Annotated in this window: 97 protein-coding genes and 1 pseudogene (2 of these 98 running past the window's edge); 58 read left to right on the top strand and 40 right to left on the bottom strand. The window is 69.6% G+C overall.

Features of this window, described 5'->3' with window-relative positions; translation table 11 throughout:
- The 5 genes from groL to ACQ859_RS07120 all read left to right on the top strand — a co-directional run.
- A protein-coding gene (gene groL / locus ACQ859_RS07140) for a chaperonin GroEL (RefSeq protein ID WP_431259158.1) crosses the window boundary here: on the top strand, nt 1-1573 show its 3' portion. The gene continues 65 nt to the left of window position 1, outside the view; only the last 1573 of its 1638 coding nucleotides appear in the window; its start codon lies beyond the left edge, outside the window; its stop codon occupies nt 1571-1573.
- 185 nt (nt 1574-1758) lie between these two features.
- On the top strand, nt 1759-2433 hold the full coding sequence (locus ACQ859_RS07135; RefSeq protein WP_431265187.1) for a DUF1631 family protein: 675 nt from the start codon (nt 1759-1761) through the stop codon (nt 2431-2433).
- A complete protein-coding gene (locus ACQ859_RS07130; protein ID WP_431265186.1) occupies nt 2430-2915 on the top strand; it encodes a DUF1631 family protein in 486 nt (161 codons plus the stop codon). The genes ACQ859_RS07135 and ACQ859_RS07130 overlap by 4 nt, the downstream gene beginning before the upstream one ends.
- A 363-nt stretch (nt 2916-3278) precedes the next feature.
- On the top strand, nt 3279-5216 hold the full coding sequence (locus tag ACQ859_RS07125) for a DUF1631 family protein (protein ID WP_431266482.1): 1938 nt from the start codon (nt 3279-3281) through the stop codon (nt 5214-5216).
- Between the two features lie 94 nt (nt 5217-5310).
- Complete coding sequence (locus tag ACQ859_RS07120) at nt 5311-7680, top strand: patatin-like phospholipase family protein (RefSeq protein WP_431265185.1); 2370 nt, start codon at nt 5311-5313, stop codon at nt 7678-7680.
- Nucleotides 7681-7716: 36 nt separating this feature from the next.
- Here the strand turns inward: ACQ859_RS07120 and yihA are convergent, their stop codons facing one another.
- Entirely contained in the window at nt 7717-8451 is a 735-nt protein-coding gene (gene yihA, locus ACQ859_RS07115) for a ribosome biogenesis GTP-binding protein YihA/YsxC (RefSeq protein WP_431266481.1), read from the bottom strand.
- Nucleotides 8452-9001: 550 nt separating this feature from the next.
- On the opposite strand from yihA, the gene ACQ859_RS07110 reads away from it, so the two are divergent.
- The 9 genes from ACQ859_RS07110 (at nt 9002) to ACQ859_RS07070 (ending at nt 21767) form a co-directional block, all read left to right on the top strand.
- Nucleotides 9002-9583 carry a c-type cytochrome gene (locus ACQ859_RS07110; protein ID WP_431265184.1) on the top strand — a complete coding sequence of 194 codons (582 nt, stop codon included), beginning with the start codon at nt 9002-9004 and terminating at the stop codon, nt 9581-9583.
- Nucleotides 9584-9709: 126 nt separating this feature from the next.
- Entirely contained in the window at nt 9710-11848 is a 2139-nt protein-coding gene (locus ACQ859_RS07105; protein WP_431265183.1) for a cytochrome c biogenesis protein ResB, read from the top strand.
- A 1-nt stretch (nt 11849) separates the two neighbouring features.
- Nucleotides 11850-13271 carry a c-type cytochrome biogenesis protein CcsB gene (gene ccsB, locus ACQ859_RS07100; RefSeq protein ID WP_431265182.1) on the top strand — a complete coding sequence of 474 codons (1422 nt, stop codon included), beginning with the start codon at nt 11850-11852 and terminating at the stop codon, nt 13269-13271.
- Nucleotides 13272-13547: 276 nt separating this feature from the next.
- Complete coding sequence (locus tag ACQ859_RS07095; protein WP_431265181.1) at nt 13548-15875, top strand: hypothetical protein; 2328 nt, start codon at nt 13548-13550, stop codon at nt 15873-15875.
- Nucleotides 15872-18718 (top strand): hypothetical protein, encoded by a 2847-nt coding sequence (locus ACQ859_RS07090; RefSeq protein ID WP_431265180.1) that lies wholly within the window; start codon nt 15872-15874, stop codon nt 18716-18718. Before ACQ859_RS07095 ends, ACQ859_RS07090 begins: the two co-directional genes overlap by 4 nt.
- A gap of 129 nt (nt 18719-18847) precedes the next feature.
- Nucleotides 18848-19840: a protein-methionine-sulfoxide reductase catalytic subunit MsrP gene (gene msrP / locus ACQ859_RS07085; RefSeq protein WP_431265179.1), complete on the top strand. Its 993-nt coding sequence runs from the start codon at nt 18848-18850 to the stop codon at nt 19838-19840.
- 19 nt (nt 19841-19859) lie between these two features.
- Nucleotides 19860-20531, top strand: a complete 672-nt coding sequence (locus ACQ859_RS07080) for a sulfite oxidase heme-binding subunit YedZ (protein WP_431265178.1) — start codon at nt 19860-19862, stop codon at nt 20529-20531.
- A 24-nt stretch (nt 20532-20555) separates the two neighbouring features.
- Nucleotides 20556-21230, top strand: coding sequence for a hypothetical protein (locus ACQ859_RS07075; protein WP_431265177.1), 675 nt, complete (start codon nt 20556-20558; stop codon nt 21228-21230).
- A gap of 15 nt (nt 21231-21245) precedes the next feature.
- The gene (locus tag ACQ859_RS07070; protein WP_431265176.1) at nt 21246-21767 is read left to right on the top strand and encodes a GNAT family N-acetyltransferase; all 522 of its coding nucleotides are present in this window, start codon (nt 21246-21248) and stop codon (nt 21765-21767) included.
- Between the two features lie 42 nt (nt 21768-21809).
- Here the strand turns inward: ACQ859_RS07070 and ACQ859_RS07065 are convergent, their stop codons facing one another.
- The 5 genes from ACQ859_RS07065 to ACQ859_RS07045 form a co-directional block, all read right to left on the bottom strand.
- Nucleotides 21810-22601 (bottom strand): SDR family NAD(P)-dependent oxidoreductase, encoded by a 792-nt coding sequence (locus ACQ859_RS07065; protein WP_431265175.1) that lies wholly within the window; start codon nt 22599-22601, stop codon nt 21810-21812.
- A 14-nt stretch (nt 22602-22615) separates the two neighbouring features.
- Nucleotides 22616-23422 carry a hypothetical protein gene (locus tag ACQ859_RS07060; RefSeq protein ID WP_431265174.1) on the bottom strand — a complete coding sequence of 269 codons (807 nt, stop codon included), beginning with the start codon at nt 23420-23422 and terminating at the stop codon, nt 22616-22618.
- Entirely contained in the window at nt 23419-24702 is a 1284-nt protein-coding gene (locus ACQ859_RS07055; RefSeq protein ID WP_431265173.1) for a hypothetical protein, read from the bottom strand. Before ACQ859_RS07055 ends, ACQ859_RS07060 begins: the two co-directional genes overlap by 4 nt.
- Before the next feature lie 116 nt (nt 24703-24818).
- Entirely contained in the window at nt 24819-25388 is a 570-nt protein-coding gene (locus tag ACQ859_RS07050) for a DUF6881 domain-containing protein (protein ID WP_431265172.1), read from the bottom strand.
- A 39-nt stretch (nt 25389-25427) separates the two neighbouring features.
- Entirely contained in the window at nt 25428-25898 is a 471-nt protein-coding gene (locus tag ACQ859_RS07045) for an NUDIX hydrolase (protein ID WP_431265171.1), read from the bottom strand.
- Between the two features lie 57 nt (nt 25899-25955).
- Between ACQ859_RS07045 and ACQ859_RS07040 the strand changes: the two genes are divergently transcribed.
- A complete protein-coding gene (locus tag ACQ859_RS07040) occupies nt 25956-26786 on the top strand; it encodes an APH(3') family aminoglycoside O-phosphotransferase (RefSeq protein WP_431265170.1) in 831 nt (276 codons plus the stop codon).
- 27 nt (nt 26787-26813) lie between these two features.
- Here the strand turns inward: ACQ859_RS07040 and ACQ859_RS07035 are convergent, their stop codons facing one another.
- On the bottom strand, nt 26814-27617 hold the full coding sequence (locus ACQ859_RS07035; RefSeq protein WP_431265169.1) for an SDR family NAD(P)-dependent oxidoreductase: 804 nt from the start codon (nt 27615-27617) through the stop codon (nt 26814-26816).
- Nucleotides 27618-27751: 134 nt separating this feature from the next.
- On the opposite strand from ACQ859_RS07035, the gene ACQ859_RS07030 reads away from it, so the two are divergent.
- From ACQ859_RS07030 to ACQ859_RS06990, 9 genes and pseudogenes are all read left to right on the top strand, one after another.
- Nucleotides 27752-28675 carry a LysR substrate-binding domain-containing protein gene (locus tag ACQ859_RS07030; RefSeq protein WP_431265168.1) on the top strand — a complete coding sequence of 308 codons (924 nt, stop codon included), beginning with the start codon at nt 27752-27754 and terminating at the stop codon, nt 28673-28675.
- An 83-nt stretch (nt 28676-28758) separates the two neighbouring features.
- Entirely contained in the window at nt 28759-29418 is a 660-nt protein-coding gene (locus ACQ859_RS07025) for a CDP-alcohol phosphatidyltransferase family protein (RefSeq protein WP_431265167.1), read from the top strand.
- A 58-nt stretch (nt 29419-29476) separates the two neighbouring features.
- Nucleotides 29477-30439, top strand: a complete 963-nt coding sequence (locus ACQ859_RS07020) for a phosphatidate cytidylyltransferase (RefSeq protein ID WP_431265166.1) — start codon at nt 29477-29479, stop codon at nt 30437-30439.
- A 108-nt stretch (nt 30440-30547) separates the two neighbouring features.
- Nucleotides 30548-31519: pseudogene (locus tag ACQ859_RS07015) on the top strand (FAD-dependent oxidoreductase); the annotation flags it as partial.
- Between the two features lie 84 nt (nt 31520-31603).
- Entirely contained in the window at nt 31604-31972 is a 369-nt protein-coding gene (locus ACQ859_RS07010) for a dihydroneopterin aldolase (RefSeq protein ID WP_377161568.1), read from the top strand.
- A 105-nt stretch (nt 31973-32077) separates the two neighbouring features.
- Entirely contained in the window at nt 32078-33082 is a 1005-nt protein-coding gene (gene ttcA, locus ACQ859_RS07005) for a tRNA 2-thiocytidine(32) synthetase TtcA (protein ID WP_431265165.1), read from the top strand.
- A 272-nt stretch (nt 33083-33354) separates the two neighbouring features.
- The gene (locus tag ACQ859_RS07000) at nt 33355-33996 is read left to right on the top strand and encodes a DUF4136 domain-containing protein (protein WP_431265164.1); all 642 of its coding nucleotides are present in this window, start codon (nt 33355-33357) and stop codon (nt 33994-33996) included.
- A 130-nt stretch (nt 33997-34126) separates the two neighbouring features.
- A complete protein-coding gene (gene glmU, locus ACQ859_RS06995; RefSeq protein WP_431265163.1) occupies nt 34127-35500 on the top strand; it encodes a bifunctional UDP-N-acetylglucosamine diphosphorylase/glucosamine-1-phosphate N-acetyltransferase GlmU in 1374 nt (457 codons plus the stop codon).
- 280 nt (nt 35501-35780) lie between these two features.
- Nucleotides 35781-36170, top strand: a complete 390-nt coding sequence (locus ACQ859_RS06990) for a hypothetical protein (RefSeq protein WP_431265162.1) — start codon at nt 35781-35783, stop codon at nt 36168-36170.
- 93 nt (nt 36171-36263) lie between these two features.
- Here ACQ859_RS06990 and ACQ859_RS06985 read toward each other — a convergent pair whose 3' ends face one another.
- The gene (locus ACQ859_RS06985) at nt 36264-37094 is read right to left on the bottom strand and encodes a transposase (protein ID WP_431265161.1); all 831 of its coding nucleotides are present in this window, start codon (nt 37092-37094) and stop codon (nt 36264-36266) included.
- Between the two features lie 226 nt (nt 37095-37320).
- On the bottom strand, nt 37321-37803 hold the full coding sequence (locus ACQ859_RS06980; protein WP_431265160.1) for a thioredoxin family protein: 483 nt from the start codon (nt 37801-37803) through the stop codon (nt 37321-37323).
- 156 nt (nt 37804-37959) lie between these two features.
- On the opposite strand from ACQ859_RS06980, the gene ACQ859_RS06975 reads away from it, so the two are divergent.
- The 4 genes from ACQ859_RS06975 to ACQ859_RS06960 all read left to right on the top strand — a co-directional run bounded on the left by ACQ859_RS06975 (nt 37960) and on the right by ACQ859_RS06960 (nt 41359).
- Nucleotides 37960-38874 (top strand): DUF808 domain-containing protein, encoded by a 915-nt coding sequence (locus ACQ859_RS06975; protein ID WP_431265159.1) that lies wholly within the window; start codon nt 37960-37962, stop codon nt 38872-38874.
- 5 nt (nt 38875-38879) lie between these two features.
- Nucleotides 38880-39122: a hypothetical protein gene (locus ACQ859_RS06970; protein WP_088405006.1), complete on the top strand. Its 243-nt coding sequence runs from the start codon at nt 38880-38882 to the stop codon at nt 39120-39122.
- A gap of 45 nt (nt 39123-39167) precedes the next feature.
- Entirely contained in the window at nt 39168-39779 is a 612-nt protein-coding gene (locus ACQ859_RS06965) for a UPF0149 family protein (protein WP_431265158.1), read from the top strand.
- A gap of 80 nt (nt 39780-39859) precedes the next feature.
- Nucleotides 39860-41359, top strand: coding sequence for a M48 family metalloprotease (locus ACQ859_RS06960; protein WP_431265157.1), 1500 nt, complete (start codon nt 39860-39862; stop codon nt 41357-41359).
- On the opposite strand, the gene ACQ859_RS06955 is transcribed toward ACQ859_RS06960, so the two are convergent.
- On the bottom strand, nt 41296-41922 hold the full coding sequence (locus tag ACQ859_RS06955; RefSeq protein ID WP_431266480.1) for a S41 family peptidase: 627 nt from the start codon (nt 41920-41922) through the stop codon (nt 41296-41298). The genes ACQ859_RS06960 and ACQ859_RS06955 overlap by 64 nt on opposite strands.
- Before the next feature lie 118 nt (nt 41923-42040).
- Here ACQ859_RS06955 and ACQ859_RS06950 point away from each other — a divergent pair, with 118 nt between their 5' ends.
- Nucleotides 42041-42682 carry a hypothetical protein gene (locus ACQ859_RS06950; RefSeq protein WP_431265156.1) on the top strand — a complete coding sequence of 214 codons (642 nt, stop codon included), beginning with the start codon at nt 42041-42043 and terminating at the stop codon, nt 42680-42682.
- A 151-nt stretch (nt 42683-42833) separates the two neighbouring features.
- On the opposite strand, the gene ACQ859_RS06945 is transcribed toward ACQ859_RS06950, so the two are convergent.
- Entirely contained in the window at nt 42834-45509 is a 2676-nt protein-coding gene (locus ACQ859_RS06945; protein WP_431265155.1) for a prolyl oligopeptidase family serine peptidase, read from the bottom strand.
- Between the two features lie 213 nt (nt 45510-45722).
- Here ACQ859_RS06945 and ACQ859_RS06940 point away from each other — a divergent pair, with 213 nt between their 5' ends.
- Both ACQ859_RS06940 and ACQ859_RS06935 read left to right on the top strand, forming a co-directional pair.
- Entirely contained in the window at nt 45723-46331 is a 609-nt protein-coding gene (locus ACQ859_RS06940; RefSeq protein ID WP_431265154.1) for a hypothetical protein, read from the top strand.
- Nucleotides 46332-46404: 73 nt separating this feature from the next.
- A complete protein-coding gene (locus ACQ859_RS06935) occupies nt 46405-46698 on the top strand; it encodes a hypothetical protein (protein WP_431265153.1) in 294 nt (97 codons plus the stop codon).
- Nucleotides 46699-46782: 84 nt separating this feature from the next.
- Here ACQ859_RS06935 and uvrA read toward each other — a convergent pair whose 3' ends face one another.
- Nucleotides 46783-52419, bottom strand: a complete 5637-nt coding sequence (gene uvrA / locus ACQ859_RS06930; protein ID WP_431265152.1) for an excinuclease ABC subunit UvrA — start codon at nt 52417-52419, stop codon at nt 46783-46785.
- A 358-nt stretch (nt 52420-52777) separates the two neighbouring features.
- Here uvrA and ACQ859_RS06925 point away from each other — a divergent pair, with 358 nt between their 5' ends.
- The 3 genes from ACQ859_RS06925 (at nt 52778) to ACQ859_RS06915 (ending at nt 53979) form a co-directional block, all read left to right on the top strand.
- Entirely contained in the window at nt 52778-53308 is a 531-nt protein-coding gene (locus ACQ859_RS06925) for a response regulator (protein WP_431265151.1), read from the top strand.
- Between the two features lie 194 nt (nt 53309-53502).
- Nucleotides 53503-53715, top strand: coding sequence for a hypothetical protein (locus ACQ859_RS06920; RefSeq protein ID WP_431265150.1), 213 nt, complete (start codon nt 53503-53505; stop codon nt 53713-53715).
- A gap of 51 nt (nt 53716-53766) precedes the next feature.
- On the top strand, nt 53767-53979 hold the full coding sequence (locus ACQ859_RS06915) for a hypothetical protein (protein ID WP_431265149.1): 213 nt from the start codon (nt 53767-53769) through the stop codon (nt 53977-53979).
- Between the two features lie 19 nt (nt 53980-53998).
- Here ACQ859_RS06915 and ACQ859_RS06910 read toward each other — a convergent pair whose 3' ends face one another.
- From ACQ859_RS06910 to ACQ859_RS06870, 9 genes are all read right to left on the bottom strand, one after another.
- A complete protein-coding gene (locus ACQ859_RS06910; RefSeq protein ID WP_431265148.1) occupies nt 53999-54844 on the bottom strand; it encodes an alpha/beta fold hydrolase in 846 nt (281 codons plus the stop codon).
- On the bottom strand, nt 54841-55908 hold the full coding sequence (locus tag ACQ859_RS06905) for a branched-chain amino acid ABC transporter permease (RefSeq protein WP_431266479.1): 1068 nt from the start codon (nt 55906-55908) through the stop codon (nt 54841-54843). The genes ACQ859_RS06910 and ACQ859_RS06905 overlap by 4 nt, the downstream gene beginning before the upstream one ends.
- Before the next feature lie 22 nt (nt 55909-55930).
- Nucleotides 55931-56941, bottom strand: coding sequence for a branched-chain amino acid ABC transporter permease (locus ACQ859_RS06900; RefSeq protein WP_431265147.1), 1011 nt, complete (start codon nt 56939-56941; stop codon nt 55931-55933).
- Nucleotides 56938-57687, bottom strand: coding sequence for an ABC transporter ATP-binding protein (locus ACQ859_RS06895; protein ID WP_431266478.1), 750 nt, complete (start codon nt 57685-57687; stop codon nt 56938-56940). The genes ACQ859_RS06900 and ACQ859_RS06895 overlap by 4 nt, the downstream gene beginning before the upstream one ends.
- An 8-nt stretch (nt 57688-57695) precedes the next feature.
- Nucleotides 57696-58451: an ABC transporter ATP-binding protein gene (locus ACQ859_RS06890; RefSeq protein ID WP_431265146.1), complete on the bottom strand. Its 756-nt coding sequence runs from the start codon at nt 58449-58451 to the stop codon at nt 57696-57698.
- Nucleotides 58451-59674: an extracellular catalytic domain type 2 short-chain-length polyhydroxyalkanoate depolymerase gene (locus tag ACQ859_RS06885; protein WP_431265145.1), complete on the bottom strand. Its 1224-nt coding sequence runs from the start codon at nt 59672-59674 to the stop codon at nt 58451-58453. The genes ACQ859_RS06890 and ACQ859_RS06885 overlap by 1 nt, the downstream gene beginning before the upstream one ends.
- A gap of 120 nt (nt 59675-59794) precedes the next feature.
- A complete protein-coding gene (locus ACQ859_RS06880; protein WP_431265144.1) occupies nt 59795-60997 on the bottom strand; it encodes a substrate-binding domain-containing protein in 1203 nt (400 codons plus the stop codon).
- A 314-nt stretch (nt 60998-61311) separates the two neighbouring features.
- Nucleotides 61312-62823: a methyl-accepting chemotaxis protein gene (locus ACQ859_RS06875; RefSeq protein WP_431265143.1), complete on the bottom strand. Its 1512-nt coding sequence runs from the start codon at nt 62821-62823 to the stop codon at nt 61312-61314.
- Nucleotides 62824-63119: 296 nt separating this feature from the next.
- A complete protein-coding gene (locus tag ACQ859_RS06870) occupies nt 63120-64661 on the bottom strand; it encodes a sigma-54 interaction domain-containing protein (protein WP_431265142.1) in 1542 nt (513 codons plus the stop codon).
- 280 nt (nt 64662-64941) lie between these two features.
- Here ACQ859_RS06870 and ACQ859_RS06865 point away from each other — a divergent pair, with 280 nt between their 5' ends.
- From ACQ859_RS06865 to ACQ859_RS06850, 4 genes are read left to right on the top strand one after another with little or no spacing between them, the layout of a single operon-like run.
- Nucleotides 64942-65946: a Bug family tripartite tricarboxylate transporter substrate binding protein gene (locus ACQ859_RS06865; protein ID WP_431265141.1), complete on the top strand. Its 1005-nt coding sequence runs from the start codon at nt 64942-64944 to the stop codon at nt 65944-65946.
- Nucleotides 65947-65987: 41 nt separating this feature from the next.
- Entirely contained in the window at nt 65988-67556 is a 1569-nt protein-coding gene (locus ACQ859_RS06860) for a malonate--CoA ligase (protein ID WP_431265140.1), read from the top strand.
- 21 nt (nt 67557-67577) lie between these two features.
- On the top strand, nt 67578-67862 hold the full coding sequence (locus ACQ859_RS06855) for a cysteine-rich CWC family protein (RefSeq protein ID WP_431265139.1): 285 nt from the start codon (nt 67578-67580) through the stop codon (nt 67860-67862).
- A 31-nt stretch (nt 67863-67893) separates the two neighbouring features.
- The gene (locus tag ACQ859_RS06850; protein WP_431265138.1) at nt 67894-70284 is read left to right on the top strand and encodes a diguanylate cyclase domain-containing protein; all 2391 of its coding nucleotides are present in this window, start codon (nt 67894-67896) and stop codon (nt 70282-70284) included.
- Nucleotides 70285-70308: 24 nt separating this feature from the next.
- Here the strand turns inward: ACQ859_RS06850 and ACQ859_RS06845 are convergent, their stop codons facing one another.
- From ACQ859_RS06845 to ACQ859_RS06830, 4 genes are all read right to left on the bottom strand, one after another.
- Nucleotides 70309-70887, bottom strand: coding sequence for a 3'-5' exonuclease (locus ACQ859_RS06845; RefSeq protein WP_431265137.1), 579 nt, complete (start codon nt 70885-70887; stop codon nt 70309-70311).
- A 52-nt stretch (nt 70888-70939) separates the two neighbouring features.
- Complete coding sequence (locus ACQ859_RS06840; RefSeq protein ID WP_431265136.1) at nt 70940-71983, bottom strand: VTT domain-containing protein; 1044 nt, start codon at nt 71981-71983, stop codon at nt 70940-70942.
- Between the two features lie 57 nt (nt 71984-72040).
- Nucleotides 72041-72727: a class I SAM-dependent methyltransferase gene (locus ACQ859_RS06835; RefSeq protein ID WP_431265135.1), complete on the bottom strand. Its 687-nt coding sequence runs from the start codon at nt 72725-72727 to the stop codon at nt 72041-72043.
- A 136-nt stretch (nt 72728-72863) separates the two neighbouring features.
- Entirely contained in the window at nt 72864-74768 is a 1905-nt protein-coding gene (locus ACQ859_RS06830; protein ID WP_431266477.1) for a methyl-accepting chemotaxis protein, read from the bottom strand.
- A 390-nt stretch (nt 74769-75158) separates the two neighbouring features.
- Here ACQ859_RS06830 and ACQ859_RS06825 point away from each other — a divergent pair, with 390 nt between their 5' ends.
- Nucleotides 75159-77399: a PEP-CTERM sorting domain-containing protein gene (locus ACQ859_RS06825; RefSeq protein ID WP_431265134.1), complete on the top strand. Its 2241-nt coding sequence runs from the start codon at nt 75159-75161 to the stop codon at nt 77397-77399.
- On the opposite strand, the gene ACQ859_RS06820 is transcribed toward ACQ859_RS06825, so the two are convergent.
- Entirely contained in the window at nt 77366-77956 is a 591-nt protein-coding gene (locus ACQ859_RS06820; RefSeq protein ID WP_431265133.1) for a DUF3455 domain-containing protein, read from the bottom strand. The genes ACQ859_RS06825 and ACQ859_RS06820 overlap by 34 nt on opposite strands.
- 270 nt (nt 77957-78226) lie before the next feature.
- Between ACQ859_RS06820 and ACQ859_RS06815 the strand changes: the two genes are divergently transcribed.
- A complete protein-coding gene (locus ACQ859_RS06815; protein WP_431265132.1) occupies nt 78227-78673 on the top strand; it encodes a hypothetical protein in 447 nt (148 codons plus the stop codon).
- Nucleotides 78674-78712: 39 nt separating this feature from the next.
- Here ACQ859_RS06815 and ACQ859_RS06810 read toward each other — a convergent pair whose 3' ends face one another.
- Nucleotides 78713-82537 carry a ribonucleotide reductase N-terminal alpha domain-containing protein gene (locus ACQ859_RS06810; RefSeq protein WP_431265131.1) on the bottom strand — a complete coding sequence of 1275 codons (3825 nt, stop codon included), beginning with the start codon at nt 82535-82537 and terminating at the stop codon, nt 78713-78715.
- Nucleotides 82538-82831: 294 nt separating this feature from the next.
- On the opposite strand from ACQ859_RS06810, the gene ACQ859_RS06805 reads away from it, so the two are divergent.
- Nucleotides 82832-83500: a GGDEF domain-containing protein gene (locus ACQ859_RS06805; RefSeq protein ID WP_431265130.1), complete on the top strand. Its 669-nt coding sequence runs from the start codon at nt 82832-82834 to the stop codon at nt 83498-83500.
- Between the two features lie 72 nt (nt 83501-83572).
- Here ACQ859_RS06805 and ACQ859_RS06800 read toward each other — a convergent pair whose 3' ends face one another.
- Nucleotides 83573-84223 carry a DUF1134 domain-containing protein gene (locus ACQ859_RS06800; protein WP_431259214.1) on the bottom strand — a complete coding sequence of 217 codons (651 nt, stop codon included), beginning with the start codon at nt 84221-84223 and terminating at the stop codon, nt 83573-83575.
- Nucleotides 84224-84477: 254 nt separating this feature from the next.
- Between ACQ859_RS06800 and ACQ859_RS06795 the strand changes: the two genes are divergently transcribed.
- Complete coding sequence (locus ACQ859_RS06795; protein ID WP_431259215.1) at nt 84478-84903, top strand: hypothetical protein; 426 nt, start codon at nt 84478-84480, stop codon at nt 84901-84903.
- A 25-nt stretch (nt 84904-84928) separates the two neighbouring features.
- On the top strand, nt 84929-85291 hold the full coding sequence (locus ACQ859_RS06790; RefSeq protein WP_431259216.1) for a PilZ domain-containing protein: 363 nt from the start codon (nt 84929-84931) through the stop codon (nt 85289-85291).
- A 61-nt stretch (nt 85292-85352) separates the two neighbouring features.
- On the opposite strand, the gene ACQ859_RS06785 is transcribed toward ACQ859_RS06790, so the two are convergent.
- Nucleotides 85353-86201 carry an alpha/beta fold hydrolase gene (locus ACQ859_RS06785; protein WP_431265129.1) on the bottom strand — a complete coding sequence of 283 codons (849 nt, stop codon included), beginning with the start codon at nt 86199-86201 and terminating at the stop codon, nt 85353-85355.
- A 132-nt stretch (nt 86202-86333) separates the two neighbouring features.
- Here ACQ859_RS06785 and ACQ859_RS06780 point away from each other — a divergent pair, with 132 nt between their 5' ends.
- The 4 genes from ACQ859_RS06780 to ACQ859_RS06765 all read left to right on the top strand — a co-directional run bounded on the left by ACQ859_RS06780 (nt 86334) and on the right by ACQ859_RS06765 (nt 91853).
- Nucleotides 86334-87536 carry a sensor histidine kinase gene (locus tag ACQ859_RS06780; protein WP_431265128.1) on the top strand — a complete coding sequence of 401 codons (1203 nt, stop codon included), beginning with the start codon at nt 86334-86336 and terminating at the stop codon, nt 87534-87536.
- The gene (locus ACQ859_RS06775; RefSeq protein WP_431265127.1) at nt 87533-88642 is read left to right on the top strand and encodes a histidine kinase; all 1110 of its coding nucleotides are present in this window, start codon (nt 87533-87535) and stop codon (nt 88640-88642) included. The genes ACQ859_RS06780 and ACQ859_RS06775 overlap by 4 nt, the downstream gene beginning before the upstream one ends.
- Nucleotides 88639-89400, top strand: coding sequence for a LytR/AlgR family response regulator transcription factor (locus ACQ859_RS06770; protein ID WP_431259220.1), 762 nt, complete (start codon nt 88639-88641; stop codon nt 89398-89400). The genes ACQ859_RS06775 and ACQ859_RS06770 overlap by 4 nt, the downstream gene beginning before the upstream one ends.
- Nucleotides 89401-89534: 134 nt before the next feature.
- Nucleotides 89535-91853: a molybdopterin-dependent oxidoreductase gene (locus ACQ859_RS06765; RefSeq protein WP_431265126.1), complete on the top strand. Its 2319-nt coding sequence runs from the start codon at nt 89535-89537 to the stop codon at nt 91851-91853.
- On the opposite strand, the gene ACQ859_RS06760 is transcribed toward ACQ859_RS06765, so the two are convergent.
- The 4 genes from ACQ859_RS06760 to ACQ859_RS06745 all read right to left on the bottom strand — a co-directional run bounded on the left by ACQ859_RS06760 (nt 91813) and on the right by ACQ859_RS06745 (nt 94966).
- Entirely contained in the window at nt 91813-92880 is a 1068-nt protein-coding gene (locus tag ACQ859_RS06760; protein WP_431265125.1) for a sce7725 family protein, read from the bottom strand. The two genes, ACQ859_RS06765 and ACQ859_RS06760, sit on opposite strands and share 41 nt — an antisense overlap.
- 278 nt (nt 92881-93158) lie before the next feature.
- A complete protein-coding gene (locus tag ACQ859_RS06755; RefSeq protein WP_431265124.1) occupies nt 93159-93806 on the bottom strand; it encodes a BON domain-containing protein in 648 nt (215 codons plus the stop codon).
- 95 nt (nt 93807-93901) lie between these two features.
- Nucleotides 93902-94471 (bottom strand): SIS domain-containing protein, encoded by a 570-nt coding sequence (locus ACQ859_RS06750; protein WP_431259224.1) that lies wholly within the window; start codon nt 94469-94471, stop codon nt 93902-93904.
- A 33-nt stretch (nt 94472-94504) separates the two neighbouring features.
- Nucleotides 94505-94966 carry a YraN family protein gene (locus ACQ859_RS06745; RefSeq protein WP_431265123.1) on the bottom strand — a complete coding sequence of 154 codons (462 nt, stop codon included), beginning with the start codon at nt 94964-94966 and terminating at the stop codon, nt 94505-94507.
- On the opposite strand from ACQ859_RS06745, the gene rsmI reads away from it, so the two are divergent.
- Entirely contained in the window at nt 94965-95912 is a 948-nt protein-coding gene (rsmI, locus tag ACQ859_RS06740) for a 16S rRNA (cytidine(1402)-2'-O)-methyltransferase (RefSeq protein WP_431266476.1), read from the top strand. The two genes, ACQ859_RS06745 and rsmI, sit on opposite strands and share 2 nt — an antisense overlap.
- Before the next feature lie 263 nt (nt 95913-96175).
- Here rsmI and ACQ859_RS06735 read toward each other — a convergent pair whose 3' ends face one another.
- Nucleotides 96176-96517, bottom strand: a complete 342-nt coding sequence (locus ACQ859_RS06735; protein WP_431265122.1) for a hypothetical protein — start codon at nt 96515-96517, stop codon at nt 96176-96178.
- A 226-nt stretch (nt 96518-96743) separates the two neighbouring features.
- On the opposite strand from ACQ859_RS06735, the gene tldD reads away from it, so the two are divergent.
- Both tldD and ACQ859_RS06725 read left to right on the top strand, forming a co-directional pair.
- A complete protein-coding gene (gene tldD, locus ACQ859_RS06730) occupies nt 96744-98207 on the top strand; it encodes a metalloprotease TldD (protein ID WP_431265121.1) in 1464 nt (487 codons plus the stop codon).
- A gap of 304 nt (nt 98208-98511) precedes the next feature.
- Entirely contained in the window at nt 98512-99663 is a 1152-nt protein-coding gene (locus tag ACQ859_RS06725) for a 3-deoxy-7-phosphoheptulonate synthase (protein ID WP_431265120.1), read from the top strand.
- 14 nt (nt 99664-99677) lie between these two features.
- Here ACQ859_RS06725 and ACQ859_RS06720 read toward each other — a convergent pair whose 3' ends face one another.
- Together ACQ859_RS06720 and ACQ859_RS06715 are read right to left on the bottom strand one after the other, a co-directional pair.
- Nucleotides 99678-100484, bottom strand: a complete 807-nt coding sequence (locus ACQ859_RS06720) for a lectin (RefSeq protein ID WP_431265119.1) — start codon at nt 100482-100484, stop codon at nt 99678-99680.
- A 125-nt stretch (nt 100485-100609) separates the two neighbouring features.
- The gene (locus tag ACQ859_RS06715; protein WP_431265118.1) at nt 100610-100996 is read right to left on the bottom strand and encodes a hypothetical protein; all 387 of its coding nucleotides are present in this window, start codon (nt 100994-100996) and stop codon (nt 100610-100612) included.
- A gap of 336 nt (nt 100997-101332) precedes the next feature.
- Here ACQ859_RS06715 and ACQ859_RS06710 point away from each other — a divergent pair, with 336 nt between their 5' ends.
- On the top strand, nt 101333-102151 hold the full coding sequence (locus tag ACQ859_RS06710; protein WP_431265117.1) for a zinc-dependent peptidase: 819 nt from the start codon (nt 101333-101335) through the stop codon (nt 102149-102151).
- Nucleotides 102152-102209: 58 nt separating this feature from the next.
- Here ACQ859_RS06710 and ACQ859_RS06705 read toward each other — a convergent pair whose 3' ends face one another.
- Nucleotides 102210-102761, bottom strand: coding sequence for a protein phosphatase CheZ (locus ACQ859_RS06705; RefSeq protein WP_431265116.1), 552 nt, complete (start codon nt 102759-102761; stop codon nt 102210-102212).
- A 284-nt stretch (nt 102762-103045) separates the two neighbouring features.
- Here ACQ859_RS06705 and ACQ859_RS06700 point away from each other — a divergent pair, with 284 nt between their 5' ends.
- Entirely contained in the window at nt 103046-103498 is a 453-nt protein-coding gene (locus ACQ859_RS06700; protein WP_431265115.1) for a hypothetical protein, read from the top strand.
- Nucleotides 103499-103525: 27 nt separating this feature from the next.
- On the opposite strand, the gene ACQ859_RS06695 is transcribed toward ACQ859_RS06700, so the two are convergent.
- The 3 genes from ACQ859_RS06695 to ACQ859_RS06685 all read right to left on the bottom strand — a co-directional run bounded on the left by ACQ859_RS06695 (nt 103526) and on the right by ACQ859_RS06685 (nt 104879).
- Nucleotides 103526-103753, bottom strand: coding sequence for a CBS domain-containing protein (locus ACQ859_RS06695; protein WP_431265114.1), 228 nt, complete (start codon nt 103751-103753; stop codon nt 103526-103528).
- A complete protein-coding gene (locus ACQ859_RS06690; protein WP_431265113.1) occupies nt 103711-104223 on the bottom strand; it encodes a CBS domain-containing protein in 513 nt (170 codons plus the stop codon). Before ACQ859_RS06690 ends, ACQ859_RS06695 begins: the two co-directional genes overlap by 43 nt.
- Before the next feature lie 185 nt (nt 104224-104408).
- Nucleotides 104409-104879, bottom strand: a complete 471-nt coding sequence (locus tag ACQ859_RS06685) for an Lrp/AsnC family transcriptional regulator (protein WP_431265112.1) — start codon at nt 104877-104879, stop codon at nt 104409-104411.
- 162 nt (nt 104880-105041) lie between these two features.
- On the opposite strand from ACQ859_RS06685, the gene ACQ859_RS06680 reads away from it, so the two are divergent.
- From ACQ859_RS06680 to ACQ859_RS06655, 6 genes are all read left to right on the top strand, one after another.
- Nucleotides 105042-108638, top strand: coding sequence for an indolepyruvate ferredoxin oxidoreductase family protein (locus ACQ859_RS06680; protein ID WP_431265111.1), 3597 nt, complete (start codon nt 105042-105044; stop codon nt 108636-108638).
- Nucleotides 108639-108715: 77 nt separating this feature from the next.
- Entirely contained in the window at nt 108716-110293 is a 1578-nt protein-coding gene (locus ACQ859_RS06675) for a DUF1800 domain-containing protein (RefSeq protein ID WP_431265110.1), read from the top strand.
- 230 nt (nt 110294-110523) lie between these two features.
- Complete coding sequence (locus ACQ859_RS06670) at nt 110524-111636, top strand: DUF1501 domain-containing protein (protein WP_431266475.1); 1113 nt, start codon at nt 110524-110526, stop codon at nt 111634-111636.
- A gap of 421 nt (nt 111637-112057) precedes the next feature.
- The gene (locus ACQ859_RS06665) at nt 112058-112432 is read left to right on the top strand and encodes a hypothetical protein (protein ID WP_067283089.1); all 375 of its coding nucleotides are present in this window, start codon (nt 112058-112060) and stop codon (nt 112430-112432) included.
- Nucleotides 112433-112451: 19 nt separating this feature from the next.
- Nucleotides 112452-113861: a class II fumarate hydratase gene (locus ACQ859_RS06660; RefSeq protein ID WP_431265109.1), complete on the top strand. Its 1410-nt coding sequence runs from the start codon at nt 112452-112454 to the stop codon at nt 113859-113861.
- On the top strand, nt 113848-114129 hold the start of the coding sequence (locus tag ACQ859_RS06655) for a ZIP family metal transporter (RefSeq protein ID WP_431265108.1). Its footprint extends 645 nt past the window's final position; 282 of the gene's 927 nt are visible here — the first part of the coding sequence; it begins with the start codon at nt 113848-113850; the stop codon falls past the right edge of the window. Before ACQ859_RS06660 ends, ACQ859_RS06655 begins: the two co-directional genes overlap by 14 nt.

The raw sequence follows: 114129 nt of genomic DNA, 5'->3' as shown, positions 1-114129 counted from the left end.
CCTGGCCAACGCGGTCAAGGTCACGCTGGGCCCCAAGGGCCGTAACGTGGTGCTGGAGCGCTCGTTCGGCGCCCCCACCGTCACCAAGGACGGTGTCTCGGTCGCCAAGGAGATCGAGCTCAAGGACAAGCTGCAGAACATGGGCGCCCAGATGGTCAAGGAAGTCGCTTCCAAGACCTCGGACAACGCCGGTGACGGCACCACCACCGCCACGGTCCTGGCCCAGGCCATCGTCCGCGAAGGCATGAAGTACGTGGCCGCCGGCATGAACCCGATGGACCTGAAGCGCGGCATCGACAAGGCGGTCACCGCCCTGGTCACGCAGCTGAAGGCGGCCTCCAAGGCCACCACGACCTCCAAGGAAATCGCCCAGGTCGGCACCATCTCCGCCAACTCCGACGCGGACGTCGGCGAGATCATCGCCAAGGCGATGGACAAGGTCGGCAAGGAAGGCGTGATCACCGTCGAAGACGGCAAGAGCCTGGACAACGAGCTCGACATCGTCGAAGGCATGCAGTTCGACCGCGGCTACCTGTCGCCGTACTTCATCAACAACCCGGAAAAGCAGTCGGCGATCCTGGACAACCCGTTCGTCCTGCTCTACGACAAGAAGATCTCGAACATCCGCGATCTGCTGCCGACCCTGGAAGCCGTCGCGAAGTCGGGCCGTCCGCTGCTGATCATTGCCGAAGAAGTCGACGGCGAAGCGCTGGCGACCCTGGTCGTCAACACGATCCGCGGCATCCTGAAGGTCGTCGCCGTGAAGGCCCCGGGCTTCGGCGACCGCCGCAAGGCGATGCTGGAAGACCTGGCCATCCTGACCGGCGGCAAGGTCATCGCCGAGGAAGTCGGCATGTCGCTGGAGAAGGTCACGCTGGCTGACCTGGGTCAGGCCAAGCGCGTCGAAGTGGGCAAGGAAAACACCACCGTCATCGACGGCAACGGCTCCAACGACGACATCCAGGCGCGCGTCAAGCAGATCCGCGTCCAGATCGAGGAAGCCACCAGCGACTACGACCGCGAGAAGCTGCAAGAGCGCGTGGCCAAGCTGGCCGGCGGCGTCGCCGTCATCAAGGTCGGTGCCGCCACCGAAGTCGAGATGAAGGAAAAGAAGGCCCGTGTCGAAGACGCGCTGCACGCCACCCGTGCCGCCGTTGAAGAAGGCATCGTGGCCGGCGGCGGCGTCGCGCTGCTGCGCGCCCGTCAGGCCGCTGGCGCCATCAAGGGCGACAACGCCGACCAGGACGCCGGCATCAAGCTGATCCTGAAGGCCATCGAAGCCCCGCTGCGCGAGATCGTCTACAACGCCGGCGAAGAATCGTCGGTCGTCGTCAACACCGTGCTGGCCGGCTCCGGCAACCACGGCTACAACGCGGCCAACGGCACCTACGGCGACATGATCGAGATGGGCATCCTGGACCCGACCAAGGTGACCCGCACCGCGCTGCAGAACGCCGCGTCCGTGGCCTCGCTGATGCTGACGACCGAGTGCATGGTCGCCGAAGCGCCGAAGGACGAGTCCGCCGGCCCGGCCATGCCCGGCGGCATGGGCGGCATGGGCATGGACATGTGATGTCCGCCTGAGCCCGGCGCAAGGCCCTCGGGCCGCGCGCCATCGCTCTGCAAAGGGGTCGCTTCGGCGACCCCTTTTTCATTTCCGTGCAGCAGACCCTTCCTGTCTTGACTTGAGGCGAACCGGGACACGCTCCCCGTGTACCCAGACCGCCAAGCGCCCTCGCGGCGGGCAACCTGTCACACATGATGGTCCAAGCGTCATCGCCTTCCCTCGCGTTCCTGATCGACCAGACCCTGGCCGAGGTCCCCACCTTGGCGCATGCGGTGTACAACGGCCTGCAGGACGAACTCAAGGATCGCCTCGAGCATCAGTACCTGCTGGACGGCTGGAACAAGCACCGGGGCCGCTTCGTCGCCGATCTCGAGGGCTCGCTCTCGCAATCGCTCCTGATCGCCCGCACGGGTGGCACGCCACGGCCTCACCAACGTCCGCCACAGCGGGACGGTGAACTGTCCTTGAGCCTCGTCGACGACGCGCAAGTCCTGAAGGATGTCGCGATTGCCCATGTGACCCAGGCGATCGAGGATCACTCCCGGGCCGAGTTGCACCAGTTGGGCAACTTCTTCGCCGCCTTGCGCGGCATTGCCCGTCCGCTGAAGAACGACAACCCGTTGCGGGCCTCGTTGTTCGCACAGGCGCTGGCGCGCACGATCGACGGCGTGCCTCTCGACGCCGACAGCCGCTACGCCCTGATGCGCATGGCTGCGCAACCGCTGACGACCAGCTTGCACCGCCTCTACGCCTCGCTCTGCCAGCGCCTGAGAGCCGCCCGGTTGAGCAGCCTGCTGATCAGCCACGGCTCACCGAGCAAGGGGCAGCGCGGCGCGAGCGTCAGTGGAGCAAGGTGCCAGACATGACGGTGCAGCACGCGACATCGGGTCCGGGCGCCCTGTCCGCGTCATCGCTTCCGCGGTCCGCTCCGCAGTCCGCCGAGGCCATGCGCGATCGCGAACAGCACCGCCAGGCTTGGCTGCTGATGCTGCGACACCGACTGCAGCGCCAACTCGACAACGCCGATGCCGGCAAGCTGATACGGCGCTTCCTGCTCGGTCCCTGGGCCGAGGTCATCGCTCGCGTCATGGTCCAGCACGGAGAAGAGGCGCCGGAGACGCGGGCCTGCCTGGAACTCGTGACCACCTTGCTCCACAGCGTGTCGCCGCAGCCGGACGACGCGGCCCGTGAGCGCCTGAGGGCCCAGTTGCCCCGCCTGATCGATGCGCTGAACCGGGGCATGGATGTCATCGCGATGCCGCCGACCGAGCGAAGGACCTTCCTCGACGCGCTGATGCGCCGGCATGCTCGCGCGCTGCATCTGCCTGGATGCTTGATGGCCCGCTGAGCGGGACACGCCCGTTCGCATGGCGTCGGCTTGTTGCGTTCCGATACGAAGTAAGCTTCACGCTGCCGATCTCCGGGGACGCCAATCGCCCAGAATCGTTCTGGCCGCCGGTCCGGTCCCGCCGTCACCATCGGGCTTTCCCCAGGTCGCACGTCCCCGTGCCCCAGGGGATGTCACCTGAATGAGGGGCGACCATAATGCGGCTGACAACTTGTCACAAATGATGGTCCAAGCGTCTTCGCCCTCCCTGCAGTCCCTGCTCGACGACATGCTCGCGCATGTGCCTTCGTTGGCGCACGCGGTGTACAACGGCCTGCAGGACGAGCTCAAGAGCCGGCTCGAACATCACCAGCTGCTGGCCGGCTGGTCCAAGCGGCGTGCGAGCTTCGCGGCCGACTTCGAAGGCTCCCTCACCATGCTGCTCAAGATCGCCCGCGACGGCGGCGATCCGCTGCAACGGGAGAAGCCGGCCCCCAGCGCGGCAACGATTTCTCCCTGAGTCTCGTGGACGAGGGCCAGGCGCTGAAGGACGTCGCGATCTCGCATGTGATCACCGCGATCGAGGATCAGTCGCGGGCCGAACTGCACCAGCTGAGCAACTTCTTCGCCGCGCTGCGCGGCATCGCACGCCCGCTGAAGAACGACAACCCGCTGCGGGCCGCCTTGTTCGCGCAGGCCCTGGCGCGCGCCATCGAAGGCGTGGACCTCGACGCCGACGGCCGGTATGCGCTGATGCGCCTGGCCGCGCATCCGCTGGCGATCCGGCTTCAACCGATCTACACCCTGCTCTGCCAGAGCCTGAGACAGGCCCAGTTGAGCGGCATGCTGACCAGCCACGGCTCGGCGATCAAGGAATCGGAACTGCGACTGCGCCAGTTCAAGACGCTCACCGACACGCCGACGCAGAACGCCACGCTGGATCAGGTCGCCATGAAGCTGGACCTGATGAACACGCGCGCCGCCGAGCTCGGGCCGGCCCGCGCCGCGACGTCGCCCTCACCCGCCGGGGCACTGGGCGCGCCGCCACCGAAACTGGGGCCGGGCACCGGGGCGCCCGGCACGGACCTGCTGTCGCGCCTGTACGACCAGATCCTGGCCGACGACAGCCTGCAGCCGCCGCTCAAGGTGCTGATGGGCCGGCTGCAGGTCGCAATCGTGCGCCTGTCCAAGGCCGATCCGACGCTGCTGCGCCGCCAGGACCATCCGACCTGGCAGCTGCTGAACCGGCTGGCCGCGCATGGCGCGGGCTTCCAGCGCAGCGACGATGCCGAACTGAAGGCCTTCCTGCAGTTCCTGGAACGCGTGATCCAGCCGCTGCTGGACAGCGCGCATCCGTCCGCCCTGCAGTTCCAGCAGACGCTGACCGAAGTCGACTCCCACATCCGCGCGCAGGCCGAGGCCCGCGGCCAGCGCAGCGCGGTGGCGCTCGAGCGCCTGGACCGCGAGCAGCGCCGCCAGGAATGGCAGCGGATGCTGCGCGACCAGCTGCAGCATCAGCTCGACGACGCCCAGGCCGGCAAGCTGATGCGCCGCTTCCTGCTCGGCCCCTGGGTCGAGGTGATCGCGCAGGCGATGGTCCAGCACGGCCGGGACGCGTCGGAGCCGCAGACCTACATCGAGCTCGTGGACGCGCTGCTGCACAGCGTCTCGCCGCAGCCGGACGAGGCCGCCCGCCAGCGCCTGCGCAGCCAGTTGCCGGAGCTGGTCCGCGCGCTGGACCGCGGCATGGACGCCATCGCGCTGCCGGCCATGCAGCGGCAGGCCTTCCTCGACGAGCTGATGCGTCAGCACGGTCGCGTGCTGCGCGGACAACCGGCGGTCGAGGAAGCCTTGCCGGCCGCGCCCTCGCTGCGCCGTCCGGCGCAGACGCCCGAGGAACTGCTGCAGCAGCTGCTCGACGAACGCGAATCGCAGCTGCCCTCGCGCTGGGCCCACGAGCGCGTCGACCGCGGGCAGTTGCCGACGGTGCCGGTGGCGCTGTACAGCGAGGAGCACTCGCCCCACGCGCATGCCGCGCTGCAGGACTGGATCGCCGGCGTGCACATCGGCGGCTGGTACCACCTCTTCCACCGCAGCGAATGGATCACCGCGCAGATCGCGTGGATCAGCGACAGCCGCCAGATGTTCCTGTTCATCGGGCAGGTGGCGGACGAGCGCCATTCGGTCACCCGCGGCGCGCTGGAACAGCTGGTGGCCAACGGCCTGATCACGCAGCTGGAAGACCAGCCGCTGCTGCAGCGCGCGATCGGCACGCTGATGCTGGACCTGGACCGCGCGCCGCACAACGGCAACGATCACTGACGGACGCCGCCGGTTCGATATCGAACCGGTTCGGGTCACAATGCGCCCGCCTCGCGCGCTTGCCGCGGGGCTGTCCCGCAGCCCGATGTCCGCCGTGTCCCGAGATCCCCGCGCCCTTCCCCGCGTCCTTACCCACGCAGTTGCCCGCGCACTTGCCCGCGTCAGCCGCCACTGCCGGCTGACGCTGTTCGTCGCATGGGTCGCGCTGACCACGCCCGCCGTGCTGCCCGCGCAGACGGTGCCGCCCAATCCCCCGCCCGGTCCGGTGGCGACGCCCTCGGCCGACCAGGCCCAGAGGCCCAAGCTCGGCCTGGTGCTGTCGGGCGGCGGCGCGCGCGGCCTGGCGCACGTCGGGATCCTGAAGGTGCTCGAGCGCGAACGCATCCCCGTCGACATCGTCACGGGCACCTCGATGGGCGCGATCATCGGCGGCCTCTACGCCAGCGGCATGACGGCCGACGACCTCGACCGCGAACTGTCGAGGATCGCCTGGGACCGGCTGTTCGCGAGCCGCGTCGACCGCCAGGACCTCTCGCAGCGCCGCAAGGAGGAAGACTTCGAGTTCTCCGCGACGATCGAGTTCGGCCTGCGCGACGGCGAGGTCCGCGTCCCCACCGGCACGCTCTCCAGCCGCGGGCTGGAAGCCCTGCTGCGCCGGCTGACGCTGCCCGTGCGCGACGTCCACCGCTTCGACCGCCTCCCGACGCCGTTCCGCGCCGTCGCCACCGACATGGAGAACGGCCGCGAACGCATCCTCGCCGAAGGCGACCTCGCCCTGGCGCTGCGTTCCAGCATGAGCGTGCCCGGCGTGTTCGCGCCGGTCGAATGGGAGGACCGCATCCTCGGCGACGGCGGCCTGGTCAACAACCTGCCGGTCGACGTCGCCCGCGAGATGGGCGCGACCCGCCTGATCGCGGTGAACGTCGGCACGCCGGTGGGCGGGCGCGAGACGCTGAACTCGCTGCTCGGTCTGACCGCGCAGATGATCAACATCCTGACCGAGCAGAACGTGCAGCGCTCCATCGCCGGCATGTCCGCCGGCGAGGACCTGCTGATCACGCCCAAGCTGGGTGCGCTGACCTCCGGCGACTTCGACAAGGTCCGCGACCTGATCCGCGCCGGCGAGGAAGCCGCCGAGGCGATGCTGCCGCAGCTGCGCGCCTACGCCGTCGACGAGCGGACCTACACGGCGTGGCAGATCGCGCGCATCGGCACCAAGGCGCCGGGCGTGTTCATCGCGGCGGTGAAGATGGAAGGCTCCGACAACACCAACCCGGAGCGCTTCCGCAGCCAGCTCGAGTCCAAGCCGGGCCAGCCCTTCAACAACGAGACGGCGGAGCGCGACATGCGCTTCCTGTCCTCCAGCGGCGACTACAACCGGGTCGACTATCACGTCGAGCAGCGTCCCGAGGGCGAGACGCTGGTCTTCAACATGGAAGACAAGCCCTGGGGGCCGAACTACTTCCGCGTCGGGATGGATCTGTCGACCGACTCGGGCGGCGACAGCTTCTTCAACCTGCGCCTGAGCCACAACCGCCACTGGCTGACCGACAAGGGCACCGAGTGGCGCAACCAGATCACGATCGGCGAGACCCCGCGGCTCTATACCGAGCTGTACCACCCGCTGGGCCTGAAGCTGGGCGTGGCCGACGACTGGTTCGCCAGCGCCTGGGCCGAGGCCAACCAGCGCAAGCAGATCGTCTATGACGACAACGACCCGGACAACGCCAGCGTGGGCCAGGCGCGGCTGGTGCGGCGCGACGCGTCGGTCGGCCTGGACCTGGGCCAGCCGTGGGGGCGCTGGGGCGAGGTGCGGCTGGGCGTCATCACCCAGATCCGCCATGCGAAGCCCGACCTGATCACACTGCTCACGCCGGAGATGGGCAAGCTGCGCTGGACCAGCTATGAGCGCGGCTTCCGGCTCCGGACCGTCGTCGACCAGCTGGACTACGCGAATTTCCCGCAGCACGGCTACCGCTTCACCGTCGAGGCGCAAGGCGGCCGCCAGGACAACCGCAACCTCAACAGCGGCCGCTTCCTGCGGCTGAACACCGACGGGAACGTGGTGCGCAGCTTCGGCGGACACACGGTCAGCCTGTACGCGCGCGCCGTGGCGTCGCAGCAGCCCGACGACACCGGGCTGGGCGGCTACACGCTGGGCGGGTTCCACCAGCTGTCGGGCTACAACCCGAACCAGCTCAGCGGCAACTCGCTGCTGTTCACGCGGGCGACCTACTACCGGCGCCTGAACGACCAGCCCTTCCTGTCGCGCGGCTTCTTCATCGGCGGCACGCTCGAGGCGGGCAACACCTGGCTCTCGCACCGCGACATCAGCGTCAAGGACATGCGCTACGCGAGCAGCGTCTTCCTGGGTTCGGACACGGGACTGGGACCGCTGTACGTCGGCATCGGCTACGCGCCGCGAGGCGGCACCGCGTTCTACGTGTTCATCGGCCGGCCTTGAACGACGTCGCCGGCCCGGGGCCGGCGACAGGCGGGGTCAGGGCTTGTCGGCGGCGTCGTCCGAGGCCGCGTCGTCCTCTGAGCCGTCCTCCGAAGCGTCGTCCGATGCTTCGTCGTCTTCGTCACCCTCGTGATCCTCGCTGTCCGGCACGCGCGGCTCGGCGTGCGCCCAGTCGTAGATCACCTCGGCCACGTCTTCCAGGCCCTGCTTGCTCAGCGCCGAGAACAGCGTGACGCCGATGTCGGAATCCTCCGTCGCCAGCACGCCGAGGTCCTTCTGGACCTGCGCCAGGATGGCGGCGCCTTCCTTGCGGTTGAGCTTGTCCGCCTTGGTCAGCACGACCAGCAGGCTGACCTCGCCGGCGGTGACGCGATCGGAGACGTATTCGAGCAGCTGCTTGTCGAGGTCGGTCAATCCCAGGCGGGAGTCCACCATCAGCACCACGCCCGACAGCTCCTCGCGCTGGCCGAGGTAGTCGGCCATGACACGCTGCCAGCGCAGCTTGGCGTCGCGCGCCACGGCGGCATAGCCGTAGCCGGGCAGGTCGGCGAACAGCGCGGTGGGCGCGTCGCGCGGGCCCACCGCGAACAGGTTGATGTGCTGCGTGCGGCCCGGCGTCTTCGACGCGAAGGCCAGGCGCTTCTGCTGCGCCAGGGTGTTGACCGCCGTCGACTTGCCGGCGTTGGAACGGCCGACGAAGGCGATCTCCGGCAGGCCGCGCGGGGCCAGGACTTGCGCGCGTGCTTCGCCCGCGCCGACGTCCTCGCCGATCGCCTCTGATTCCTGGGCGTCTTCCGGGTCGGCTTCCGGGGCGCCAACGTCGGCGTCCTCGTCGAGCAACGCCTCGTCGAACCCGGCGGCCTCGGCTTCGGCCAGTGCCGCCTCCTCGCGCGCCCGCGCCTCACCCGGCAGCACACCGTCGACCGGCAGGTGCTTGAGCTGGCTGGCGGTGGTCAGGAAGCGCGCGGTATGCGTCCAGGCCAGCGCACGCTTACCGGGAGTCATCGGCTCGGCGCCGGCGGTCTTCTTCACCGGCGGGGGCAGGCCTTGCGCCTTCGCCTTTTCGGCGTTCTTCGCGCGGGCCTTCGCGGCCGCGCGCATACCCGTTTTCCCGGGGCCCTGCTTCTTCTTTGACGCTCCAGCGCGTCCCGCGCCACGGCCTGCGGGTTTCCCTGGGGCCGCCGGGGCGGGTTTCTTGTTGGAATCGGTCATCGGGCTGCGCGGGCTCTAAAGAGGTGCATTGTAAGATCCTGCGGTTGCGCTCACCCAACCCTCAACATTCATGAAGACTGCCGCTTTCTTGTTGTCGAGCATGGTTTTGATGTCCGGCGCCGCCAACGCCAATGAACCCACCGCAGCGGCCAAGCCCGATCTGACCAAGGGCCAGGCCATCAGTTCGCAAGTCTGCGCCGCCTGCCATACGGCGGACGGCAGCCGCGGCAGCCCCGCCAACCCCATCATCGCCGGCCAGCACGCCGACTACCTCGCCAAGCAATTGCACGAGTTCAAGTCGGGCAAGCGCAAGAACGCGGTGATGTCGGGCATGGCGGCGCCGCTGACGGACGACGACATCCGCAACGTCGCCGCGTTCTACGCCAGCAAGGGCTCCAAGCCCGGCTTCGCGAAGAACAAGGAGCTGATCACCCTGGGCGAGAAGATCTACCGGGGCGGCATCGCCGACAAGCAGGTGCCCGCCTGCGCCGGCTGTCACAGCCCCAACGGCGCCGGCATCCCGGCGCAGTACCCGCGCCTGGGCGGCCAGCACAGCGACTACACCGAGGCCCAGCTGACGGCGTTCCGCGCCGGCGGCCGCCCCAACAGTCCGCAGATGCTGGCGATCGCCGCCAAGATGAGCGACCGCGAGATCAAGGCGGTCTCCGACTACATCGCCGGCCTGCGCTGAGCGGTCGCGCCCGGGGCGCGCCTTTCGGGGAGGGTTCCGACGAACGAGGCCGGTGATCCGATCACCGGCCTTCGCTTTTGCCGGCCCTCGCCCGTTTCGTCACCCGGGGCAACGAGAATGCCGGCCATGACCCAGATGTCCCCCGAGAGTCCCCCCAGGCCGAAAGCCCAGGCGGCCGCGCGCGCCGCGCTCGACGACGCGATGGAGCTGGTGGCGTCGATGCGCTTCGCCATCGCGCTGCTGACGGTCCTGTGCATCGCCTCCGTGATCGGCACCGTCGTGCAGCAGCGGCAGCCGATGCCGAACTACGTCAACCAGTTCGGCCCGTTCTGGTCGGAGCTGTTCGGCAAGTTCGACCTGTACACCGTCTACAGCGCCTGGTGGTTCCTGCTGATGCTGGGCTTCCTGGTCGTGTCGACCAGCCTGTGCATCGCGCGCCACACGCCCAAGATCCTGCGCGACCTGAAGACCTACAAGGAGACGATGCGCGAGCAGGCTATCCAGGCCTTCAAGCACAAGGCGCTGGGCTACCTGCACATGAATCCGGAGGCCGCGCTCGGCCAGATCAACGCGTGGCTCAGCGCCGAAGGCTGGAAGGCCCGCGCGCAGGTGCGCAACGGCGGCGTCATGATCGGCGCGCGCAAGGGCTCGGCACACAAGATCGGCTACCTGGCGGCGCACTCGGCCATCGTGCTGATCTGCCTGGGCGGGCTGTTCGACGGCGACCTGGTCGTGCGCGTGATGATGTGGGCGCAGGGCAAGCAGATCTACCAGGGCGACGACCTCACCAAGGTCACCGACGTCAACCGCCTGACCCCGGCCAATCCCAGCTTCCGCGGCAACCTGTACGTGCCCGAGGGCAGCCGCTCGTCGACCGCGCTGATCTCGATGCCCAGCGGCGTCGTGGTGCAGGACCTGCCCTTCGACGTCGAACTGAAGAAATTCGTCGTCGAGTACTACTCGACCGGCATGCCCAAGCTGTTCGTGAGCGACGTCGTCCTGCACGACCGCCGCGACGGCACGTCGACCAAGGCCACGGTCAAGGTCAACGAGCCGGTGACCTTCCGCGGCGTCACGCTCTACCAGAGCAGCTTCGAGGACGGCGGCTCGTCGCTGAAGCTGAAGCTGCGCGCGCTGCAGGCGGCGCACGACACGCCGCTGGACGGCAAGGTCAACGGCACGACGACGCTGACGGCGGACGGCGAGAAGTACGGGCTCGAGTTCACCGGCCTGCGCGTCATCAACGTCGAGAACTTCGCCGACGACGGCAAGGACAAGAACGGCACCGACGTGCGCAAGGTCGACCTGGTCGGCCGGCTGGAGCAGCACCTGGGCTCGGGCGCCAACCTCGAAGGCAAGAAGACGCTGCGCAACGTCGGCCCGTCGTTCAGCTACAAGCTGCGCGACGCCAGCGGCCAGGCGCGCGAGTACAGCAACTACATGCTGCCGCTGGAGCTGGACGGCCACCGCGTGATCCTGCTCGGCGTGCGCGACACGCTGTCGGACAGCTTCCGCTACCTGCGCATCCCCGTGGACGGCAAGGACAGCATCGAAGGCTGGCTGGCGCTGCGGCGCGTGCTGGCCGATCCGGCGCAGCGGCTGCAGGCGGCCCGGCAGTACGCGCTGGGCGCCAGCCCGGCGGACAAGCCGGCGATGCAGGCGCAGCTGGAAGCGACCGCGCTGCGGACACTGACGCTGTTCGCCGGCGCCGAGGGCCTGAAGGCGGACGCGCCCGCGCAGGGCGCGGCCGTGGGCGGCCTGCCGGCGCTGTCGCAGTTCATCGAGCGCGAAGTGCCCGAGGCCGAGCGCGCCCGCGTCTCCGAGGTGCTGCTGCGCATCCTCAACGGCAGCCTGTTCGAGCTCCACAAGCAGGCCGAGGAACAGCTCGGCCATCCGGCGCCCCAGCCGGGCGAGGCCACGCAGGCCTTCATGACGCAGTCGGTGATGTCGCTGTCGGACGCGATGTTCTACCCGTCGCCGGTCATCATCCAGATGGACGACTTCCAGCAGGTGCAGGCCAGCGTGTTCCAGGTGACGCGCGCGCCGGGGCAGACCCTGGTCTACCTCGGAGCGGTATTGCTGATCATCGGCGTGTTTGCGATGCTCTACGTCAAGGACCGCCGGCTGTGGATCTGGCTGGAAGCCGCGCCGGGCCGGATCGAACAGACCCGCGTCCGCATGGCGCTGTCCAGCAACCGCGATACCGCCGACCTGCCGGTCGAATTCGAATCGCTCAAGCAGCGCCTGCTGCATGAGGAGGCCTGACATGAACACCACCACAGCGGACTCGTCCCACCTGCCCTCCCACCTGCCCTCGCAGTTGCCGGGGTCCACCGAGGCCACGCCCGCCCGCTCGCTGGTGATCGGCAAGCGCGGCTACTTCCAGGGCCGCAACCGCTTCGACTGGATCTTCGCGGCGCTGGTGCTGATCGGCGCCGGCTTCGCCTTCAGCCGCTACAGCGCGTCGATGGACGTCTACGAGAAGGGCATCCTGGCCGGCGCCACGCCGGCGCTGATCGCGCTGGGCTGGTTCTGGCGGCCGCTGCGGCTGCTGTGCCTGATCGTGGGCGCGACCAGCCTCTTCGCGATCCAGCTCTACCTGCGCCAGACCGACAGCTTCGGCGCCGACCTGGCGGCCGGCGAGAAGGTCTTCTTCCTGAAGTACATGCTGTCCAGCCAGAGCGCGATCCTGTGGATGAGCGTGCTGGTGTGGATGAGCACGCTGTTCTACTGGCTGGGCTTCCTGAAGAAGGAGGGCGTCAGCGCGGCCGAGGCGATCGGCACGCGGCTGGCCTGGGGCGCCGTGGGCATGGCGCTGATCGGCACGATGGTGCGCTGGTTCGAGAGCCACCAGATCGCGCCCGACATCGGCCACATCCCGGTCAGCAACCTGTACGAGGTCTTCGTCCTCTTCACCTGGCTGACGACGCTGATGTACCTGTACTACGAGCAGCGTTTCGCGACGCGGGCGCTCGGCGCGTACGTGATGCTGGTGGTCAGCGCGGCGGTCGGTTTCCTGCTCTGGTACACGATGGCCCGCGAGGCCCATGAGATCCAGCCGCTGGTGCCGGCGTTGCAGAGCTGGTGGATGAAGATCCACGTGCCGGCCAACTTCATCGGTTACGGCAGTTTCGCGATGGCCGCGATGGTGGCCCTGGCGACGCTGCTGAAGACGGCCACGCCCCGCGCGCTGGTGATCGGCCTGATCGGCGTGCCGGTCGGCCTGGTGCTGGTGCTGGTGGGCTTCCGCTTCGGCGCGAACGTCTCGCCGGAGATCGCGACCGGGCTGAACGGCTGGGCCGGCAAGATGGCCGGCGTAGCGGTGTTCCTGGCGGCCAGCGTCGCGTTGCGCGGCCCGCTGACGGCGCGTCTGCCGACGCTGACGGTGCTGGACGACCTGACCTACAAGTCGATCGCGCTGGGCTTCGCCTTCTTCACGATCGCCACCATCCTGGGCGCGTTCTGGGCCGCGGAAGCCTGGGGCGGCTACTGGAGCTGGGACCCCAAGGAAACCTGGGCGCTGATCGTCTGGCTGAACTACGCCGCCTGGCTGCACATGCGGCTGATCAAGGGCCTGCGCGGCGTGGTCGGCGCCTGGTGGGCGCTGATCGGCCTGCTGGTCACGACCTTCGCGTTCCTCGGGGTCAACATGTTCCTGTCGGGGCTGCACTCGTACGGGACGCTGTAAGGCGGTCGCCCCTCGACAGGGCGGCGTCGGGCGGGAGCCTGACGCCGCCCTGATCCATTTCTGGCGAGACTTCTGACGGTACTTCTGGCGGGACATTGCCGGCACGCCGCGGGCGCGGGCAGCGCGCCACCCTCCTGTGTCACGGCCATGGCACGGGGAGGTAGGACGAAGGGAGCGACTTCGCATCGGCGCCCAGCCCTTCGCGATATGCGGATGACAGATAAGCAAGGACGCTGAAAGTCGGAAAAAAGCCAGCACAGCTGGGGAGGCGTCCCGATGAGCAATTTCTTCCGAACGCACTTCGGCGGGCGATCCGCACCGTCCACGTCGACGACCACCGGGACCACCGCCAACCCCGCCAACCCCGCCACGGGGACGGGCAACACCGGCGCGCCACAGACCCCTCAACAGGCACCGCAGTCCTTCGCCCTGCGCAACCTGGTCACCCGCAACAACAACGCGACGCAGGCGCGGCCACGCGGCGCGGCCCCGACGCGCGCGGGCGGCGGGCAGGCCGCGCCCCTGCAGCCGCAGACGCCCGCCCAGCGCCATCCGGAGATCGGCCAATCCCTGAACCAGGCCCGGGACGCCCACGCGGAGGTCCCGGTGCGCGCCGATCGGCAGTCGGACGCGAATGCGGTCGAGCGGTCACGCGGCGAGTCGATCCAGGATCTGCAGCGGCAACACACCGGCGCCGACGCGGAGGCGACAACGCAATTGACGGCCCGGCGCCAGACGGCGACCCAAGCGGCGACGGCCGAAACCGCCGCACAGACCCTGCTCACCCAGCGGCAGGCAACGCTCGACGGCCACCACCGGCAGTTCCAGCTCGCCGACGGCGCGACGGCCGGACTGGTGGCCACCCGCGACGCCGCGCGCGACGACCCCGCCTTCGCCGCAGCGGTTCAGGCCCGGAACCAGGCCCAGACCGCCCTGGCGGCCGCGCAGCACGCCGCCGCGCATCCCCCGGCGCCGGCCGCGCCAGCCGCGCCCGGAGCGCCGCCGAATCCGCCGGCATTGACCGCCGCGCAGCTGCAGGCCAATGTCCAGCAGGCGCAGACCGCCCTCACCCAGGCCGCCGCCACCTTGCAGCCGCTTCAACAGGCCTTCGACACTGCGCAGCAGGCGGTGGACACCAATGCCACGGCCGTCGCCACGCATCGCACCGCGCGCGAGGCCGCACGAGCGCCGCTGGCCGCGGCGACCACGGCACACACAGCCGCGCAGCAGGCCAGGACCGCTGCCGACCAGGCGGTCACCGCGCTGGACACGGCGCAGCAGCGGGCCACCGCTGCGCTGAATCAGCACCTGGGCCCGATGACGGCGCACCACACCGCCGCGACCGCCGCCGCCACGGCCGCGACGACGGCCGCCGACGCGCATCGCGAGCTGGCCACGCTGACGGCGCGCGTGGCCACGACGACCGAACAGGCGCATCAGGCCAACGACACCCTGGCCGCGCGCCGCAACGACCGGACGACGGCGCAGAACACCGTCGACGGACTCCAGCAACAGCTGACCCCCGACGGTCCGTTGCGACGAGCCGTGCGCGACGCCCAGCAGACGGTCCGGAGCCTTCAAGCCGGCCTAGCCCAGGCGAACCAGGCAGGACCGTCGACCGGTCCCCAGGTCAACGTCGCCGTCCTCCAGAGCCGGCTCACCGTGGCCCAGCGGGACCTGCGCAGCGCCCAGGCGCCGGTGACGCGCCTCGAGGGCGAATTGGCCACCGCCCAGACGGCCCTGACCACGGCCGACACCGCGCTGCAGGCCGCGGCCACGGCCGCACAGACGGCGAACATCGCGCGCGCCGCCGCGACCGCCGCGCACGGCACGCACCAGCGCCAGGTGGCCAGGCCGGCGGATGCCGCCGCGGCATTGGCGGTCACGACCCGCGACGGACTCCAGGGCGCCGCCGACACGTCGAGGGACGCGCTCCACCAGGCCGTGACCCAGCTGTGCGAGGCGATGCGGCCCGCGCCGGCCACGCCGCCGGCGGACGAGCGCGGCGTCGTGAAGAAGGGCACCGACGGGATGGGCCGGGCCTTCGAGGCCCTGAAGAACCGCACCGGCCCCGCCAAGCTCGACTTCGCCACCGGCAACTTCAGCGGGTCCACCAACGGCGGCGCGCCCACGCGCTTCCGCGACAGCCCGTCGCCCGCGAACGCGGTCACCACGGCCACCAGCGCGAGTCAGCTGAACGCCGTCGACAAGAAGGTGAAGACCGCGACCGCCGCCGCGGCCAACCTGCTCAGCGGCGGCGACGTGTCGACCAAGCAGCCGGCGCGCCTGCCGGACGCCTTCAGCAATGCGGTGGCGTTCACGACCGAGGTGAGCCGCAAGTTCACCGCGCACGCGGACGGCACGCCCGGCGCCGCCACCGCCGCGCAGGCCACCGAGGCCACGCCCGCCGCGACCCGGCTGGCGCAGGGACTGCTGGGTCATCCGCGCTCCAACGCCGCCAGCCGGCCCGACGGCCATCCGCTGCGCCATGACGAGGCGCTATTGATCGCGTCGGTGCTGCGTTCGGTGACGCAGGATCCGGCCAAGGCCACGGCGGTCTACAACCACATCTGGAACTCCGCCCCCCGCCGCTCTCGCACGTGACGCCGCGCGCCGCCAACACGCCGTCGCCGCTGGCCGAGGGCGGCGCCACCGCGCCGAGCGGCGATCCCGAGATCCAGCGCATCGCCAACACGGCGCGCCGCGCGCTGGCGGCGACCTCGGGCGGCATGGAGGCGCTGCTCGCGATGCAAGGGCTCAGCCTGCCCGCCGCGACCGATCCGAACCGGCTCCACGCGGAGCACGCGGTCGAGCACTACAAGCTCAGCCTGCGCGCCGAGGACGCGCTGGTGACGCTGCTGGGCGTCGGCGGCACGCAGTCGACGGCGGACATCCGGGCCGCGACCGACACGCCGGCGGCACAGCGGGCGCAGATGCGCAATCCCGACTGGCTCGGCACCGGCAACGCGCGGCGCGCCGGCGGCATCGGCCATCGCGAGGAACACCGCGCCACCCTGCCGGCGCAGGCGCTGGAATTCGCGCTCGCCAACATGAACCGCGCGCCCGGCGCCGCCGAGACGAACGCGGCCATGAAACCCGCCTACGTCGCGCTGCGCAACGGCTTCACCGAGAGTGGCCAGGGCAGCGACTTCCACCTGATGGCCAAGCGGCTGCACAAGTTCAACACCTACATCGACCTGGCCTGCAAGACCTCGGTGGCGGGGCCGACCGCGCTGGACAAGATCAAGGACCCGGTCGGCACGATCCGGCGCAAGGTCGGCAAGGACAAGACGCCGCTGAAGACGCTGATGCAGGCGGGGCCGCTGGGATCCAACCTCGGCACCGTGCCCGGCGAGCATGCGAAGCGCCTGACCCAGGCGCTCGCCGACAGCCAGACGCAGTTGCGCGGCGACCTGACGGCGAAGTACGGCGGGCTGTCGCAGCAGGACCACTCACGCGGCGTGATGCGCCTCGCCGCGATGCAGTTGTGGGCCGAGCAGGTCCCGGCGGCGTTCAATCCCAAGATCGATCTGACGCAGGGCACCCGGATCTCGCCGGAGGCGGTGATGGCGCGCGCGCAGACGCTCAACCAGACCCTCGCCGGGGCGGCGGGGCAGCCGCCGCGCGCGCTGCACGACGCGACGATGGCCAACGAAGCTAGGGCCCACCTGGGCAAGCCGCTGATGGCCAGCACGCTGGACGGGTGGTTCGGCGGCGGCAAGCTGGCCGACTCGTCGGTGACGATCACCACGCCGGAGATGACGGCGCTCAACGACGACGTGAAGATCCTGCGCGGCAAGGCGCAGCTGGACAGCAAGCTCGACGACCTGCAGACCCGCTTCGACGCCGCCAGCAAGGACGACCGCAAGGACATCCTGCGCCAGGTCATGATCTCGGTCGTCGCCGGCGGCGACATGGCGGATTACAGCGACGGCCGCAAGAACGGCATCGGCGGCATGTTCGGCTACCTCGCGGCGCAGGTCGACGGCATCGGCGGCGTGAGCACCGGCATCACGCCGGTCGGCGAGTTCAACGTCGACCACACGCGCACGGCGGTCCTGCGCGCCGGCGTGGCCTCCAACACCGGCGTGATCTACCTGGGCAACGAGACCAAGGTGACCGAGATGCTGGGCGTCGGCGTGCGCGCCGGCGCGGCGCTGGGTCCGGTGGGCGTGACGGGACAGGTGATGGGGCGTCTCGGCGGCTCGCACCTGTTCAGCGAAGGCCTGATGATCCGCACCAACAAGCAGGGCAAGGAACACGAGTCGCTGCCGCTCCCGCCGGCGCCCGGGCAGCCGCAGGCGCAAGCCCAGCCGGGCACGCCGCCGGCGATGACGTCGAACAACTGGAAGCGGATGAGCGAGACGGTCGTCAACTCGGTCTTCGAGCTCGCCTCGCAGCCCCCGGCCCAGCGGCCGAAGAACGGCGGCGAGATGTGGAAGGAGATGGTGGCGCGCGTCGGCGACTACCGCGACATCTCCTTCGGCTGGAACGCCGGCCAGAACCACCAGATCAACGGCTCGATCAGCGCCGACGGCATGCTGGGCGGCTCGGTCGGCCTGGGCAGCGCCTCGGTGACGGGCAACATCGGGCTCAAGCACACCTTCCTGAACCGCGGCAAGGCGCGGGACACCAGCGGCGCGACCAAGGCGGTGCAGGCCAGCAGCGGCTCGCGGACCTCGCTCGGCATGGGCGCGACGGCGGGCATCTCGCATCCCACGATCAAGAACCACGACCATCCGGACGTCGGCCTGTTCACGCGGCACAAGGTCGGCATCGAGACCGACATGGTGCTGCAGGCCAAGAACGGCTTCGTGCGCATCACCACCGAGGACGGCAAGGTCAAGCCGAACATCTCCTACAAGCACCGCGAGTTCGCGACGCAGGACGCCTTCTTCAAGCTGGTCAACAGCCAGCCCGAATGGGCGGCGCGCCTGGGCGAACGCGGACCGGACGGCGCGCTGCGCGGCGGCGAGGAAATGCTGCAGGGCTTCCTCCAGCAGACGGCCAACCTGCCGGCCGGCAACAACCGCCTGTTCATCGAGCGCAAGTGCCTGACGCAGGACGCGGCGGACGCGATCAACGCGTGCATGGAGCAGCTGGCGGTGATCGAGCGTCCGCTGGCGCCCGGCACGGCGCCGGATCCGGACGCGGCGGCGCAGATCCGGTCGCTGCAGAAGCAGATCGCCGCGCACGTGAGCGACGAGGGCAGCTGGCAGCCGTTCCGCCTGTTCGTGAACGAGACCAACCAGCGGGTGAAGGAGCAGTCCTCGACCGGCGGCGAGATCCGCGCCACGCCGAACAAGGTCGACGACAAGGAAGCCGGGCCGACGGGGATGGCCGAGCGCTTCCTGGGCGGCGGCAAGGTCACGATCGGCGGGAAGATCAACAGCGCCCACGGCGGACGCGACCTGATCACGATCGACGCGCTGCCGGTGAGGGCCTGAGGCGCGCGCGGACCGCACGGCGACGCGTGGGCGCCCCACCGCCCCGGATGCGGGGGCCTTAAGCGCGACCTCATGTCAACAGGCCGCGTCTGTCGTAAGGTTCGGACCTTCCTCCCCCGAAGGTCCGCCATGCATTTCCACCAGCCCCGCCACGGTCGGCGCATCCCGTCCTCCGAGATCACCTCCCGCGAGGTGTACGACAGCCGCCGCGACTGGTTGAAGTCGGCGGGCGCGCTCGGGCTGACCGGCCTGGGCCTGGGTGGCCTGTCCGACGTGGCAGGCGCGCAGACGGCCGGTCCCGGCAAGCTGGCGAAGCTGCCCGGCGCCAGGAGCGCCGTGCCGGGCGCGACGGTGATGGAAAAGCTGACGGCCTACAAGGACGTCACCTCGTACAACAACTTCTACGAGTTCGGCACCGACAAGTCCGATCCCGCGGAGAACGCGCACACGCTCAAGCCGCGGCCCTGGTCCGTCGTCATCGAAGGCGAGTGCGCCAAGCCGGGCCGTTTCGGCCTCGACGACCTGTTGAAGGTCGCGCCGATGGAAGAACGCGTCTACCGCCTGCGCTGCGTCGAGGGCTGGTCGATGGTGATCCCCTGGGTGGGCTACTCGCTGGCCGAGCTGCTGAAGAAGGCGGAGCCGACGTCCAAGGCCAAGTACGTCGAGTTCACGACGCTGGCCGACAAGGCGCAGATGCCGGGCGTGCGCTCGGGCGTGCTGGACTGGCCCTATGTCGAAGGCCTGCGCCTGGACGAGGCCATGAACCCGCTGACGCTGATGGCCTTCGGCCTGTACGGCGAGGTGCTGCCGAACCAGAACGGCGCGCCGCTGCGGCTGGTGGTGCCGTGGAAGTACGGCTTCAAGTCGGCCAAGTCCATCGTGAAGATCCGCTTCGTGGAGAAGCAGCCGGTGAGCAGCTGGACCAAGGCGGCGCAGCAGGAGTACGGCTTCTTCTCCAACGTGAACCCGCAGGTCGACCACCCGCGCTGGAGCCAGGCCTCCGAGCGCCGCATCGGCGAGGACGGCCTTTTCGCCAAGCGCCGCCCGACCTTGATGTTCAACGGCTACGAGGCGCAGGTCGGGCAGCTCTACGCCGGCATGGACCTGAAGAAGAACTTCTGACGCCGATGGGGATCCCGCCATGAGTGCCTCGCCCGCCGCGCCGTCCCGGTCGCAGCCAGCCCCGCCCACGCCTCGACGCGCGCCCGCGAAGCGCCATCCGCTGCTGCATCCGGCGGCCAAGGTCGTGCTCTTCCTGCTGTGCCTGCTGCCGCTGGGCTGGTACCTCTTCGGCGCGATCGCGCAGCCGGACCTGCTCGGCGCGAATCCGGCGGAGACGCTGATCCGCGGCCTGGGCGACTGGACGCTGCGTTTCCTGTGGATCACGCTGGCGGTGACGCCGGTGCGCACCTGGACGAACCAGCCGGCACTGGCGCGCTTCCGGCGGATGCTGGGGCTGTTCACCTTCTTCTATGCGAGCCTGCACCTGCCGGCCTACGGCTGGTTGGACAAGAGCCTGGACCTGAGCGACATCCTGCGCGACATCGCCAAGCGGCCGTTCATCCTGATGGGCTTCGTGGCCTGGCTGCTGCTGGTGCCGCTGGCCGCGACCTCGTTCAACCGCGCGATCAAGGCCCTGGGCGCGGCACGCTGGCAACTGCTGCACCAGCTCGTCTACCTGATCTCCATCGTCGGGCTGATGCACTTCATCTGGATGCGCGCCGGGAAGAACAACTTCGCTGAGCCGATCGTGTACGGGACCATCCTGGCGGTGCTGCTGGGGTGGCGCGTGTGGAAGCGTTTGAAGCGATGATGCGGCTTTCAGGGAGAGCAGCACATGGGCTACACACAAGCCGGATTGATCCTGAAGCGATCGACGACCACTGACGATCCGCTCGCGCTGGTCGAGCGTCTCACCGGCGAACTGGCCGAGGAACTGAATCGACAGAATCCCTGGCCCTTCGATCCGCGCAGCCACAACGACGTGCTGGTCCAGTTCGCCAACGGCGCCTGCGTCATCACCAACCATGACCTGGTGTGGTCGATCCTCGAGGACCCGGACTTCGATGTGGAAGCACTGCATCAGAAGCTTGGGGCGCCGGACTCCTTCATGGTGTTCTGCCGCTACGACGGCGGCGGCACCTTCGGATATGCCGTCGTCGAACAGGGCCGCCTCGTGCGCCGACGTCTGCAGACAACGGGCGTGCCGTCGCTGCCGCCGCTGACCGACGTCGGCGAGCCGCTGGCACTCGAAGCGCCGTGGTTGTCGGCGAAGTTCTTCTACGAGGACGATGAGGACGAAGAAGACATCCCCGAGGACGAACGCGAGAAAATCCTGTACCTCGACGACAAGGACGATGGCATTCCCGAGTACTGGCTCACTTGTCGCCTGCTGGAAAAGCTGCTCGAGGAACGGTACGGCGTGATTCCCTGGGACTTGGGCAACGATCCGCAGGATCGGTTCCTGAGGATGCGCGATCGTTGGGACGCACCGCCGCCCGGTCGCGGCTGAGGAGGCCCAGCGCCCATGCTGAGTCTCCACCCCGTCTCCGAGCGCGACCTCGCTGATCTGCGTCGCTTCGAACTCGACAATCGCGCCTTCTTCGAGGCCCGCATCAATGCGAGGCCCGCGTCTTATTACAACGAAGGCGGCGTCGAAGCCGCGATCGCCACCGCGCGACGCGAGGCCGACGCCGACGCTGGCCATCAGTTCCTGATCCGCGACGCCGCGGGCGCGCTGGTCGGCCGCATCAACCTGAGCCAGGTCAAGCGCAGGCACTACCACTCGTGCGAGCTGGGCTACCGCATCGCGGAGCGCGAGAACGGCAAGGGGCATGCGAGGGAAGCGGTGCGCCTCGTCCTCGACAAGGCCTTCGGCGAACTGGGCCTGATCCGCGTCGAGGCCAAGGCGCGGGCCGGCAACGCCGGCTCGATCAAGGTCCTGCAGCACAACGGCTTCACCGAGTTCGGCCGCTCGACGCGCAGCTTCCAGCTCGACGGCGAGTGGGAGGACATGCTGTATTTCGAGCGCCGCGCGCCGGGGCGGTAGCGAAGCCACGCGGCGCCACGCCCGACGACGCGCCGCGCCGCGTCAGAACGCGCTCTTGACGACGCCGCCGTCCACGCGGAGCGCCGCTCCCGTCGTTGCGGAGGCGAGCGGACTCGCGACGTAGGCGACGAGGTTCGCGGTCTCCTGCGGCGTCGCGAAGCGCTTGATGAGCGACGTGGGGCGCACATGCTCGAAGAACTCGGCTTCGACCTGGTCGAAGCTCTTCGCGTTCGCCGCGGCCAGGCTCTCGACGAAGTCGCCGACGCCGCGCGACTTCGTCGGCCCCGGCAGCACGCTGTTCACCGTGATGCCGGTGCCCGCGACCGACTCCGCCAGCCCCCGCGCCACGGCGATCTGGGCGGTCTTGGTCACGCCGTAATGAACCATCTCCGGCGGAATCTGGATCGCGCTCTCGCTGGAGATGAAGATGATGCGGCCCCAGTTGGCGCGCTTCATCTGCGGCAGCACGAGCCGGGCCAGGCGCACGCCGCTCAGGACGTTGACGTCGAAGAAGCGGCGCCAGTCCTCGTCGGGGATCTCCTCGAAGGGCTTGGGCTCGAAGATACCGAGGTTGTTGACGAGGATCTCGATGCCCGCGAACCGGCGCACCAGCGCCTCCGCCGGCTCAGCCAGGCTCAGGTCGCCGGCGAACCCCTCGGCCGTCGCGCCCGTCTCCGAGCGGATGCGCTCGATGGCCTCGTCGACGGCCGCCTGCGTCCGCCCATTGACGATGACGCGTGCGCCTTCCCGCGCCAGGGTGCTGGCAATGGCATAGCCGATGCCGGCGGTGCTGCCGCTCACGAGTGCGAGCTTTCCATTCAACTGCAAGTCCATGTCGTGGCTCCCTTTCAATCCTGATGGCCGGGGGTGACGGTGTCGAAATCCCGGCGGGTTGCTTCACAGCGCGTCGAACTTTGCGCCTGTTCCTCGAAGGCTGCACAAGGCCTGTTCCCGGCCGGGTCTTCGAATTCGGGATAGACGACGAGGCGATGGCGTCCGGCCTTCCATCGCCGCGATGGCGTGAACCGCCACACCGAGTCGCCGCGCGTCAGCGACGTGGTACCGGCGAGTCGCTGCCCGGCCGCATCGGTCACGGCGATGAGTTCCTCGCCCGAAGCACTGACGGCATCGCGGAAGTCGACGACCAAGGCCTCGCGACTGCGTGCGCGGGGTGTCGTCAGCCGCCAGTCCGCAGGCGCCAGGCGACTCGACACCGCGTCCGTCACTCGCCAGGTCTTGACGGCGGCGGCGCCCGAGGCGTCGCCGGCATCGGCGGCCACTCGCAGCGAGACCCGTCGACCGGCGTGCAACGCGCGTCCCGCATCGCGGTTGGGGCCGGCCCCGCTCTTCACCCGACCCGGATCCATCAGCACCGTGATGCGTCGTCCGTCGGCATTGGGAAGGGCTAGGTCGAGCAGCGCGTTCTCCAGCGCCTCGCCCTGCTCGTCCAGCAGCGTCAGACGCCTCATGTCGAACGGCAGGCGCTGCGGCTGCTGGAATCGGAGCTCGATCCGCAGCAGGTTCTCCGGCACCGTGTCGCCCGCCGGGTGAACCTCCACGGACGCGGCCCGGACACTGCCCGCGCAGGCCATGCAGGTCGCGCCAGCCACGCCAAGCAGGGCGAGCATGACCCGGCACCGCGGCGACGCCGTCATTGCTTCGCGGGCGCCAGGTCCGCATAGCCCTCGTCCGTGCGGAGCGTGCCGTGGACGTCGCGCCAACCGTCCTTTTCGGCATACCGGAAGTCGGCGAAGTCGTATTCGTTGACGAAGTCGCTCAGGCGCAGGAACAGGCCCTTGCGCATCGAGACCAGTTCCATCGCGCCCGACGCCTCGTTGCGCCGCAACGCGGCCAGGAAGGTCGCATCCTGGTTGTCGATCTGCGCCACGCGGATCGGCACATAGATGGACTTCACCCCCAGCACCGGTTCGGTCGGCCACTTGATGGGCGTGGCCAGTCCCGGCTTGGTGGTGGCCTCGGCGATGTCGGTCACGGACAGCAGGTCGGCGGACTTGTGCGAATGGGTCAGCAGGACCATCGGCCCCTGCCCGGCGTCGAACATGACCATGCCCACGGGGGCGCTGCCCCAGCCGAACTCGGCGATGGTCTTGGCGGGGATATGGGCGCCGTCCTTCAGGTCCTTCAACGGGATGGTGACGAGCGGCGAGCAGGTGAACGCGGCCACCAGCGTGGGCTCGCCGTTCAGCGTCGCGATGACCATCTTGCGGATGGGCGCCCGTGTCTCGCGCATGTTGTGGACCGGGTGGTACATCTCGACGCTGCTGACCGCGGCCTCGCCCTTGAACGGGAAGTCGAACACGCGCAGCGTCGAGGCGAAGCTGGCGTTCGACAGCCCCGCGACGTAGAGCTTGCCGGCGTGGTAGGTCATGTCGGTGACGGTGTAGGTCGCCGCGGGCGTGTCGCGCCACAGGTGCTTGTCGGCGGCGGGCACGTTCCCGATGGCCACGGACTCCCGCTTCGCACCATCCAGCGGGATGACATCGACCTGGCCGGCGGTCGTCACCGACACGAGCGCCGGCGTGGGTCGGGCTCCGGCCGACTTCCCTTCCACCGACAGCGAGAGATAGGCGAGCTCGCTGCCGGGCCGGATCGCCATGTCCTCGAAGCGGAGCTTCTCGCTGGTCGTGTGCAGCGCACGCGCGACGGCGCCCGAGACGTTCTTCAGGTTGAACGCCGCCGACGTTCCGGGAGAGGCCGCCGGCAAGGTGATGGCGTGCAACTGCCCGCCGCGCCAATCCGCCACCACCACGGTGTTCGCGTCGACGAAGGTCAGCTTGCCGGCGGACTGGATCGTCGCGCCCATGGCCTGGGCCGCGTGAAATCCGACGGCGAGGACGGTCAGGGTCAGGAGCTGCCGGAATGACACGCTCAACGAGGCGTGGCTGACGGCGAAAGGACGGAAGGGCGTTGGCATCGAAGGCTCCAATTGGCGTGGAGGCACTGTCGGTTCAACCGCCTCGCCCGCCTACCTTCTACCGGGTGAGCCGGGCATTGCTCTTTCGGGCAATGCGGCTGGGAACGGGAAAGCCATCACGCCGGCCAACGCTGTCCCGCCACCGCAGCCGACCATGCACGCTCGAACTCGAGCGCATCGAATCCGAGCACCTCGAACTCAGGATCCGCATCGATCTCGGCGGCGGACGGCGTCTCGACTGTGCCCAGTTCGCAGTCGTCGAATTCCTCGCCCTCCTGCGCATAGGCCATCCGACCATCGGCGTACACGTGGACCTTGCGGACCTCGTGGCGTTCAACGTCCAGCTCGCAGTACAGCAGCACGGGATCGCTACTGTCCAAGTGATGCCAACGCACTTTCAGGTGGGTGACCGGCACGGGCGATTGGCCCTGCCGCAGCGCCCACTCGTCGGGATAGGGCCGGTAGTCCTCGGCGTGATGCGTCGTGTAGGCGCCCCACTCCTGCAGCGCGTAGTACCGCGTCATGGCCTCGAAATGGCTTCCGGCGCGCAGCGTGGTCACGAGCCGTGCCCCCGGGCCATGGAGGGTCCGGGCCGCATCGCCGTCAGGGCCGGAAAACTGCAAGCTCGGCAACCACCGCCCCTGCTCATCCGGCACCTCCCACACCTCATGCAGCAATTGAGCCATCGATCCGTTCTCCGCTGACTGCGTTCCCCGTCCACCAGCCTACCAATAGCCAGCCGTACGCAGCATGCCGGGCAGGTCCTCCGGCCACACCGTGGCCGTCGTCGTCGCCAGCTCGTCGGCCGACCACCAGCGATGGTCGGCCATGACCTGCCGCTCCAGCGCCGTCCAGTCATCGCGCGTCAGCGCGCGGTCGGCGGTGCGCACGACGAAGAACCGTTCCTGCGCCCACACGCGTTCGCCGTCGGGCAGCAGCAGCTCGAAGTCGCGCGTCGCGATCGACTCGCCGACGTCCGAGGCGACGATCCCCGTCTCCTCCCGCAGTTCGCGGATCGCGGCTTCGGCGAAGGATTCACCCGGCTCGACGCCGCCGCCGGGCGTCGCCCAGAAGTCCGCGCCCGCCATCGGTCCGTCCTTGTGGACGAAGCGGAACAGCAGCAGGTTCAAGTCGGGATCGAGGACCAGCAGTCGAGCCGACGGACGGCGGCGCAGGGAAGCGGCTTCAGGCGTCATGGGCGGCGATTGTCCGCCGTCGATACTCGCCCGGTCTTCATCGCCTCATCGCGCCTCATGACCGACCACGACGCGTCCGACGCTCCCAGGGAAGTGCCCACGGAGGCGCCCGATCTGCCACCGGCCCTCCATGCGAGAGTGGCCGGCCGCACCTGGCACCGCAACCTCGTCGGCGAGGCCGGCGCGCACGTTCATCGACTGCATCGGCCCGATGCGCCAGCGCTCTATCTCAAGCACGGCGACGGCGATGCGGCGAGCGCCATCGCCGACGAGTTCACCCGCCTGCAGTGGTTCGCCGATCGCTGGCCGGTGCCTCGCATCGAGCACTTCGAATGGTCGGACGGCGCCGCGTGGTTGCTGACCCGCGCCCTGCCCGGCCGTACCGCCTACGAATGGCTGGCCGACGATCCGGCGCGCGCCGCGGCGGTCGTGGCGTCCCTCGGGCGCCTGCTTCGCGACCTGCACGCGCTGCCCGTCGACACCTGCCCGTTCAACGCGAACCACCGCCTTCACCTCGATCTGGCCCGGCAGCGCCTCGAGGCCGGTCTGATCGATGCCGGGGACTTCGACGACGCGCGCCAAGGCTGGACACCGCAGCAGGTGTGGGAGGCGCTCGGCGCGATGCTTCCGCTCGCTGAAGATCGGGTCGTGAGCCACGGCGACTTCTCGCTCGACAACATCCTCATGAACGGCGACGGCGAGGTCGTCGGCGTGATCGACCTCGGCCGCGCGGGCATCGCGGATCGCTACCGCGACCTCGCGATCCTGGCGAACTGCCTCGACGAGTTCGGGCCGACGCTGCGCGACATGCTGTTCAGCGCGTACGGCATCGCCGAGCCGGACCTGAGCAAGCTCGACTTCCACCTGCTGCTCGACGAGTGTTTCTGAGGCCGCCCTCGGGCGGCCGCCTCCGCTTCAGAGGTGCACGCCGCCCGACACCTCGATCCGCTGCCCGGTGACGAAGCGGTTGCCCTCACCCACCAGCGCGGCGATCGCGCCGGCGACGTCCTCGGCGACGCCGAAGCGGCCCAGCGGCGTCAGCGACGCGATGTGCTTCTGCAGCTGCTCGTTCGAGCGCAGCAGGCCGCCGCTGAAGTCGGTCGCCACGGCCCCGGGCGCGATGACGTTCACCGTGATGCCGCGAGGTCCCAGTTCGGTCGCCAGGTAGCGCGACAGCACCTCCACCGCGCCCTTCACCGCGCTGTAGATGGCACGCTCCGGCACGTAGAAGCGCGCGGTGCCGCTGGAGATGTTCACGATCGCGCCCGGGTTCGCGATCAGCGGGACCAGCTGCTGCGTCAGGAAGAAGACGCCCTTGAAGTGCACGTCGACCAGCTGGTCGAAGGCCTCGGGCGTCGCCTGCAGCGTCGGCTGCGCCACCTGCACGCCGCCGTTGTTGATCAGGACGTCGAAGCGGTCCCGCTGCCAGGTCTCGCGCAGCACGTCGCGCATGCGGTCGACGAAGGCGGCGAAGCCGTCCACCCGCGACACGTCCAGCGGCAGCGCCACCGCGACGCGGCCGAGCGCGGCGATCTCGCGGACGACCTCGTCCGCCTCCTCGCGGTGCGAGCGGTAGGTGACGATCACGTCGAGGCCGTCGCGGGCGAGTCGCACGGCGGTGGCGCGGCCGATGCCCCGGTTGGCGCCGGTGATGAGGGCGATGCGACCGGAGGCGACAGGGGTCGCGGCGCCGGTGCCGGCGTGGTTGCTGGTGCTCATGGTCGGACTCCTTGAATGCGTTGGGGGAAGAAGCCCGCATGCTGAGCGTTTCGATCAGGCAGATAAATCGCTCAATCTCGACATCACTGTCCAATCTGATTGCACAATTCAAAGCCTTCCTGCCCGGAGCCTTCATGGACCGCATCGACGCCATGCACCTGTTCACGCGCATCGTGGACCTCGGCAGCTTCACCGCGGCCGCGGAGGAGCTGGACCTGCCGCGATCCAACGTGACCTACGCGGTCCAGGCCCTGGAGAAGCGCCTTGGCGCACGCCTGCTGACCCGCTCGACGCGCCATGTGAGTCCGACGCCGGAAGGCCACCTCTACTACGAGCGATGCCGCCGCGTGCTGGAGGAAGTCGAGCAGGCGGAAGCCGTGCTCGGCGAAGCGGCCCGGCAGCCGCGCGGCCGCCTGCGCGTCGACCTGCAGGTGGGACTGGCGACGGCCTTCGTGTTCCCGCACCTGGGGGACTTCTGCCGGCGATATCCCGGCATCGAGCTCATCGTCGGCACCGGCGACCGCCTGGTGGACCTGGTCCGCGAGGGTGTCGACTGCGTGCTGCGCGGCGGCACGCCGCAGGAATCGGGTCTCGTCGCGCGCCGCATCGCGGATCTCCCGTGCGTCACCTGCGCCAGCCGCGAGTACGTCGCCGCGCACGGCCTGCCGGTCAGCATCGACGCGTTGCGCCAGCATCAGGCGGTGAACTTCCAGTCCAGCGCCACCGGCCGCGTTGCGCCCTTCGAGTTCCTCGTCGACGGCAAGCTGCAGACGCTCACGATGCGCGGCCCCGTCTGCGTCACGTCGGCCCCCGCCTACCGCGCCTGCTGCCTGCAGGGCCTGGGGCTCATCCAATGCCCGCGTTTCGGCGTGGCCCCGCTGCTGGCATCGGGCGACCTGGTCGAGCTGCTGCCGGACACCCCGCCGCCGCCGATGCCGGTCTCGGTGATGTTCCCGAAGCAGCGGCAGATGATGCCGCGCGTGCGGGTGTTCATCGACTGGGTGGTCGAACGCGTCCAGGCGGGGCTGGCCGACGAGGCCATCCCTTCCGGCCACTGAACCCACCCCCTCCCCCGAGGGATCGGGCGCGATGCGCACCGCTGCCAGAATGCGCCCGTCCCCATTCACGCCTGCCCAACCCCATGGAACGCCGCGAGGTCTCCTCCCGCTCGAACACCCTGATCCGCGGACTCGCGTCCGCCCTCGCGCGTTCCCGCATCACGCCCAACCAGATCTCGGCCTTCAGCGCCGTCATCGCGCTGCTCGTGCCGGTGGGACTGCTCTGCCTCGGCGGCTGGCCGGGCATCGTCGTCGCGCTGCTCGGCATCCAGCTGCGCCTGCTGGCCAACGTCATCGACGGCCTGGTCGCCATCGAGGGCGGCAAGGCCAGCGACGTCGGCGCGCTCTACAACGAGTTCCCCGACCGGATCTCCGACTCGATCGTGCTGGTCGCCCTCGGCTACGCCGCGGACGCCGCCTCGCTCGGCTGGCTGGCCGCGCTGCTGGCGGCACTGACCGCCTACGTCCGCGCCTTCGGCGGCGCGCTCGGCCTGCCGCAATCCTTCGCCGGCCCGATGGCCAAGCAGCACCGCATGGCCGTGGCCACCGTCGCCCTGCTCGCCTTCGGCATCGCGATGTCGCTGTCGGCGCCGGGCGCCGCGCTGCCGCGTCAATGCCTGCTCGCCGGCCTGGCCGTGATCTGCGCCGGCTCCGCCTGGACCTGCGTCCGGCGCACCCGCATCGTCACCGCCCAGCTCCGGGCGCGTGCCGCCGACGCGGGCCGCGGCGTCCCGTCGCCCTGAACGGCCGCTGACCCTCGCCGCGCGACGCCCCGCCTCCCCTTCCCGACCCCCGCCGCCCATGCCGACGCTTCCTGACTTAGCCGCCCTGTCGACCTCCTCGTTCTGGGTGCTCGCCGGCGGGCTGCTGTCCTTCCTGCTGATCGCGACGGTGATCGGCCGGCTCGTCGCCTGGCGGGTCGGCAGCGGCAACGCGACGGTCCGCAACCTGATCGAGCGGATCAACGCCTGGTGGATCCTCGTCGCCGTCGCGCTGCCGGTCCTGGCCGCCGGGCCGATGTGGACCATCGCGCTGTTCGCGCTGCTCTCGGTGCTGACGCTGCGCGAGTTCCTCGCACTGACGCCGACCCGCAGCGGCGACCGCCTCGTCATCGCCGCCGCCTTCGGCCTCGCGATCCCGCTGCAGTACGGGCTGATCGCGATCGACTGGTACGGGCTGTTCGCCATCCTGCTGCCGGTCTACGGCCTGTTCCTGCTGTCCGCGCTGGCCACGCTGGCGCAGGACACGGAGCACTTCCTCGAACGGATCTCCAAGGTGCAGTGGGCGGTGATGGTCTGCGTCTACGGCATCAGCCACGCGCCCGCGCTGCTGGTGCTCGACATCCCCGGCTACGACGCCGGCAACGGCGTGCTGCTGCTGTTCTTCCTGCTCATCGCGCAGATCTCCGACGTGATGCAGTACGTCTGCGGCAAGCTGTTCGGCCGCCACAAGCTCGCCCCCATCCTCAGCCCCAACAAGACCGTCGAGGGCCTGGTCGGCGGCGGCCTGCTGGCCAGCGGACTCGGCGCGGCGCTGCACGGCTTCACGCCCTTCGACGTCCGGCAGGCGGCGCTGCTGTCGCTGGCGATCGTCATCGGCGGATTCGTCGGCGGGCTGGTGCTCTCGGCCGTCAAGCGCTCGCTGCACGCCAAGGATTGGGGGAGCAGCATTCCCGGCCATGGCGGCGTGCTGGACCGGCTGGACTCGATCGCGTTCTCGGCGCCGATCTTCTTCCACCTCACCCGGTATTGGTTCACCCCCTGAGCGCCGCGGAGAGCCCCCGAGGCGGGGTTTGCGGCGCCCATCCGGGATAATCCCCGGTTTGCTCCGGCGCCCATCGGCCGCCGCAGTGCCCGCCTTTCCCGCCCCGCCATGTCCCAGCCCACGCCAGACCGACTGCCCGCCAGCCTGCCCGCGCTCGTCGACGCCGCCATCATCGGCGGCGGTCCGGCCGGCTGCAGCGCCGCGAGCTGGCTCACGCAGCTGGGCCTGAGCGTCGCGCTGATCGAGCGCGCCCCGCGCCTGTGCGACAGCCTGCGGCCGCTCGACTACAAGCAGGACTGGCTGCTCGGCGCCCCCGGCGAATCGTTGGCCGAGCTGGGCGAGCGCTACGCCCACCACGCCGCCGCCCAACCCGGCGTGCACACCGTGCTGGGCCAGACGATCAAGACCCTCGACTGGCAGGCCGAACAGGGCTGGACGCTCTACCTCGACGGCGGCCCCGCCTTCGCGGCGCAGGCCGGCGACACGCCCGAACCTGCCGCCACCGGCAACCTGCGCCCGCTGCGCGCCCGCTCGCTGCTGCTCGCCACCGGACTGACGCCGCGCCATCCCGCGCCGCTCTATCCCGAGCGGGACCGCCACGACCGCGTGCTCGACGCCATCGAGCTGACCGCCGCGCGCGACCGCCTGCCGCCCGGCAAGGTGCTGCTGCTCGGCGGCGGTGACAACGCCATCGAGAACGCGCTGTACCTGGCCAGCCGCGGCCACACGGTCACGCTGTGGTCGCGCTCCGAATGGCGCGCGCAGAGCCACCTGATCCAGCAGCTCGACGGCGTGAGCGGTTTGCGCCGCCGTCCCGCCCAGGCGCTGCCGACCGCGGTGACCGCCTCGCCCGACGGCGTGACCGTGACGTCCAAGGCCTACGGCGAGGAGCGCTTCGACCACGTCGCCGTGCTGCTGGGCTACGAGCCCGCGCCGTCCGCCTGGCTGCTCGTCGCCGACGCGCTGCAGCGCGCCGGTGTCACCGCGCCGTCGCAGCCCTTCCGCGATGAACCGCGCTTCGGCGTGCTGGGCCTGTTCGTTGCCGGCGACGCCAGCGGCCGGCAGCATCCCTGCGTGCAGACCGCGCTCGGCGACGGCGTCGTCGCGGCCAAGCAGATCGAATCCTTCCTGCGTCCGCTGCGCGAGTCGCAGCCGCCGCCGGCGCTGCGCCGCAACAACCGGCAGGTCATCCACATCAACGGGCTGCGCTTCGGCGCCAACCTCGGCGTGCTCGACTTCGAGCGCGAGGGCCCGCAGCCCATCCTGGTCGACGCCGAGATCAACCTCGGCGCGCAGACCATCGTCTCGCGCGACGCCGACATCGGCCACGTGCTCGACTACCGCCGCGTGCGCACCATCATCATCGACGAGTGCACCGCGGAACACACCGACCTGCTCGAGGCCCTGCTGGGCAAGCTCTGCGTCCGGCTGATGAAGCTGCCCGGCGTGGTGGGCGTGCGCATCAAGGTGACCAAGCTCGAAATCTTCCCCGACTGCCAAGTCGCCATCTCCGCCGAATGCGGCACCTGGTAGTCCCACCCCCTACGCGCTGACGCGCGCCCCTCGAGGGGGCGGGCCTGGCGGCCCGGCAGAGCCGGTTCCGCGGGCCCTGCTTGACGAATACATTGAGGACAGCACATGACCGACTCGACCACCACCATTGACGGCCTTGACCTGGCCGCGGCGGATGCCGCCGCGAAGAAGCACGCGCACGAGATGAACAAGCTCTCGAAGCGCCTGCACCGGCAGGTCGGCCAGGCGATCGGCGACTTCAACATGATCGAGGACGGCGACAAGGTCATGGTCTGCGTGTCCGGCGGCAAGGACAGCTACTCGCTGCTGGACATCCTGATCAACCTGCGCGATCGCGCGCCGATCAAGTTCAGCATCGTGGCGGTCAACCTCGACCAGAAGCAGCCCGGCTTCCCCGAGGACATCCTGCCCGCCTACCTGAAGTCGCGCGGCGTGGACTTCCACATCGAGGAGCAGGACACGTACTCCATCGTCAAGCGCCTGGTGCCCGAGGGCAAGACGACCTGCTCGCTGTGCTCGCGCCTGCGTCGCGGCATCCTGTACCGCGTGGCGGGCGAGCTCGGCGCGACCAAGATCGCGCTGGGCCACCACCGCGACGACATCGTCACCACGCTGATGCTGAACATGTTCTTCGGCAGCCGCATGAAGGGCATGCCGGCCAAGCTGGTCAGCGACGACGGCAAGAACGTCGTCATCCGGCCGCTGGCCTATGTGAAGGAATCGGACCTGGAGCGCTGGGCCGAGCACCGCGAGTTCCCGATCATCCCGTGCAACCTCTGCGGCAGCCAGCCCAACCTGCAGCGCGCGACCGTGAAGGCCATGCTGCAGGACTGGGACAAGCGCTTCCCGGGCCGCGTGGACAACATGTTCACCGCGATGGGCAACATCGTGACCTCGCACATGATGGACCGCGAGCTGTTCCCGTTCCAGACCATCAAGGCGACCGGCGCGCCAGTCGCGGATGGCGACATCGCCTTCGACGAGGATGAGCAGTGCGGCACCCCGGCGCCAGCCACCGGCGTCGTCAACTTCGTCCGTCCGGGTGCCAAGGGGCAAGTCCCGGCCCCCGTCGACGACGCGGGCGAGGCCTACTCGGCCGCCGAGGACTGAGCCCCCTTCTTGCTCCCTCTCCCGCTTGCGGGAGAGGGTGGGGGTGAGGGCCAGCGGCCGCGGCAGTACAGCGCCCGCGCGCCGGGCTTCGCGCTTTCCAACGAAGAGAAACCCGCCGCTTACCGCGCCCTCACGCGCTCCGCACGCGCGGGTCAACCGGCTCGGGCCACAATCGTTGCACTGTCACGCCGCACTTCGGCGTCGACGGGCGTCACCGGGCGCGGCAACTGCCCTGGTCGACGGTCCGTCGCGGTATCCGACTGGAGGTCTCCATGTTCACCTTGAATCGTCGAGTCGCCCTGCTGAGCCTGGGCGCGGTAGCCGCGCTGTCGCTCACCGGCTGCGCGGCCCTCAACACCGTCACTGCCGACGCCCAGACCTTCGGCAGCTGGCCGGCGGGTCGTCAGCCCGGCACCTTCGCCTTCGAGCGGCTGCCATCCCAGCAGCGCAACGAGGCCAACCAGGCCGCGCTCGAGGACGCCGCCCGCGGCGCGCTCCTCAAGGCCGGCTTCACCGAGTCCGCCGACCCGAAGTCGGCCGACGTCGTCGTGTCGCTGGGCGCGCGCGTCTCCCGCTCCGGCCCGGCGCCGTGGGACGACCCGCTGTGGTGGCGCTGGAACGGCAGCTACTGGGGCTGGCGCTATGGCCCGGCGTGGCGGCCGTACTACAGCCGCTGGGGCTACTCGTACCCGATGGATCCGATGATGGAGCGCCGCTACGACCGCGAGGTCGCCATGCTGCTGCGCGACCGCAAGACCAACGAGCCGCTGTACGAGGCGCGCGCCTCCAACGACGGCCTCACCGAGGGCGGCAAGGAGCTCTTCGGCGCGCTCTTCGAGGCCTCGCTGACCGACTTCCCGCAGACCCGCCCCGAGCCGCACCGCGTCAGCGTGCAGCTGACGCCGGCCAAGTAGGACGGCCTCCGCCCGCGGGCGCCGACCGGCACCCACAAGTGGCGACAACCGGTCACCGTGATGCCATGAAACGCGTCGCGGGCGACCCCGATAATCGCGGTCTCTCCACCAGGGAACCGCGATTTTTCTTATGTCGCTGAACATCGTCGTCATGGCCGCGGGCAAGGGCACCCGCATGAAGTCCAGCCTGCCCAAGGTGCTGCACAAGCTGGCCGGCCGCGCGCTGCTCCAGCACGTGCTCGGCAACACCGCCGCGCTGGACGCCCAGGCCCGCATCGTGATCACCGGCCACGGCGCCGACCAGGTCGAGGCGGCCGTCGGCGGCGAAGGCCTGCGCTTCGTGCGCCAGGAACCGCAGCTCGGCACCGGCCACGCGATCCAGCAGACGGTCCCGGCGCTGGTCGCCGGCGGCACCACGCTGATCCTGAGCGGCGACACGCCGCTGATCAGCACCGCGACCACGCGCGCGCTGGTCGAGGCCTGCGGCGGCGACAAGCTGGTGCTGCTGACCATCGAGTACGCCGACCCGACCGGCTACGGCCGCATCGTCCGCGAGGGCGAGCTGGTCAAGGCCATCGTCGAACACAAGGATGCCAGCGACGCGCAGCGCGGCATCCGCGAGTGCTACACCGGCATCATGGCCGCGCCGACCGAGGCGCTGAAGCGCTGGGTCGGCCAGCTCGACAACAACAACGCCCAGGGCGAGTACTACCTGACCGACATCGTCGCGATGGCCGTGGCCGAGGGCGTGGCCGTCGCCGGCGTGAAGACCCGCGACGAGACCGAGGTGCTGGGCGTGAACAGCCCGTCGCAGCTGGCGCAGCTGGAGCGCCGCTTCCAGCTCGTCCAGGCCGAGGCGCTGATGACGGCCGGTGTCCGTCTCGCCGACCCGTCGCGCTTCGACCTGCGCGGCACGCTGAGCTGCGGCAAGGACGTCGAGATCGACGTCAACTGTGTCTTCGAAGGCCAGGTGACGCTGGGCGACGGCGTGCGCGTCGGCGCCAACTGCGTGATCCGCAACGCGACGATCGCCGCCAACGCCCGCATCCATGAATTCACCCACATCGACGGCGAGGTCGCCGGCGCCAGCATCGGCGAGGGCGCGCTGATCGGCCCGTTCGCGCGGCTGCGTCCCGGTGCGCAACTGGGCGCCGAGGTCCACATCGGCAACTTCGTCGAGGTGAAGAACTCGACGCTGGCCAAGGGCGCCAAGGCCAACCACTTGGCCTACCTGGGCGACGCGACCGTCGGCGAGCGCGTCAACTACGGCGCCGGCAGTATCACGGCCAACTACGACGGCGCCAACAAGCACCGCACGACGATCGGCGCCGACGTGCACGTCGGCTCCAACTGCGTGCTGGTCGCACCGGTCACGCTGGGCGACGGCGCCACCATCGGCGGCGGATCGACCATCACCAAGGACGTCGAGCCTGGCGGCCTGGCTGTGGCGCGGGGCCGACAAACCGTGATTTCGGGCTGGAGCCGTCCCAAGAAGGCGAAGTGATTCACCCAAATCAGCGATGAAACGCCGTAAGCTCGGCTTGTTCGTGTCACGAAGTGTGACAAGTTCCCGGGTATCGGCGCTGCGGCGCCGAACTGGAGAGCGTTCCCCCCGAGCCGTGGGAGGCGCGTTTGCCGGTAGCTACCTAGGATCTGTGTCGTTGATTGGCTGAACCGCTGTTCCCCAGCTGAATCCTTATGGCGAACTCCAAGACTGCTTCTCCGCTGCTGCCCCAGGACGACGACATGCGCGCCGTCCCCCGGCGTCCGCCGCGCTGGACGCGTTGGCGGACCGCTCGGACGATCCGGCCGCCCAGGCGGCCCGGGCCGAGTCGCTGGAACAGCTGGCGATGTCGCATGCGATGTCGGATCAGGCGGCGGAAGCCTGCTTCTACCTGTGCCGCAGCCTGGGGCTGGCTCGCCAGCAGCGGGCGCCGGACGCCGAACCGGATCTGGAACTGCTGTTCCAGCTGCTGGGTGCGCTGGCGGATCTGCCGGCCGAGGTGTCGGCCCTGCCGATGCCGGAAGGCCAGGCCGACGGCCTGGGTGTCGCCGAACTCTGTCATCAGCTGAGCGCCGCTCGCGACATGACAACAGCCGCCTGGAACGAGGCGGCCGAGTCGGACGATTCGGTGGCGGCGTGCCCCGCAGCGCCGGCCAGAGCCTTGCACTGACGCCACGGCAGCGTTGAAAGGCTGCCAATCTAGGCGCAAAGCGGAGCCGTAGCAGCGCTACGGCGAGCATTTGCAACGACGAGTGGCTGCCTTTCAGCGCTGCCGTTCGTGGCCGGCGATGAGGCGGCTTACGCGGGAGACAGACAGTCCCAATTCGCGCGCGAGTTCGGTCATCGACTGACCGCCTTCGGTGTGCGCGCGATACAGCGCCTCTTCCCGGCTGCCGCTGGACTTGAGCCAATCCCCCCAACGGCGCGGACGCGGCGTGCGTGGCGGGTGTTCGCTCAGCCGGACGGTTCGCTGCACAAACGCCGCATCGCCCAGGAAGATCTGGTGCCTCAGCTGGCTCCAGATGTCCAGATCCGGCTCGGCCTCCACGATCGCCTGATACCGCTGCGCCGCCTTGCGGCGATCCGCCGCGTTCTGCGGCACTCGGCCCAGCACGTTGGTCCACAGCCCGTCGACCTCCAGCCATTCGGGCGCGGTCACCAGCCCGGCGTGCGCCTGGAGGCTGCTCCAACGCCAGGCTGTCGGCGACGACGCCAGCCCGGCACGCCGCCCGATCAGTTCCACATAGCGGCAGGCGTCGAGCAGCAGATGCTCGCGATCCACCAGCACCGCCTTGAACCGCCCCTGGAAGACGTGCCCGATCTGCCCATGCCGCCGGTTGTGCGCCTGGGTGTACACGCCGTTCAGATGGCGCATCAATCGGGAGAGGTTCGCCTGCCGCGTGAACAGCAGCAGTTCGTAGTGTTCGCGGCCCAGCCCGTAGGCGAGCACCTGGGCGTCGAATCGCTCCGCCGCCTGCTGGATCAGGCCGAGCATCGCCTGGCGATCCTCGTCGTCGGTGAAGACATGCGCGTCGCCGCGCGTCGCCACGTGGTAGACGGCGCCGGGGAATTCGATGCGAAGGGGCCTGGCCATGCCCAACAAATAGGCGATGGCCGCACAAAAGACAAGCGCCCGGCGCCGTATTCGGGCCGGGACGCAAGACTTGACCCCTGATCGCGGGGCCTGCGGGCATGCTGCAGTGCGGCAGGAGCTGCTGGTTCAGCCGTGGCGATAGCCGGAGCGCTATCGGGGGTCAGGACTCAACAGCAAAACCTGGAACCCGGAATCCCTGCCTATGCATGGATCCGGTGGTTCCGGTTCAGCTCTTGCCGAGCGACTCCAGCACCTTCAACACGGCGTCTTCGCCCATGTTGCGGGCGTCGGCGAGTTCGCCGCCCTTGGTCGTGCCCAGGACCTGGCCGTCGGTGCCGATCACCGCGACGGTCGGGATGCCCTTCTTCAGCGTGACGCCCATCTGGTTGGCGACGTCCACGTTCTTGTCGAAGCGGCCGACGTTGACCTTGACCGTCACGAAGCGCTTGTCGACGGCGGAACCGAGGTGGCCGTCGCCGAAGCCCTTGTTCAGCGCCAGGCAGTCCTTGCACCAGTTGGCGCCGTAGACCACCAGCACCTGCTTGCCGTCCTTGGCGGCACGGGCGACGGCATTGTTGATGTCGGCGCGGGCGTCGGCCTGCTCGTCGTAGGGACCGGGTCCCGAGGCGGCATCGGCGGCGTGGACCGAGGTCACGGACACCGCGGCGAGCGCGGCGGCGAACAGCAAGGAGGCGGTGCGGCGTTTCATGACGCCGGAGTGTGCCACCGGCGGCGATTCCGTGACGGCGACGGGGGGCGGCGGGAGTCGGGAAACCGCCCTGCGCGGCGCGAAAGGCGGACGGCTTGCGGTACAAAGGCGGGTTTCGCACAAATCATCACTTTCAGGGAACGGGATCCTTCCGCCATGGCCTCCAGCCTGCTCGCACTGCTCGACGACATCACCACGGTCCTGGACGACGTGGCCCTGCTCTCCAAGATGGCCGCCAAGAAGACGACGGGGGTCCTGGGCGACGACCTGGCGCTCAACGCGCAGCAGGTCACCGGCGTCAGCGCCGACCGCGAACTGCCGGTGGTCTGGGGCGTCTTCAAGGGCTCGATGGTCAACAAGGCCATCCTGGTCCCGGCCGCGCTGGCGATCAGCGCCTGGGCGCCCTGGCTGGTCACGCCGCTGCTGATGATCGGCGGCGCCTACCTCTGCTTCGAGGGGATGGAGAAGCTGGCCCACAAGTGGCTGCACACCGAAGCGGATGACGCCCATCAGGCGGCGCTGTCCGAGGCGGTCAAAAACCCGGCCATCGATCTCGCCGCGCTGGAGCGCGACAAGGTCAAGGGGGCGATCCGCACCGACTTCATCCTCTCCGCCGAGATCATCGCGATCACGCTGGGCACCGTGGCGGACGCGCCGTTCACCACCCGGCTGCTGGTGCTGTCCGGCATCGCCATCCTGATGACCATCGGCGTGTACGGCCTGGTCGCCGGCATCGTCAAGCTGGACGACGTCGGCCTCTGGCTGAGCCGCAAGGCCGCCGCCTGGAAGCAGGCTCTGGGTCGCGGCCTGCTGTGGCTGGCGCCCTGGCTCATGAAGGTCCTCGCGGTGGCGGGCACCGCGGCGATGTTCCTGGTCGGCGGCGGCATCCTGACGCACGGCGCGCCCTTCCTGCACCACGCCGTCCAGCATGTCGTCGAGGCGATGGGCGTGAGCGGCTTCGCACGCACGGCCGTCGAAGTGCTGGGCGACGCCGTCACCGGCCTGCTGGCGGGCGTCGTCCTGGTGGCGGTGGTGACCGGTATCCAGCGCCTGCGTCATCGCCGAGAATGAGGCCCATGAAGACGCATCACATCGAAGTCCAGAAGCTCAAGGGCGCCTCGAATTCCTCCACCAGCGGCCTGGTGACCTTCAAGCTGGACGCCCTGGTCAAGGAACGCGAGCCGGTCGACGGGATCGAGCCCAGCACGCTGCTGGTCATGACCGAGGCCAACGCCCGCGTGCTGATGGCGCTGCTCAAGACGCAGCTGACCGACATGGACGGACGCAAGCCCAAGAGCCGCCACGGCCGCCACGGCTGAACCCGCTGCACCCAACGACCCTCGCCCGACTCTCCAGGATCCGACATGGACTTTCCGCAGTACCAGCCCGACAAGGCCCTCTACACCCCGCTGACCGACGACGAGCTGTCGGACCTGGACGACTTCCTGTCCGAGCTGGACAACGACGCCGCGATGAACATCGAGGCGCTGGACGGCTACCTCAGCGCGCAGCTGCTGAGCCCGCTGCCGCTGAGCGGCAAGCCCGGCGCCGAATGGATGAGCCCGGTGTGGGGCGGCGGCGACCCGTTCACCAGCGGCAAGCAGCGCAAGAAGATCGCCCTGCTGCTGCTGCGCCACGTGCACAGCCTGTCGGTGCAGTGGACGTCCAAGCAGGACGAGTGGGAGCCCATCTTCAGCGTCGCCGAGGAAGGCGAACAGCAGTTGGTGGACGCCGAGGACTGGTGCACCGGCTTCATGATCGGCGTCGACCAGGACGGCGAGGCGTGGACGCCGCTGTTCGACCACGTCAAGACGGCCGCCGCGCTGGCCCCGATCGCGCTGCTGGGCGGCGACGAGAGCCAGCTCAGCGCCGAGGACCAGGAGAAGCTCACCGACCTGCACTGGCGCGACGCGCTCAGCCGCGAAGTGCCGGAAGGCGTGCTGACGCTATGGACGCTGCGTTCGCAGGCCGAGTGAACGCCTGAACGGCACGCTCGACTGACCACCGGCCCGGTCGAACGACCGGGCGTCCTTCCCCTCATCCATCGCTGGTTCCGATGAAGCGCAACTTCCCGATCGCGGTGCTGGCCACCGCCGCCTTGCTGACGATCGCCGGCTGCGGCACCAACGTCGTCAATCCCGTCACCGGCCGCACCGAACGCAGCGCGATGAGTCCGCAGCAGGAAGTCGCGACGGGCCGCCAGGCGCATCAGGACGTACTCAAGGAGTACTCGGTCGTCGACGACGCCAAGCTCCAGGCCTATGTCACCGCGCTGGGCAACAAGCTGGCGGCGCAGTCGCACCGGGCGGAACTCGAGTGGCACTTCACCGTGCTCGACAGCCCGGAGGTCAACGCCTTCGCGCTGCCCGGCGGGTATGTGTACGTGACGCGGGGCATCCTCGCGTACATGGAGAACGAGGCCGACCTCGCGGGCGTGATGGGGCACGAGATCGGCCACGTCACCGCGCGCCACGGTGCACAACGCGCGACGCGGCAGCAGAACGCCGGCATCGGCGTGCTGGCGGCGACGGTGCTCGGCGCGGTGCTGGAATCGCGCGGCGTCAGCGGCGCGACCGACATCGCGGGGCAGGTGTCGCAGAACGCCGCGGCGGGCTACGTCGCGTCGTACAGCCGCGAGCAGGAACTGCAGGCGGACCAGCTCGGCGCCGAGTACCTCTCGCGCAACCGCTACGACCCCAAGCACATGGTCGACGTGATCCAGGTGCTGAAGGACCAGGAGCAGTTCGCCGCCGACCAGGCCAGGGCGCAGGGCAGGCAGCCGCAGACCGGCAACAGCTGGCTGGCGTCGCACCCGAGCAATGAACAACGTCTGCAGCGCATCCGCGACGAGGCGGCGCAACTCACCGGCGGCCAGCCGGTCGACGAGAACCGTGCGGCCTTCCTGCAAGCCATCGACGGCATGGTCTTCGGCGACAGCCCGTCGCAGGGGCTGGTGCGCGGCCAGCAGTTCCTGCATCCGTCGCTGGACATCGCGCTGACGGCGCCCACCGGCTGGGCGCTGCAGAACGGCAGCGAGACGCTGACGGCGATGAGCCCGCAGCGCGACGCGGCGCTGATCCTGCAGCCGGTGCCGGAGAAGGCGGGGACCGTGCACGACGACATCCTGCGCCGCTGGGGCGCGGAGCAGGGCCGCACCGACGCGAAGACGATCAACGGCCTCAAGGCCACGCACTTCAGCGGCGTGCGCAAGAACGCGCAGGGCCAGCGCAGCAACGCCGAGCTCACGCTGATCACGAGCGCCAAGGGCGCGGTGTACGCGCTGGTCTATGCGTCCAAGGATGCGCAGACGCTGCAGGCGCGCCGCGGCGCGCTCACGCAGGCGGAGGAGAGCTTCCGCGCACTGACGGCCGACGACAGGAAGCTGGCCAGGCCGTGGAAGGTCGCACTGCGGCCCTACCCGGCCGGTGGCTTCGCCGAGATGGCGAAGACCTCGGTGATCACCGAGGCGCAGCTGAAGCTGCTCAACGGCCGTTACGGCGGCGAAGCGCTGCCCAAGGCGGGTGAGCGCGTGAAGACGGTCGTCGCGGCGCCCTGAGACGGCACGCAGCGAAGACGTCCCTCCGCCACCCGCATCGCGGTGCTCAGCACCGGATCGCGACCCGCGGCGACGTCTTCCGGGGTCCTGTCGACGGCGACGTCGGGCGTCAATCCGTCGGCGGGAGCGAGCCGCCCATCGGTCGTCATCACGTCATTGGCCGTGAACGAGGCGAACAGCCCACCCGGCAACGAGACGGCGGCGATGTTGCCGTAGGTGCCGAAGGTCTTGGCGCCGACGGTGCAGACCTGGGTGACCGACTGGAGCAGCAGCACGGAGTAGTTGCCCTGGCTCTGCGTCTCTTCGCCGATGAGCGCGATCACGCGGGCGGGCCAGTGCACGTCCGCGCGCCGCAAGATCGTCGGATGGATCTCGGCGCCTTCGCCAATGCCTGCGCGAGGCACCCAATGCATCGGGCCGATGGCAATCAGCCGCTGCTGCAGCCGTGCGGCGAGGTCCCACGCACCGCCTCGCGGATAACGACGCAGGTCGACGATCAGCACCTTCGCCTGGTGCAGCAACGGGTCGGCCGTCGCGAGATCCGCGATCGCCGAGAGGTCCAGATAGCCGACCGTCTTCGACAGCCGTCGCGCGGCGGGCCGTCGATCCTCCTCGGCAGGCGCCGCGGCCGGACGCTCGCCTTCCCCTGCGTGCGCGCATCCATCGCCCCATCAACCGGGCATGTCCATCGTCGAGCGCGGACAGCATGTGGCGCAGCACATCGACATAGCGATCTTTCGAGGTCGCCGCCGGCATCGCGTCGAGCGCCTCGTCGAACGCCATCTCCCACCGCGTCGCGGGGAACGACAACGGGCGCGACACCGCCTTCAGCGACGACCACAACTTGATCGCCGCCATCCAACGCCAGGCGAGCGGCGGCACCTCATCGAAGCGAGGGGAAGGCGGTTCGTCCGCAAAGGGATTGAGCCGCCCCTCGGCCCGCCACTCGACGACACCCCACGGCATGCGTCGCAACCACACGTCGACCGTCCTGGCCTGCATGGCAGCCTCCGGGAACGGAGCGAGCAGGACGCGCAAGGCGTCCTCGGCAAGCACCGGATCAGCAACGCAGAGGTCGTCGAGCGAGTCCACCATCCGGCGTTCCCAATCGATCTCCGGCGGCATCGCGGTCAGCCCGCGCCAGCGCGCCTGATGCCAGACCTCGGCGAGTTCACGGAGTCGTTGCGGTGCGCAGACCATCATCCCGGTCTCGGCTCCGGTACGGACTTCTGGTTGGGGCTCGGCATGGCCGGACGCCGGGCAGATGGCGAGCCAGGGCATCAGGCCGAGGGCGGCGACCGTCGTCACGTGGCGGAGATATGAGAAGCGCATCGGAGCCGCAATCAGTCCTCGAAGGCGCCGGACTATAGGAGATCCGAGCCCATGGAAAAGGCCCGCTGCCGAATGGCAAGCGGGCCTTTCCAGATGCAGCGCGCAGGCGACCGGTTCGCCGCGCGCTCGGTTCAGGCGGCGATCACTTCTGCTGCGCCGGCCCCAGATTGCGCAGCCAGAACTGCTCGTACTTGCGGTGCCAGCCGACGGCCTTCACCGCGCCGCCGAGGGCGTGCTCGCCGTCCGGATCCAGGAAGAGCTCGACCAGCCCTTCCTTGCCCGACTCCAGCAGCGCGCGGTACACGTTGACGGTGTCCTGGTAGAGGACGTTCGGGTCCTGCATCCCGTGCACCAGCAGCAGCGGCTTCCTGAGGTTCTTGGCCAGCGGCAGCAGCGAGTACTTGCGCAGCACGGGCTTGGTCCGGTCGACCTTGCCGATGGTGCGGCCGCTGTACCAGCTGTTGTAGTTCTCCCATTCCGTCGGACCCGCGCCCGCGATGCCGGCGGCGAACAGGTCGGGCCTGGTGTACATCGTGTACTGGGTCTGGAAGCCGCCGAAGCTCCAGCCGTTCAGGCCGATGCGCGCGCCGTCGACGCCGAGGTTGGCCTTCATGTAGGCGGCCAGGTCCTCGAGGTCCTCGGTCTGCGGCGCGCCCGGCTTCTCCCAGTTGGCGTCGGCGAACTTCTCGCCGTAGTTGGAGTGGCCGCGCGGGTCCACCGTCACCGTGACGTAGCCGTGCTTGGCCGCCATGTACATCGCGAAGACGTAGCCGGTCGGCTGGAAGCTGTCGGTCTCCACCGAGTGGCGGTCGTTGAGCGGACCGCCGTAGGTGTAGACGATCGCGGCGCGCTTGTCGCTCGGCGCCCAGCCCAGCGGCTTGAAGACGTAGGCCGGGATGGTGTCGCCGTGGCGGTTCTTGAAGCTGAAGCGCTCCGGACGCAGCACGTCGACCTGCGCCCAGGCGGGATCGTGGCTCTGCGTCAGCAGCTTGCCCGCTTCCGCGCCGGCCGCGGGCGCCTGGCCCTTCAGGAGCTTGAGCTCGGGACGCTCGGCCCAGTTGCCGGCCACCGCCGCGGCCCACTGCCCGTTGCGGGCCACGACCGCGTTGCGGTGGTAGTCCGGCGAGCGACCCAGCGCGGTCATGCGACCGTCCTTCAGGTCCACGCGCCAGACGTTCATCGCCGCGTAATCGTCCTTGTTGGCGACGACGAACATCGTCTTCGCATCCGGCGTGAGGCCCAGCACCTGGAAGGCTTCGAACTCACCGGTCAGCAGCGGCTTCACCGATCGGTCCGCGCCGGCCGCCAGGCTCATGGCGTAGGGCTGGCGCCAGCCGTTGTCGGCCAGGATCAGCACCAGCTGCTTCGAATCCGGCGTGAACGACGGCGTCATCACGTTGACCAGCTCGTGGTGGAGGGGCGCGCGGCGCTCCAGCACCATCTCCGGCTTCGCCTCGCCCGGCTTGCCCAGGTAGACGCGGAACTGGTCCTTCTCACGCTCGAAGGTCGTGAAGGCGTAGACGCTGCCGTCGCGTGCCCACACCACCGGCGAGATCTCGAACCAGCTGTCGCCGCCCGGATGCGTGAACACCGGCTGCGGCTGGCGCTCCGGCGCGGCGCCGGGCGCCGGCACCTTGCGGATGTAGATCGCCATCGACGGCACGCCGCGCTTGTCGTCGGAGACCTCGCGGTCGACCTTCTTCGCGGTCGCCCAGCGGTCGTTGAAATTCATGATCTCGACCTGCCGGCCCGGCTTGGGCAGCGGCTTGCCGTCCGCACCGACCAGCGGCGCGTTGGCCACCAGCGCCATCCAGCGGCCGTCCTCGCTCATCGCCGTCTGGGCGATCTTGAACTTGCGTTCCTCGTCGTCCGGATTGAACAGCTCGCGGTTGATCACCTCGATGCCGGCCGTGGCCAGGCGCACGCGCAGCACGCGCGTCTCGTCCTGGACGATCAGGAACTGGTCGTCCGGCGCGTAGGCCACCGGCTTGAGCGTGCGGCCGGTGGCGAGCAGCGGCTCGGCGCGCTCGCTGCCGGCCTTCCAGCGCAACAGCTGGCCGCGATAGGCCAGCACGAGTTCCTCGCCCTTGGAGGCCCACACGAACTGCGACACGCCGGGGTACAGGTCCTCGGGCTTGAGCTTCTCGCGCTCGCGCTTCTTCTTCAGCTCGTCGCGCAGTTCCCACAGCGCCATGTCCTTGGGATCCTTGGCGGGCTTCTTCGCCTCGGGCGCGGAGGCGCCGGAGGCCGGCGCGGCGGCCGCAACCGCGGCGTCGCCCCACGCGGCCTTCTCGGCGGCCTTGCGGGCGTCGTCACGGGCCTTGCGTTCGGCCAGTTCGACCTTCAGCGCCTCGATCGCCTTGCGCTCCCATTGCTCGAGGTCGACCGCCTCGCCGCGCAGGTAGGCGGCCTGCGCCTCCTCGCGCGTCTGGCGCTCGGCCGTCTCGTCGCGCTTCTGCTGGAGCTTCTTCGCATAGCGCTCCAGGTTCTCCGGCGTCTCCACCGCGGCCATCAGCGTCGGCGACGTCAGGCGCAGCGTCTTGCCCGTCTGCGTGTCATGCACGTAGAGGTCGCTGCCCGGCTCGCCGAACGGGTTCCACAGGTAGGCCACGTAACGTCCGCTCGCGCTGAACTTCGCGTCCTTGGCCGCCTCGCCGCGATAGGGCTCGGCGCGGAACAGCTGTTCCAGCGTCAACGGCCGGTTGGTCACGGCCACGGGTGTGGCGGCGGTGCTTGTCTGCGCCAGCGAACCTTCGCTCACGCCCAGTCCCGTCGCCAGGGTCGCCAGCGCCAGGGAAGTCAGGATCCATTGCTTCAATCGTTGCTCCACGCCCCGCAGGGTCGGCGGGGACGCGGGATTCTAGGGACGCGCCCAACAACTGCTTACCGCTCGGATGTCCACCGCATCCGTCAAGCGCGCGTTAACTGTCCATACTTTCCCTAGGCAGGCCCTTTCCGGACGCCTCGCCCATGACCTCCGGCAGGGGTAAAGGTCGCGAAGCGAACCGGAAGCACCAGAAAGAGGTATTCGATGAAGCAGCTGATTCAACGCATCCTCGGCGCCGTGGCGCTGACGGCCGGCGCCCTGGGCGCGCCGGCGGCCTTCGCGGGCGACGTGGGCGTGTCCATCAGCGTCGGGCAGCCGGGCTTCTATGGCCGCATCGACGTGGGCAACGTCCGCCCGGACGTGATCTACGCGCAGCCGGTGGTGATCGAACGCGCCTATGCGCCGGCGCCGCCGCTGTACCTGCGGGTCCCCCCGGGGCATTACCGGTCCTGGGCCCGCCATTGCGGCTACTACGGGGCCTGCGGCAGACAGGTGTATTTCGTCCGCGAGGACTGGTACTCCCGGGCCTACGCGCCGGCGTACTACGGCCGTCCGCACGTGCATCCGATGCCGGTGTACGCGCCGCCTCCGCCGCGCTGGGATCCGCCGCGCCGCGATTGGGAAGGCCGCCGTGACTGGGACGGCCGCCGCGACTGGCACGACCATCGCGATGACCGTCGCGGCTGGGAAGGCCGCCGCTGGGACGAGCGCCGCGACGATCACCGGGGTGGTGATCGCGGGGGCTGGGATCGAGGCGACCGCGGTGGCGATCGCGGCGACCACGGTCACGGCCACGGACGGCATCGCGACTGACAGACGGGCCGCGGGGCCTCGCGTATAGTGGTTGGCTTACACACCAGCAAGGTGTGATTCACAGCGCCGACGTATGTTCGCCAAAGTCCTCGCCGCTCTCGGTCTGCTGACCTGCGTGTTCCTCGCGATCGACATGGCCTTGCCGCGCCGGCATCAACTGGCCTGGCGTGGCTGGTTCAAGCGAACAGGACTCCTCATCAGCGGGTTCAGCCTGCGTGGCCGCTTCAATTCCCGCGACCGCCGCCGCGCGGCCCACGATGCGGCGCGGGACGCGATCGCCCGCGCCAAGCACCGCTCGGGCACCTGGGACGGCAACGTCTATCACGGCGACGACTTCGAGCAGCGGCAGCGGCGCAAGCCGCATTGACGGCGTCACCGCGGCGCAGCTCACGACACCTACGAAAACGGCCTCTTGCGAGGCCGTTTTCCATGGCGTGGTGCGAACCTCCGGTCAGCGCCGCGCCAGCACGGGCGCCAGCGCCTTCCCGGTATGCGTGCCCAGCTCGACCAGCGTCTCCGGGCGTCCTTGCGCGACCACCAGCCCGCCCGCGGAGCCGCCTTCCGGTCCGAGGTCCAGCACCCAGTCCGCTTCCGCGATCACGTCGAGGTCGTGCTCGATGACGACCACGCTGTGCCCGCCGTCCACCAGACGGTGCAGCACGCGGATGAGCTTCTCGACGTCCGCCATGTGCAGCCCCACCGTCGGCTCGTCCAGCACGTACAGCGTGTGCGGTGCCTTCTGGCCGCGGCGTGTGACGTCGTCGCGCACCTTCACCAGCTCGGATACCAGCTTGATCCGCTGCGCCTCGCCGCCCGACAGCGTCGGGCTCGGCTGCCCCAGCGTCAGGTAGCCCAGCCCCACGTCCTGCAGCAGCTTCAGCGGGTGCGAGATTGAAGTCATCGCGGCGAAAAACTCCACCGCCTCGTCGATCTCCATCTGCAGCACCTCGCCGATGCTCTTGCCGCGCCAGCTCACCGCCAGCGTCTCGGGATTGAAGCGCTGGCCGTGGCACTGGTCGCAGAGCACCTTCACGTCGGGCAGGAAGCTCATCGCGATCGTGCGCATGCCCTGACCCTCGCAGCCGGGGCACCGGCCTTCGCCGGTGTTGAAGCTGAAGCGGCCGGGCCCATAGCCCCGCGCCTTCGCTTCCAGCGTCTCGGCGAACAGCTTGCGGATCGCGTCCCAGAAGCCGATGTAGGTCGCCGGGCAGCTGCGCGGCGTCTTGCCGATCGGCGTCTGGTCGACCTCCAGCACGCGGTCCACCTGCGCATGACCCTCGATCGCGTCGCAGCCCACCCACTTCGACGGCGCGCGGCGCAGCGGCACCGCGGCAGCCATGTTGGCCAGCAGCACGTCGCGGGCCAGCGTGGACTTGCCGGACCCGGACACCCCCGTGATCGCCACCAGCCGGTGCAGCGGCACGTCCACCGTCACGCCGCGCAGGTTGTGCAGCGAGGCATTGAGCACCGTCAGCTTCGGCGCGTCCTCCTCCATCACGCGGCGCTCCTTCAGCGGGTGCACCAGCGGTCTCGACAGGAAACGGCCCGTGAGCGAGTCGGGGTTCTTCGCGATCTCCGCGGCGGTGCCCTCGGCGATCACGCGGCCGCCGCGCTTGCCCGCGCTCGGACCGATGTCGATGATGTGGTCGGCGCGACGGATCGTGTCCTCGTCGTGCTCGACCACCACCAGCGTGTTGCCCTTGTCGCCCAGCGTCGCCAGCGCCTTCAGCAGGATCTGGTTGTCGCGCGGATGCAGGCCGATGGTCGGCTCGTCCAGCACGTAGCAGACACCCTGCAGGTTGCTGCCGAGCTGCGCCGCCAGCCGGATGCGTTGCGCCTCGCCGCCCGACAGGGTCGGCGCCGCGCGGTCCAGCGTCAGGTAGCCCAGGCCGACTTCCTCCAGGAATTCAAGACGGCCCTTGATCTCGACGACCACGTCGCGCGCGATCTCCGCGTCGCGGCCGGTCAGCGCCAGGCCGGCGATCCACTCGCGCGCGTCCTTCACGCTCCAGGACGCGACCGTGCCGATCGTCTCGTGCTCGAAGCTCACCGCGCGCGCCACCGGATTCAGCCGCGCGCCGTGGCAATCGGGACAGGGCGCATCGCTCAGGTCCTCGATCTCGGCTTCCTCGGCGGGGAAGCTCTGCTCGCGGCCGCGGTTGTCCTTGTCCTGCTGTGTGTCGTCCAGCGCCTTGCGCTGCTCGCGCGTCAGCGCCAGGCCCGTGCCGACGCAGGTCGTGCACCAACCGTGCTTGGAGTTGTAGCTGAACAGCCGCGGATCCAGTTCCGGATAGCTGGTGCCGCACTGCGGGCAGGCCCGCTTCGTCGAGAACACGCGCAGTTCGCCGATGCCGCGCGTCGCCTTGCCGCTGCGCAGCGCCTCGTGCAGGCCGTCCAGCGGCGACAGCACATGCACCACGCCCTTGCCATGATCCAGCGCCTTGGCGAGCAGTTCACGCAGCTCGGCCTCGGTCTCCGGCGTGATCGTCATGTCGCCGACCGGCAGTTCGATGCTGTGCTCCTTGAAGCGGTCCAGTCGCGGCCACGGGCTGGTCGGCAGGAACTCGCCGTCCACGCGCAGGTGCGTGTGGCCGCGCTGCTTGGCCCATTTCGCGAGGTCGGTATAGACGCCCTTGCGGTTGACCACCAGCGGCGCCAGCAGCCCGATGTGCCTGCCCTTGTAGTCGCGCAGCAGCTGCGCGGCGATGGCCTCGACGCTCTGCGGCTTCACCGGCGTGCCGTCGTGCGCGCAATGCTGGACGCCCAGCTTCACGTAGAGCAGGCGCAGGAAGTGCCAGACCTCGGTCGTCGTCGCGACCGTGCTCTTGCGGCCGCCGCGGGACAGGCGCTGCTCGATGGCGACCGTCGGCGGGATGCCCCACACCGCGTCGACCTCGGGCCGGCCCGCCGGCTGCACGATCGAGCGCGCGTAGGCGTTCAGCGATTCGAGGTAGCGGCGCTGCCCCTCGTTGAACAGGATGTCGAAGGCGAGCGTGCTCTTGCCCGAGCCGGACACCCCGGTCACGACGTTGAACTTGCCGCGCGGGATGCTGACGTCGACCGACTTCAGGTTGTGCTCGCGCGCGTTGACGATGCGGATCACCTCGTCTTCCTGGCGGCGCCGGCGCAGCAGCGACTGCAGCGGCTGGCCTTCCGACACCTTGACCGGCGCGCGGTCCATCTCCAGCGCGTACTCGCGCAGCGCCTTGGCGGTGTGCGAGGTCGGATGGTCCTTGAGATGCTCCGGCGTGCCGGTGGCGATCACCAGGCCGCCGTCCTCGCCGCCCTCGGGGCCGAGGTCGATGACCCAGTCCGACGCGCGGATCACGTCGAGGTTGTGCTCGATCAGGATCAGCGAATGCCCCGCCGACAGCAGCTTGCGCATCGCGCGCATCAGCTTGGCGATGTCGTCGAAGTGCAGGCCCGTCGTCGGCTCGTCGAACAGGAACAGCGTGCCCTTGGTCGCCGTCGCCTGACGCGGCTTGGACGCCGCCTCGGCCAAGTAACCGGCCAGCTTGAGGCGCTGCGCCTCGCCGCCCGACAGCGTCGGCACCGGCTGCCCCAGCGTCAGGTAGTCGAGCCCGACGTCCGACAACGGCTGCAGCTTGTTGAGCACCTCGCGGTCGTCCTTGAAGACGCCCAGTGCCTCGGCCACCGTCAGTTCCAGCACGTCCGACACGCTCAGCTGACGCCCGGCCCGCTCGAGCTTGACCTCGAGCAGCTCGGCGCGGAAGCGCTTGCCGTCGCAGTCGGGGCAGCGCAGGTAGACGTCGGAGAGGAACTGCATCTCGACGTGCTCGAAGCCCGAGCCGCCGCAGGTCGGGCAGCGGCCGTCACCAGCGTTGAAGCTGAACATGCCGGCGCCGTAGCTGCGCTCCTTGGCCATCGGCGTATCGGCGAAGCGCTTGCGGATCTCGTCGAAGACGCCGACGTAGCTCGCCGGGTTCGAGCGCGCCGTCTTGCCGATCGGCGACTGGTCGACGAAGACCGCGTCGGCCAGCCAGTCCGCGCCCAGCAGCCGGTCATGCTGGCCCGGCGTCTCGGTGGCCTGGCCGAACCAGCGCGCCAGCGCCGGATAGAGCACGTCCTGCATCAGCGTGCTCTTGCCCGAGCCGGACACGCCGGTCACCGCGACCATGCGCTGCAGCGGGAACTCGACGCTGACGTTCTTGAGGTTGTGCTCGCGCGCACCTTCGAGGATGAGCCGCGGCGTGTTCTCCTCGACGACGCGCTTGAGGCCCATGCCCACGTGCTTGCGGGCGCCCAGGTAGGCGCCGGTCAAGGTGTCGGCCGAACGGATCTGCGCGGGCGTGCCGTCGAAGACGATCTGTCCGCCCTGCTGGCCCGGTCCCGGGCCCATGTCGATCAGCCGGTCGGCCGCCAGCATCACGGCCGGGTCGTGCTCGACGACCACCAGCGTGTTGCCCGCGTCGCGCAGCCGCTGCATCGCCTCGACGATGCGGTTCATGTCGCGCGGATGCAGGCCGATGCTGGGCTCGTCCAGCACGAACAGCGTGTTGACCAGCGAGGTCCCCAGCGCCGTCGTCAGGTTGATGCGCTGCACCTCGCCGCCCGACAGCGTGCGGCTCTGCCGGTCCAGCGTCAGGTAGCCGATGCCGACGTCGACGAGGTACTTGAGGCGGTTGCGGATCTCGTCGAGCAGCAGCTTGAGCGCTTCATCCAGCAGCGTGCCCGGCAGCTGCAGCTCGTCCATGAAGCGTCTCAGCCGGTGGATCGGCAGCTGCATCAGGTCGTGCACTGACAGGCCGGGCAACGCTTCCAGCTGCTCGCGCGACCACTTGACTCCCTCGGGCATGAAACGCTGGTCCGCCGGCAGGGCCGCGTCTGCCAGGGCCTTGGAGCCGACGCGCCACAGGAGCGCCTCGGTCTTGAGCCGCGCGCCGCGGCAGGTCGGGCACTCGGTGTAGCTGCGGTACTTCGACAGCAGCACCCGGATGTGCATCTTGTAGGCCTTGCTCTCCAGGTACTCGAAGAACCGGTTGACGCCGTACCACTGCTTGTTCCAGTTGCCGTTCCAGTTCGGGCTGCCACCGATGACCCACTCGCGCTGGGCCGGCGTCATCTGGTTCCACGCCGTGTCGCGCGGGATGCCGGCGTCGCCGGCGTACTTCAGCATGTCGTCCTGGCTCTCCTTCCAGGCCGGCGTCTGCATGGGCTTGATCGCGCCGCCGCGCAGCGTCTTGCGCTCGTCCGGGATCACGAGGCCCAGGTCCACGCCGATCACCCGGCCGAAGCCGCGGCAGGTCTCGCAGGCGCCCATCGCCGAGTTGAAAGAGAACAGCGCCGGCTGCGGATCGGCGTAGCGGATGTCGCTCTCCGGGCAGTGCAGGCCGGTGGAGTAGCGCCACAGCGTCGGCTCGACGCCCTCCTCCGCGCTGAGCACATGGACCATCAGCCGGCCGCTGCCGCGCTTGAGCGCCAGTTCGATCGCCTCCATGACCCGCGCCTGCTCCGCACCCTGGATGCGGAAACGGTCGGCGACGACGTCCAGGATCTTGCGGCCGCCCACGACACGCTCCGACTGCACCCGGGTGAAGCCCGAGGCGGAGAGCCACTGCTCGACCTCGCCCGCGCTGACCGACTCGGGCAGCTCGACCGGGAAGGTGAGCACCAGGCGCGGGTCGTCGGTCTTCGTGCGCTCGAGCAGTTCCGCGTAGATCGTCTGTGGCGTGTCGTGCCGGACGGGCAGCGCGGTCTCGCGATCGAACAGGGCCGCCCCGCGCGCGAACAGCAGCTTCAAGTGGTCGTTGAGCTCCGTCATCGTGCCGACGGTGGAGCGGCTGGTGCGGACGGGGTTGGTCTGGTCGATCGCGATGGCGGGCGGCACGCCCTCCACCTTGTCGACCGCGGGACGGTCCATGCGGTCCAGGAACTGGCGCGCATAGGCGGAGAAGGTCTCCACGTAGCGGCGCTGGCCCTCGGCATACAGCGTGTCGAAAACCAGGCTGGACTTGCCCGACCCGCTGGGCCCGGTCACCACCGTCAATTCCCCTGTCCGGATGTCCAGGTCGAGGTTCTTGAGGTTGTGCTGGCGGGCGCCCCGGATGCGGATATCGGAATCGGACATGTGGTGTGGGCTCTGGAGCCTCGGAAAAGGCAGTGGGCGATGATTCTAGGGAGCGGCGGTGTCACGGCGTGGCAGGAGGGGCGGCAGGTGATCCGGGGCGACCCGGATGGCCTGCGGACGACATCCAGGGGCGACACAGTGGTAAGCAAATGAAAACGCACGACCGCTCAGGAAGCCCTCGCCTACCTCTTGTCAAGGCCTCCGATCGATGACTTCCGCACACTTGCTAGTCTTCCGAGGCTGCGGCAACAATGGACCCCGTCGTCGCGGAGCAACAGCGGCTCCCGGTCCAACCGGACGACGGACGACTCACCTAGGGAATACCCGCATCCCGATCGGATCGGGGACGACAAGCGACATGGACAGAAACGACGGCCATTCCACTTCGGAGATTTCCGAGACCTCGCTGGTCTTGATGACGTCGGACGCGTCCGCGAAGTCCACGCCCCCGTCGTCGATGGCCGACGCGTCCGTGTCCGGACAACGCCCGGCGCCCGGCGAGCCCTTCGTGCTGCTGGTCGAGGACAACCCGATCAACCAGGTCGTCGCGCTGGAATTCCTGGCGCTGATGGGCCTGAAGACCCAGCTCGCGCGCAACGGCCAGGAAGCGTTGGACCTGTGCGAACGCGCGGCACCGAGCCTGGTGCTGATGGACATCCAGATGCCGGGCATGGACGGACTGGAATGCGCGCGCCGGCTGCGGGAGCAGCAGGCGCAGGGCCGGCTCCCGCGTTTCCCGATCCTGGCGCTGACGGCGCATGCGCTGGACAGCGACGTCGCCGACAGCCTGAAGGCCGGCATGGACGAGCACCTGACCAAGCCGCTCGACTTCCTGACGCTGCGCCGCCGGCTGGCGCGCTGGCTGGATCTGCCGCAGCTCAACGACTGACCCCCTGTGAGGGATCCCTCCGACGAGGGACGAACCATCACCACGACGGACGGACACTCGTTATTTCGAGGGTCCTTGATGCCGCGCAAAGCTTGCAGGAATCCCCCGTCGCGGCACTGGCGTTGAGCGCGAGGGGCGTGCTCCACTTTCGATTCGCACCCGATGTCCGGGTGGCGATATGAAAGGAATCCTGCATGCCAGTCCCTTTGACCGCCACGTTGACCGACGCCGCCTACGACGACATCCGCTGGGCTGCGCGCGAGGATCGTCGCACCGAGATGGAAGTGATCGACCGCGCGCTCTACACCTACTTCAAGTTGCGCCGCGAGGTTCGGTATGGCCGGATCCTCGGATTCGTCGACGAGGGCCACGAGCATCATCTGAAGACGCAGGTCAACTGGATCTGACATGAGCAGCGAGGACACCACGTCGAAGCTGCCCAACTGCTCGACGCCAAGGTGGGAATCCCCGAATCTCGGGCAGATGCACGGACTCGCCGAATCAAGGATCTGGGGCTCTTCTTTGTGAGCATCGTCATCTTGATGGCGCTCGTCGGCTTCAGCCTGTTCACGCTGCGCGATCAATGCCTGATCGACGAAAACCGCCAATGGGCCCTGTCCACGCTCACCGCTGTCTTCGGCGGCGTGCTGGGCTGGCTCATCAAGCGATGAGTCTTCGTCTGCGGAGCACTCATCCGCCGTCGAGAAACCGCCGCACGATGGCGAAGTGCTCCGCCACGTTCAGTGCTGGCGCATGGCCGCAGCCCGGGATCGTGACCACCTCCGCCCTCGGCCCACGGACGCGCATCGCGTCGGCCGTCTCCGGCAGCAGAAGATCCGACGTCTCCCCACGCAGGCACAGCACCGGCAGGCTCAACGAATCCCACTCGGTCCAGCGCTTGTAATCGTCCGGATGGACGAAGAACTGGCGCACCATCGCCGGGTCGTAATGCGGCGTCACCCGCCCGTCGGGCAGCCGGCGCACGGAGCTCTCCGTCAAGCGCCGCCATTGCGTGTCGCTCATCCAGCCGTAGGGTTGGTAGATCTGACGGAAGTACTGTTCCAGCGCCGACACCGTGTCGAACGCCGACGGTGACCCCGCATAGCCGCGGATGCGCTGGATCGCCGGCTCCGCGAGTTCCGGGCCGATGTCATTGAGCACCAGCCGCCGGATGCGGCCGCGCAGCGAGGTCGCCGCGGCCAGCAGTCCGATCGCACCGCCCATCGACGTGCCCACCCAGTGGAATTCCCGCAACCCCAGTTGATCGACCAGCGCCACCGCCAGCTTCACGTAGAACGCGAGGCAGTACTCGTTGTCCGGCTCCGGACTCCACTGCGACAGCCCTCTACCGAGGGTGTCCGGACACACCACGAAGTAGCGCCCCGTCCCCGCGAGGTGGGTGGCCAACTCGTCCATGTCGCGTCCCGTGCGCGCCAGGCCGTGCCAGGCGATCACCGGCTCGGCGTCCGGATCACCCCAGGCCTGGAAGTGGATCTCGCGGCCTTCGCAGCGCAGGTAGTTCGACGTCGACTTCACGATCCCCTCCTCGCCTGCCTCAGGCGCCCGACCAACCCGTTCGGGAAGTGGTACACGGCCAGCACGAACAGCACCCCCAACCAGAGCAGCCAACGCTCCGGCGCGATCAGTTGCGAGAGTACCGGCACGCCCGCCACTGCCGACGCGCCGACGCGCATGAGGTCCTGCAGATAGCTCTGTGCCAGCACGAACAGCACGCTGCCGATCACCGCGCCGTAGATCGTGCCCATGCCGCCGATCACGACGATCAGCAGGATGTCCAGCATGATCTCGAAGGACAGCGAGGTGTCCGGCCCGTTGTAGCGCAGCCAGATCGCGAGCAGCGCGCCAGCCAGGGTCGAGAAGACCGCGGCCAGCAATGTCGACAGCGTGCGGTAGGTCACCAGCCGGTAGCCGATGGCTTCGGCGCGGAAGTCGTTGTCGCGGATCGCCTGCAACACGCGGCCGAACGGTGAGTTGACGATGCGCAGCAGGAGCAGCACCAGCGCCACGGTCACGATGAACAGCAGGTAGTAGCTCAGCAGCCGGCCGTCAATGGAGACGCCGAGCACCGGCTCCTCGAGGAACTCCGTCGACGGCGACAGCAGCGGCGGCAGCCGGAAGTTCAGACCGTCCTCGCCGCCGGTGACGTCGGACAGCTGCGACGCCAGGCCCTGGAACGCCGCCGCGACGGCCAGCGTGATCATCGCGAAGAAGATCGCCTTCACGCGCAGCGAGAACAGCCCGATGACAAGCGCGAGCAGCAGCGACAGCGTGAGCGCGCCGCCGATGCCGACGGCCAGCGCCGCAAAGCCCGGCTCCATGCGCGAACTCGCGATGGCGACACCATAGGCCCCGATACCGAAGAACATCGTGTGCGCGAAGCTGACAATGCCGGTGTAGCCGAGCAGCAGGTCGTAGCTGCCCACAAGCACGATGAACACGAGGATCTTGGCCGCGACATTCATCGCCTTGGTGCCCGGGAACACGAACGGCGCGAACGCGAGTCCGAGCACCGTGAGCAGCAGCAGTGCCGCCAGCAGGCGACTGCGCGGCAAGTCGTGTGAAAGCAGGGAACGGATCAGGCGCATGGGAAGCTCGCTCCGCTCAACGGTGGCCGACCGGATAGAGGCCCTGCGGCCGCCAGAGCAGCACGGCGACCATCAGCCCGATATTGGAGAACAGCGCCACCTTGGGCGCGAGGAAGCCGCAGTAGTTGGCCATCAGGCCGACCAGCAGCGCGCCGACGAAGCAACCCAGCGTCGAGCCGAGGCCGCCGATGATGATCACGATGAAGATCAGCGTGTTTACCTGCGCGCCGATCTGCGGGATCACGCTCTGCTGGTAGAGCCCCCACAGCACGCCGCCCAGGCCCGCCAAGCCGGAGCCGGCGACGAAGACCGCCACGAACAGCCGCCGGATGCGGTAGCCGAGGCTCTCGACCATCTCGCGATCCTGGACGCCGGCGCGGATCAGCAGGCCGAGCTTGGTCCGGTTGAGCAGCCACAACAGCCCGATGAATACGGCGAGGCCGAAGACGACCGCCAGCAGCCGGAACTTCTCGACCGCCACGTCGCCGAGCACCAGCGCGCCGCGCAGCGACTCCGGCGGCTGCAGCGGGATCATCTGCGCGCCCCAGACCAGCTTGATCAATTCCTCGCCGATGATCATCCCGCCCATCGTGATCAGGATCTGCTTCAGGTGCATGCCGTAGACGGGACGCACCAGCACGCGCTCGAAGACGAGCCCCAGTGCCGCCGCGCTGACGATGCCCGCCAGCGCCGCGACGCCGACCGCGACGAGGTTCTGCGCCAGCGACGGACTGACGGCCAGGCCGCCGGACACGCTCATCGCGCCCATCACCGTCGTGGCGACGAAGGCGCCCAGCGCGATGAACACGCCGTGCCCGAAGTTCAGCACGTCCATCAGGCCGAAGATCAGTGTCAGCCCCGACGCGATGACGAAGACGATGAGCCCCATCGCGAGGCCGGCGATCGTCAGCGTCGCCCAGCTCGATGGCGATCCGATCAGCGGCAGCGCCGTCAGCGCCAGCGCGACGACCAGCAGCAGCGGGATCGCGTCGAAACGCGCCTTGGGAATGGCATCGGTCGGGTTCATTGATGTGCCGCCAGCGAGAGTCCGAGCAGCCGCTGCTGCAACGCATCGTCGGCGGCCAGATCGGCCATGCGGCCTGCATGCGCGACGCGACCGTCGTCCATGACGGCGACGCCGTCGCCCAGGGCCCGGGCGACCATGAAGTTCTGCTCGACCAGCAGCACCGTCGTGCGCGCGCCGTCGCGGCCGCGCTTGATTTCCCCGAGTGCCTCGATGAGGTTGCGGATGATCGCCGGCGCCAGCCCCTTGGTCGGCTCGTCGATCAGCAGCAGCCGACGCGGCTCGACCATCGCGCGCGCGATCGCCAGCATCTGCTTCTGCCCGCCGCTCAGCTTGCCGGCCGGATACAGCCAGAACTTGCGCAGCGCGGGGAACAGTCCGAACAGCCAGTCCAGCCGCGCGGTGTCGAGGTCGTCCAGCGAGCGCGCACGGCGCGCCGCCAGCAGCAGGTTCTCGCGCACCGTCAGGTCGCCGAAGATGCCCATGTTCTCGGGCACGTAGGCGATGTCCAGGCGCGCGATCTCCGGCGTCGGCACCGCCTGGATCTCGCGGCCGTCGAGCAGCACACGGCCCGCACTCGCACGCCACAGGCCCATCACCGTCCGCAGTGTCGTGGTCTTGCCGGCGCCATTGCGGCCCAGCAGCATCGTGACCTCGCCCTCGACGACGGCCAGATCGACGCCGTGCAGGATGTGATACGCCCCGATGTGCGTGTGCACCCCGTCGAGGCGCAACAAGGTCTTGGGCATCGATGCGCTCATGCGACCTCCGGCATGGCGAGCCCCAGATAGGCGCTCTGCACGACCGGAGAAGCGATCACCGCTTCGGGCTCACCGTCGGCGACGAGCCGCCCGTTGTGCAGCACGACGATGCGATCGGCCAGCTCCCGCACCACGTCCATCTTGTGCTCCACAAGCAGGATCGTGTGCTTGCCTTCCGCCTTCAACGCACGGATCAGGTCGAGGATCACCGGCACTTCGTCGACGCTCATGCCCGCGGTGGGCTCGTCGAACAGGTAGACCTTGGGCTTCAGCGCCATCAGCATCGCGACCTCCAGCTTGCGCTGGTCGCCGTGCGGCAGGCTGGCCGCAGGCACATCGACGCGATGTCCGAGCCGGACGCGCTCGACGATCGTGCGCGCCTCGTCGAGCAGCTCGCGGTGGTTCAACCACACGGAGAACATCCTCAGGCCCTCCCCGCGCCGCGACTGCACGGCCAAGCGCACGTTCTCGAGCACGCTCAATGTCGGGAACAGCTGCGTCAGCTGGAAAGCGCGCCCGAGCCCGCGCCGCGTGCGCAGCGGCGCGGCCAGTCGCGTCAAATCCTCGCCGTCGAGCAGCACTCGACCCTCGCTCGCGCCGAGCTGGCCCGAGATCAGATTGAAGTAGGTCGTCTTGCCGGCACCGTTGGGACCGACGATGGCCGTCAGCGTGCCCGGATGGAAGGCGCAGCTGACGCGGTCCACCGCCGTGTGCCCGCCGAAGCGGATGGTGAGGTCGCGGGTCTCCAGCATCAGGGACAGGTGCCGATCACGTAGTAGTTGGGCGCGGTCTGCTTCAGCGTCGTGGTGACGAAGATGTTCCACAGACCCATCGCCTGGTTGGAGCCGTTGGCGTAGGTGATGCCGTAGAGCGCGTAGGCGCGCCCGGAGACCGAGTGGGTGTAGTTGGACGCGGTGAAGCAGGTCGCGGGCGTGCCCGGATCGCCGGGATCACCAGGGTCGCCCGGATTGCCGGTGGTTCCGCCGGCCACCTTGTCCACCATCGCCTTGAGCGCCGCGATCTGCGTGCCGGCCTTCTGCGCGAAGTTCGAGCCGTACCAACCGACCCAGTCCCAGCAGCCGTTCGGGTTGGGCAGCAGCCCGCTGGCCGCGGTCGAGCGCGAGATGTTGTCGACCTTCGTCTGCGGGAACAGCACGACGATGTTGTTGGTGTCGGCCCAGCGCGAGAAGCCGGTGTTCCTCACGAACTTGTCGCCGATGGTCGCGTAGTTCTGCTGGCAGCCGTGCAGCGCCACGTGCAGCTTGCAGACCTGGCCGGCGGCGCAGTTGGCCGGCACGTAGGCCCAGCCGGTCGCCGCCAGGCCGGGGTTGGTGCTGAACGCGGTCTGGTCGAACTCGATGTAGTTCGCCGCGGCGGGGTTGTTGTTGCGCGCGCTCAGCGTCCCGTACAGCTTGGTGAGAACGGCCTTCGCGCCGTCATAGCCGCAGTTGGCGATGTAGGGCGACGCGCTGCTGCCGCAGCTGTTGTTGCCGGTGGCGTCGAAGTCGGTGGGCAGCACGTGGGCCGTGCCGCTGCGCTGGACGTATTCGAGGTTGGCCGCCGTGACGCCGTTGTTGAGGTACTGCGTCTGCACCGCGTTCATCGGGTTGGGGCCGACGGTCGTGTCGCTCAGCCCGACGAACAGGAAGACCTTCTGCGACGCCACGTGGCTCTTGGCGTCGATCGCCGTGCCGCTCCAGTTGTTGAGGTCGGCCTGCATCGTGTTCAGCGCGGACGACGAGATCATCGCGTTGTACATGCAGGCGGTGTAGTTGCTGTGGCCGGCGCAGTTGTACGGCCCGGCGGCGAAGACACCGACGCCCTTGAATGTCGATGAATGCGCGTAACCGAGCTGGTTGGCCATGAAGCCGCCCGAAGACAGGCCCGACACGGTGATCTGGGTCTTGTCGATGTTGAGCGAGGGCAGCGGGACGGCGGCGTGGCCGAGGCCCGCCAGCAGCAACGATGCGGCCACTGAGGCAGCAGGAACGAAAAGTCGGATCGCGGAACTTCTGACAGCGGATGACTTCACTTGAAACCTCCTTGATGTCGATGGACCTTCAACGTGGGGCGCTCGGCGTTCAGCCTTCGACGCTCAACGCTTGTTGCGGATCGGAATCGTCATTTCCTCCGGCTTGATCTCGCGCACCAGCTCGGGCACGCCCCAGGCGAAGGCCGGATCCACCTTGATCTTGAAGTGGTACATCGACTGCATCGCCTGGTGGTCCTCGGGCCGGAAGGTCATGCGGCCCTTGGGCGTCTCGAAGCTCATGCCTTCCATGGCCTTGATGAGCTTGTTCGTCGCGGTGTCGCCGCCGGTCTTCTTGAGCGCCTCGACGACCGCGATGGCGGCGCTCATGCCGCCGGCGGTGAAGAAGTCGGGCGGCGTCTTGAACTGCTTGTAGTGGTTGGCCACCAGCCATTCATTGACCGGGTTCTTCGGGATGCCGAAGTAGTAGTAGGTGGCGCCCTCCATGCCGGGCAGCGCCTTGTACGCGGCCATCGCCGGGAGGATGTTGCCGCCGGTGGCGATCTCGATGCCGTAGCGCTTGAGATCGAGGTCGGCGATCTTGAACGGGTTCCCCGCGCCGGCCCAGATGATGAAGATCACCTTGCGGCCGGGCTGGTCCTTCAGGCGGTCGATGAGCCGCTGCGCGCCGGCGGTGAAGTCGGTCGTCGTCGTGGGCAGGTATTCCTCGTGGACGACCTTGGCCTTCTTGATCGCGTCCTTGAAGGCCTTCACGCCGTCACGTCCGAAGGCGTAGTCCTGCGCCAGCGTCGCAATCACCGTCCCCGGCTTGTCGAGCGCGACCGCGTTGGAGATCGCATCCTGCGAGCTGTTCCGGCCGGTCCGGAAGATGTACCTGTTCCACTTGTCGCCGGTGATCGAATCGGCGACCGCCGGCTCGACGAGCAGGATCTTCTTGTACTCCTCGGCCACCGGCAGCAACGCGAGCGCGACCCCCGACGAAGACGGGCCGACGGCAATGTCCGCCTTGTCGTCGCCGTAGGCCGCGGCCAGCAGACTCTTGCCGACGTCGGGCTTGCCCTGGTCGTCCTTCTCGAGGACGACGAGCTTGCGGCCCGCCACCGTCATCGTGCCGCCGGTCGCGAAGTCCAGGCCCATCAGGAATCCGGTCTGCGTCTGCTTGCCGTAGGCCTCGAGCGGGCCGGTGCGGCTGTAGACATGGGCGATGCGGATGTCCTTGCCTTGCGCGAACGCCGCGGTGCTGCCACCGACAACGGCGGACAGCGCCAGGACCGCGCCCGTCGCAGCGCGGATGAAGCCGTGGGTCATGGAACTTGTCTCCTGTGGGCGGACCGGTCGTGCGCCGGTCTCGGGGGTCTCACGTCGCAAGGTCCGTGCCGACTGCGCCTGGCCCAGCGCGGGCTCTCCACGACTCAGGGGGCATCCCTCCGGGAACCCCCAGAGTCATTCCGGCCCCACCGAGGCTCGCTGACTCCGCACTCCTTTCTGAGACCGTTCGGAACGATGTCCATCAGGCGCCGGAAACGACAACGCCGCTGTCCGGAATCCAGACAGCGGCGTGTGGGGAGAAGCGGAAGGGTGTCTGGAATCCAGTCAATGTCCAGACATCGGACAGGGCGTCCTCAGGTGCGGAAGGTCGCGACGTGCTCGTTGAGCAGGCGGGCCTGCTGTTGCAGCGACTCGGCGGCGGCCGCTGTCTCCTCGACCAGTGCCGCGTTCTGCTGCGTCATGTCGTCCAGGTGCTTCACGGCCTGGTTGATCTGGGCGAGGCCGTCGGACTGGCCCGCGCTTGATTGACTGATCTCGGCCACCGTGCCGCTGACCTGCTGCACGGACTGCAGGATCTGCCCCATCGCCTCGCCGGCACGGCCGACCTGCGCGCCGCCCGCGTCGACGCGCGTGACCGAGTCGTTGATCAGGGCCTTGATCTCCTTGGCGGCGTTGGCGCTGCGCTGGGCCAGCGCGCGCACCTCGGAGGCGACGACGGCGAATCCTCGTCCCTGCTCGCCCGCGCGGGCCGCCTCGACGGCCGCGTTCAGCGCCAGGATGTTGGTCTGGAAGGCCACGCCGTCGATGACGGAGATGATGTCGGCAATCTTGCGGCTGGCGCCGGCGATGCCGTCCATCGTCTGCACGACCTCGCCCATGACGTCGGCACCGAGCTTGGCGCGATCGGCCGCGCCGATGGCCAGCTGATTGGTCTGGTGCGCGGCCTGCGCGGAATGGGTGACCTGCTGCGTCAGCTCATGCATCGACGCCGCCGTCTGCTGGAGGCTGGACGCCGCCTGTTCGCTGCGCTGCGAGAGATCCTGGCTGCCCATCGCGACCTCGCGCGAGGCATGCTGGATGGAGTCGGTGGCATCACGGATCGCGCGCACCAGATCGCTGAGTCGCCCCTGCATCGCGCCGACCTGGGTCAGCACCTGGCCGATCTCGTCGTTGCCGGTGCCGTCCCTGCCGACCACCTGCGCACGCAGGTCGCCGTTGGCGACGGCCTCGACGACCTCGCGCATCTGGTTCAGCCGGCGCTTCAGGCCGCGTGCGAACCACTCGACCGCGACCAGCGCGGCGATGCCCACGGCGATCACCAGCACCAGTGCGATGGTCGCGTCGCGGCGGGCGATCCCGGCGACGTCGTCGATGTAGACGCCCGAGCCGATCACCCAGCCCCACGGCTTGAAGCCGGTGACGTAGGAGCGCTTGGGCTCCGGATCCTTGGCGCCCGGCTTGGGCCACAGGTAGTCGACGAAGCCGCTGCCCTGCGCCTTGACCGTGTCGACGAAGGCGACGAACAGCTTCAGGCCGTTCGGGTCCTTGTTGCCGGACAGGTCCTTGTCGTTGAGTTCCGGCTTGATCGGGTGCATGACCATCTTGGGGGTCATGTCGTTGATCCAGATGTACTCGTTGCCGGAGTAGCGGATCTTGCCGATCTCGGCCGCGGCCGCCTTCTTCGCGTCGGCCTCGGTGAGGCCGCCGGCGCCGATGCGGTCGAAGTGGCGCTTGGCGATCTGCTCGGCGTTCTTGACCTGCTCGACCGTCGTGATCATCTTGACGTCCAGCAGGCTCATCGCGGAGCGGTGGCTCAGCCACATCACCAGCACGACGAAGCCGACCACCGCGGCCAGCACCGCCACGCGAAGCTTGGTGGCCAGGGTCCAGGCCCGGGGGCCGTCGCCTTCGAGGTCGTCCGGGCGCCGGCAGGCGCTTCGGCATGGAATCCGGTCGCGGTCGTGGTGAGCGTGTTCATGGGGTCTCCTGGGCGGGCCGGTCCATCCGGTCCTCGTCTTCTGCCCTGACCTCGAATATGCGCATGTCGCACACGGTGCGGCAAGCCCCCAGAACCCTCGAAGAAGCCCTTGAACACGGGCCAAACGTGACGATGTGGCGGCGGGCCGTCGCCCGTTCGGCGGGCCGCGCGCTGCCGTACGCGTCAGGCAGAGGCGAGCTCGGGGTATTTCGCCAGCTTCTCGTAGAGCGTCGCCCGCGAGATCGCCAGCAGCCGCGCGGCGGCGACGCGGTTGCCGTTGGTGCTCCTCAGCGCCTGGGCGATGGCGGCGCGTTCCAGCTCGGCCTTGCGGGCGGGCAAGGTTGCCGCCGTTGCACCGAGCCCACGTTGCGGAGGCCGGTGCCCCTCCTCGCTCCCACTCCTGCGCATGCTCGGAAGGTCGCTCGGAGGGGCACCGGCCTCCGCACCGTCCGCATCGCTCGTGGTGATCGCCGTCGTCGCCATCGTCGCCATCTCGTGCAGACCGAAATGCCTCGGCAGCAATTGGTCGTCGTCGCTCATCAGGAAGGCCTGTTCCAGCGCGTTGCGCAGCTCCCGCACGTTGCCGGGCCAGGACTTGCCTTCGAGGGCCTGGAGCGCCGCGACGCTCAAGGTCTTCCGGGGCAGGCCGCTGCGCCGCGCGATGTCTTCCAGCAGGACATCGACCAGCGTCCCGATGTCCTCGCACCGTTCGCGCAGCGCCGGCAGGCGGATCGGGAGGACGTTGAGGCGGTAGAACAGGTCGGCGCGGAACTCGCCGCGCCGCACCATCGCCGCCAGGTCGCGGCTGGTCGCCGCGATCACGCGGACGTCGACCTTGAGGACCTCGTTGCTGCCGAGCGGCTCCAGTTCCTGCTCCTGCAGGACCCGCAGCAGCTTGGCCTGCAGCGCCGGCGGCATGTCGCCGATCTCGTCGAGGAAGAGGGTGCCGCCGTCGGCCAGCTTGAACTTCCCGTCGCGGCCCTTGCGGTCGGCGCCCGTGTAGGCGCCGGGCGCGACACCGAAGAACTCCGCCTCCAGCAGCGTTTCCGGCACGGCGGCGATGTTGACCGACACCAGCGGCCGGGCCGCGCGCCGGGACGCCGCGTGGATCGCATGCGCGAGCAGTTCCTTGCCGGTGCCGGTCTCGCCGAGCAGCAGCACCGTCGCCTCGGTTTGCGCGACACGGCGCGCATGGCGCTTGACCTCGACCGCCGCGGGGCTCGATCCGACGAAGTCGACGATCCGGTGCTTGGCGCGACGGTTGCGGGACTGCTCGGCGGCGAGCTGGCGCCGCGTGTCGTCGAGTTCCGCCTGCAGGCACGCGAACTTGTTCATCAGCGGCTGCATCGTCGTCTCGGGATGGTCCAGCAGCACCATGCCCATCGCGCCGATGACGTCGCCGCCCGGGCCGCGCAGCGGCAGCCGGCTGACGAGGAAGGTGCCCGCCTTGTTGGTCAGCAGGTCCACGAGGATGGGCTGGCCGGTGTCGATGACCTGGGCCATCAGGGTGTTGGGGACGACCTCCTCGACGCGACGGCCGACGAACTCGGATTCGTCGCGGAAGCCGAGCGCGGGCAGGAAGCGCTTGTAACCCTCGCTGATCCAGACGACGCGGTGCGCGCGGTTCACCACCATCGCGCCCTGCGCGGTGCTGGCCAGCACGTCGAACATCGACTGCGCCGCCAGCCGCAGCACCGCCTCGGCATCCTGGGGAATGTCGTTCATGACCTGTCTCCTGGACGTTCGTCCTGGGCCTCCCGCAATGCGGGAGGATGTCCGGGGTCGCCTTGCCGCCACGCGGCGGCGCCCCGGATCTGATGCGGGCCAATGTAGCAGCCGGCTTCCGGTGCGAAGACCGTCCCGAGAGGCGAACGCCCTGGGGAATCCCCGGGGCAGGCATCGAGCCGCACGGGAGGCGATGCGGCTATAAACCGCCGCACCACTCCGGTTTTCCTCATCCTTGCCCACCGACACCGCGGCCCGCAGAGGCCCACAGGAGACACGCATGACCCAGAGTTCCACGACCCGCCGCCGCCTGCTGGGCGCCGCCGCCCTGGCTTCCCTGACCGCCGCGGGCGCCGGGGTCGCGCCGTCGGCGTTCGCGCAGGCCGCCTGGCCGAACCGGCCGGTGGTCATCGTCGTGCCCTTCCCGGCCGGCGGCGGCACCGACGCCTTCGCCCGGCCGCTGACGGCCGTGCTGACCAAGCAGACCGGCAAGCAGTTCATCATCGACAACAAGGGCGGCGCCGGCGGCACCGTGGGTGCGACGATCGCGTCCAAGGCCGCCCCGGACGGCTACACCTTCTTCATGGGCGCGGTGCACCACGCGATCGCGCCGGCGATGTACCCGAAGCTCGAGTACAAGCTCGAGGAGGACTTCATCCCCGTGGCCCTGGTTTCCAACGTGCCGCAGGTGATCGTGATCAACCCGTCCAAGGTGCAGGCCACCGACGTGAAGGGCCTGCTGGACTTCCTGAAGAAGAACCCCGGCAAGCTGAACTACGGCTCGGCCGGCAACGGCACCTCGCACCACATGGCGGGCGAACTCTTCAAGCTGCAGACGCAGACCTTCATCACCCACATCCCCTACCGCGGCGCGGGTCCCGCGCTGCAGGACCTGATGGCGGGCCAGGTGGACCTGATGTTCGACGGCCTGGGCTCGTCGGCGGCGCACATCCGCAGCGGCCGCATCAAGGCGCTGGCCGTCGCCTCGTCCAAGCGCGCGCCGGGCTTCCCGGACATCCCGAGCGCCGTGGAAGCCGGCATCCCGCAGTACCAGGTATCGACCTGGTACGGCCTGTGGGCCCCGAAGGGCACGCCCAAGGAGGTGATCACCGCGATGCAGGCCGAGCTCCGCAAGGCCTACGCGACCGAGGACCTGAAGACCATCTGGACCGGCCTGGGCACCGACATGCCCACGCTGTACGGCGACGCCTTCGGCAAGTTCGTGCACGGCGAGGTCGTGCGCTGGGCCGACGTGGTCAAGCGCAGCGGTGCGAAACTGGATTGATCCGACAGCGACCGCCTGAACTCCGGCCAGCGACCCCCGACATGAACGCTCCCCAGAAAGCCACCGCGAACGCCAACCTGTTCGCCGCGCTGCGCGCGAATTTCTCCGACGACCTGGACGCCTGCGCGATCGAGCTGGCCGACGGCCCCGACGCCGGCCAGCGCTACAGCTGGCGCGACATCGACCGCGCCACGGCGATGATCGCCAACCTGCTGGACTCGCTGGACCTGCCCGCGGGCAGCCGCGTCGCGGTGCAGACGGAGAAGAGCGTCGAGGCGCTGCTGCTGTACCTCGCGGTGCTGCGCGCCGGCTACGTCTACCTGCCGCTGAACACGGCCTACCAGGCCGCCGAGCTCGAGTACTTCATCGGCAACGCGGAGCCGGCCGTGGTCGTCTGCGCGGGGAAGCATTTCGGCTGGATCAGCAAGCTGGCGTTCCAGGCGAAGGTGCCCTGGGTGTTCACGCTGAACGAGGACCGCAGCGGCACGCTGCTGGACCGCGCGGTGCAGATGCCCGACATGCACCAGGTCGCCGAGAAGCAGGCCGGCGACCTGGCCGCGATCCTCTACACGAGCGGCACGACCGGTCGCAGCAAGGGCGCGATGCTGAGCCACGGCAACCTGCTGTCCAACGCGGAGGTGCTCAAGCACCACTGGGGTTGGAAGGCGGACGACGTGCTGATCCATGCGCTGCCGATCTTCCACGTGCACGGGCTGTTCGTCGCATCGCACGGCGCGCTGCTGGCCGGGGCGAAGATGCTGTGGTTCAACCGCTTCGAGCCGCGCGGCGTGATCGCGCGGCTGCCCGACGCGACGTTGTTCATGGGCGTGCCGACGCTGTACGTGCGGCTGCTCGAACAGGCCACGCTGACGAAGGACGCCTGCGCGCGGATGCGGCTGTTCATCAGCGGTTCCGCGCCGCTGCTGATCGAGACCTTCCACGAGTGGCAGCGCCGCACCGGGTTCACGATCCTGGAGCGCTACGGCATGAGCGAGACCGTCATGCTGACTTCGAATCCGTACCGGACCGAGGACGGCGAGCGCCGCGGGGGCACGGTCGGTCGTCCGCTGCCGGGCGTGGGCCTGCGCATCGTCGACGATGCAGGCGCGCCCTGCCCCAGCACCGGCGACGGCGAGATCGGCCACCTCCAGGTGACCGGGCCCAACGTCTTCGCGGGCTACTGGCGGATACCGGAGAAGACGAAGGAGGAGTTCACCGCCGACGGCTGGTTCAAGACCGGCGACGTGGGCCGCCGGGACGACCGCGGCTACGTGACGATCGTGGGCCGGAGCAAGGACCTGATCATCACCGGCGGCTACAACGTGTACCCGGCGGAGATCGAAGGCTGGCTCAACGAGCTGCCGGGCGTGGCGGAGTCGGCCGTGGTCGGCGTGCCGCATCCGGACTTCGGCGAGGGCGTGATCGCCGTGGTGGTGCCGCGATCCGGCGCCGCGCTGGATGGCACGACGCTGGTCGCGGCGCTGAAGGACCGCATCGCCGGCTTCAAGGTGCCCAAGCGGGTCTTCGTCGAGACCGAGCTGCCGCGCAACGCGATGGGCAAGGTGCAGAAGAACCTGCTGCGGGAACAGCATCGCGGACTGTTCGGCTGAGCATCACCGACAATCGTCGTCATGAGCACGCCGACGCCGCTCCCCGCCAGCACGGTCCAGACGGTCAACGATCTCGACACCGCCTGCCCGCGTTGCGGCGGCGGTTTCCATTGCGGCGTGAACGACGGCTGGTGCGCCTGCTTCGGCACGCGGCTGGGCGAGGACCTCAAGCGGGAACTCGCCGCGCGCTGGCCGGATCGCTGCCTGTGCCTGCGCTGCCTGAGCGAGCTGGCCCGCGACGACCCGGACAGCCACGTGCCGGACGCCTCGAAAAACCCGCCAGGGCCCCCGCTGTTGGGCGTTTGAAGCCGTACGCGGCACGGCCACAATCCGACCGATGCCCGCCCCCTCGTTCAGCCAGTCCGTCGCGGAACGCCTCCAGGTGAGACGCCTGGTGGTCTTCGGCCCCTTCCTGGCGCTGGGGCTGGTACTGGTCGTGCTGTGGGCGCTGGTGCTGTGGTTCGCGCTGCTGTATCCGAAGTCGCTGGTCGAGGACCTGCAGGACGACCTGCACGGCATCGCGCTCAACGCGACCCAGGACACCGAACAGCTGCTGCGCGAGACCGAGGGCAGCCTGCGCACCCTCGACCTGCTGCTGCTCACGCGCAGGAACGAGCGCCAGGACCTGGACGCCACGGTGTCGTTGCTGGCCGATTCGCTGCGCGACAACTCGCGCGGGATCACCGACGTCATGCTGGCCAGCGCCGACGGCCGCCTGTGGCGCATCCCGTCGGTCACCGGCGAACCCTATGTCGACCTCGGCGCGAAGAGTTTCCTGTCGGAACTCGGCCGCCCCAGCGCGCCGAGCATCGTCCTCGGCGCGCCGATCCGGCTGCGGCCGGGGGCCCACCTCGTGCTGCCGATGGCCACGCGCCTGAGCGCACCGACCGGCCCGTTCACCGCGACCGTCGGCTTCATCGACCTCGATGCGCTGCTGCGCCTGTACCGCACGCGGTCGATGCGTTCGGGCATGGCCGTGCTGCTGGAGCGCGACGACGGCGTGGCGATGGCCCGCTGGCCCGAAGTGCCGGGCCTGATCGGCACCAACATGCGGCAGGTCCCCGGCGGCGAGGTGCTGCCGCCGAGCCCGCCCGCGAGCGGCCAGTTCATGGTGACGCAGAGCCCCGCCGACGGACGCGACCGCATCGTCTCCTACCGCGTGCTGCAGGACTACCCGCTGCGCCTGTTCGTCTCCTTCGAGCGGGACCGCATCCTCGCCGGCTACCTGCAGCAGCGGCGCGCGGTGCTGGGGTTCTCGCTCCTGGTCACCGTGATCGCGGTCGGCCTGATGGCCTGGTTCACGCGGCTGCAGCAGCGCGCCCGGTTGCGCGAGGCCGAACGCGAGGCCACCGCCGACGCCTCGCCGATGGGCCTCTTCCGCTGCGACCTCCAGGGCCGCACCGTGTATGCCAACGAGACCTATCTGCGCCTGCTGGAGGTCGACCGCCGGGACCTGGCCTGGGGCTGGCTGGACCGCCTGCCGGCATCGGAGCGCGAGTTGACCCGCGAGCAATGGGCCGCGCTGGTCGCGGTCGGCGAGCCGTTGGACCGCGTGCGGCAGCTGACGCGCCGCGACGGCACGGAGATGCTGGTGCGGCTGCGCATGCGGCCGATGCGGCTGGGCGGACGCATCGTCGCGCACGCGGGCACGATCGCCGACATCAGCGCCGAGCTCGCCGCCCGCCGCGAACGCGAACGCAGCCAGGCCGTCATGGGCGCGATGGCGCAGAGCGTCAACGTCATGATGCTGGCCGTCGACACCGACGAACGCGTGCTGTTCTGCAACAAGGCCTTCGAGCGCCGCTTCGACATCCCGGAGAAGTCCGGGCTGGGCCGTCTCGCCTCGGAGGTCTTCGGCGACCTGTACCCGGCCGTGCATCCGCTGATCGAGCGCGCGTTCGCGGGCGAGACCAGCGTCGTCGAGATGCGCGACGACGACGGCATCAGCCGCCCGATGCCGCTGGACGGTGAGGACCGCGGCGAGACGCGCTACGTCGAGCTGACCTACGCGCCGCTGGTCACCGACGACGGCACCATCATCGGCGCCTACGGCGTCGCGCGCGACGTCACCGACGTCAAGCAGGAACAGATGCGGCTGCTGAAGGCCTCCAACACGGACCCGCTCACCGAGCTGCTCAACCGCGCGGGGTTCGCGTCGCAGGTCAACGCGGCGCTCGGCCGCGCCACCGACCGCGACGAACTGGTGGCGCTGCTGTACCTCGACCTCGACCGCTTCAAGCCCGTCAACGACGAGTACGGACATCCCGTCGGCGATGCGCTGCTCCAGGCCGTCGCCGGGCGGCTGCGGCACGCGCTGCGTCCGCAGGACCTGGTCGCGCGCATCGGCGGGGATGAGTTCGCGGTGTTCCTCACCCACGTCGCGAAGCCGGTCGACGCGCAGGTCGTCGCCGACAAGCTGGTGCACGCGCTGACCATGCCGTTCCGCATCGGTGCGCTCGAACTCCACATCGGCACCAGCGTCGGGTTCTGCGTCCAATGGGCCAGGCAGGCCGACATCGATGAACTCGTCACTCAGGCGGATGAGCAGCTCTATCGCGCCAAACGGGCCGGGCGGGGGCGGTCGAGCGGGAACCTCTGTGCGGAACGGAAGCCTGCGCAGGCGCAGGCGCCGTCGGACTCCGCATGGCCAGGCGCGGGCTCTCCACGGGGCATGGGGGATCCCTCCAGGACCCCCAAGCCCCATTCCGGCCCCACGGAGATCAGTTGACGCCGTGAGAGTCGGGGGCTGTGGTCAGCCGCAGTTGCCGAAGTCACCCGGACTGCGGCCGTCCAGCGACGCGGTCGGCGTCAGGGGGCCGTGCTTCAAGCGCATCAAGGTCATCTGCAGGACCTTGGCATCGGCACTGGCACGATGGCGCCGCAGCTTCGCTTCGGCACGGACTTCCTGCTGCACCGCGTTCCAGCGCTGGGCCTCGTCTTCGCTGAGGAGGCGGCGCAGGTCCTCGATCCGGAAACGCGGCAGGCGGCCGACGCTCTCGAAGAGCTTGCTCATCCACGGGTAGTCGTGACCCCAGCTGTCGGAGTAGACGGTCTGGCCGGCCAGGCGCCGGTTGAGCTCGTCGGCGACCCACTCACGGGGGCGGCCGTGACGCAGCAGCAGCTCGCGCGTGATGCCGTGCAAGGCCTCGGCCTGTTCGTCCCAGTGCTCCCATTCGGGCGCCGGCTGGATCAGCGAGCAGAACGCCAGGCCGCCCGCCTCGACGAAGCCGATCTCGATCGGATAGCTGCCGCGTCCGAAACCGGACGCCTCCAGATCAAGGATGGTCGGCGCGACGACCGGGGAGGCGGCAGGCAGGACGGCGACGGTCATGGGCGCGAGTATGCAAGCGCCGGGCCAGCCGCGGGAGCCACCCCTCCTCAGATCAGGGGACGGCGGGCGTCGCCGAATGCAGGGCGGTGGGGGCCGTGGTCGGAGGGGCCGCCACCGGCTTGGGCGGCTGCCCCACCACATCGCCGTCGCCGCTGTCACCCCGGTCCCGGCCCTGGCGGCGCTGCAGTTCATGCCAGCCGTCCAGACCGCCGTCCAGCGCCAGCACGCGCGGGTGTCCGCGCTGGAGGAGCTCGTGCGCCCCCTGGATGGCGGACACCTCGTTCGGGCAGTTGCAGTAGAGGACCAGCAGGCGGTCGTCGGGCAGTTGCGCGGCGTATTCCGGCAGGCGCGTCAGCGGGATGTTGAGCGCCCCCGGCAGCGTGCGCGGGTCGGCGGCACGACCCGGATCGCTGCGGACATCGATGAAGAGCGGCGCCATGTCCTGCTCGACGAGCGCGGCGGCGTCCTCGACGCTGATGCGTTCGACCTCGCCTTGCAGCTTCGCCATCTGGCGGCGCCGCCGCCAGCGGTTGCCGATCAGGAGCAGCAGCACCGCGAGGATGGCGATCACCGCGTACAGGCCGGCGTTGGAGAGGAAGTCCAGCACATCCTGGATCTGGTCGCTGAAGATCAGGCCCAGGCCCAGGAAACACGCGGTCCAGACGAGGCCGGCGACGGCGTCGTAGGCGACGAAACGGCGCCAGCCCATGCCGAGCGCGCCGGCCATCGGCGCCGCGACGACGGAGATGCCGGGCAGGAACTTGGCGGCCAGCAGCGAACTGCCGCCCCAGCGCGCGATGAGGCTTTCGCTCTGGCGGACGCAGACGTCGGGCGAGAGGGAGACGCGGCACAGCAGCCGCAGCACGCGGTGGCCGTAGCTGCGACCGGCGATGAACCAGAGGGCGTCGCCCAGGACATTGGCCAGCACGGCCGCGACGACCAGCGACAGCGCCGACAGGCGGCCCGCCGCGGCCAGTCCGCCCGCCACGACCAGCAGCGGCGCCGCCGGCACCGGCGCGCCGATGCGCGCGGCCAGCGTCACGAGGAAGACGAGCAGGAAGTCGTGTTGGATCAGCAGGTCGATCAGGGCGCGCATGCGACGCATTGTCGCGGCTGCCGATGACACCCGTCGGCGGTGGGGCGATTCAGGCCGTCAGGAGACCAGCCGCGGCGCCTTGGGGCGGGCGACGAAGGCGAACTGCACCCACTTCGTCTCCTCGAGCTGCCGGCCGAAGAGCCGGAACGCCAGCCGGCGCTTGATCGAGGAGGTGTACCACTGCTCGTTGATGCCCTGGACGCTGAGGACCTCGTAGCCGCATTCGTCGAACATGCGCAGCGCGCTGGTGCGGGTGAAGAAGCGCAGGTGCGTCCGGTCGCGGACGCCGCAGGGCTCGTAGCGGAAATCGCGGTCGTGGACCAGCGGCCAGATCGTGTCCAGGTGCAGCAGGTTGGGCAGCGACGCCAGCACGACGCCGCCGGGCGCGAGCAGCGGCGCAGCGTGGTTGAGCGCCTCCCACGGATCGGGCATGTGCTCGAGGACGTCGTTGAAGGAGATGACGTCGAAATGGGCCTCGGGCAGCGTCAGGGCGGGGCCGAAGAAGCCCTGCATGACGCGGTCCAGGTGGGCCGCGGCACGCTCCGCAGCCCCGGCGTCGGGTTCGACGCCCCAGACCTCGGTGCCGGGATGGGTCAGCTTGACGGCCTCGCCGAAGGCACCGGTGTTGCAGCCGACGTCCAGCAGTCGGTGGCAGTCCTTCGGGAGGAAGGCCAGCATCTCGCGCCGCGCGGAGTGCGGATAGTCGAATCGGGCCAGGGGACTGGCGGTACGGAGAGCCGGCATGGGAACCTCCTCGGCGTCCGCCACGAGCACCGCGGCGGTGCGCGAAGCATAGTCAGGAGCGGCGCCCCTCGACATCCTCCTCTTTCGGGACAGGGAAGTCCCGACCGCGCCGGCCGGGCCTAACCCGGGACAAGGATCAGAAGGAGGTCCAGTCGTCGTCGCCGGCCAGCACCGGCTCGGCCACCAGTCGTGCCGGCGCGGCGGCGGGCCGGACGACCTGCAGATCCGGCGTCGGCGCCGAGCGGCGCTTCGGCGCGGACGTGGCCGCGACGACGCGGACGCTGGGGCGGGCGCCGCCGACGCTGGTGGTCGAGGCGGTGCTCATCTTGGCCGGCAGCGGCACGGCGCGCGGGGAGGTCACCCTCGGCGGCGTCGCGACCCGCGCGGCAGCCTGGATGTCGGGCCGCGGCGTGGCGCGAGCAGCCGGCGCGGCGGGTGCGGCTGAAGCGATCGGTACCGCAGCACGCTCGTCGCCACCGATGTGGAAGACGGCCACGGCGCCGACCATGTCGGCGGCCTGCCGCTTCATGCTGTCCGCCGCGGCGGCGCTCTCCTGGACCAGCGAGGCGTTCTGCTGCGTGGCGCGGTCCATCTGGGTGATGGCCTCGCCGACCTGGGTGACGCCGGAACTCTGTTCGACGCTGGCGGCGCTGATCTCGCCGACGATGTCGGACACGCGGCGGATCGCCCCCACGACCTCGGTCATCGTCGCGCCGGCCTGGTCGACCAGGCCGGTGCCCTGCTCGACGCGGGCGACGCTGTCGCCGATGAGCTGCTTGATCTCCTTGGCCGCGCCGGCCGACCGGCTGGCCAGGCTGCGCACCTCGGAAGCGACGACCGCGAAGCCGCGCCCCTGCTCGCCGGCGCGGGCGGCTTCGACCGCCGCGTTCAAGGCAAGGATGTTGGTCTGGAAGGCGATGCCGTCGATGACGCCGATGATGTCGGCGATGCGGCGGCTGCTGTCGTTGATGCCGCGCATGGTCTCCACGACCTGCCCGACCACCTCGCCGCCGCGGACGGCGACCTCGCTGGCGTTGCGCGCGAGCTGGTTGGCCTGCTGGGCGTTGTCGGCGTTCTGGCGCACGGTGGCGCTGAGCTGCTCCATCGAGGCGGCGGTCTCCTCGATCGCGGCGGCCTGCTCCTCGGTGCGCGCCGACAGGTCGTTGTTGCCCTGGGCGATCTGGGCGCTGGCCATGGCGATCTGGTCGGCCGAACCGCGCACCTGGCCGATCAGCGTGACCAGCTGCGACTGCATCACGCCCATCGAGGCGAGCACGCTGTCGGCGGGCGCCGACGCGGCGCCTTCGACCGGACGCAGGTCGCCGTCGGCGATGCGGTGGGCGGCGTCGGCGAGTTCCGCCGGCTCGGTCCCCAGCGCCGTCATCAGGCGACGGGTGATCAGCCAGCCGAGTCCGGCGGCGATGCCGACGGCCGCCAGGCTGATCAGGGACATCCACCAGCGCTGCGCCTGGTACTGGGCAGTGGAAGCAGCGGCGACCTCCTCGCCGCCCTTGGAGGCGTATTCCATGTACTCCCGGGCGGACTGGAGCAGGGCCGCCAGCAGCGGCCGGCAATCCTTCGTCATGGAGGCCATCGCCTCGTCGCGCTTGCCAGCGGCGGCGAGCTCGACGATGTGCGCGGCCACCGGCCCATACTTGGCTTCGACCTCGACGATGCGGGCCAGCAGCTCGCGCTCGCGGGCCGTCGCGTCGGGGGCGACAGCCACGGCCTCGCTCAGCTTCTTCAGGTGCTGGCCGATCGCGGCGTGCGCGTCGAGCGCCATCTTCTTCGACGCCTCGATGTCGGTGGCGTCCTGGACGATGACCATGTCGCGCACGCCGATCGCGCGGCGGTTGGCGTCGATGCGGACGTCGACGGCCATCGACTCGCGTTCATTGATGCCGTGGACGAAACCGCTGAAGCGGGCATCCGCGGCAGCCAGATCGCGCAGGGCGACGACGCTGACCAGCACCACTGCGGCGACCAGCGCGGCGAAGGCGAACATCAGCTGCTTCTTGACCGAAAGAGCATTCATGACCAGTCCCTGGAAAGCGTCGAAACGGCCGAAATGCTACTTTTGAAACTCATGCCTCGAATGTGTCACTCTCCCCGTGCCGTGACACAGTGCGGGATCGGTTTTCCCCTCCCCGCATTCGCGGGGAGGACCACCGTGATGGGGGTCACGGGTCGCGTGCATCCCCTATGGCAGCGGGGGATTTCCCGCCTTCGCCGAACAACGGTCCGACCGCCGTATGACCGTTCCCATGGAACAACCGGGCCGCTGAGCGGTCGGGTGGACGGTGAATGCGCGCATCGATCGATGACAGGCGTGTGTCAAAGAGGCCGTCAGGGGCACCCTGCTCGGGCGGTGCCGCCCGGGACCGGTGCCTCCTAGCATCGCGTGAATTTTTCACACGAGACCCCCGTTGCCATGGCCCACCTCCTGTCCCGCCGCTCCGCTTCCGACCTGCGCCGCGCGCCGGTGTTCCGCCTGAGCGGACTGGCGCTTGCCGCGCTGCTGCTGCAGGCCGGTCCGGCCGGCGCCGCATCCTTCGACCTCTGCGGCGCGTTCACGGCAGCGCAGACGCTGGGCAGCGGGAACGGCCAGACCGGCGCGCTGTGCGCGACCGGCACGCTCACGGTGGGCGGCTCGACGGTCGCGGTGACGGTCAGCGGCAACAACGCGACGCTCAACAACCTCGGCACCATCGTGCAGACGGGCACGGGCCGCGTGATCCGCGACAACACCGGCGTGCAGAACCTGGTCATCGTCAACGGCAGCGCGAGCAACAGCACCGCGCTGATGCGCGCTCAGGACGCCGACCTGATCCAGATGAACAAGTCGCCCGCGAGCGTCACGCTGACCAACTGGGGCAGCATGATCTCGACGAACGCCTCGGGAAGCGGCAACCAGGTGGTCGACTTCAACGCGATCGCCTCGGGCAGCAACGTCGTCAACAACCAGGCCGGCGCGCTGATGCTGGCCTACGAGGCGGACGCGGTCCGTCCGGGCGTCAACGGCATCGTCAACAACGCCGGCACTATCCGCTCGGTCACGACGTCCGGCTCCAGCAGCGACGGCGTCGACTTCCAGGGCAACAGCGGCATCACCTTCAACAACCTGTCGGGCGGCCTGCTCGAAGGCGGCCGCCACGGCGTGACCGGCGGCCCGGACACGGCGATCGCCTGGACCGGCGCCATCAACAACGCGGCCGGTGCAACGATCCGCGGCATGAACGGCTCGGGTCTGAACTTCGACGGCTTCAATGCGCTGCAGGTGATCACGGTCCGCAACGCCGGACTGATCACCGGCAACGGCGTGACCGGCGACGGGGACGGCGTCGACGTGGACGGCCCGCTGGACCTCATCAGCAGCGGCACGATCCGTTCGATCAACGCGTTCTCGCCGCTGGGCAGCGGACTGGCCTTCAGCGAAGGCATCTCGGCCGGTGGCGGCACGATCCGCAACACCGGTCTGATCGAAGGTCTCGTCGCGGCCGGCAACACGAACGCGGTGGGCCGCGGGATCTCGCTGGTCGGCAACGACATCACCAGCGGCCCGAACACCGGCCTGCGCGAGGCGCTCTACGCGAACACGACCGTGATCAACGGTGCCGGCGGTGTGATCCGCGGGTCCAGCGACTCGGCGATCTACATCGGCGGGCTGGGCGGCAGCGGCAAGCTGGTCCGCATCGACAACCAGGTCGGCGGCACCATCGTCGGCGGGGGCACCGCGGCGGCAATCCGCTCGGCCTCGGACTACGACACGACGGTGGTCAACGCCGGCCGCATCGACGGCAGTGCGAGCGGCGTGGCGATCGACCTGGGCGCGGGCCGCAGCACGCTGGTGGTCAGCGGCGGCCAGGCGGTGATCCTCGGCGACGTGCGCGGCGCCAGCGGCGCGGGCTCGGCGACGGTGCGCTTCGAGGTCGGCAACGGCAACCAGTTCAGCTACGCGGGCGCCTTCAGCAACGTGAACCAGATGCAGGTCGAGAGCGGCCGGGTCGTGCTGACCGGCCAGAGCCAGCACGTCGGCACGGTGACGCTGGACGGTGGCGTGCTCGAGCTGCAAGGCGACCAGCGCCTGGGCGCGGCCGGCGCGCTCGAGGTGAACGGCGGCACGCTGAAGGTGACCGGCGGGAACCAGAGCTTCGCAAGCCTGTCCCTGCTGGGCAGCGGCGCATTCGAGCTCGACGGCGCGGGGCTGAACTTCGCGTCGGTGGGCAGCGTGGTGGCGGGCAGCGTGCTGACGGTGACGCAGCTCGGCGCCGGCTACGCGCTGCGCTTCGCCGGCGACCTGTCGCACGACGCGAGCTTCCTGAACCTCGTCGCCGCGACCAAGGTCAACGGCCTGACAGCAACCTACAGCTTCAGCAACGGATTCACGACGCTGAGCGCGGTCCCGGAACCGTCGACCTACGCCCTGCTGCTCGCCGGCATCGCCGTGCTGGGATGGCGCCTGCGCAAGCGCGGCGCCCCCTCTAAAGCCGCCCTTCCTACCCCTCTCACGCGGAACCATCCCGATCGGCGCCTTTCTTGCTCCCTCTCCCGCTTGCGGGAGAGGGTGGGGGTGAGGGCCAGCGGCGTAGGCAGGCAGCGGCTTCTTGCGCGCCGAGCCACGCCGGCAGTCGCGACCCGTCAGCGCATCGCCACCGGCGCCCAGAAGATGTAATCCGCCTGGTAGTCGACGACCTGCTTCTGCCCCACGCCCGTGGCGTCGCACGCCGTCTGCGGCGCGACGCCGCCCTTGGTGGCCACGCGCTGGATGTGGCTGACGCCCTGCATGGCCCCCATGCCGATGGCCGGATTGGCCTTCACCAGCTGCAGCGGGATGCTGCCGGCCGCCGCGGGCGCCACCGCCACCTGTGTGCCGGTGACCTTGGAGCCGTCGCGGGCTTCCCAGGTCGCCGGCGGGCCGTAGTACTTGCCGACCGTGGTGCCGCGCCTGTCGTTCAAGGCCGCATCCGGACCGACGAACACCCACTCGAACTGGCCGGCCATGTCCTTCTTCGCCCGACATTCGTAGGTGATCTTGCCGACGCCGACGGTTTCCATCGACACCTTGTGCCCGTCCGGCACCTGCACGGCGGCGGGCAACCCGGCCTGGGAGAACGCCGGGCCGGCCGATCCCGACGGGCCGGACATGGCACAGGCGCCGAGCAGCGCGACCGGCGCCAGCAGGACAAGAACGGACGTGGCGCGGGAATTCAGGGCGTTCAGCGGGGTCATCGCAGCTCCTCGGGGGTTGGCGGCGAGGCCCAAGCGCCCCACCGAGAACGCTGTACGCAAACGCCGTCTTAACGGATTCGTTTTCCGCGAAAAAGGTTCGCGGGAGGTTGGCGGGCGGGTCTGCGCTACGATCAGCCGATAGACCGTGAGCCTGTCATCCCGAAGTCTTCGCTTCGCTCTCCTGTCGGAAGCCGTGCAAGTCCTCGCCTTGATTGCTTGGCGAATCTGTTCGCCCCGCATGTCGCGGGGCGGGATCGGAGGAGGAGCACCATGCCTGTCCCACAAACCCTCGACGAGCTCCGTGCTTCGTTGCGGCAGAGTGTCGATGCGCTCCAGCGGCGTCAGGCCAACGAGATTCCGGAAAAGCTGATCGACCGCCTGGTCGACCTGGACTGGCTGGAATGGCATGGCGGCGGCCTTCGATTGACCACCACCGGGACCAACGTCCACCGCCAGGAACTGGCCCGGATTCGCGCAATGGCGGAAACGTCAGGCTCATCGATCACCCCCAACCTATCGGAGGCCGATATCGCTACCCCCAACTACTCATACGAAAAACGCCAACGCGAGCTGGCCAAGAAAAAGAAGAAGGAAGAGAAGGCCTATCGCAAGGCCAGCGGCGCGGGCTCCGACGCCCCGGCGGATGAGCCGACCGCCCAGGGCGCACCGGCTGGCGGCGACGCCCCCGCGGAAGACAAGGCGCCGGGCCAGGCCTGACCCTGGACATCGCGCCGGGCATGGCGCCCGGCGGGGCGGTCACCCGCACTGCCCCACGAACCCGCACGCGGTGCAGAACTCGCACCCGTCGCGGTGGATGAGCGTGGCGTTGCCGCACTCGGGGCACTTCTTGCCGGCCATCGCCACGATGCCGCCGGCCTCCGAGGCGGCGCGCGCCGACCCCGCGGCCGCTCCCGCGGCCTTCAGGGGCGCCTGCTGCATCAGCCCCATGTCGACGAGCGGATAACCGCTCTCGTCCAGCACCCCCAGCATCGCGTAGCGGTGGATGACCAGACGCGCGACATACGCGACCGTCGACGGCCACACCTGCTGCCGTCTCTCCCCGGACAGCGTCGGCACCGGCGCCATGAAATGGCCCAGCGGCTCGCCGACATTGAGCAGCTTGCGCAGCTTCATGCCGATCCAGCCCGGGTCGAGCACCCGCATGTCCAGCGACAGCAGCCGCGCCAGCCCGTCCAGCGCCTTCGGATAGTTGCCTGAGAAGCCCATCGCGCAGGGCCGCGTGACGCTGCCGCCGTCGGGCGTGGGCAGGCTGACCTCCTTCAGCGTCAGCGTGAACAGCTCGCCGGTGGCCGGGTTGTCGACGTCGACGGCCCACGCGAGCGTGCCGGCCGTGCCGGTGCGCGGCTCCTCCCGCGAGAACATCGCGTCGAGCACCGGCGTCGGACCGCCTTCCTGCAGCGCGCCGAGCTGCTCGCAGCGCCAGCGGATCACCGCGGCGGTCGCCGCGACCACGCCCGGGAACAGCCGCGGCTCGCCGAGCGGCGGCATCGGCATTTCAAACGCGCGTTCCTCGGCGACGGTCGCCAGCGCGTCGAGCTTCAAGCGCAGCCAGGCCGCGTCGTTGGCGCGCAGGTCCATGGACAGCGTCTTGGCCATCGCGCCCAGACCGCGCGGCTGCTCCGCGCCGTTGACCCAGACCTCGAACGGCAGCGTCCGGCCGAACAGGCCTGCGTCCGGTCCCTCCGCCGGCAGCTCGCCAACGAAGAGCGCGAAGTCGCCATGCGGGTGGCGGATCATGGTCGACCACGCGGGATTGCCCCCAGGCATCTCGGGCCGGCTCGGCCAGCGCAGCGAGGCGAGCACTGGCTTGGGCAGGCGCTCGACACGCAGCCGCTGGTTGGGACCGATGTCGGCCTTCAGCGGCTCGGGCTTGGCGATCGGCTCCACGCTGAGCACCGCGCCCAGCACGCTGTTCGGGCGGTAAGTGGCGAGGCCCTTCAGCCCGCTCTTCCAGGCCAGCCGGTAGAGGTCCTGGAAGTCGCCGTAGGGATAGTCGGCCGGGACGTTGACGGTCTTGGAGATCGAGGTGTCGACGAAGGGCGCGACGGCCGCGACCATGGCCTCGTGGTCCGACGCCTGCAGTTCGAGCGCGGTGACGAAGGCGTCGGTCAGCGGTGCGTCGGCGCCGAACAGGTGGCGGTAGAGCCGCCAGGCGTGGTCCTCGACGGCGTACTCCTTGAAGGAGTTGTCGGGCATGCGCTTCCTGCGGGTGTAGCTCCACGAGAACGCGGGCTCGATGCCGTTGCTGGCGTTGTCGGCGAAAGCCAGCGAGATCGTGCCGGTCGGCGCGATCGACAGCAGGTGCGAGTTGCGCAGACCCTGCGCGCGGATCTTGTCCTTCAGCCACGGCGGCAGCCGCGAGGCGAAGTTGCCGCCCGACAGGTAGAGATCGGCGTTGAAGAGCGGGAACGCGCCGCGCTCGATCGCGAGGTCGGCCGACGCCTCATAGGCGGCGTCGCGCATGATCTCGCTGATGCGCCGCGCCATCGCACGGGCGGGCTCGCTGTCATAGCGCAGGCCGAGCATCACCAGCGTGTCGCCCAGGCCCGTGAAGCCCAGCCCCACACGCCGCTTGTTGGCCGCCTCGCGCGCCTGCTGAGGCAGCGGCCAAGGCGTCACGTCGAGCACGTTGTCGAGCATGCGGGTGGCGGTCTTGCAGATGTCGGTGAACTCGGCCTCGTCGAACGAGGCCTTCGCCACGAACGCGTCCTTGACGAAGACCGTCAGGTCGATCGAGCCGAGACAGCAGCAGCCGTAGGAGGGAAGCGGCTGCTCGGCGCAGTTGTGGACCATCAGGCCGTTGGCGTCGAAGGCATGCACGTGCTCGACCGTCACGTCGTAGACGGGCTCGACGCCGTCGGGATCGACGGAAGCGACCGTGGCCACGAAGCGCTCGCGATCGGGCGCGCTCGCTTGGTCCTCCACGCACCTTGAGAGCAGTCGTGTCTTCGCGGCATCCGAGAAACCGATCCGGGCAGCAAAGACATCGAGGTTGTCCCGAGCAATGCCGAGTTCGATTCCGCTTTCGTGGCGATCCAGAACGCTCGCAACACCGAAGCGCAGCAGCATTCGTTGAATGCCGCGTCCGATACGCTCGTCCTGTAGCCGCAGCATCGCCCTCGGTTGCCCGTTCGCTGACGCTGTCATCGTGCCGCTGACATCAAACAGATCGCGCAGGTACGAGCTCTGAACGGTCGACGAGGCGACCTCGACTGCCCGAGTCAAGTCGCCTGCCTCCGTCAGCCATGCGCCGTTGCCCACAGCGCGGACTTCTTCGGCGAGCTCCGTCCGTCCGATCCATCCGACACAAGCCCGATGGTCGTGCAACACGACCTCGTCACCAGGCTGCAGGGCTCCCGCAGGCGTCCAGGTCAATTCGGACTGAGCACCTTGCCGCTTGAGCACCCGCCTTATCAGGTGATTCGCGGTCAGCCGCAGCGAATGCCCTTCCTTCGTCTTCAGAGCCAACACGGGCTTCGTTCCCGTCAGGAAGAAACCGGCCGACTCCGTCCGGTAGGCCTTGCCGTCGACCATCGCCAGGAACGGCATCCCGATCAGGTCGCTGACCTGTCGCGGGCCGTCACCGGTCAACACCCAGGTATCGGCCGTCACGCATGGATTCGTCGCGTTGATCGACTCGCAGTAATGCAGGTTGTTGTCCGCGTTGATCCGGTCCAGGAACAGCACCCCCGGCTCCGCGTGGTCGTAGGTGGAGCGCATGATCTGGTCCCACAGCTTGCGCGCCCGCATCCGGCGGTAGACCCACAGTCCGTCCGCGCGCTGCGTCGCGCCGGCCGCGCGCTGCTTGTCGCCCGGCGCCGCCTTGTGCACGAGCTCGATGTCCGAGTCCGCCTCCACCGCCTCCATGAACGCGTCCGTCACGCCGACCGAGATGTTGAAGTTCTTCAGGTCGCCCTGGTCCTTGGCGTGGATGAACGCCTCGATGTCCGGATGGTCGCAGCGCAGCACGCCCATCTGCGCGCCACGACGCGAGCCGGCCGATTCCACCGTCTCGCAGCTGCGGTCGAAGACCCGCATGTAGCTCACCGGGCCCGAGGCGCTCGACTGCGTCGACTTCACGTACGCGCCCTTGGGCCGGATCCGGGAGAAGTCGTAGCCGACCCCGCCGCCGCGACGCATCGTCTCGGCCGCCTCGGTCAGCGCCGTGTAGATGCCGGGATGGCCATCCTCCTCCTCGGCGATCGCGTCGCCGACCGGTTGGACGAAGCAATTGATCAAGGTCGCCGACAGCCCCGTCCCCGCCGCCGACGCGATCCGCCCCGCCGGCACGAAACCGCGCCGCTGCGCTTCCAGGAACTTCGCTTCCCAGTGCGCGCGCTGCTCGGGCGACTCCGCCGCCGCCAGCGCCCGCGCCACCCGTGCCCTCACCTCCTCGAGGCTGCGCTCGCCGCCCTTGGCGTATTTCTCCAGCAGTACCTCGGCGCTGATGTCCTGGGGCGGCAGCGTGTCGGCGGTGGCCTGCAGCGGCCGCTGCGACGCGGCCGAAGACGCGGATGGCGCAGAGGGAAGCGCGGACGGGGGAACGGTCTTCTGGGTCATGCGGGGATCTCCGTCAACGGGGCCCGGACCATCCTAGTCCCGCCCCTTCGCGACCCGTGTCCCCGATCCACGAAAGCGTCATGGCTTCGGCAGGAGGCCGTCATCCGATCCACCTCTCGCCCATCCCCCGGTCACCGTCGCCGAGCGCTCATCGGCTCGTCACCAACCTGGCGTCGGCGTGTCCACCGGTAAGCACGCACTTGCGGCCCACACACCATTTGATGCGAGTGCAACGGCGTTTCCCCGGGTTGGCCCCATAGATTGGTCGTATAGCGGACGCTATTCTTTTCAGTTATGACTCCCGATAAGGTCTTGCGCTCCAGCCCCAATACGTTGGGCGATCTGGAACAAGGCTGCGCCGAGGCCCGCCGTCTGATCCTGGACAGCCAACTCGATGCAGCCCGTTCCCGTCTGGACGAGTTGCGCAAGATCCACGGCGACAACCACGCGCCGATCCAGGAGGCCTTCAGCGCCCTGGCCGAGGCGCACGGCGACTTCAGCGTCGCCCTCGCCCACTTCAAGCGATTCCATCTGCTGGCGATCGAGTCCGGCGCGTCCTCGCCGCTGGCCTCGCGCGATCAGTTGCTGGCCCGGCTCGTCGAGCGCCAGCAGCAGAACTCCCCGGACATGGCCTGGTGCCTGGTGGCGCTGGGCGCGGCGCGTGCGCCCGCCGGCGCGCTGCCCCACATGCTGCGTCAGCAGTGCCGCGCGCAGGACGTGCTCGCGCTCGGACAGGGCGAGGCGATGCTGATGCTGCTGCACGACGTGGACCTGCCCACCGGCCGCAAGGTCTGCGAGCGCTTCCGCGCGGTGTGGATGCAGCAGCAGCCGACCGCCGGTCCACTGAGCATGGGGCTCACGGCCTGGCGCGGTCCGGGCGACACCGGCAGCGGCCTGCTTGGCCGCGCCGAGCAGGCGCTCGCGCGCAGCCAGCGCGAAGGTGCGCCGCTGCGCACCGGCTGAGCAGGCTGAAGGGGCCGCAACCCGGCCGGCCCCGCGTGGACGCCGCCACTGGCGGCCTTCCGCCCTGCGATCTCAGAACGGATTGATCGTCTTCTCGCGCCGGTAGTGGACGTAGCCGACGCTCGCCCCCGCGCGCAGGCCCACGCCCAGCCGGATCGGCGCCAGCGTGACGCCGTCGGCGCGCTGGTAGTTCACGCCCGCGCCGCCGATGTAGTACAGGCTGCCGTCCACGCCGGGGAAGCGGCGGTAGATGTCGCTCGTCTTCGGGAGCTTGTAGACCAGCGTGAACACCTTCGAGGCATTGCCGCCGACGTCGAACCCGACCGACGGCCCCGCCCAGTAGACGTTGGCGCTGCCGCCGCGCTTCATGATCAGCTGGCCCTCGCCGTAGCGCAGGCCCACGGTCAGGGCGCCGCTGGCTTCCTGGCCCTTGATGTAGGCGTTCGGGCGCCCCTGGTCCTTGAAGGCCTTCTCGATCACCTTGGCCAGGCCTTCGGTCGTCTCGCCGAAGAACTCCGTCGCCGCATGCACGACCGAGTCCTGGTCGTAGGTGTCGTCCTCGCCGTCGGCCGCCAGCGCTGGCAGCACGGCCAGTCCGGGTGGCAGCACCAGCCCCGCGGCGGCATAGCGGCCCAGCCGCCCCAGCGCGTCGCGGCGCGCGCGCATCGTCGGCGCCTCGCTGAGATCGATCAGTCCCTCGGTCGGCATGTCATGACGGTTCATGTGAATCTCCGGGTAAGTCTGGATGGCGTGGGGTTCTGGCGTCGCCCGCGCCAGGCCACGTCGGATGGCAAAAAGAGTGCCCGCCCTGCGAACCGATGGATGCTACCCGTCGTCGTGACAAACGGTGTGCGCAGCGCGGCGGCGCGCCGATACACTCCTCTTTACGCCGCCGCGAGGGAACCGGTTTCCAGAACAAGACCGCGGCAATGCATGCAACAGCAGTCGTGACAAGAGTGCATCAAGGAGGACATGCGGTGAGTGATCTGCCCCGTCTGGCGCGAGCGCTGGAGTATCTGGACATGGCGTCGGCGCTTTACGTGGGCGGCGGCGCGGATCATTCCGCGCAGCTGCTGGCGGCCGCCGGCGAGCGCCTGCTGGGCGACCTCGCCCGCCTGATCCAGTCCCCCGAGCACGGCCATGAGGTCCAGCAGCTGCTGGGCCGGCTCACCCAGGCCCACGTGCCCTCACAGGTGCCGGAGGTGGGCGGCCACCAGCAGTCGCGCCAGCTCCAGGCGATGCTCTCCCGCGCCGAGACGCCCGAATCGACCGAGCTCCGCCAGGCCACCTCCGCGCTGCTGCGCGCCTCGTGGTACCTGCTGGAGACGATGGGCCTGGAACCGCTGGCGCCCTCGCGCCTGCACCAGGCGATCGAGAAGAGCACCATCTACGCCGAGCTCTGAGCGCCGGCCCACTCGCGAGCCCACCATGAGCGCCGAACGCCGTCACTTCTCCCGCATCGCCTTCGCCGGCCCGGCGCAGCTGGTGACGGTCGATCAACGCCTGCCGGTGCAGGTGCTGGACCTGTCGCTCAAGGGCGCGCTGCTGCTGCTGCCGCCCGGATCGGGCGTCGAGCCCGGCGCGCTGTGCCTGCTGGACCTGCCGCTGGCGCCGCATGACGGCCGCATCACGATGGCCGCGCAACTGGCGCACGTCGAGGGCGATCGCGCTGGCCTGCTCTGCCTGGGCATCGACATCGAGAGCATCACCCACCTGCGCCGCGTCATCGAGCTGAACCTCGGCGACGCGACGCTGGTCGAGCGCGACCTCAAGGCGCTCGTCGCGTCCTGACGCGCGCTCTCACTCCCGCTCCCGCAAGCGGGAGCGGGCGCATGGCCGAGTCACCCGCCGATCATTCGGCGATGAATTTCCTCAGCACCGCGAAGGCCGCGACCGGATCGTCGCGCCACGCGCCGTGCCCGACGCCGGGGAAACGTGCCAGCTGACGCCACTGCGGCGGCAGGGCGTCGTGGATCTCCAGCGCGTCCTCGAGCGGGCAGACCGGATCGTCCTCGCCGACCATCACCAGCACCGGGCACTGCGCCTTCTCCAGCCCCTTGAGGAGGCCGAGGTCCTGCTTCTCGCCGCTGACGAAGTGCAGCAGGATGTCCAGGTTCACCAGCGTCCGACCGCCCGCCTCGGGATCGGCCGCCGGCTGCGTGTTGTAGAGGTGGCGGACGCCGGCCCAGTAGGCCTCGAAGGTCTCGCGCGTCGGACGGCTCCAGAAGGCCTCGGCCAATGCACGGGCCTCGGGGCCGCCGCGCCGCTCGAAGGCGTCGAGCTTGCGCGCCAGGCCCATGTGGTGCGACGTGCTCGACAGGATCACCTTCGAGGCGTGGCCCGGATGCCGCGCGATGTAGCGCTGCGCGACGAAGCCGCCGAAGGACTGGCCCAGCACGATCGGCTGCTCGATGCCCAGCGCGTCGCTGAGGCGGACGATGTCGTCGGCCCACATGTCCAGCGTCCACTCGGACGACGGCCGAGGATCGCTGCGGCCATGGCCGCGGTGGTCGTAATAGACGATCTGGGCGAGGTCCGCCAGCTGGCTGAATGCCGGCTTGAACGCCGCATGGTCGAAACCCGGCCCGCCATGCATGCAGATCAGCGTCGGCTTCTCCCGCATCCGCGCCCCGTCCGGCACCAGGCCGGGTCCCTCGACGTCCACGAACAGGCGGACGCCGTTTCCGATATGGATCTTCATGGGCGGCGAGTATGCCGCTTCCGCGCCGCGCCCGTGCCGCGTCCGCCCCACGGATGCCGGACTCGTCCGACCCTGGGCGGCTTCGTCGCACGCCCGCTGGCGGGTCCCGCGCCCGGCGGCCAGAATGCCGCCATGTCCGATGCGTTCCCTTCCCCGCCCGGCGTCGCGCCCGCCGGCAACGCGGCCGAGCCCCGCCGCTCGGCGCGGGACGCCGCGCTGCAGCTCTTCAACCTGCGCATGATCGCGGCCTGCTTCTACTTCTGCCTCGCGATGGCCGGCGCCCGGTCGCTCACCTGGCTGACGCAGGACGACAGCCTGTCGGGCTGGCTCTCCGAATGGCTGCGTTTCACCCGGCAGACGCTGCTGACGGCGCTGAGCGTGCTGGCCGCGCTGGCACTGGCCGAGGCGCTGCTCGCACGCACCAGGTCGCGCTGGCCGCTGGCCGTGCGCGCCGTGGCGGTCGCCGTCGGCGCCACCGTCGGCACGCTGCTGCGCTACAAGGTCGCGAACCTGGGCGACCCGGAGGCGCCGCTGCACTGGGACTGGCTGGCCTCGACGATGGCGCTGTGGCTGGTGCTGGGCGGATTCTTCGCCGCGCTGGTGCACGGCGTGCGCGAGGAGCGCGGCGCCCAGGCGCGGCTCGCCGAACTGGCCCGGCAGCACGACCGGCTCCAGGCGCAGCAGATGGAGGCCCAGTTCTCCGCGCTCAACGCGCAGATCGAGCCGCACTTCCTGTTCAACACGCTGGCCAACGTGAAGCGGCTCTACGAGACCGCGCCCGAGCGCGGCCGCGACATGATGGGCAGCCTGATCGCCTACCTGCGCGCCGCGCTGCCGAGCATGCGCCAGGGCACCTCGACGCTGGGGCAGGAGCTGGAACTCGCGCGCAGCTACCTCACCATCCTGCAGATGCGCATGGGGGAGCGGCTGCGCTTCGACATCGAGGCCGACGCCGCGCTCTTCGCCACGCCGCTGCCGCCGATGGTGCTGCCGACGCTGGTGGAGAACGCCATCAAGCACGGCCTGTCCCCGCTGCCCGAGGGCGGCCGCATCGACATCACCGCACGGCGCGAGCCCGGCGGCCAGGCCCTGGTCCTCGAGGTGCGCGACACCGGCCAGGGCTTCGCCGCCAGCGGCGGCAGCGGCGTGGGACTCGCCAACACGCGGGCGCGGCTGACCGCGATGTTCGGTCGCGAGGCGGGCCTGGAGCTCGAGGCCGCGGCGCCCCGCGGCGTGGTCGCGCGGGTGCGCGTGCCGCTCGGCGGCGGCGCCCGCGGCGATGCCCCCGACCCGGCGGCCGCGACGGATGCGGCGACCGCCGGAGTCGCGCCATGAGCGTGCGCGAGCCGGTCGCCCACGTCTGGCATTCGTGGCGCTCGCTGCGCCGCGAGGAGCTGTCCTGGTTCCTGCTGATCGGCGTGTTCTACGGACTGGTGGACGCGTCGTCGATCTTCTACGTGATGGAGGATCCGCGCTGGCCGTCGGCGCTCGCCAACCAGATGCTGACGCCGCTGCTGGTGGCGACGGTCATCCTGTTCACCTGGCTGCCGGCATCGCGCAGCGCGCCGGAGAACCGCTGGCGGATCACGCGGGTGGGCGCCGCGGTGTTGATCGGCGCGGTGCTCGCGAAGCTGGTCTACGACCAGCTGATGCCGATGCTCCACCTGCCTTCCATCGCCGAGCTCGCGCGGGATCGCAAGTGCGATGCGCCCTGCCAGCCGGTCGGCTGGCTCAATTTCATCGGCGAATGCCTGTCGATCTGCGTCACTGCCAGCCTCTCGGTGGCCTGGTACGAGATGGCCATGCGCCGCCGCCGGACCCGGGCGAAGGTGGAGGCCCTGCTGCGCGAGCAGAGCGCGATGCAGCGCGACGCGGTCGCCGCACGGCTGGCCGCGCTGCAGGCGCAGGTGGAGCCGCAGTTCCTGTTCGACACGCTCGTGGACATCGAGCGCGCCTACGGTCGCGCCGACCAGGAAGCCCCCGAACAGATGGAACGCCTGATCCGCCACCTGCGCGTGGCCCTGCCGCGGCTGCGCGACCGCGGCGTGACGCTGGCCTCCGAGGCCGCCCTGCTGGACAGTTACCTGGCCGTGGTCGCCGGGCGGCATCGCCGGCAGCTGGGCCTGTCGACCGACTGGTCCGCGTGGCTCGCGACGCGGCCGCTGCCGCCGATGCTGCTGCTGCCGCTGGCGCAGCTGATGCTGCGCGACGCGACGCGACTGCCGTCGCAGGCGCGCCTGAGCGCGCAGGAATCGCCCGGCGGCGGCCTGCGGCTGCGGCTGTCGTTCGACCGCGGCGGTCTGGGCGGTGAAGAAGCGGCACTGCACGCGCTGGGCGAGCGGCTGGAACGCCTCGAACGCGCGCCCGGCACGCCACCGCCGCGGCTGCAATGCCGCAGCAACGCCGAGGACACCGAATTCACGCTGGAGCTGCCCGCATGACCCTGCATCCGACCGCCGTCGTCGCCGAGGACGAGGCCACGCTGCGCCACGAACTGGTGGAGCGGCTTTCCCAGCTCTGGCCGGAACTGGACATCCTCGGCGAGGCCGCCGACGGCGTGCAGGCGCTGCGCCTGCTGCACGAGGTCAAGCCCGACGTGCTCTTCCTCGACATCGAGATGCCGGGAGCCACCGGCCTGGACGTGGCGCGCCAGGTGCAGGGCCGCTCGCATGTCGTGTTCGTCACCGCCTACGACCAGTACGCCGTCGCCGCCTTCGACGAGGGCGCGGTGGACTACCTGCTCAAGCCGCTCGAGCCCGCGCGGCTGTTCACCGCGATCCAGCGCATCAAGCAGCGCCTGGCGGGCCCGCCCGCCGACCTCAGCGCGGTGCTGAGCCAGCTCGGCGCGCAGGCCGGCGGGACGACGAAGCGGCAGTACCTGCGCTGGATCAACGCGTCGGTCGGGCAGACGCTCAAGCTGATCACCGTCGACGAGGTGCTGTACTTCCAGTCCGACAGCAAGTACACCCGCGTGGCGACGCGCCAGGGCGAGGCGCTGATCCGCAAGCCGCTCAAGGAACTGGTCGAGGAACTCGATCCGCAGCAGTTCTGGCAGATCCACCGCTCCACGCTGGTCAACGCGGCGGCGGTCGCCGGCGTGTCGCGCGACTTCCGCGGGCGCATGCAGGTCAAGCTCAAGGAGAGCGAGGACGCGCTGATCGTCGCGGAGAGCTACACCCACCTGTTCCGGCAGATGTAGCCTGCGACGGCCGCTGGCCCTCACCCCTATCCTCTCTCGCAGTGCGGGAGAGGGAGCCACCCCGGCTGTCGCGCACATGACCTCGATGACACTGAGCCGCTCCCACAATCGTCGCCGAACGACGGGAGACAGCCATGGCCATAGCCGCCGCCAGCAGCTCCGCTGCCACGACCACCGATCACACGCACACCCGCATCTGCCCGCTCTGCGAAGCCTGCTGCGGGCTCGAGATCCGCACCCGCACGTCCGCCGAGGGCACGGCGATCGTGTCCATCCGCGGCAATGACGCCGACCCGTTCAGCCACGGCTATCTCTGCCCCAAGGGCGTCGCGCTGAAAGACCTGCACGAGGACCCCGACCGCCTGCGCCAGCCGATGCGCCGCCGCGCGGACCGATCGGGCTTCGACCCCATCGGCTGGGACGAGGCCTTCGAGGAGATCGCCCGCCGCCTGCCGCCGCTGCGCGCGCAGTTCGGTGCCGACACCGTCGCGCTGACGATCGGCAATCCGGCCTCGCACAAGATCGGCCTGTTCAGCTACTTCCCGCACCTGGCGCGGGCGCTGGGAACGCGCAACCTGTTCTCGGCCTCGACGCTGGACCAGATGCCCAAGCAGCTCGCCTGCGGCCTGATGTACGGCCACTGGCTCAGCGTGCCGGTGCCCGACCTGCCGCGCACCGACCTGTTCCTCTGCCTGGGCGCCAATCCGATGGTCAGCAACGGCAGCCTGTGGACCAGCCCCGACTACCGCGGCAAGGCCAAGGCGATGCGGGCGCGCGGCGGACGGATCATCGTCATCGATCCGCGCCGCACCGAGACCGCACAAGCCGCCGACGAGCACCTCGCGATCCGCCCCGGCGGCGATGTGTTCCTGCTGCTCGGCCTGCTGCACACGGTCTTCGAGGAAGGACTCGTGACGCTCGGCCGCATGGCCGATCACGTCGAAGGCCTGGACGCGCTGCGCGCCGCCGTCGCCGACTTCCCACCCGAGCGCGGCGCCGCGCACTGCGGCATCTCCGCCGACGCGCAACGCCGGCTCGCACGCGAATTCGCGACGACGCCAAAGGCTGTCCTCTACGGCCGCTTCGGCACCTGCACGCAACGCTTCGGCTCGCTGAACAGCTGGCTGATCGACGCGTTGAACATCGTCACCGGCCACTTCGACACGGAGGGCGGCCTGATGTTCCCGAAGGCTGCGGCCTTCGCGGCCAACACGATGGGCCGACCGGGTCAGGGCAAGGGCGTCGCGACCGGCCGCCGCCAGAGCCGCGTCGGCAAGGCGCCCGAGGTCATGGGCGAGTTCCCCATCAGCTGTCTGGCCGAGGAGATCGAGACGCCCGGCGACGGCCAGGTCCACGCGCTGATCACCGTGGCCTGCAACCCGGTGCTGTCGGCGCCGAACGGCGCGCGTTTGTCACGCGCACTCGACGGCCTGGACTTCATGATCAGCCTCGACCCCTACATCAACGAGACCAGCCGCCATGCCGACCTGGTCCTGCCGCCACCGTCGCCGCTGGAGGACTGGCACTACGACATGGTGTTCGCGCAGCTGTCCTGGCGCAATCACGCGCGCTGGTCCGGCCCGGTGATGCCCACGGACCCTGACGCGAACGCCGACGCACGCGCGGGTGAGAGCCCGTCGTCCGAAGCGCCGCGTGCCGAATGGCAGACGCTGCTGCGACTGGCCGCCATCGTCGCCGGCCAACCGGCCGACGCCGACCTGCAGGCCTTCGACGACGCAGCGCTGCGTGCCGAACTCAAGCGCCAGACCGGCGACCACGCCGAGGCGATCTTCGCGATGCTCGAGGGCGGCGCCGGCCCGGCGCGCTGGCTCGACCTGGGTCTGCGCTCGGGTCCGTACGGCGACGGCTTCGGCGCGAAGCCGGACGGCCTGACGCTGAAGCAGGTGCGCGCGGCGCCGAACGGCATCGACCTCGGTGAACTGCAGCCCCGCATCCCCGAAGTGCTGCGCACGGCGTCGGGCCGCATCGAGCTGGCGCCGCCCGCGCTGCTGGCGGACCTCGTCCACGCCGACGCCGCGCTGCGCCATCCCACCGGCGACGAACTGCTGCTGATCGGCCGGCGCGAGACCCGCAGCAACAACAGCTGGATGCACAACCTGCCGGTGCTGGCGAAGGGCCGGGACCGCTGCACGCTGCTGGTCCATCCGGACGACGCCGCGCGCGCCGGCCTGGCCGACGGCCAGTCCGCGCGCCTGAGCAACGCCCGCGGCAGCCTGATCGCGCCGATCACGCTGAGCCCGGACATGCGGCCCGGCGTGGTGAGCCTGCCGCACGGCTGGGGCCACGACCTCACCGGCAGCCGGCTCTCCGTCGCCGCCCGGCACCCCGGCGTCAACATGAACCTGCTGCTGGACGACGACGCCCGGGATCCGATCTCGGGCACCTCGATCCTCAGCGGAATTCCGGTGCGCCTGAGCGCGGCAGCCTCATGAGCAGCCCTTCGGGCGCGACGGCCACCGGCTTCGGCGGGAAGCGTCCCGCCAGCACGCCGCTGACCAGCTCGAGGTGGTGCATCACCTCCCACTGCTTGCTCAGCGCCCGCGTCGGCACGGTGCCTCCGGCGAGGGCGTCGAGGTAACGCCGCACCGCCTCGGTGGGACCGAAACAGACGTCGGTCCGGTCCAGCGCCGCCTGCAAGGCCAGCAGCGCCTGGCGGAAGCGCCCATCGGCGCCGCCCTCGTCGGGACCGAAGCGCCCGCCCAGGAAGTGTTCGATCCAGAACTCGCCGGTGGCCGGCGCGGTACGCAGACCACTGAGGCGGAAAGCCGCGAGCCGCGATGCCAGCTCCGGCGCCTCCGGACGCGATGGCAGCGTCGTGTAGTCCGAGAATCCCGCGAAGCCGTCGCTGTGGAACGTCAGCGCGCGGTCGGTGAACAGATGACGTTCGCTGACGCGCAACTCGGGGCTCTCCGGCAGCCGCCGGTTCTCGACCCAGACGCATCCGGCGGGCCCCACAGCCACGCGCGCCGCGTGCGTGGGTTCGATGTCCTTGAAGAAGACCGTCCTCACCTGCGCTCCGCCCAGCAGGGTCATCACCTCGTGCAGCGGCGGCGCATCGGGCCCGGCGACGAGGCCCAGCGGCCTGGAACCGAACAGCTGCACGAAGCGCCGGATGAGGGAGGCGGTCAAGGACGGACCGAGCATCAGGGTCGGGTGGATCCACTGCCGCCTGGGCAGCGAGGTGAACAGCTGGCGTCCCCATTCCAGCGACTGCGCCGGCGGCAGCAGTTCGAAATCCTGACGCACCGGATTGACCACCAGCCAGACCTGGAGCCGGTGCGCCTCGCAGGCCTCGAGCGTGTGGCGCACCGAGGTCGTCGCCTGGCGCACCGGCTCCAGCACCGGCTGCAACTGGCCATCCCGACCGAGGACCGGCGCGAGGTGCCGCAGGGCCAGCACCTCCTTCTGTTTGCCATGGAGATAGGGAAAGTACATCGCCTCGGCCTCCGCTTTGCTCATTGAGGGAGGCGCGATGATGAAGAGCGCTGGTCGATCCGTCAGCAGCGACTGCCTTCATGTGTGAGCCAAGTCAAAGGACTCGACAAAATGTCCGAAAGCGCCGGGTCCATATCGCACCACCGGCGACGAGCCCGACACTGATGAGCCCCGTTTTTCTGTGTCGACCTCGCGGCCAGAAAAAGGGACCGCATCGGCGGTCCCTCGGAGGCGGTGGTGCGGCCGCCGGACGGCACCGGCGGTCGCGCTCAACGCGTGTTCAGCGTGTGTTCAGCGCCTGTTCAAGGCGCGGTCTTCGACTTGGACTGCGGCGCCTGGCCCATCGCGGCCAGCTCGGCTTCGCTGATGATCTCCATCGCGCGCACGACCTTCTGGACGCCGCGCACGCCGCGCGCGATGTCGGTCGCGCGGTCGGCTTCGCGCTCGGTCACGCGACCCATGATGTACACGTTGCCGCGTTCGACGACCACGTAGAACGCGTTCGAGATCAGGTCCTTGGCATCGACCAGGCTGGCCTTCACCTTCGCCGCGATGGCGACGTCGTTGCCGCGGCTGGACAGCGAACTCAGCATGCCCACGCCGACCTCGTTGAGCACGCTGCTGACGTTCTCGACGCCCTGCGCGATGCGCTCCACGGCGGCCTTGTCCTCGTCGTTGCGGGTCTCGCCGGTCAGCAGCACCATGCGGTTGTAGCTGTTGACGCTGATATGGACGCGGTCACCGAGCTGCTCGCGGATGCGGTTGGAGGTCTTGAGCTCGATGCCCTGGTCCTCGAGCTGCGTGCCGGACGTGCGGCGGTCGGTCGCCACCAGCGCGCCGCTCACCGCGGCGCCGCCGACGATCAGCGGCACGCACGCGGTCTGCAGCAGGGCGCCGCCCAGCGCGGCGGCGAGGATCAGGCGGCGGTTCCAACGGGTCTGGGTGGTCATGCGGAGGTCCTTGGGAGTCGGGGAAGGGGGATCGGCATCGCCGTCGGGGTCGGAGATCGGGGGCTGAAGTCGGGGCAGGTATCAGGGGGCGGGGCTCATTCCCCCGCGCCGAGCAGCTGCAGGTCGATCGCGTCGCTGAGGCAGTGCGACAGCAGCCGGTGCGCCTCCGCCACCCGCGCGAAGCGGCTGTGCGGCACGCGCAGCTGCACGTCGGTGTCGAGCAGCGTCCCCCGCCAGTCGTCGTCCTGTGTGCCGCTGAGCACGATCACGCTCATCTCCTGGCCGTGCGCGACCTGCAGCAGCGCCGCGGCCGCGCCGCTGGCCTGGGCCTCGAACAGCAGCAGCAGGTCGCCGGGATGGCCGAAGGTCTGGATCTGGCGCATCAGCGCCGAAGCGGGATCGGCGTAGCCCTGCGCCTGCGCGTCGAGCGCGAGCGCGGCCAGGCCGGGACGTTCCTGCTCGAAGCGGCCCGACAGCAGCGAGGCCATGTAGGTCGCGTCCGCGGCCGAGATGCCCAGGCCCGCGCTCAGCACGCGGCCGCCACCCGTCAGCGCGTCCACCATCATCTGCGCCGCGACCGCCAGCGGGCGCGACAGGCCCTCGGCGATCTGGTACAGCAGGTCGGCGCTTTCGAAGAATTGTTGTTGTATGCGTTGTTCCAACATAGGTGCGGGGATGATAAAGGCGGACGGACCCCGTCAATCGGGCGTCCAGCCGTCCCGCGACCACGGCGACGCCGCGTCGAAGGCGCCGCGCAGCCATTCGATGCGGTCGCCGTCGATGGCCACGACGTCGAAACGGCACGGCGGCACGACCCGCTGCGTGCGCAGGAAACATTGCGCCGCGAAGATCACACGTCGTTGCTTGTGCCGCGTCACGCTGGCGGCCGCGCCGCCATGCGCATCGTGCCCGCGGGCGCGGACCTCGACGAAGACCAGCGTCCCGTCGCGCTCGCGCAGGATCAGGTCGACCTCGCCGCCGCGCGCGGACGGTCCGCGGGCCACCCGATAATTGCGCGCCACGAGCCGCAACCCCTGGCGCGTCAGATGATCGAGGGCGCGCTGCTCGGCGTGCGCGCCGCGCGCCTGCGTGTCCACCGCGGCCACCGCCGCCACCGCGCCCGTGGTGCCCGTGCTTCCCCTGGAGAATTTCTTGAACATGTCGACGTCCCCGTCCGCTTCGCTGATCGCCGCCGCTTCCGCCGCGGCCGGTCATCAGCAACATCCGGGCGGCACGCTCTACGTCGTCGCGACCCCGATCGGGAACCTCGCCGACCTCAGCCTGCGCGCGATCCACGTGCTGGGACTGGTCGACGCGGTCGCCTGCGAGGACACGCGCGTCAGCGCTCAGTTGCTGCGCTGGCTCGGACTGCACAAGCCGCTGGTGGCCCTGCACCAGCACAACGAGCAGCAGGCGGCGGAAGGCCTGGTCGCGCGGCTGCTGGCCGGCGAGCGCATCGCCTACGTCAGCGACGCGGGCACGCCGGCGATCTCGGACCCGGGTGCGGTGCTGGTCGCCGCGGCCGCGAAGGCCGGCGTGCGCGTCATGCCGCTGCCCGGCGCCAGCAGCGCCGCGGCGGCGCTCAGCGTCGCCGGCGACGCGCGCGCGCAGGGCTTCCGTTTCGTCGGGTTCCTGCCCACCAAGGCCGCCGAGCGCCGCGGTGCGCTGCAGGCGCTGACCGGCGCGCCCTACAGCCAGGTGCTGTTCGAGGCGCCCCACCGCATCCAGGAGCTGATCGCGCTGCTGGCCGAACTCGCGCCCGAGCAGACGCTCACGGTCTGCCGCGAGGTGACGAAGCAGTTCGAGACCATCCACACCGCGCCCTGCGCGACGCTGCCCGCCTGGATGGCCGAGGACAAGCAGCGCGAGCGCGGCGAGTTCGTGCTGGTGCTGCATGCGGCGCCGGCGGTCGCCAGCACGGACGGTCTGCCCGAAGAGACGCTGCGCACGCTGCGCGTGCTCGTGCGCGACCTGCCGCTGAAGCAGGCTGCGGCGCTGGCCGCCGAACTCACGGGCGAGTCGCGCAAGGCGCTCTACCAGCAGGCGCTGGAATGGAAGCAGGACGCCCAGGGTGAGGATGACGAGGACGCTGAAGAGGCGCTCTGAATTCATCTTCCTGCGGAGACCCCGGCCCTCACCCCCACCCTCTCCCGCAAGCGGGAGAGGGAGTCCGGCCGGCTCCACTCGCAGCATCGACTCCTCTTTCCCCCTCTCCCGCTGGCGGATGAGGGAGCCGCACGCAGTCCGCGCTGCACCGACTCCCTCTCCCGCTTGCGGGAGAGGGCAGGGGTGAGGGCCAGCGGCCGCGGAAGTCAGAGGACCTGACACGGGCGCTCTCCCGAACACCGGGAGAGCAAGTCAGGACTGGATCACTTGCCCGCGGTCTTGTCGTTGTGCTTCGCGCGGCGGATGTCGGCACTGGCGACGTCCTGCTTGCGCTGCAGCTGGCGGCGCTCCTTGGCGGTGACGACGCCGTCGGACTTGGCCTTCGCTTCGGCGTTGTCGACGCGGGCCTGCTGCTTCTCCAGATGCTGCGTTTCCTTCGCGGTCAGCTGACCGGACGCGGCACCGTTGGCGATGCGCTGCTGCTGGTTCGCTTCACGCTGGTCGACGCGCGGCGTGGCGGTCGAGGCCGGCGCGGCGGTCTGGGCGAACGCCGAAGCGGCGAGCAGGCTGGACACGAGGGCGATCGACAGGGACATGCGCTTCATCGAGGTTCTCCTTGGGAGGTTGGCTGCGGTTTTCGTTGCCGCTGAGGAGACAACGAGGGGGCTGCCGGAAGCGGTGACGGGGTCGCCGTAAAGATCGGTGAAGCGATTGCTACGGATCGCTACCGCCCCTTCGCCGTGGAGCACCGGCGGCGGCCGGTCACCATCACCCCGGGAGGGTCGCCACCGCCCGCGAGCGGGCGCCCCGGGCGATGCCTACAATCAGCCGATGATTTCGCGCGAACCCACCCTCGCCCGCCTGGTCACCGCCCGTGCCCAGCTGCTCGAACCCTTCGGCCTGACCGATGCGTCGCTCTCGCAGGCGCTGCGCCTGATCACGGAGCACCGCGTGGACGACGCCGACCTCTACTTCCAGACCACCCGCGCGGAGGGCTGGAGCCTGGAGGAAGGCATCGTCAAGAGCGGCAGCTTCTCGATCGACCAGGGCGTGGGCGTGCGCGCCGTCGCCGGCGAGAAGACGGCGTTCGCCTACTCCGACGACATCTCCGAAGCCGCGCTGCTCGACGCCGCCCGCACCGTGCGCGCGATCGCCTCGGCCGGCCAGAGCCGCCGCGTGAAGGTGCCGTCCGAGCCGGTCGTCTCCGGCAGCCGCTCGCTCTACGGCGACGCCGACCCGATCGCCAGCCTGGACAGCGCGCAGAAGGTCGCGCTGCTGGAGCGCACCGAGCGCCTGGCCCGCGCCAAGGACCCGCGCATCGCGCAGGTGATGGCCGGCCTGGCCGCCGAGCACGAGGTCGTCCTGATCGCCCGCGCCGACGGCACGCTGGCCGCCGACGTGCGGCCGCTGGTGCGCCTGTCCGTCACCGTCATCGCCGAGAGCAACGGCCGCCGCGAAGTGGGTTCCGGCGGCGGCGGCGGGCGTTTCGGCCTGGCCTATTTCACCGACGAAATGATCGCCTCCTACGTCGAACAGGCGGTGAGCGCGGCGCTGACCAACCTGGAATCGCGCCCGGTCCCGGCCGGCGAGATGACCGTCGTCCTCGGCCCGGGCTGGCCCGGCGTGCTGCTGCACGAGGCCGTCGGCCACGGCCTGGAAGGCGACTTCAACCGCAAGGGCTCGTCCACCTTCTCGGGCCGCATCGGCGAACGCGTCGCCGCCAAGGGCGTGACGGTGCTGGACGACGGCACCATCCCCGACCGCCGCGGTTCGCTCAACGTCGACGACGAGGGCTGCGCCTCGCAGCGCAACGTGCTGATCGAGGACGGCATCCTCAAGGGCTACATCCAGGACGCGATGAACGCGCGCCTGATGAAGGTCGCCCCCACCGGCAACGGCCGCCGCGAGAGCTACGCCCACATGCCGATGCCGCGCATGACCAACACCTACATGCTGGGCGGCGACAAGGATCCGAAGGAGATCATCGCCAGCATCGACAAGGGCCTGTACGCGACCAACTTCGGCGGCGGCCAGGTCGACATCACCTCGGGCAAGTTCGTGTTCTCCGCCAGCGAGGCCTTCTGGGTCGAGAACGGCAGGATCCAGTACCCGGTCAAGGGCGCCACGATCATCGGCAACGGCCCGGACGCGCTGACCCGCGTCAGCATGATCGGCAACGACATGCAGCTCGACACCGGCGTCGGCGTCTGCGGCAAGGAAGGCCAGAGCGTGCCGGTGGGCGTCGGCCAACCGACGCTGCGCATCGACGGGCTGACCGTCGGCGGCACGGCCTGACCCTGCCGGCACCGGATTCCACGAAGGGTGGCTTGCCCGATGTCGTCGCGCGACACGGGCGGCTGTCACCCCGCGGCGCTTGACGCGCCGCATTGAGCACAGGCACTATTGGCCCCATGCGTTCCGCACCCAAGTTTTATTTTGCTTATTTTTGGTTCTCGCACCGCCCCGGCGGAGGAGAGGCGAACGCATAAGCAGAGCGCCAAAGAATCCTCAAGAAACCGCCGGGCCCAAAGCCCGGCGGTTTTTTCGGCCGGGCCCCGAGCACCCAGCGTCAAGCAGCCCACCACTGAAAGCGTCACCCATGAATGCCAAGTCGAACAGTCCTTATCCCAGCGCCACGCAGGCGGAGCGCTGGTATTCGCCGCAGGACAAGACCTCCCAGACCGACGACGAACGCATCCTGGACATCACGCCCTTGCCGCCTCCTGAACACCTCATCCGCTTCTTCCCGATCCGTGGCACGGCCATGGAGCAGCTCGTCGTCGGCACGCGCCAGCGCATCCGCGACATCATGCAGCGCAAGGACGACCGCCTGCTCGTGATCATCGGGCCCTGCTCGATCCACGACCCGGCCGCGGCGCTGGAGTACGCCAAGCGCCTGGTGACGCTGCGCGAGCAGCACGCCGACACCCTGGAGATCGTGATGCGCGTCTACTTCGAGAAGCCGCGCACGACGGTGGGCTGGAAGGGTCTGATCAACGACCCCTACCTCGACGAGAGCTACCGCATCGACGAGGGCCTGCGCATCGCGCGCCAGCTGCTGCTGGAGATCAACCGGCTGGGCATGCCGGCGGGTTCGGAGTTCCTGGACGTGATCTCGCCGCAGTACATCGGCGACCTGATCAGCTGGGGCGCGATCGGCGCGCGCACCACCGAGAGCCAGGTGCACCGCGAACTGGCCTCGGGCCTGTCCGCGCCGATCGGCTTCAAGAACGGCACCGACGGCAACATCAAGATCGCGACCGACGCGATCCAGGCGGCGGCGCGGCCCCACCATTTCCTGTCCGTGCACAAGAACGGCCAGGTCGCGATCGTCGAGACCAAGGGCAACCGCGACTGCCACGTGATCCTGCGCGGCGGCAAGACGCCCAACTACGACGCCGTGAGCGTCGCGGCCGCCTGCGCGGACCTGGCGACCTCCAAGCTCGACACGCGGCTGATGGTCGACTGCTCGCATGCCAACAGCAGCAAGAACCATGAGCGGCAGCTGGACGTGGCACGTGACATCGCCGGGCAGATCCGCGCCGGCGGCACCAGCATCTTCGGCGTGATGGTCGAGAGCCACCTGAAGGGCGGCGCGCAGAAGTTCAGCCCCGGCAAGGACGATCCGTCCAAGCTGGAATACGGCAAGAGCATCACCGACGCCTGCCTGGCCTGGGACGATTCGATCGAGGTGCTGGACGTGCTCAGCGAAGCGGTCCGCGCCGCGCGCACCGAGACCGTCGCGCGCTGATCACCCCGCGCGGGTCACCACGACCAGCGCTGGTTGTCCCCGCCGTTGCAGCGATACATGATGACGGCCGTGCCCGGGCGGGCGCGGCCGTTCTCGATGTCGAGGCACCTGCCGGAGTCCAGGCTGCGGATCTCGCCGCCGCGCGTGCGCCAGCGCTGGTTGGCGCCGCCGTTGCACTCGTAGGCCATGACGCGCGCGCCGTCCGAGCTGTTGCCGTTGGCGACATCGAGGCACAGGCCCGAGACGCGCAGCTCGCCGTTGCGGTTCCACTCGAAGCGCTGGTTCCCGCCGCTGTTGCAGTCGTAGACGATGAGGTTGCGACCGGGACGCGCGCCGCCCTCGATATCGAGACACAGGCCGCCCTTGCCGCGGATCTGGCGGCTGTTCCAGCCGGGGTCGCCCTGCCAGTCACCGTCGTTGTCGCGATCCTTGTCCTTGTTGCTGGCGATCAGCGCGATGCCGGCGATCACGGCCGCGGCGGCGATCGCCGCACCGACGTTGCTCGCATTGTCCGAGCTGCCGGAGCTCCCGCTGTCGCCGGTGCCACCCGCTCCGGCGGCCGCGGTGGTGATCCTGAAGCGGCCGCCGCAACCGCCGTCGACCCACATCTCCTTGCTGGTCAGGTCGAAGCCCCAGGTGCGTCCGAAGCGGCAACCGCCAGCGGTCTGCTGCACGAGGTCCACGTCGGTCGCGCCGTCCGGCAGCCGGTAGCTCTGATAACCGCCGCGCGAATTCAGCTCGATGGTCTGCTCCGCGGCCCGTGCCGGGGCACCGCCGAGCATGAGCCCCGCGGCGACCGGTGCCGCGATGACGCGGCGCATCCAGCGCGCGCGCCGATCCTGTGCCCCTTGCCGATCTTGTTGACCTGGTCGATCCATCGCGTCCTCCCGCCAGTCGCCCGATCCGCGCGCCAGTCGCACGAGTCTTCGGGCGATGCTAAGACGGGTCAGGCGGTGACGTCCAGCACGCGCGGCGTGCCGCCGGCGCGATCGACATGGCTGACGAGCATCGGGCCGAGTTCGACCTGCACGCGCAGGTCGGGGAAATTGGCGGCGGTGTAGGTCCCGTGCGAGTAAGCCGGTGTCTCGACGCGGCTGACCGGGGGCACGGTCTGGCCGAGCGGATGACGGCCGTAGGTGACGTCGGCGCTGTTCTGCGCGTACATCTCCTTGAGCGGCCCTTCCGTTCCGATGAACGGGGACAGTCGCAGCACCACGGACGGCGGCGGGCCGTCCAGCATCTCCTGCTGGACTTTCGCGCGGTACTGCTGCAGCGGACTGACGTCGAACGGCGACGTCCTCAGCGACGTCGCCTGCACTTCCGAAAACTTCAAATCGCCTCGACGGCCACCGCGCCTTCCGGCCGGTTGCCGCCCTCCCTCATGACTCGTCTGTTCGTGACAAGGCGACCGTCTGGTGGCGGCGCTTCAATCAGCGCTCAAGTCCGCGGTCGTCCAGGCCGAAATTGTCCGGGTCTTGGATGACCGGACCGGGCTTCAATCCCCTTGCACCGACCGTCAATCGCCCCGCAGGCTCGACTTCGTCGCGTCGACGCCGCACGCCTGTTCGAACAACGATTGCAAGCGGCAACACCTGACCCGCTCTTGAAAAGCGCCCGTCGGGCGCGCATCTTCAAAGTCCTGCAGCGAAGCGCCGATGCGCTCCCCGCCATGACCCTGCTGTTGCTCGCGCTGATCGCGGCGCTGATCTGCTTCTGGCTGATGAGCCACTCCTGGCGGCAGGCCCGCCGCCGCGCCGGGCTGCGCGCCAAGGCCTTCCCCGCCGCGTGGCGCGCGATCCTGCGCCGCAACGTGCCGCAGGTCGCGCGGCTGCCGGCCGATCTGCAACTGAAGCTCAAGCGCCAGATGCAGGTCTTCCTCGCGGAGAAGTCCTTCATCGGCTGCGCTGGCCAGGTCATCACCGACGAGGTCCGCGTGACCATCGCCGCGCTGGCGACGCTGCCGCTGCTGGGCCGCGCGCGCGGCTACTACCCGAAGCTGCACACGGTGCTCGTGTATCCCGGCGCGTTCATCGTCGATCGCGTACGGCACCAAGGTCCGCTGCAGATGCAGGACCGCCAGGTGCTGAGCGGCGAATCCTGGGGCGAAGGCCAGGTGGTGCTGTCCTGGGACGACGTGCTGCGCGACGCCGCGCAGCCCGAGCGCGGCCACAACGTCGCGGTGCATGAATTCGCGCACCAGCTCGATCAGGTCAAGGGCATGGCCAACGGCGCGCCCTGGCTGGGCAATCGGGCGCGACAGGCGCGCTGGGCGGTGGTGATGCAGAACAGCTTCGACCTGCTGCGCGCCAGACTGGCGGCCGGTGAACCCGATCCGCTGGGTGACTACGCCGCCACCGAGCCGGCAGAGTTCTTCGCCGTCTCGAGCGAGCGTTTCTTCGGGCAACCGTGGGCGCTGGCGCACGCACATCCCGCCTTGTATGCGGAACTGCGCCGGTACTACGAGGTGGATCCGATGCTCTGGTCCTGAACGGGGACCGATCCGGGAATGCGTTCGTCGAACGCCTGCCGAACGTCTGGAAGCGGGCTCAGAAGCCCATTTCGGCCAGCATCGCGTCGACGTCGTCCTGTTGCAGCGCCTTGTCCGGCGTCTGCACGCCGGCGAGCTGCTCTTCCGCGGCGGCCGCCGGCGTGTCGTGCCCCTGCGCGGCCAGCAGCTGCTGCAGCGGCTCCTCAGCGGGGCGAAGCATGCCCAGCACCTTGTTGATCACCTGGCCGGACAGGTCCTGGAAGTCCTGCGCCATCATGATCTCGGTCTGCAGGCCCTTCACCCGGTCCGCGAAGCCGGCGGCACCGGCCGCATAGGCGGCGCACAGACGCATCATCGCGCGGGCGCGCTCGACGCTCAGGTCCGGCGAGGCCGCCAGACGCTGCAGCGATTCCGACAACTCATGCCCCTGGCGCGCCACGGCCTGGGCATCCTCCTGCGCCGACTCGACGATGCCCAGCACCTTGTTGGCGGCCTGGTCGGTCATGCGCTTGACGTAGTCCAGACGCTCGCAGGCATCCGGCAATTCGTGCGACAGCTTCTGCAGCGCCTGATGCGCGGCGGCCGTGAGAGGGGTTTCGGCGTGGGACATGGTGGATCGAGCTCGCGAAGGTGGACGCAGGGTCGGCGTGTGGATTCGCGCGGTGTGCGCACTGCGCCGCTTCGGGCGCTTGGAGTGCCCGGAAGGCGCTCTTTTGAGGTGCAGAAATCTTAGTTCTGCAACTGCTGTAACCAACGGAAAGGGGTGGGTTCACCCGTGCATTTTTGGTGGGAGCCCCGCATTTAAGTAGTTGACGGGGCCGGTCCCCTGTAGCCTTCGTCTCGTCAGTCCCCGGTCCGCCCTGCTGGTGTCTTTTTGGCAAAGCGATCCGTCTCATGAACATGGCTACCACCCGTCCTTCGCCCGGCTTGTCTCGCGCCAACACGCGATCCGGTTCGACGTCCACGTCGCGCTCACCGTCGAGCGCCTCGCGGGACGACGGCCGCAGCTTCGCCGCCGCGCCTCGTGCGCAGGCGGCGGCGCCGACGCCACCGTCCGCCCTGCGCGACGTCAGCGACATCGTCGTCGGCGTGGCCTTGATGCTGGGCGTGCTGTTCGCGCTGCTGATGCTGACGCTGTACACACGGGATTCGATGGTCGTCGGCAAGGCGCTGCAGGACCAGGGCACGGCGCGCGGCACCCTGATCTGCAAGGACGGGAAGGTCGCCCGCGGCGACGGCTCGCTGCCGGACCGCATCGTCGAGGACGGGGTCTTCGTGTGCACCGACTGGCGCACGCTGCAGGCGATCGAGCAGGAAGAAGCCGACCGCGGGATGCGCAAGTACTGACCTCGAGGGATCGAGGGGCAGCGCGCTTCAGGACCAGAGGTCCAGCGGCGGTTCGTGCGTCATGCCTCGCAGCAGGTCGCTGCGCGAGAGAAAGCCGATCAACCGGCCGTTGTCGTCGCCCACGGGCAGGCCGGGCAGGCCCAGGTCGAGCATCAACTGGGCGGCCTCTCGCAGCGGTGTATCGGACTGCGCGACCGGCACCGGCGTCCACATCACATCGTCCACCGGCGCGGCCAGCCGCCGGGCGATGACCATGATCTCCGCCATCTCCTCCAGATCCTCCGCCAGGCCGCGCGTGAGATCGCCCCGCGACACCAGCCCGCGCACCTCCCCTGCTCCCCGAGCACCGGCGCCTGCGCGACGCCGACGCGGGACATCGTCCGCATCGCCTGCCGCAGCGACGAGCCCGACATCACGCTGATCAGCTTGCGGCTCATCAGCTGATGCACCTGCGTGAGCGGCACGCGCGTGGTGTCGCCGGCATAGGCCGCGAGGGCCTCGTGCGCCATGTAGGCCGACGGCCCGAATCCCGGTCCGCTCCCGACGCCGCCGCCAGCGCCCTGCCCCACCCCCGCCAGCACGACCGTCGACGGCGTCAGATCCCCCTGCCGCGCAATCGGCGCCACCGCACGCGTGCGCGCCACCGCCTGCACCGGAGCCAGGTCGCGAACCTGCTCCAGGCCGCCGGTGAGAATCTTTCCGGAAGTGCCGTAGACGGAGAACATGGCGTCAGGATCTCACGTGGAAAACGCGATGCCCATTGAGGAGAACGCGCACTGCGACGGCCGCCGTCGTTCGCGACGCCAAGCGCGGGCACTCCACGACGCAGGGGGCGTCGCGTCCGCGAACCCCCAGCGTCATTCCGGCCCCACTCGCAGTTTCTGCCCGCACGTTGAACTGGCAGTGCGGATCAGGGCACCGGATAGGCGGTCTCGTACTTCACCTCGCGCAGCACCACGTTGCTGCGCACGCTGGCGACGCCCGGGACGCGGAACACCTTGCTCTGCAGGAACTGGTCGTACGCCTTCATGTCCGGCGCGACGATCTTGATGACGTAGTCCGCCTCGCCGGTGATGGCCTGGCATTCGACGATCTCCGGGCTGCCCGCGACCATCGCCTCGAAAGCGTCGACCGCCCCCTCCGTGTGACGCACGAGGCTGACGTTCGCCAGAACGCAGATCGACAGGCCGAGTTGCTCCCGATCCACCAGCGCCACGTGGCGCTTGATCACGCCGCGCTCCTCGAGCTCCTTGACCCGGCGCCAGACCGGCGTCGCCGACAGCCCGACCTTGTCCGCCAGCTGCTGCGTGCTCTGGCGCGCGTCGGACTGCAAGGCTTCCAGGATCAAGCGCGTCGCCCGATCGAAACGTTCGTTCTCCATATTGGCACTTTCCGAGAATTATCCAGTCGATCTATGCCGCCGCTCTAGTAAACGGAGGAAGAAAGTTCGCATTTTCTCGGAAAGAATCTCTTCATTCATTCTTCTAGAACTCCGAGCCGACCGGCGCTCCCCGGCCGGCTCGCCCCATTGGGGAGACAAGCCATGACCGAAGCCAGTCTTGCCGTCGCGCCGGCCCTGCGCCCGTACCAGCTCTCCGACAACCTGGCCGCCAGCGCCGGGCCGGTGTTCCTGACCGGCACCCAGGCCCTCGTGCGCCTGCTGCTGATGCAGAAGGCCCAGGACGAGCGCCAGGGCCTGAAGACCGCCGGCTTCGTCAGCGGCTACCGCGGCAGCCCGCTGGGCATGGTCGACCAGCAGCTGTGGAAGGCGAAGAAGTTCCTCGACAAGGCGGAAGTCAACTTCCTGCCCGCGATCAACGAGGACCTCGCAGCCACCGCCTGCCTGGGCGTGCAGCGCGTGGCGCTGGACCCGAAGCGCACTGTCGATGGCGTGTTCGCGATGTGGTACGGCAAGGGCCCGGGCGTGGACCGTTCCGGCGACGCGCTCAAGCACGGCAACGTCTACGGCACCGCGAAGCAGGGCGGCGTGCTCGTCGTCTGCGGCGACGACCACGGCTGCGTGTCCTCGTCGACGCCGCACCAGAGCGACCTCGCGCTGCAGGCCTGGTCCATGCCGCTGGTGCATCCGGGCAACGTCGCCGAGTACCTCGAGTCCGGCCTCTACGGCTGGGCGCTGTCGCGCTTCTCGGGCGCCTGGGTCGGCTTCAAGGCGATCTCGGAAGTCGTCGAGTCGGGCATGACGGTCGACCTCGACGCGGTGCCCATGGACTTCGAGCTGCCCGTCGACCACACGCCGCCGACCAACCTCCACATCCGTTCCGTCGACCTGCCGTCGCTGGAGCTGGAGTCGCGCCTCGCGCACAAGATCGACGCCGTCCTGGCCTTCGCCAAGGTCAACTCGATCGACAAGCACATCGTCGTCAGCCCGCGCGCGTCGCTGGGCATCGTGACCGTCGGCAAGGCGCATTACGACTTCATGGAAGTGCTGCGCCGCCTGGACCTGGACCCCAACGCGCTGGCCGCCGCCGGCGTGCGGGTCTACAAGGTCGGCCTGGTGTACCCGCTGGAGCCGACGCGCATCCGCGAGTTCGCGCAGGGCCTGACCGACATGCTGGTCATCGAGGAGAAGGCGCCCGTCGTCGAGCGCCAGATCAAGGAACTGCTGTACCACCTGCCCGACGCGCAACGTCCGCGCGTGGTCGGCAAGTCCGATGAACACGGGGCCGCCGTGCTGAGCGCGCTCGGCGAGCTGCGCCCATCGCGGATCATGCCGACCGTCGCCGACTGGCTCGCGCGGCTGAACCCGGCGCTGGACCGGCGTCATCTGGTCGTCGACTTCCTGACGCCCTGCCTGCTGTCCAACAGCGCCGACGCGGTGCGCCGCCAGCCCTACTTCTGCTCGGGCTGCCCGCACAACACCTCGACCAAGCTGCCCGAAGGCTCGCGCGCGCTGGCCGGCATCGGCTGCCACTTCATGGCCAGCTGGATGGAGCGCGGCACCTCGGGCCTGATCCAGATGGGCGCCGAAGGCGTCGACTGGGCGGCGCATTCGCGCTTCACGACCGAGAAGCATGTCTTCCAGAACCTGGGCGACGGCACCTACTACCACTCGGGTTACCTGGCGATCCGGCAGGCCATCGCGGCCAAGGCCAACATCACCTACAAGATCCTCTACAACGACGCGGTCGCGATGACCGGCGGCCAGCCGGTCGACGGCCAGACCTCGGTGCCGCAGATCGCGCGCCAGGTGGAGGCCGAAGGCGTGAAGCGCCTGGTCGTGGTCTCCGACGACATCGAGAAGTACGAGGGCCATCACGGGCTCTTCCCGGCGGGCACGACCTTCCACGACCGGTCCGAACTCGACGCCGTGCAGCGCGAGCTGCGCGAGATCGCCGGCGTCACCGTGCTGATCTACGACCAGACCTGCGCCGCGGAGAAGCGCCGCCGCCGCAAGAAGGGCGAGTTCCCCGACCCCGACAAGCGCATCTTCATCAACGAGTCCGTCTGCGAAGGCTGCGGCGATTGCGGCCAGGCGAGCAACTGCCTGTCCGTCGTGCCGGTGGAGACCGACTTCGGCCGCAAACGCGTGATCGAGCAGAGCAGCTGCAACAAGGACTTCAGCTGCGTGAACGGCTTCTGCCCGAGCTTCGTCTCGGTGCACGGCGCCAAGCTGAAGAAGCGCGCCGGCGCGGCCTTCGGACCGGCGGACCTGGCGCGCGAGATCGCCGCCATCCACCCGCCCGCGCCCTGGGCGTGGACGGGGCCCTTCGACATGCTGGTCACCGGCGTCGGCGGCACCGGCGTCGTGACGGTGGGCGCGCTGGTCACCATGGCCGCACACCTGGAAGGCAAGCAGAGCTCGGTGCTGGACTTCATGGGCTTCGCGCAGAAGGGCGGCGCGGTGCTGTCCTTCGTGCGCGTGGCGCCGACGCAGGACCTGCTCAACCAGGTCCGCATCGACACGCAGCAGGCCGACGTGCTGCTGGCCTGCGACATGGTCGTGGGCGCGAGCGCCGACGCGTTGGCCACGATCAAGGCCGGCCGCACGGTGATCCTGGCCAACACGCACGAACTGCCGACCGCCGCCTTCGTCCGCAACCCGGACGCGAGCCTGCAGGCCGACGCGCTGATCGCGAAGATGCGCCACGCCGTCGGCGAGGGCAAGGACCTGCTCGCCAGCATCGACGCGCAGGACATCGCCAAGCGCCTGATGGGCGACACGATGCCCAGCAACATCATCATGCTGGGCGCCTGCTGGCAGCGCGGTCTGGTGCCGGTGTCCTTCGAGGCGCTGATGCGCGCGATCGAGCTGAACGGCGTCGCCGTCGAGAACAACAAGACCGCGTTCGCGCTGGGTCGCCTGGCGATCGCCGCGCCGGAAGCGCTGCGCCGTCTGGCCGGCGAGCAATCCGGTTCAGCGGTGCAGTGGTTCAACTTCGACCAGCTCGACGACAAGGACGGCCAGCCCGGCCTGATCGCGCGCCGCAAGGCCTTCCTGACCGACTACCAGGACGCCGCCTACGCCTCGCGCTACGAGGCGCTGGTGCAGCGCGTGCGCACCGCCGAGGTCGCGCTCGCAAATGGAGATCCGGCCGGCAAGGGCCTGCGCCTGACCAAGGCCGTCGCGCGCTACTACGCCAAGCTGCTCGCCATCAAGGACGAGTACGAGGTCGCCCGCCTGTACACCGACGGCAAGTTCGAGGCCGCGCTCAAGGCGCAGTTCGAGGACTGGGATCACCTGAGCTTCCACATGGCACCGCCGCTGCTGTCCAAGCCGGGCGCCGACGGCCGCGCGAAGAAGGTCGAGCTCGGCTCGTGGACCTTCAAGGCGCTGAAGACACTGGCGAAGTTCAAGGGCTTGCGCGGCGGTGCGCTCGACATCTTCGGCAAGACCGAAGAACGCCGCATCGAGCGTCAGCTGGTCCGCGACTACGAGGCGCTCGTCGACGAGCTGCTGGCGCACCTGAGCGCCGAGAAGCTGGACATCGCCATCAAGCTCGCGCGCCTGCCCGAAGGCATCCGCGGCTACGGCCACGTGAAGCTGGCGAACGTCGTCACCGTGCGCGCGCAGTGGAAGGATCTGCTGGACCGCTTCCACGGTCGCGCGGTCGAAGCGCCCATCGCCGTCGTGCCGCTGGCAAAGGCTCCCGAGCGTGTGAAGGGCGTGGCGGAGCTCTGAATGAGCCGTGCGCTACAACTGTGAAGTAGCGCAAAGGCCACTGGACACGGCCGACACGGGGGCGGCATGCTTGTCGCATGTCACCCTCGACACCGCTCCCGTCGTCCACGGCACCGGCACCGACTCTCACGTTCCGGCGCCGCTCGCTGCTGCTGGGCGTGACGGCGTCCGCGGCGCTCGCCGCGTGCGGCGGACTGCCCTCCGCGCCCGATATTCCGATTGATGCCTCGCAGCGCCTGCGCGCGGCCAACCGCATCGGCTGGGGCGCGACGCAGTCGCAGCTCAGCGAGATCGAACGCCTCGGCTGGGGTCCCTATGTCGAGCGCCAGCTCCGCGCCGACGCTGGCGCGAAAATGCCCGCGCCGGTCCAGGCCCGCATCGATGCCATGGGCATCAGCCAAGGCACGCTGCCGTCGCGCGTGTGGGCGGCGGAGTCCTTCCGGCGCAACGGCGACAACAAGGTTGCGACCGAAGAGGAACGTGTCGCCGCGCGCAAGGCCTATCAGGACGCGCAAGGGCTGGCCGCGCGCGAGACCGGCGAGCGCCAGCTGCTGCGCGAGCTCTATGCCGAGCAGCAGCTGCTGGAACAACTGTCCTGGTTCTGGTTCAACCACTTCAACGTGCACCAGGGCAAGCGCGACATCCGGCTGATGCTGGCCGACTACCAGGACCGCGCGCTGCGTCCGCATGCGCTGGGATCGTTCCGCACGATGCTCGGCGCGGTCGCGCGACATCCGGCGATGCTGCGTTACCTCGACAACGATCAGAACGCCGTCCGCGCGATCAACGAGAACTACGCGCGAGAACTGCTGGAGCTCCACACCCTGGGCGTCGACGGCGGCTACTCGCAGCGCGACGTGCAGGAGCTCGCGCGCGTGCTGACAGGTTTCGGCGTGCGCGTCGATCCGGAGCCGGCGAAGGTCGCGCCGCGCTTCGAGGCGCTCTACAAACGCGACGGCCTGTTCGAGTTCCACCCGGGCCGGCACGACTTCGGCGACAAGCAGCTGCTGGGCCGCACGATCAAGGGCCGCGGCGCCGATGAACTCGACGAGGTGCTGGACCTGCTGGTCGCGCAGCCGGCGACGGCGCGTTTCGTCTGCGGCAAGCTGGCGGTGTTCTTTCTCGGCGAGCAGCCGCCGCGGGACGTGATCGACGCGATGGCGGCCGCCTTCCTGAGAACGAAGGGCGATCTGGCCGCGACGCTGCGCCCGATGCTGTACGCGCCGCAGTTCGCCTCAGCCGAGACACCGCGGTTCAAGGACCCGCACGTGTACCTGCTGTCGAGCCTGCGCGCAGGCTTCGAGCAGCGTGAGCTGCAGAACGCGCAGCCGTTGCAGAACTGGCTGCGCCGCCTCGGACAAGGTCTCTACGACAAGCAGACGCCGGACGGTTATCCGCTGACGGCGGATGCCTGGAACAGTCCGGGGCAGATGACGCTGAGATTCGAGGTCGCGCGCCAGATCGGCGGTGGCGCGGTGGCGCTGTACCGGCCGGAGGGCACGAACACGCCGGTGCCGCTGCCGGACCTGCAGCCGCTGCGCCTGCGCGTCGAACCGACGCTCGCACCGGCGACGCGCACAGCGCTCGCGCAGACCACGACGCCCCAGCAATGGCTGACGCTGTGGCTCTCCAGTCCTGACTTCATGTATCGCTGACACGGACGCCCGACCATGGACCGACGTCATCTTCTTCGCGCATTGACGGCGACCTCGTTGTCGATCTCCAGCGCCCGCCTCTTCGCCAGCACCGCCGTGCAATGCCCCGAGAAGCCGCAGACGCCGGGCCCCCTCGGCGCGAACCCTGACCGCAGGGAAGACTGTGAGCGCCGAGGGGGCCGGCGTCTGCGGCTTCGGGCGAGGTCCAAGGAGGAGCTCGCCCCAGATTCCTGCTGGTCTTCCTGCGCGGCGGCTACGACGCCACGAACCTGCTGATCCCCACGGGCAGCAGCTTCTACTACGAGCAGCGCCCGCGCATCGCGATCGCGAGACCGTCGCCGGCCGACGCGGCCTCGGCGCTTGCGCTGAATGCCGACTGGGGCTTGCACCCTGCCCTGCGCAACAGCGTGTTCCCGCTGGCGCAGGCGGGACAGGTGCGGTTCATTCCCTTCGCCGGGACGGAGGATCTGTCGCGCAGTCATTTCGAGACGCAGGACAGCATCGAACTGGGTCAGCCGGTCGGTGGCTCGCGCGACTACAACTCCGGTTTCCTGAACCGTCTGGCGGCGGAGCTCGACGCGCAGCAGGCGCTGTCGTTCACGGACCAGTTGCCGATCGCTTTCCGTGGACCGGTCCGCATCGCCAACGCCGGCCTGCGCGAGACCGCGCGCCCTGCCGTCGACGCGAAGAACCGCGCGTTGATTGCGAGCATGTACCAGGGCCAGCGCCTGGGTGCCTCGGTCGAGGAAGGGCTCGCGCTGCGCGAGGAGCTGGCGCGCGACCTGTCCCCCGACCGCATGAAGACGATGACCGACGCCGCCGGTCGCAACGCGATTCCCGCCAAGGGCTTCGAGCTGGAGGCGCGCCGCATCGCGACGCTGATGCGCGGCCGCTTCAGCCTGGGCTTCATCGACGTCGGCGGCTGGGACACCCACGTCAACCAGGGCGGCGCGACCGGCCAGCTGGCCAACCGCTTCGAGGAACTCGGCCGCGGCCTCGCTGCCATCGCGGATGAACTCGGCCCCGATCTCTGGCGCCAGACCACGGTGATGGTGATCAGCGAATTCGGCCGCACCTTCCGCGAGAACGGCAACCGCGGCACCGACCACGGTCACGGCAGCGTGTACTGGCTGCTGGGCGGCAACCTCGCCGCCGGCGGCCCGGTGGCCGGCGACCAGATCGCCCTGACCGCGTCGACGCTGTTCCAGAACCGCGACTACCCGGTGCTCAACGACTACCGCGCCGTGCTGGGCGGCCTGTGGCAGCGCCAGTTCGGACTCTCCAACGACGCGCTGGCCCGCGTCTTTCCCGGCGTGCGGCCCAAGGACCTTCGGCTGGTCTGACCGGACTTCGCGCAAAGCCCCCAGGCATTGCAAGCGCTTGCAGACACTGGCTTGCAGATGAGAGCAATTCTCATCTAGGATGATCCGCAAACGAGAAGACTCCTGCGGGTTCCGACCCCGCGCGACCAATGCAAATTGCAGAGAGGTTGCGCCGCGATCCGATCGGCATCGTTTCGCGGCTCGACCTCTCTTTTCTTTTGCCTGTCTGCCGCATCAGGCGCGGTCCTTGCCGGACCCCCTTCCCGTTCCCACCACAGCAAGCGTTCCTGCCAGCCCGTGTCCGCCGGTCCTTCCGGTTCACGCCTCGATCGTCAGGAGCCGCCATGCCCTTGCTGCCGTCCCGCCTGCCCGTTCCCCGGGGTCCGTCCGTGCCCCCGCCGCTCTGGGTCTCCCTCCCGCGGGGGAGTTGCGTGCCGCTCCGATGGCGGTCGACGGGGGATGCGCCGCCGCCGATCATCCGGGCGTCGAATGCCTGCGCTGGATGGCGCTGAAGATCACCTGCGGCCTCGCGCCCGACGAACCGGCGCTGCTGCGGCAGCACCAGCTGGCGCTGGAGCAGCTGGTGGACGCCGGCGTCCTCGCGGCGATCCCCGCTCACGAGCAGGCCCTCCGGCTGCTGTACGGCGCCGCTCACAACACGCTGCTACCCTGGCATTGGCGATGTGCCTGCCTGGATCAGCTCAACCGTCCGCTGGCGGCGCTGCACCGGCTGGCCGACGCCCAGGGCGACGCCGCCCTCGTCGCGCGCCTGCAGCGCTTCCATTGGCGTCTGAGCCGCAGCCCCCTCCAGGAATGACCAGGAAAGAAGCATCCCCATGACCAAGGCCACCAAGGCGACCCGCATCGAACGCGACTCCATGGGCGAAGTCGCCGTGCCCGTCGACGCGCTCTACGGCGCGCAGACCCAGCGCGCGGTCGAGAACTTCGCCATCAGCCGCCAGCCCATGCCCGAGCGCTTCGTGCGCGCGCTGGTGCTGCAGAAGGCGGCCGCGGCGCGCGCCAACATCGCGCTGGAGCAGGTGCCGGCCGACATCGGCCACGCCATCGACCGCGCCGCCACGCAGCTGCTGCAGGACCCGGCGCTGATGAGCCACTTCCCGGTGGAGATCTTCCAGACCGGCTCGGGCACCAGCTCGAACATGAACGCCAACGAGGTGATCGCCACCGTCGCCACGCGGTTGATCGGCAGCGGCGCGGCGAACCCGGTCACGGTCAACGCCAACGACCACGTCAACGCCGGCCAGAGCAGCAACGACTCCATCCCGACGGTGCTGCACATCAGCGCCGCGCAGGCGCTGCAGGGCGAGTTGCTGCCGGCGCTGGACCTGCTGGTCCAGACGCTGCAGGACAAGATCCAGAGCGACGGCCACCACGTGAAGACCGGCCGCACCCACCTGATGGATGCGATGCCGCTGCGCCTGGGCCAGGAGCTGGGCGGCTGGTGCGCGCAGATCGAGGCGCGCCGCGCGCAGTTGCGCGCGCTGCTGCCGTCGGTGTGCGAGCTGGCGCAGGGCGGCACGGCGGTGGGCACCGGCATCAACGCGCATCCGGATTTCGCGCAGCGTTTCGCCGAGGAACTCTCCAAGCTGACCGGCCTGAGCTTCCGCCCGGCGCCGGACTTCTTCGCCGCGCTGTCGGCGCAGGACACGGCGGTGGCGCTGTCGGGTGCGCTGAAGGGTCTGGCGGTCTCGCTGATGAAGATCGCCAACGACCTGCGCTGGATGAACTCGGGCCCGCTGGCCGGCCTGGCGGAGATCGAGCTGCATGCGCTGCAGCCCGGCTCGTCGATCATGCCGGGCAAGGTGAATCCGGTGATCCCCGAAGCGGTCACGATGGTCTGCGCCCAGGTCATCGGCCATGACACGGCCATCACGATCGCGGGCCAGTCGGGCAACTTCCAGCTCAACGTGATGCTGCCGCTGATCGCGACCAACCTGCTGGACAGCCTGGCGTTGCTGTCGGCGGCGGCCAAGGCGCTGGCCGAGCAGGCGATCCGCGACTTCAAGGTCAACAAGGACGGACTGCAGCACGCGCTGGCGCGCAATCCGATCCTGGTCACCGCGCTGAACCGCGAGATCGGCTACCTGAAGGCCGCCGCGATCGCCAAGCGCGCCTATGCGGAGAAGCGTCCCATCCTCGACGTTGCCGAGGAGATGACCGACTTCGATCGCGCCACCCTCCAGCAGATGCTGGATCCCGCGAAGCTGACCGATGGCGGACTCTGACGCGATCCCCCGCCACGACAGGACCTTGGCGCGCCGGCATCGGCTGCGTCAGGCCTTCGGTGTCGCGATCCTGCTGATCGGCGCCGCGCTGTTGCTGCAGCAGGGATGGACATGGATCCGGCCGTCCGGCGGCGTCGGCCACGGCTCGGTGATCGCGATGGCGCTGCAGGCGGGCTTGCTCGCCGCGGCGGCGACGGCCTTCGGCACGCTGCCCGCCCTGGGCACGCGCAGCCTGTCGGCGCGCGCGCAGGACGCGCTGATGGGCTTC

The sequence above is a fragment of the Roseateles chitinivorans genome (genome assembly GCF_050632235.1).
Taxonomy (GTDB): Bacteria; Pseudomonadota; Gammaproteobacteria; order Burkholderiales; family Burkholderiaceae_C; genus Roseateles; species Roseateles chitinivorans_A.
The sequence above is the reverse complement of the archived record's forward strand: the minus strand, read 5'-3'. Positions and strand labels throughout refer to the sequence as shown.

Bases quoted from the DNA above. Each gene is read 5' to 3' on its own strand.
- ACQ859_RS06685 (WP_431265112.1), bottom strand. From the start codon at position 104,879: ATGGAGAACGAACGTTTCGATCGGGCGACGCGCTTGATCCTGGAAGCC.
- ACQ859_RS06690 (WP_431265113.1), bottom strand. From the start codon at position 104,223: ATGTTCTCCGTCTACGGCACTTCCGGAAAGATTCTCACCGGCGGCCTG.
- ACQ859_RS07095 (WP_431265181.1), top strand. From the start codon at position 13,548: ATGAGCAATTTCTTCCGAACGCACTTCGGCGGGCGATCCGCACCGTCC.
- ACQ859_RS06940 (WP_431265154.1), top strand. From the start codon at position 45,723: ATGAAGCAGCTGATTCAACGCATCCTCGGCGCCGTGGCGCTGACGGCC.
- ACQ859_RS06790 (WP_431259216.1), top strand. From the start codon at position 84,929: ATGAGCGCCGAACGCCGTCACTTCTCCCGCATCGCCTTCGCCGGCCCG.
- ACQ859_RS07135 (WP_431265187.1), top strand. From the start codon at position 1,759: ATGATGGTCCAAGCGTCATCGCCTTCCCTCGCGTTCCTGATCGACCAG.
- ACQ859_RS06745 (WP_431265123.1), bottom strand. From the start codon at position 94,966: ATGTTCAAGAAATTCTCCAGGGGAAGCACGGGCACCACGGGCGCGGTG.
- ACQ859_RS06770 (WP_431259220.1), top strand. From the start codon at position 88,639: ATGACCCTGCATCCGACCGCCGTCGTCGCCGAGGACGAGGCCACGCTG.
- ACQ859_RS06710 (WP_431265117.1), top strand. From the start codon at position 101,333: ATGACCCTGCTGTTGCTCGCGCTGATCGCGGCGCTGATCTGCTTCTGG.
- ACQ859_RS07045 (WP_431265171.1), bottom strand. From the start codon at position 25,898: ATGACGCCTGAAGCCGCTTCCCTGCGCCGCCGTCCGTCGGCTCGACTG.
- ACQ859_RS07020 (WP_431265166.1), top strand. From the start codon at position 29,477: ATGCCGACGCTTCCTGACTTAGCCGCCCTGTCGACCTCCTCGTTCTGG.
- ACQ859_RS06860 (WP_431265140.1), top strand. From the start codon at position 65,988: ATGAACGCTCCCCAGAAAGCCACCGCGAACGCCAACCTGTTCGCCGCG.
- ACQ859_RS07030 (WP_431265168.1), top strand. From the start codon at position 27,752: ATGGACCGCATCGACGCCATGCACCTGTTCACGCGCATCGTGGACCTC.
- ACQ859_RS06985 (WP_431265161.1), bottom strand. From the start codon at position 37,094: ATGGCCAGGCCCCTTCGCATCGAATTCCCCGGCGCCGTCTACCACGTG.
- ACQ859_RS06890 (WP_431265146.1), bottom strand. From the start codon at position 58,451: ATGCTGGAGACCCGCGACCTCACCATCCGCTTCGGCGGGCACACGGCG.
- ACQ859_RS06660 (WP_431265109.1), top strand. From the start codon at position 112,452: ATGACCAAGGCCACCAAGGCGACCCGCATCGAACGCGACTCCATGGGC.
- ACQ859_RS06815 (WP_431265132.1), top strand. From the start codon at position 78,227: ATGCCTGTCCCACAAACCCTCGACGAGCTCCGTGCTTCGTTGCGGCAG.
- ACQ859_RS06960 (WP_431265157.1), top strand. From the start codon at position 39,860: ATGAAGCGCAACTTCCCGATCGCGGTGCTGGCCACCGCCGCCTTGCTG.
- ACQ859_RS06970 (WP_088405006.1), top strand. From the start codon at position 38,880: ATGAAGACGCATCACATCGAAGTCCAGAAGCTCAAGGGCGCCTCGAAT.
- ACQ859_RS06845 (WP_431265137.1), bottom strand. From the start codon at position 70,887: ATGACCGTCGCCGTCCTGCCTGCCGCCTCCCCGGTCGTCGCGCCGACC.
- ACQ859_RS06805 (WP_431265130.1), top strand. From the start codon at position 82,832: ATGACTCCCGATAAGGTCTTGCGCTCCAGCCCCAATACGTTGGGCGAT.
- ACQ859_RS06785 (WP_431265129.1), bottom strand. From the start codon at position 86,201: ATGAAGATCCATATCGGAAACGGCGTCCGCCTGTTCGTGGACGTCGAG.
- ACQ859_RS07050 (WP_431265172.1), bottom strand. From the start codon at position 25,388: ATGGCTCAATTGCTGCATGAGGTGTGGGAGGTGCCGGATGAGCAGGGG.
- ACQ859_RS06925 (WP_431265151.1), top strand. From the start codon at position 52,778: ATGGACAGAAACGACGGCCATTCCACTTCGGAGATTTCCGAGACCTCG.
- ACQ859_RS06750 (WP_431259224.1), bottom strand. From the start codon at position 94,471: ATGTTGGAACAACGCATACAACAACAATTCTTCGAAAGCGCCGACCTG.
- ACQ859_RS06900 (WP_431265147.1), bottom strand. From the start codon at position 56,941: ATGAACCCGACCGATGCCATTCCCAAGGCGCGTTTCGACGCGATCCCG.
- ACQ859_RS06965 (WP_431265158.1), top strand. From the start codon at position 39,168: ATGGACTTTCCGCAGTACCAGCCCGACAAGGCCCTCTACACCCCGCTG.
- ACQ859_RS06800 (WP_431259214.1), bottom strand. From the start codon at position 84,223: ATGAACCGTCATGACATGCCGACCGAGGGACTGATCGATCTCAGCGAG.
- ACQ859_RS07055 (WP_431265173.1), bottom strand. From the start codon at position 24,702: ATGCCAACGCCCTTCCGTCCTTTCGCCGTCAGCCACGCCTCGTTGAGC.
- ACQ859_RS06775 (WP_431265127.1), top strand. From the start codon at position 87,533: ATGAGCGTGCGCGAGCCGGTCGCCCACGTCTGGCATTCGTGGCGCTCG.
- ACQ859_RS07105 (WP_431265183.1), top strand. From the start codon at position 9,710: ATGACCCAGATGTCCCCCGAGAGTCCCCCCAGGCCGAAAGCCCAGGCG.
- glmU (WP_431265163.1), top strand. From the start codon at position 34,127: ATGTCGCTGAACATCGTCGTCATGGCCGCGGGCAAGGGCACCCGCATG.
- ACQ859_RS06855 (WP_431265139.1), top strand. From the start codon at position 67,578: ATGAGCACGCCGACGCCGCTCCCCGCCAGCACGGTCCAGACGGTCAAC.
- ACQ859_RS07070 (WP_431265176.1), top strand. From the start codon at position 21,246: ATGCTGAGTCTCCACCCCGTCTCCGAGCGCGACCTCGCTGATCTGCGT.
- ACQ859_RS06840 (WP_431265136.1), bottom strand. From the start codon at position 71,983: ATGCGCGCCCTGATCGACCTGCTGATCCAACACGACTTCCTGCTCGTC.
- ACQ859_RS06725 (WP_431265120.1), top strand. From the start codon at position 98,512: ATGAATGCCAAGTCGAACAGTCCTTATCCCAGCGCCACGCAGGCGGAG.
- ACQ859_RS06850 (WP_431265138.1), top strand. From the start codon at position 67,894: ATGCCCGCCCCCTCGTTCAGCCAGTCCGTCGCGGAACGCCTCCAGGTG.
- ACQ859_RS06810 (WP_431265131.1), bottom strand. From the start codon at position 82,537: ATGACCCAGAAGACCGTTCCCCCGTCCGCGCTTCCCTCTGCGCCATCC.
- uvrA (WP_431265152.1), bottom strand. From the start codon at position 52,419: ATGTCCGATTCCGATATCCGCATCCGGGGCGCCCGCCAGCACAACCTC.
- ACQ859_RS06700 (WP_431265115.1), top strand. From the start codon at position 103,046: ATGAACATGGCTACCACCCGTCCTTCGCCCGGCTTGTCTCGCGCCAAC.
- ACQ859_RS06935 (WP_431265153.1), top strand. From the start codon at position 46,405: ATGTTCGCCAAAGTCCTCGCCGCTCTCGGTCTGCTGACCTGCGTGTTC.
- ACQ859_RS07065 (WP_431265175.1), bottom strand. From the start codon at position 22,601: ATGGACTTGCAGTTGAATGGAAAGCTCGCACTCGTGAGCGGCAGCACC.
- tldD (WP_431265121.1), top strand. From the start codon at position 96,744: ATGATTTCGCGCGAACCCACCCTCGCCCGCCTGGTCACCGCCCGTGCC.
- ACQ859_RS07080 (WP_431265178.1), top strand. From the start codon at position 19,860: ATGAGTGCCTCGCCCGCCGCGCCGTCCCGGTCGCAGCCAGCCCCGCCC.
- ACQ859_RS06920 (WP_431265150.1), top strand. From the start codon at position 53,503: ATGCCAGTCCCTTTGACCGCCACGTTGACCGACGCCGCCTACGACGAC.
- ACQ859_RS06895 (WP_431266478.1), bottom strand. From the start codon at position 57,687: ATGCCCAAGACCTTGTTGCGCCTCGACGGGGTGCACACGCACATCGGG.
- ACQ859_RS06705 (WP_431265116.1), bottom strand. From the start codon at position 102,761: ATGTCCCACGCCGAAACCCCTCTCACGGCCGCCGCGCATCAGGCGCTG.
- ACQ859_RS06760 (WP_431265125.1), bottom strand. From the start codon at position 92,880: ATGAGCAAAGCGGAGGCCGAGGCGATGTACTTTCCCTATCTCCATGGC.
- msrP (WP_431265179.1), top strand. From the start codon at position 18,848: ATGCATTTCCACCAGCCCCGCCACGGTCGGCGCATCCCGTCCTCCGAG.
- ACQ859_RS07075 (WP_431265177.1), top strand. From the start codon at position 20,556: ATGGGCTACACACAAGCCGGATTGATCCTGAAGCGATCGACGACCACT.
- ttcA (WP_431265165.1), top strand. From the start codon at position 32,078: ATGACCGACTCGACCACCACCATTGACGGCCTTGACCTGGCCGCGGCG.
- ACQ859_RS06765 (WP_431265126.1), top strand. From the start codon at position 89,535: ATGGCCATAGCCGCCGCCAGCAGCTCCGCTGCCACGACCACCGATCAC.
- ACQ859_RS06835 (WP_431265135.1), bottom strand. From the start codon at position 72,727: ATGCCGGCTCTCCGTACCGCCAGTCCCCTGGCCCGATTCGACTATCCG.
- ACQ859_RS06950 (WP_431265156.1), top strand. From the start codon at position 42,041: ATGTCCATCGTCGAGCGCGGACAGCATGTGGCGCAGCACATCGACATA.
- ACQ859_RS07110 (WP_431265184.1), top strand. From the start codon at position 9,002: ATGTCCGGCGCCGCCAACGCCAATGAACCCACCGCAGCGGCCAAGCCC.
- ACQ859_RS06880 (WP_431265144.1), bottom strand. From the start codon at position 60,997: ATGACCCACGGCTTCATCCGCGCTGCGACGGGCGCGGTCCTGGCGCTG.
- ACQ859_RS07040 (WP_431265170.1), top strand. From the start codon at position 25,956: ATGACCGACCACGACGCGTCCGACGCTCCCAGGGAAGTGCCCACGGAG.
- ACQ859_RS06825 (WP_431265134.1), top strand. From the start codon at position 75,159: ATGGCCCACCTCCTGTCCCGCCGCTCCGCTTCCGACCTGCGCCGCGCG.
- ACQ859_RS06675 (WP_431265110.1), top strand. From the start codon at position 108,716: ATGTCACCCTCGACACCGCTCCCGTCGTCCACGGCACCGGCACCGACT.
- ACQ859_RS06865 (WP_431265141.1), top strand. From the start codon at position 64,942: ATGACCCAGAGTTCCACGACCCGCCGCCGCCTGCTGGGCGCCGCCGCC.
- ACQ859_RS06735 (WP_431265122.1), bottom strand. From the start codon at position 96,517: ATGAAGCGCATGTCCCTGTCGATCGCCCTCGTGTCCAGCCTGCTCGCC.
- ACQ859_RS06980 (WP_431265160.1), bottom strand. From the start codon at position 37,803: ATGAAACGCCGCACCGCCTCCTTGCTGTTCGCCGCCGCGCTCGCCGCG.
- ccsB (WP_431265182.1), top strand. From the start codon at position 11,850: ATGAACACCACCACAGCGGACTCGTCCCACCTGCCCTCCCACCTGCCC.
- ACQ859_RS06680 (WP_431265111.1), top strand. From the start codon at position 105,042: ATGACCGAAGCCAGTCTTGCCGTCGCGCCGGCCCTGCGCCCGTACCAG.
- ACQ859_RS07025 (WP_431265167.1), top strand. From the start codon at position 28,759: ATGGAACGCCGCGAGGTCTCCTCCCGCTCGAACACCCTGATCCGCGGA.
- rsmI (WP_431266476.1), top strand. From the start codon at position 94,965: ATGTCGACGTCCCCGTCCGCTTCGCTGATCGCCGCCGCTTCCGCCGCG.
- ACQ859_RS06755 (WP_431265124.1), bottom strand. From the start codon at position 93,806: ATGACCACCCAGACCCGTTGGAACCGCCGCCTGATCCTCGCCGCCGCG.
- ACQ859_RS06665 (WP_067283089.1), top strand. From the start codon at position 112,058: ATGGCGGTCGACGGGGGATGCGCCGCCGCCGATCATCCGGGCGTCGAA.
- ACQ859_RS07130 (WP_431265186.1), top strand. From the start codon at position 2,430: ATGACGGTGCAGCACGCGACATCGGGTCCGGGCGCCCTGTCCGCGTCA.
- ACQ859_RS07000 (WP_431265164.1), top strand. From the start codon at position 33,355: ATGTTCACCTTGAATCGTCGAGTCGCCCTGCTGAGCCTGGGCGCGGTA.
- ACQ859_RS06870 (WP_431265142.1), bottom strand. From the start codon at position 64,661: ATGAACGACATTCCCCAGGATGCCGAGGCGGTGCTGCGGCTGGCGGCG.
- ACQ859_RS06780 (WP_431265128.1), top strand. From the start codon at position 86,334: ATGTCCGATGCGTTCCCTTCCCCGCCCGGCGTCGCGCCCGCCGGCAAC.
- ACQ859_RS06695 (WP_431265114.1), bottom strand. From the start codon at position 103,753: ATGGTCATCGCCCGGCGGCTGGCCGCGCCGGTGGACGATGTGATGTGG.
- ACQ859_RS06720 (WP_431265119.1), bottom strand. From the start codon at position 100,484: ATGCGCCGCGTCATCGCGGCACCGGTCGCCGCGGGGCTCATGCTCGGC.
- ACQ859_RS06975 (WP_431265159.1), top strand. From the start codon at position 37,960: ATGGCCTCCAGCCTGCTCGCACTGCTCGACGACATCACCACGGTCCTG.
- ACQ859_RS07060 (WP_431265174.1), bottom strand. From the start codon at position 23,422: ATGACGGCGTCGCCGCGGTGCCGGGTCATGCTCGCCCTGCTTGGCGTG.
- ACQ859_RS07035 (WP_431265169.1), bottom strand. From the start codon at position 27,617: ATGAGCACCAGCAACCACGCCGGCACCGGCGCCGCGACCCCTGTCGCC.
- ACQ859_RS06820 (WP_431265133.1), bottom strand. From the start codon at position 77,956: ATGACCCCGCTGAACGCCCTGAATTCCCGCGCCACGTCCGTTCTTGTC.